The organism is Aquabacterium sp. (genome assembly GCF_044226965.1).
GTDB lineage: Bacteria > Pseudomonadota > Gammaproteobacteria > Burkholderiales > Burkholderiaceae_C > Pseudaquabacterium.
Window position 1 is genome coordinate 1 of sequence record NZ_JBGAGA010000017.1, and the last position, 98,413, is coordinate 98,413.

Genomic DNA, 98,413 nt, shown 5'->3' on the forward strand with positions numbered 1-98,413 from the left:
GGAAATGGTGATGCCTGGGGACAACGTCAGCATCACGGTCAAGCTGATCGCGCCGATCGCGATGGAAGAGGGCCTGCGCTTCGCGATCCGCGAAGGCGGCCGCACCGTCGGCTCGGGCGTCGTCGCCAAGATCATCGAGTAAGGCAGGCAGATCATGCAAAAGCAAAAGATCCGCATTCGCCTGAAGGCCTTTGACTACAAGTTGATCGACCAGTCGGCCCTCGAGATCGTCGACACCGCCAAGCGCACGGGCGCGATCGTCAAGGGCCCGGTGCCCCTGCCGACCCGCATGCAGCGCTTCGACATCCTGCGTTCTCCGCACGTCAACAAGACCAGCCGCGACCAGTTCGAGATCCGCACGCACCAGCGCCTGATGGACATCGTCGACCCCACCGACAAGACCGTTGACGCGCTGATGAAGCTGGACCTGCCGGCGGGCGTGGACGTCGAGATCAAGCTGCAGTAAAGATGGTGCCTTGCGGGTTCTCCCGCAAGGCGGCTATACTCGCCAGCTTTTGCGCGAACCCTCGAGGTTCGCGCAAGCGCCTTCAACAAGCGCACATCCTCCCCGGCCAATCGATGTCGGGTGTTTGAAACAAAGGCCTCGAAGCCTGCCGAAACGCGGTGGGCCACAGGCTGGAGAAAAGCCATGACGACAGCTGCCAACAGCTATCGCCTCGGTTTGCTGGGCCGCAAGGTCGGCATGATGCGCATCTTCACCGACGATGGCGACGCCATCCCCGTGACGGTGCTCGACGTGTCGAACAACCGCGTCACCCAGGTCAAGACCGAGCAGACCGACGGCTACAACGCCCTGCAAGTGGCGTTCGGTTCGCGCAAGGCCTCGCGCGTGACCAAGCCGGAAGCCGGCCACCTCGCGAAGGCGGGCGTGGAAGCCGGTGAGATCCTCCAGGAATTCCGCGTGCCGGCCGACGTGGTCGGCCAGTACGCCGCCGGTGCTGCCGTGCCGGTCACGCTGTTCGCGGTGGGCCAGAAGGTCGACGTGCAGGGCACCTCGATCGGCAAGGGCTTCACCGGCACGATCAAGCGCCACAACTTCAGTTCGCAGCGCGCCTCACACGGCAACAGCCGTTCGCACAACGTGCCCGGCTCGATCTCTATGGCGCAGGACCCGGGTCGTGTGTTCCCGGGCAAGCGCATGTCGGGCCACCTGGGTGACGAGACCGTCACGACGCAGAACCTCGACATCGTCCGCATCGACGAGGCGCGCCAGCTGTTGCTGGTTCGTGGTGCCGTTCCCGGCGCCGCCAGCGGCTTCGTGACCGTGCGGCCGGCTGTCAAGGTCAAGGCCAAGAAGGGAGCCTGAAGATGCAACTCGAGCTCCTGAACGAACAGGGCCAGGCTTCGGCCAAGGTCGATGCGCCGGACACCGTGTTCGGCCGCGACTACAACGAAGCGCTGATCCACCAGGTGGTGGTGGCCTATCAGGCCAATGCCCGCCAAGGTACGCGTGCGCAGAAGAACCGCGAGTCGGTGAAGCACTCGACGAAGAAGCCGTGGCGCCAGAAGGGCACCGGCCGTGCCCGCGCCGGCATGACCTCGTCGCCGATCTGGCGTGGAGGCGGTCGCGCCTTCCCGAACCTGCCGGACGAGAACTTCTCGCACAAGGTCAACAAGAAGATGTACCGCGCCGGCATGGCGTCGATCTTCTCGCAGCTGGTGCGTGATGGCCGCCTCGCGGTCGTTGATTCGATCGCCGTCGAAGCGCCGAAGACCAAGCTGCTGGCCGCCAAGTTCAAGGCCATGGGCCTCGATTCCGTCCTGGTGATCGCCGACACGGTCGACGAGAACCTGGCGCTGGCCTCGCGCAACCTCGCCAATGTGCTGGTGGTCGAGCCGCGCTACGCCGATCCGCTGTCGCTGGTCTTCTACAAGAAGGTGCTGGTGACCAAGGGCGCGATCGAGCAGCTCAAGGAGATGTTCGCATGAGCGCCCCGCAAAAGTTCGCTGAAGGGCGTCTGGCCCAGGTGCTGATCGCGCCCATCGTGTCCGAGAAGGCCACGAGCGTCGCCGAAAAGCACAACCAGGTGCTGTTCAAGGTGCTGCGCGATGCCACCAAGCCCGAGATCAAGGCCGCCGTCGAGCTGCTGTTCAAGGTCGAAGTGAAGGACGTGCAGGTTGCCAACCAGAAGGGCAAGGTCAAGCGCTTCGGCGGCCGCATCGGCCGTCGCGACCACGCGAAGAAGGCGTATGTGTCGTTGAAGCCGGGCCAGGAGCTCAACTTCTCCGGGGAGGCCGCGTAAATCATGGCCGTCGTCAAAGTCAAGCCGACCTCGCCGGGCCGCCGCGCCGTCGTCAAGGTCGTGCACAAGCACCTTCACAAGGGTGCGCCCGAGGCTTCGCTGCTCGAGCCGCAGAAGCAGAACTCCGGCCGCAACAACAACGGCCACATCACGATGCGCCACAAGGGCGGTGGTCACAAGCACCACTACCGTGTCGTCGATTTCGTGCGCAACAAGGACGGCATTCCGGCCAAGGTCGAACGCATCGAGTACGACCCCAACCGCACTGCCCACATCGCGCTGGTCTGCTATGCCGATGGCGAGCGCCGCTACATCATCGCCCCGCGCGGTCTGGAAGTCGGTGCCACGCTGCTGAGCGGCGCCGAGGCGCCGATCAAGGCCGGCAACACGCTGCCGATCCGCAACATCCCGGTGGGCTCGACGATCCATTGCGTCGAGATGCTGCCTGGCAAGGGTGCGCAGATCGCGCGCTCGGCCGGTGCCGGCGTCACGCTGATGGCGCGCGAAGGCATCTACGCCCAGGTCCGCCTGCGCTCGGGTGAGGTCCGCAAGATCCACATCGACTGCCGCGCCACCATTGGCGAGGTCTCGAACGAAGAGCACAACCTGCGTCAGTTCGGCAAGGCCGGTGTCAAGCGTTGGATGGGCATCCGTCCGACGGTGCGCGGCGTCGCGATGAACCCGGTGGATCACCCGCACGGTGGTGGCGAAGGCCGCACCGGCGAGGCGCGCGCCCCGGTGTCGCCGTGGAACACGCTGACCAAGGGCTACCGCACCCGCAACAACAAGCGCACGCAGAACATGATCGTGTCGCGTCGCAAGAAGTAAGGGTCCACCATGGCACGCTCACTCAAGAAAGGTCCGTTCGTGGACCACCACCTGATGGCCAAGGTCGACAAGGCCGTTGCCATCAAGGACAAGAAGCCGATCAAGACCTGGTCGCGTCGCTCGACGATCCTGCCCGATTTCATCGGCCTGACGATCGCCGTGCACAACGGCAAGCAACACGTCCCCGTGTACGTGACCGACCAGATGGTCGGCCACAAGCTCGGTGAGTTCGCCATGACCCGCACGTTCAAGGGTCACCCGGCGGACAAGAAGGCGAAGAAGTAAGGGGCCGACGATGGAAACCAAAGCAATCGTCCGTGGTGTGCGCCTGTCGGCCGACAAGGGTCGGCTGGTGGCCAACCTGGTTCGCGGCAAGAAGGTGGACCAGGCCCTGAACATCCTGACGTTCACGCAGAAGAAGGCCGCCGGTATCGTCAAGAAGGCGCTGGAGTCCGCGATCGCGAATGCCGAGCACAACGACGGCGCCGACATCGACGAACTGAAGGTCACCTCGATCTACGTCGAGCAAGGCGCGACGCTGAAGCGCTTCTCGGCGCGGGCCAAGGGCCGCGGCAATCGCATCAGCAAGCCCACCTGTCACATCTTTGTGACGGTCGGCAATTGAGGCTGAAGGAAGACCATGGGACAGAAAATCCATCCGACCGGCTTCCGTCTGGCCGTCACCCGTGCCTGGGCTTCGCGCTGGTACGCCTCGAACCGCAACTTCGCCGGCATGCTGGCCGAAGACCTGCAGGTGCGTGACTACCTGAAGAAGCGCCTGAAGAATGCCGCCGTCTCGCGCATCCTGATCGAGCGTCCCGCCAAGAACGCCCGCATCACCATCTTCTCGGCTCGTCCGGGCGTCGTGATCGGCAAGAAGGGCGAGGACATCGAGAACCTGAAGGCTGAACTGACGCGCCGTCTGGGCGTGCCGGTGGCAGTGAACATCGAGGAAGTGCGCAAGCCCGAAATCGATGCCCAACTGATCGCCGACTCGATCACCCAGCAGCTCGAAAAGCGCATCATGTTCCGCCGCGCGATGAAGCGAGCGATGCAGAACGCGATGCGCCTGGGTGCCCAGGGCATCAAGATCATGAGCGCCGGCCGCCTGAACGGCATCGAAATCGCGCGCACCGAGTGGTATCGCGAAGGCCGTGTGCCGCTGCACACGCTGCGTGCCGACATCGACTACGGCTTCTCGGAAGCCAAGACCACCTACGGCGTCATCGGCGTCAAGGTCTGGGTCTACCGTGGCGACAATCTCGGTCGCGGCGACGCGCCGGGGGCCACCAAGCCCGAGGGCCAGGAAGAAGAGCGCCGTCCGCGCCGCGGTCCGCGTCCGGGTGGCCCGGGCGCGCCGGACCGTCGTGGTCCTCGCCCTGGTGCCGACCGTGGTCCGCGCGGCGATGCCACCGCCGGCGACAGCAAGCCCGCTGATGCCGCTGCCCCGGCAGGCGTCAAGCGCGTGCGCAAGGCGCCTGCGCCTGGCACCGGCGCTGCCTAAGGAGAACTGAATCATGCTGCAACCAGCACGCCGCAAGTTCCGCAAGGAACAGAAGGGCCGCAACACCGGCATCGCCACCCGTGGTGCCAATGTGTCGTTCGGCGAATTCGGCCTCAAGGCCACCGAGCGCGGCCGCATCACCGCGCGCCAGATCGAAGCCGCTCGTCGGGCGATCTCGCGTCACATCAAGCGCGGCGGCCGCATCTTCATCCGCATCTTCCCGGACAAGCCGATCTCGCAGAAGCCTGCAGAAGTGCGGATGGGTAACGGCAAGGGCAACCCCGAGTATTACGTCGCCGAGATCCAGCCGGGCAAGGTGCTGTACGAACTGAACGGCGTGCCTGAGCAACTGGCGCGCGAGGCGTTCACGCTGGCCGCTGCGAAGCTGCCGCTGCGCTGCACGTTCGTCGCGCGCCAGGTCGGCGCCTGAGGTCGGAGAAAGCACCATGAGCAAAGCATCTGATCTGCGCGCCAAGGACGTCGCGGGCCTCGAGAAGGAGGTCACCGACCTGCTGAAGGCCCACTTCGGTCTGCGCATGCAAAAGGGCACGCAACAGCTGAGCAACACCGCGACGCTGGGCCAGACCCGTCGTGACATCGCTCGCGCCAAGACCATCCTGGCCGAGAAGAAGAAGGGAGCCGCGAAGTGAGCGAAGCCCAAACCCAAACGCCCGCCAAGAACACCCGCACCCTGGTCGGCCGCGTCGTCAGCGACAAGCGTTCGAAGACCGTGACCGTGCTGGTCGAGCGTCGGGTGACGCATGAGCTGTACGGCAAGATCGTCGGCCGCTCGCGCAAGTACCACGCACACGATGAGAAGGGTGAGTACCACCTGGGTGACCTGGTCGAGATTGCCGAAGGCCGTCCGATCAGCAAGACCAAGTCCTGGGTCGTGACCAAGCTGCTGCAGAAGGCGGCGATGGTCTGAGCACCCAAGCCCGGGGCGGCGACGGGGCTTCCCATTGCACGCAGGGCCATTCGGCCGGTTCGCTGGAATACTCGCGGCCGGCCGATTTTCATTTCACGAGGAGCGCATCCATGATCAAGGTTGGCGACAAGCTGCCCGCGGGCACCCTGTACGAGTTCATCGAAGTCGAAGGCAATGGCTGCTCGATCGGGCCGAACAGCTTTGACGTCGAGAAGGCCACGGCTGGCAAGAAGATCGCGATCTTCGCGTTGCCCGGGGCCTATACGCCGACCTGCTCGGCCAAGCATGTGCCGGGTTTCGTCGCGAAGGCCGATGAGCTGAAGGCTGCCGGCGTCGATGAGATCTGGTGTGTATCCGTCAATGACGCGTTCGTCATGGGGGCCTGGGGCCGCGATCAGAAGACCGCCGGCAAGGTGCGCATGATGGCTGACGGCAGCGCCGATTTCGCCAAGGCCACCGGCCTGACTCTGGATCTCACGGCCAAAGGCATGGGTCTGCGCTCGAATCGTTATTCGATGCTGGTCGACAACGGCATCGTCAAGACGCTGAATGTCGAGGCGCCCGGCAAGTTCGAGGTCAGCGACGCTGACACCATGCTGCGCCAGGCCAAGGAAAATGCCTGAACGTGCTTGACCGCGCTGCGGGTTAGCACGCATAATCCGCAGCTTCGCCGCCAAGCGGCTTGCGCATTCGTCGCGGGCTGTTTGTCGGATCCGCCCAAAGCGGTGCTCCTTCTCGAGGGGTGCTGACGGGCCCAAGACTGACTGGTGATTCGCATGCGACGCAAGCCGCATGCGATTCGGCGGTCAAGTTGGGGACAAACATGATCCAAATGCAATCGCGACTCGACGTCGCTGACAACACGGGCGCGAAGTCCGTCATGTGCATCAAGGTGCTGGGTGGTTCCAAGCGCCGCTATGCCGCCATTGGCGATGTCATCAAGGTGTCGATCAAGGAGGCCGCGCCGCGCGGTCGCGTGAAGAAGGGCGAGATCTACAGCGCTGTGGTCGTCCGCACTGCCAAGGGCGTGCGTCGCCAGGATGGTTCGCTGGTGAAGTTCGACGGCAATGCCGCCGTGCTGCTCAATGCCAAGCTCGAGCCGATCGGCACCCGCATCTTCGGGCCGGTGACGCGTGAACTGCGTACCGAGCGCTTCATGAAGATCGTGTCGCTGGCGCCGGAAGTGCTCTAAGCGCCGCACCGACTCAAAGGACTGGCCATGAACAAGATTCGCAAGGGCGACCAGGTCATCGTGTTGACCGGCCGCGACAAGGGCAAGCGCGGCACCGTGTCGCTGCGCGTCGATGACGATCACGTCATCGTCGAGGGCATCAACGTGGTGAAGAAGCACGTCAAGCCGAACCCGATGAAGGGTACGACCGGCGGCGTGGTCGACAAGACGATGCCGATCAACCAATCCAACGTCGCGATCTTCAATGCCGCGACCGGCAAGGCCGACCGCGTCGGCGTGAAGCTTCTGGCCGATGGCAAGAAGGTTCGCGTCTACAAGTCCAGCGGCGAAGAGATCAAGGCGTAAGAGGTCGACATGGCTCGTCTGCAAGAGTTTTATCGCGAAAAGGTCGTTCCGGACCTCGTCAAGAAGTTCGGCTACAAGTCCGTGATGGAAGTGCCGCGCCTGACCAAGATCACGCTCAACATGGGTGTGAGCGAGGCGGTCGCCGACAAGAAGGTGATGGAGCACGCGGTGGGAGATCTGACCAAGATCGCCGGCCAGAAGCCCGTGGTGACCAAGTCGCGCAAGGCGATCGCCGGCTTCAAGATCCGCGAGAACCTGCCCATCGGCTGCATGGTCACGCTGCGTGGCGTGCGCATGTACGAATTCCTCGACCGCTTCGTGACGATCGCGCTGCCGCGCGTGCGTGACTTCCGCGGCATCTCGGGCCGCGCGTTCGACGGCCGCGGCAACTACAACGTCGGCGTCAAGGAACAGATCATCTTCCCCGAGATCGAGTACGACAAGATCGACGCGCTGCGTGGCCTGAACATCAGCTTCACGACCACCGCGAAGACCGACGACGAGTGCAAGGCGCTGCTGCAGGCCTTCCGCTTCCCGTTCAAGAACTGAAGGCGAACCATGGCCAAACTGTCCCTCAAGCAACGTGAAGCCAAGCGCGAAGAGTTGGTCGCCAAGTACGCGAAGAAGTACGCCGAACTGAAGGCTGTCGCGAACGACGCGAAGAAGTCCGACGAAGAGCGCTACCTCGCCCGTCTGGAACTGCAGAAGCTGCCGCGCAACGCCAACCCGACCCGCCTGCGCAACCGTTGTGAACTGACCGGACGTCCCCGCGGCACCTTCCGTCAGTTCGGCCTCGGTCGCAGCAAGATCCGCGAACTCGCCTTCAAGGGCGACATTCCCGGCGTGGTCAAGGCCAGCTGGTAAGCGGCGAGAGCAGGAGATATCCCCATGAGCATGAGTGATCCCATCGCCGACATGCTGACGCGCATCCGTAACGCACAGATGGTCGAGAAGGCCGTCGTGACGATGCCGTCGTCAAAGCTGAAGGTCGCGATCGCCCAGGTCCTGAAGGACGAGGGCTACATCGACGGTTTCGCCGTCAAGACCGACGGTGCCAAGACCGAGCTCGAAGTCGCGTTGAAGTACTACGCCGGGCGTCCGGTGATCGAGCGCATCGAGCGCGTCAGCCGGCCCGGCCTGCGCGTGTACAAGGGCCGCGACGCGATTCCGCAGGTCATGAACGGCCTGGGTGTGGCCATCGTCACCACGCCCAAGGGTGTGATGACCGACCGCAAGGCGCGCCAGAACGGCGTCGGCGGCGAAGTCCTTTGCTACGTGGCCTGATCGAAGGAGAGACAACCATGTCCCGCGTAGGAAAGATGCCGATCAACGTCCCGCAAGGCGTGGACGTGCAGATCACGGCCGACCAGATCACCGTCAAGGGTGCCAATGGCACGCTGGCGCGCGCGATCAACCCGCTGGTGTCGGTGCAGAAGGATGGCGCCGTGCTGAAGATGGCCCCGGCCAACGACAGCGTCGAAGCCAATGCGATGAGCGGCACGATGCGTGCGCTCGTCAACAACATGGTCAACGGTGTCAGCAAGGGCTTCGAGAAGAAGCTGACCCTGGTCGGCGTGGGCTTCCGCGCGCAGGCCCAGGGCACCAAGCTGAACTTGCAGATCGGCTTCTCGCACCCGGTGGCCAAGGACATGCCCGCCGGCATCAAGGTCGAATGCCCGACCCAGACGGAAATCATCATCAAGGGCGCCGACCGTCAGGTCGTCGGCCAGGTGGCCGCCGAGGTGCGTGCGATCCGTCCGCCCGAGCCGTACAAGGGCAAGGGCATCCGCTACGCCGATGAGCGCGTGGTGCTGAAGGAAACGAAGAAGAAGTAAGGAGCTGATGATGCTGACGAAGAAAGAACAGCGCCTGCGTCGCTCCCGCCAGACCCGCGCGCGCATTGCCCAGCAAGGCGTGGTCCGCCTGACGGTCTTCCGTTCCAACACGCACATCTACGCGAGCGTCATCTCCGACGATGGTCAGCGCGTGCTGGCGTCGGCGTCGACGGCCGAGAAGGAAGTGCGCGAGCAACTGGCTGGCAAGGGCGGCAACACCGCCGCGGCCACCGCGGTTGGCAAGCGCATTGCCGAAAAGGCCAAGGCCGCTGGCGTCGAGAAGGTTGCGTTCGACCGCGCGGGCTTCGCATACCACGGCCGCGTCAAGGCGCTGGCCGAGGCGGCGCGTGAAGCCGGCCTGCAGTTCTGAGCACGGAATAGGACAAGCAAATGGCAAAGTTTCAACCCCGCGCTCAGACCGAAGGCAACGACGACGGTCTGAAGGAAAAGATGATCGCGGTCAATCGCGTGACCAAGGTCGTCAAGGGCGGCCGTACGCTCAGCTTCGCTGCGCTGACCGTGGTCGGTGATGGCGACGGCCGCATCGGCATGGGCAAGGGCAAGGCCAAGGAAGTGCCGGTGTCGGTGCAGAAGGCCATGGAAGGCGCTCGCCGCAACATGTTCAAGGTGCAGCTGCGCAATGGCACCGTGCACCACAACGTGCGCGGCGAGCACGGCGCCGCCAAGGTGCTGCTGGCGCCGGCCCCGAAGGGTACCGGCATCATCGCCGGCGGCCCGATGCGCGCGGTCTTCGAAGTGATGGGTGTGACCGACATCGTGGCCAAGAGCCTCGGGTCGAGCAACCCGTACAACATGGTGCGCGCCACGCTGGACGCGCTGAAGCGCTCGACCACCGCCTCCGAAGTGGCGGCCAAACGCGGCAAGACGGTTGAAGAGATCTTCAACTGATCGCGCGCGACGGAGTATTCCCATGTCGGACAAGAAAACCCTCAAGGTCAAGCTCGTCAAGAGCCCGATCGGTTGCAAGCAGTCGCACCGCGATACCGTGCGCGGCCTCGGCCTGCGTCGCGTCAACAGCGAGAGCGTGCTCGAAGACACCCCGGCCGTGCGCGGCATGATCAACAAGATCTCGTACCTGGTACTGGTGCTGTAAAGCGCGCACCCGATACGCCAAGGACAGCAACATGCAACTCAATACGCTGAAGCCCGCCTCGGGCGCCAAGCATGCCAAGCGCCGCGTCGGCCGCGGCATGGGCTCGGGCCTGGGCAAGACGTCCGGTCGCGGCCACAACGGCCAGCATTCGCGCGCCGGCGGCTACCACAAGGTCGGCTTCGAAGGCGGCCAGATGCCGCTGCAGCGCCGTCTGCCCAAGCGCGGCTTCAAGTCGCACGCCCTGCAATTCAACGGCGAAATCACGCTGGCTGACCTGCAGCGCCTCGACAAGGATGAGGTCGACCTGGTCACGCTGAAGGCTGCTGGCCTGGTCGGCGAGCTGATCAAGCACGTCAAGGTCATCAAGTCGGGCGAACTGTCGCGCAAGGTGGCCCTCAAGGGTCTTGCCGCGACCGCCGGAGCCAAGGCGGCTATCGAAGCCGCCGGCGGCAGCCTGGCCTAAGGCCTGATCGACGCGTCAAGCGAGCGACACTTTGGCAACTTCGGCAAACCAGCTGGCCAAGAGCGGCAAGTTCGGCGACCTGCGTCGCCGACTCGTTTTCTTGCTGCTCGCGCTGGTGGTTTATCGTCTCGGCGCCCACATCCCGGTGCCGGGCATCGACCCGCACCAGCTGCAGCAACTCTTCAAAGGTCAGCAGGGCGGCATCCTGAGCCTGTTCAACATGTTCTCGGGCGGCGCGCTGTCGCGCTTCACCGTGTTCGCGTTGGGCATCATGCCGTACATCTCCGCGTCGATCATCATGCAGTTGATGACCTACGTGATCCCGACGCTGGAGTCGCTGAAGAAAGAGGGCGAGGCTGGACGCCGCAAGATCACGCAGTACACGCGCTACGGTACCTTGGGCCTCGCGCTGTTCCAGTCGTTGGGCATTGCGCTGGCATTGGAAGGTTCGCAGGGCCTGGTGCTGAGCCCGGGCTTTGGCTTCCGGCTCACCACCGTGGTCAGCCTGACCGCCGGCACGATGTTCCTGATGTGGCTGGGCGAGCAGATCACCGAACGGGGTCTCGGGAACGGTATCTCGATCCTGATCTTCGGTGGTATCGCGGCCGGCCTGCCGAATGCCATTGGCGGCTTGTTCGAGCTGGTGCGCACCGGTGCGATGAGCATCATTGCTGCGCTGTTCATCATCGCGATCGTCGTGCTGGTCACTTTCGCGGTGGTGTTTGTCGAGCGTGGTCAGCGCAAGATCCTGGTGAATTACGCCAAGCGCCAGGTCGGGAACAAGGTCTATGGCGGCCAGTCCTCGCACCTGCCGCTGAAGCTGAACATGTCGGGCGTGATCCCGCCGATCTTTGCCTCGTCGATCATCCTGCTGCCGGCCACCGTGGTGGGTTGGTTCGCCACCGGCGAGGGGCTGCGCTGGTTGAAGGACATTTCGTCGGCCCTTTCGCCGGGCCAGCCGATCTACGTGCTGCTGTACGCGGCGATGATCGTGTTCTTCTGCTTCTTCTACACCGCGCTGGTGTTCAACAGCCGCGAGACGGCTGACAACCTGAAGAAGAGCGGCGCGTTCATCCCGGGCATCCGCCCGGGCGAGCAGACCGCCAAGCACATTGACAAGATCCTGTCTCGCCTGACGCTAGCTGGTGCTGTCTACATCACGCTCGTGTGCCTGCTGCCCGAGTTCCTGGTGCTGAAGTACAACGTACCGTTCTACTTCGGCGGGACCTCGCTGCTGATCATCGTCGTCGTCACGATGGACTTCTGGGCTCAGGTGCAAAGCTACGTGATGAGCCAGCAGTACGAGTCGCTGCTGAAGAAAGCCAATTTCAAGGCAAGCTGAGATGGCGAAGGACGATGTCATCCAGATGCAGGGCGAGATTCTCGAGAACCTGCCCAATGCCACCTTTCGCGTGAAGCTCGAGAACGGCCATGTCGTGCTCGGCCATATCTCGGGGAAGATGCGCATGCATTACATCCGCATCCTGCCGGGCGACAAGGTGACGGTTGAATTGACGCCCTACGATTTGAGTCGCGCTCGCATCGTGTTCCGCGCGAAGTGAGTGCTTAAGGAGAAGACGATGAAAGTCTCTGCATCGGTCAAGAAGATGTGCCGCAATTGCAAGATCATCCGCCGCAAGGGTGTGGTGCGCGTGATCTGCACCGACCCGCGCCACAAGCAACGTCAAGGCTGATAGAGGTTCCCCATGGCACGTATCGCTGGCATCAACATCCCGCCGCACAAGCACGCCGAAATCGGCCTGACTTCCATCTATGGCATCGGCCGCACCACCGCCCAGAAGATCTGTGAAGCGGTGGGCATCGCCTACTCCAAGAAGATCAAGGACCTGAGCGACGGCGACCTCGAGAAGATTCGCGAAGAGGTCGGCAAGCTGACGATCGAGGGTGACCTCCGTCGCGAACTGTCGATGAACATCAAGCGCCTGATGGACCTGGGCTGCTACCGCGGCATGCGCCATCGTCGCGGTCTGCCGCTGCGTGGCCAGCGCACCCGCACCAACGCCCGCACCCGCAAGGGGCCGCGCAAGGGTGCCGCCGCGCTGAAGAAGTAAGCAGCCCTCAAGCTAACCGAGATTCGACATGGCCAAAGCACCTGCCAATACCGCGGCGCGCCGCGTGAGCAAGAAGATCCGCAAGAACGTTGCGGACGGTATCGCTCACGTGCACGCCTCGTTCAACAACACCATCATCACGATCACCGACCGCCAGGGCAGTTCGCTTGCCTGGGCCTCGTCGGGCGGCCAGGGCTTCAAGGGTTCGCGCAAGTCGACGCCGTTCGCTGCCCAGGTGGCTGCCGAAGTCGCCGGCCGCGCTGCGCAGGAGCAGGGCATCAAGAACCTGGACGTCAAGATCAAGGGCCCGGGCCCGGGTCGCGAGTCGTCCGTGCGCGCATTGGCTGCGCTGGGCATCCGCATCAACTCGATCAGCGACGTGACGCCCGTGCCGCACAACGGCTGCCGTCCGCAGAAGCGCCGTCGCATCTGAGATAACGGTGCTTGCTCACCGGCGGTAGCGATACCGCTAGAATGAGCGGTTTTTCGCCAGCCGGCTGACGCTTCTGTGTCGGCCGGCGATTTCGTTGGGGGCGGCCTTCCGCCTCCGCCTGAAGCCCACCGTCTGAGCGACCTTCGAACAACACCCGCCAGACTCGCGCGACATCTGCCTCGCGTCAGACCATTTCCGCAAAGGACCTAACGTGGCACGTTATCTTGGACCCAAGGCCAAACTGGCCCGCCGTGAAGGCACCGATCTCTACCTGAAGAGCGCCCGCCGCGCCATCAGCGACAAGGCCAAGTTCGAAAGCAAGCCGGGCCAGCATGGCCGCACCTCGGGCTCGCGCACGTCCGACTTCGGCCTGCAACTGCGCGAAAAGCAGAAGGTCAAGCGCATGTACGGCGTGCTGGAGCGCCAGTTCCGCCGCTACTTCGCCGAAGCCGAGCGCCGCAAGGGCAATACCGGCGCCAACCTGCTGTTCATCCTCGAGTCGCGGCTGGACAACGTGGTCTACCGCATGGGCTTCGGCTCGACCCGCGCCGAGGCGCGCCAGCTGGTGTCGCACCAGGCCATCCTGGTCAACGGCAAGACGGTCAACATTCCGTCCTACCTGGTCAAGGCTGGCGACGTGATCGCGCTGCGCGAGAAGGCCAAGAAGCAGCTGCGCGTGACCGACGCGGTCAAGCTGGCCGAGTCCATCGGCATGCCCGGCTGGGTGCAGGTGGACGCCACCAAGCTCGAAGGCGTCTTCAAGAAGGTGCCCGACCGTGACGAGTTCGGCTCGGACATCAACGAGTCGCTGATCGTCGAGTTGTACTCGCGCTAAGACGAACTCGCGGAGGGTGGGCCAAGGGGCCGGCTCTCCGTCCAGGACGATCCGCTTGCCGGGCGCGGATCTCTCCTGCAGCAAGCCCGGCATGGTCCGCCAGCCTTATCGGTGTAACGAGCCGAGGGTATTGAGAGGAACAGGACTCGATGCAAACCAATCTGCTGAAACCCAAAGCCATCCACGTGGAGCCGCTGGGCGGCCACCGTGCCAAAGTGACGCTCGAGCCGTTCGAGCGCGGGTACGGCCACACGCTCGGCAACGCGCTGCGTCGCGTGCTGCTGTCGTCGATGGTGGGTTACGCGCCGACGGAGGTGACGATCGCCGGCGTGCTGCATGAGTATTCGACCGTCGACGGCGTGGCCGAAGACGTCGTGCACATCATGCTGAACCTCAAGGGCGTCGTCTTCCGCCTGCACAACCGCGACGAAGTGACGCTGGTCGTACGCAAGGAAGGCGAAGGCCCGGTCACCGCGCAGGACATCCAGGTTCCGCACGACGTGGAGATCATCAACCCCGAGCACGTCATCGCCCACCTCGCCCAGGGTGGCAAGCTGGACATGCAGATCAAGGTCGAGAAGGGCCGCGGCTACGTGCCCGGCAACCTGCGCCGCTATGGTGACGAGCCGACCAAGTCGATTGGCCGCATCGTGCTGGACGCGTCGTTCTCGCCGGTCAAGCGCGTCAGCTACGCGGTGGAGAACGCCCGCGTCGAGCAGCGCACCGACCTCGACAAGCTGGTGATGGAAATCGAGACCAACGGCGCTATTTCGCCCGAGGAAGCGATCCGTGCGTCGGCCAAGATCCTGGTCGACCAGCTGGTGGTCTTCACCGGCCTGGAAGGCACCGACATGCCGACCTACGGTGGCGAACGCGACCAGCCGCGCAAGGACAACTTCGACCCGATCCTGCTGCGTCCGGTGGACGAGCTGGAGCTCACGGTGCGCTCGGCCAACTGCCTGAAGGCCGAGAACATCTATTACATCGGCGACCTGATCCAGCGCACGGAAACCGAGCTGCTGAAGACGCCGAACCTGGGCCGCAAGTCGCTCAACGAAATCAAGGAAGTGCTCGCCTCGCGTGGTCTTACGCTGGGCGCGCGCCTCGAGAACTGGCCTCCGCAGGGCCTCGACAAGCGTTAATGTCGACACGAAAGACGGTCCTATCGGACCGTCGACGGTGGTGGGCCGCCAAGGGGCGGCCCGGTGCACACCTCGGTACCTGATACGGCCGAGGTCAACATAAGGAAAGGAAAGCACCATGCGTCACGGACACGGACTCCGCAAACTCAACCGCACCAGCGAGCATCGCCAGGCGATGCTGCGCAACATGTGCGTCTCGCTGCTGCAGCACGAAGCCATCAAGACCACGGTCCCGAAGGCCAAGGAACTGCGCCGCGTCGTCGAACCGCTGATCACGCTGGCCAAGGAGCCGACGGTGGCCAACCGCCGCCTGGCCTTCAACCGCCTGCGCGACCGCGACATCGTCACCAAGCTGTTCAACGAACTGGGCCCGCGCTACCAGACGCGCCCGGGCGGCTACACGCGCATCCTGAAGATGGGCTTCCGCGTGGGTGACAACGCGCCGATGGCGTTCGTCGAGCTCGTCGACCGTCCGGAGCCCGTCGCCCAGGCGGCCGCCGAAGGCAGCGCCGACTAAGTCACGCGTCGGCACCCCGATCCGCGTTCAAGGGCCAGCCCATGTGCTGGCCCTTGTTCCGTCTGGCGCCGACTGATCCAAAATCGCGCCATGGCGCTCCCACGCACGTTGCAAAGTCGCTGGCTGCGGTCGCTGCTGGCGCTGCTGGCCTGTTGCCTGCTGTTCTGTGCTGCGCGGGCGGCCGACGACTTCCTGGAGCCTGAGAAGGCCTTCCGCTTCTCGGCCCGCATGGCCAGCGCGCAGGAGCTGGAGATCCGTTACGAGGTGGCGCCGGGCTACTACCTGTACCGCGACCGCTTTGCCTTCGTGGTCGAAGGTGCGGCGGCCGGCGAGGCTCGCATTCCCGCCGGCAAGGTGAAGTTCGACGAGAACTTCCAGAAGAACGTCGAGACACTGCGGGGCGACCTGCGCATCACGCTGCCGCTCGGTGCCATCAGTGGCCCCTTCACGCTGAAGTCCACCGCCCAGGGTTGTGCCGATGCGGGGCTGTGCTATCCGCCCCAGACCAGCACCTTGCAGATCGATCCGGCGGCCGGCGCAAGCGCCGGCATGGCGGCTGGAGCCCCTGCGGTGGCTGCGCCAGCGCCCGGCGGCCTGGCCGCGTGGCGCGACGGCACGATCGTCGACCAGACCCTGCAAGGTGGGCGCTTCTGGCCGGTGGTCGGTGTGTTCCTCGTCATCGGCATGCTGTTGTCGCTGACACCCTGCGTGCTCCCGATGCTGCCGATCATGTCCTCGCTGATCGTGGGCACGCAGCAGCAGCCCTCGCGGGCACGGGGGCTGGCCCTGGCCGCCAGTTATTCGCTGGGCATGGCACTGGTCTACACGGCGCTCGGCGTGATGGCTGGCCTGGCCGGCGAAGGCTTTGCGGCCGCCTTGCAGACACCCTGGGCGATCGGCGCCTTCTCGCTGTTGCTGGCGGTGTTCTCGCTGTCGATGTTCGATGTCTACGAGCTGCGCCTGCCGGCGCGCTTCACGACCCATGTGTCGACGCAGTGCAATCGCATGCCGGCCGGGCAACTGGCCGGCGTGTTCATGATGGGTGGGCTGTCGGCGCTGATCGTCAGCCCCTGCGTCACCGCGCCGCTGGCCGGCGCGCTGCTGTTCATCAGCCAGAGTCGCGACCTGGTGCTCGGCGGCGGCGCGCTGTTCGCGATGGCCACGGGCATGAGCGTGCCGCTGCTGGTGCTGGGCGGTTCATCGGGCCGCTGGCTGCCACGATCGGGGCCCTGGATGTATGCGGTCAAGCGCCTGTTCGGCAGCCTGATGCTGGGGGTGGCGATCTGGCTGGCGCAGCCAATCCTGCCGGCTGGCGTGGTACTCGCTTTGTGGGGTGTGCTGCTGTTGCTGGTGGGGCTGCTGTTGCAGCCCTGGCGGGCGGGCAGCGGACATCGGCATGCCATGCGCTCGTTGCTGCGGCGCGTGTGCGGCGTGGTCGCCTTGCTGTTGGGGGGCGTGCAGATCGTTGGCGCCGCCACCGGCGGGCGTGACCCCTTGCAGCCCCTGGCGCAGCTTGGCGAGGCAGAAGCCGCCACGGCAAAGCCCCTGGCCTTCAAGCCAGTGCGCAGCGTCGCGGAGCTCGACGCGATCCTGGCTGCCGGCACGGGGCCGGTGATGCTGGATTTCTATGCCGACTGGTGCGTGTCCTGCAAGGAAATGGAGCGCTTCACCTTCCGCAACGCCCAGGTCGCGCAGCGTCTGGCCGGCGTCCAGCTGCTGAAGGCCGATGTCACGGGCAACACCGAAGCCGATCGTGCGCTGCTGCGCCGCTTCAGGCTGTTCGGCCCACCCGGCACCCTGTTCTTCGACGCCCAGGGACGCGAGATCCCCGGCACCCGCGTCATCGGCTTCCAGGGCCCGGCACGCTTCCGCGGCACGCTCGACACCGCAGGTCTTTAGGCGCGCCGCGCCGCATCTGCACGCCGCGAATTACCTAAGTCACGCCTGGCCCGGGCAGGGCCTGATTATTCTTGCCCAGGCTGACAGGAGTGCACGGTGAACTTCCATGGTGTCGCGGGGCGTGCCCGCATCGCAGGCGGGTGGGCCGATGGGCCGCGCGCCAAAGCCACAAGCCGGCGAGCGGCTATCTCGTTGCTGAGCGGCGCTGTGCTGGCGCTGTCGCTGGCGGCCTGCAGCAGCCCGCCGCCCAAGCCCGTGGTCACCACCGTCAACGGCACGATCCAGGGCTCGGCCCAGCTGAACCCCAGCGTCAACCAGCGGCCGGCGCCGTTGGAGGTGCGGGTGTACGAATTGAAGACCGCGGCGGCCTTCAACACCGCCGACTTCATGGCGCTCTACCGCAATGACCAGGCCACGCTGGGTGGCGACCTGGTCGGCCGCGAGGAAATGATGTTGCAGCCCGGCGAGAGCCGGCCGTACCGCAAGACGGTCAGCAACGACACCAAGTTCATCGGCGTGATCGGCGCCTTCCGCAACCTCGAGAAGGCCACCTGGCGCGTGGTGGTGCCGGTGCAGACGGGCAAGACGCAGAACCTCACGGTGACCGCCGGCGACATTGCCCTGCAGGCTGACATCAAGGTTGCCCCATGACCGCCAAGGTGAGCTGCGCATGAGCTGGCGCAACCGGGTCATCTGGTCGCAGGGCATGTTCCTGCAGCCGCACCATTTCCAGCAGGAAGCCCGCTTCGTCGAACACCTGGTGGACACCCGCGGGCGTGCCGCGAATCCGTACGCCTGGGGCTTCTCGGAGCTGGTGCTGGACGAGGCGCAGCTGGCGCTGGGCCACCTCGGCGTGGTGCGTGCGAGTGGCGTGCTGCCCGACGGCACGCCCTTCTCGTTTCCCGACATCGACGCCACGCCGGTCGCCTTCGAGGTGCCGGACGACCTGAAGGGCGAGGTCATCTACCTGGCCGCACCGGTTTCGCGAGCGGGCGTCACCGAGGTCGACTTCGGCGACGGCCATGGCGACGAGATGTGCCGGCTGCGCGCCGTCGACGCGGAGCTGCGCGACTACACCAACGCGACCGACGATCCCGAACCGATCCAGACCGGCGCGGTGACCCTGCGACTGCTGCGTGCGCGCGATGCCAATGAAGGCTATGCGCTGCTCGGCGTGGCGCGCGTGGTCGAGCGCCGAGCCGATGGTCAGCTGGTGGTCGACCGCGCCTACCTGGCGCCGCAGACGCGCATCGACGCCAGCGGCCAGCTCTCGGCCATCGCCTCGCTGCTGCACGGCCTGGTGCAACAGCGCGCGCACATGCTGGCAGCACGCCATGGCCAGCTGAGCCATGGCACCTCCGAGGTCACCGATTTCATGACCTTGCAGTGCGTCAACCGTGCCGAGCCGCAGTTCCGCCAGTTCGCCGGCGCGCCCAGCGTGCACCCCTGGGACTTCTTTCTCGCCTGCGTGCAACTCGGTGGCGAGCTGTCGACCTTCTATGACCCGCGGCGCCATCCACCCGAGTACCCGGTCTACAAGCACGATGACCTGCAGCATGTGTTCGGCCCGGTCATCGACCACCTGCGCCAGTTGCTGAGTACCGAGCTGCAGCGCCACGCGATCCAGATCGAGCTGGTCGATCGCAGCCATGGCGTGCGCACCGCGGTCATCGCGGACGGCGAGCTGCTGCGCAGCGCCGCCTTCGTGCTGGCCGTGCATGCCCAGGTGCCGGCCGAGCAACTGCGCCAGCGCTTTCCGGCGCAGTCCAAGCTCGGCCCGGTGGAGCGCCTGCGCGACCTGGTCAACCTGCAGCTGCCGGGCGTCGCGCTCAACAGCCTGCCGGTGGCCCCACGCCAGCTGCCGTTCCACGCTGGCTACCACTACTTCGAACTCGAGCGCCAGGGCGATCTCTGGAAGCAGCTCGAACGCACCGGCAACCTGGCCTTGCACGTGGCCGGGGATTTCCCAGGCCTCGAACTGGAGCTGTGGGCCATCCGCCAGGCCTGAAAGCCTGACGGGGTCCGGCCGCGCGCCACACAGGGATAGCGATGGACCCGTCCTCGAACAACGACCCGTTTGCGCAGCTCGACGGCCAGCGCACCTTCATCAAGCCCAACCCCGGTGGCGGCTGGGCCGGCGCGGCGCGCGGCGCCGATACCGGCGCCATGGTCAGCGAAGCCGCGGTGAGCGACAGCGTGAACGTCGAGCATGGCCTGAACCCGCTGCTGGCGGTTGCCAACAAGCTGCTGCTGCTGGTGCCCCAGCTGCGCCGCACGCGCCAGGTGGCCGATCCCGCGACACTGCGCGCCTCGCTGGCCCAGGGCATCCGTGACTTCGAAGCCACCGCACACCAGCGCGGCATCCCGCCCGAGCGTGTGATGGCCGCCCGCTACGTGCTGTGCACCATGCTCGACGAGGCGGCGTCCGACACGCCCTGGGGCGGCTCCGGGGTCTGGGGCCGCAACAGCCTGCTGGCCAGCTTCCACAACGAGGTCTTCGGCGGCGAAAAGGTGTTCCAGCTGATGGCCCGGCTGGCCGAAAAACCGGACGCGAACCGTGACCTGCTGGAGCTGATCTACGCGGCCATCGCCCTTGGGTTCGAAGGCCGCTACCGCGTGATCGACAACGGCCGCGCCCAGCTCGAAGCCGTGCGCGACAAGCTCGCGCAGATCCTGCGCCAGCAGCGCGGCAGCTACTCGCCTTCGCTGGCCGAGCACTGGCAGGGCCAGCCGATGCAGCGCCGGCGTGCGCTGAGCTGGCTGCCGCTGGCCGTGGCCGCCGCGCTGACCATGCTGATCCTGCTGGCCATCTACACCGCCTATGTGTATCGGTTGAACGGGTTCACCGATCCGGTCTATGGCCAGATCCAGAGCCTGCGGCTGACCCCGCCCGTCGCTGCCGTCGCCCAGCCGGCGCCGGTGCCGCGCCTCGCGCAGTTCCTGCAGAACGACATCAAGGCCAACCTGGTCGCGGTGCGTGACGAGGTCGACCGCAGCGTCGTCACCGTGCGGGGCGATGGTCTGTTCGCCTCCGGCAGCGCCACGCTGGTGCCCGAACGCGAGGCGCTGATGCAGCGCATCGCCGAGGCGCTGGCCAAGATCAGCGGCGCGATCCTCGTCACCGGCCACACCGACAACCAGCCGCTGCGCACCGTGCGATTTCCGTCCAACTGGCACCTGTCGGAAGAGCGTGCCAAGACCGTGCGCGAACTGCTGATCGCGCGCGGCGTGCAGGCCGACCGCATCAAGGCCGAAGGACGGGCCGATGGCGAGCCGGTGGCTCCGAACGACACGCCGGCCAACCGCGCGCTGAACCGCCGGGTCGAGATCACCTTGCTGACCACGCGCACCGACCAGTTGGCGCCGCGGCCCGCCAACCCGGGCGCCACCGCGGCGCCGGCCAGTGGAGCGACGCGATGAAGAAAGTCCTCGGCTGGATCTTCAACCGCTGGACCCTGGGCGCGGTCCTGCTGCTGGCGCTGAGCCTGATCATCTGGTTCGTCGGTCCGCTGGTGGCCATCGGCGAGCTGCGACCGCTCGACACCGAGCGCTCGCGCTGGATCACGATCGGCCTGCTGTTCCTGCTGTTCGTGCTGTGGGCCGTCCTCAGCATCTGGCGCGCGCGCCGCGGCAACGATGTGGTGGTCAACCAGCTGCTCTCCGCCCCGCAGGGCGAAGCCCGCACGCCGCAGGAAAGCGCCGACATGGCCGCGGTGCGCCAGCGCTTCGAGCAGGCGATGGGCACCTTGCGCAAGGCGCGCTTCGGTGCCGGCGGCAAACCGGGCAGCGGCGGCCTGGGGGCACGCCTGAGCGGCCGCTACCTCTACGAGCTGCCCTGGTACACCATCATCGGCGCCCCGGGCTCGGGCAAGACCACGGCGCTGCGCAACTCGGGGCTGCAGTTCCCGCTGGCCGACAAAGTGGGCGACCATGCGGTGCGCGGCGTCGGCGGCACGCGCAACTGCGACTGGTGGTTCACCGACCAGGCGGTGCTGATCGACACCGCCGGACGCTTCACCACGCAAGACAGCGACCAGGCGGCCGATGCCGCCACCTGGAACGGCTTCCTCGGCCTGCTGAAGAAGTCGCGTCCACGCCAGCCGCTCAACGGCGTGCTGGTGACGGTCTCGGTGGCCGACCTCATTGCCAAGAGCGCGACCGAGCGCGCCCAGCATGCGGCCACCGTGCGGCAACGGGTGCAGGAGCTGCACGAGAAGCTGAACATCCGCTTCCCGATCTACCTGCTCGTCACCAAGTGCGACCTGCTGGCCGGTTTCATGGACTACTTCGGCACGCTGGACAAGGCCCAGCGCGCCGACCCCTGGGGCTTCACTTTCCAGCTCGACAAGTCCGGCCTGCCCAAGCAGGCCCCCACCGCCGAGATGGGCCCCGAGTTCGACCTGCTGCTGCAGCGTGTGAGCGACGGCCTGATCGATCGCCTGCAGGCCGAGAACGACCCCGCCCGGCGGGCCCGCATCTACGGCTTCCCGGTGCAGTTCGCCAACCTCAAGCTGGCACTGCAGGAATTCGTCGAAGCCGTCTTCTCGCCCTCGCCATACGAGGCCAACCCGCTGCTGCGCGGCCTGTACTTCGTCAGCGGCACGCAGGAAGGCACGCCGATCGACCGCATGCTCGGGGCCATCTCGCGCCAGTACCAGCTCGAGAAGGCCGTGCTGCCGCCGCAGCAGGCCAGCGGGCGCAGCTACTTCCTCTCGCGCCTGCTCACCGATGTGGTGTTCGCCGAACAGGGACTGGCCGGCACCAACCTGAGCTGGGAGCGCAAGCGCAGTGCCATCGTCATTGCGGGTTATGCGCTGATTGGCCTGATGGCGGTGGGTGCCATCACGGCCTGGACCGTCAGCTACGGCAACAACAAGCGCTATGTCGAGGCGGTCGGCCAGCGCGTCGAGGCAGTGCGCCTGCAGGTGCAGCAGACGCCGAACAAGGCCGATCCGAACCTGATCCCGATCGTCGGTGCGCTCGAGGCCACGCGGGGCCTCGCCGCCACCGGGCCGGGCGGGGTCGATGCCGACGTGCCCTGGTCCTTCGGCTTCGGCCTGTACCAGGGCCGGCGACTCGACAACGCGGCCCGTACGGCCTACGAGCGCATGCTGGTCGATGCCATGTTGCCGCGCCTGGCGCTGCGCGTCGAAGGGCAGCTGCGCAACGGCAACCAGCAGGAGTCGCTGTACGAGGCGCTCAAGGCCTACCTGATGATGTACGAGCCGGAGCACTTCGACGCGGCGGCGCTGAAGGCCCACTTCGAGTCCGACTGGGACGCCCGCATCGGCCGCGAGATCACCGCCGAGCAGCGCGAGCAGCTCAGCAACCACCTGGATGCCTTGCTGGCCCAGGGCGCCGCGGTGTCGCCGCTGGCGCAGGACAAGGGCCTGATCGAGGCCACGCGTCTGCAGCTGGCCACCGTGTCGCTGCCGCAGCGCGTGTACAACCGGCTGCGCCAGCGCGGCCTCGGCTCGGACTTCCCCGAGTTCACCGTCGCCAAGGCCGGCGGGGGCAACGCGCCGCTGGTGTTCACCCGCGTCAGCGGTGCGCCGCTGACCAAGGGCGTGCCCGGCCTGTTCAGCTACAACGGCTACTACAAGGGCTTCCAGTCGGTGGTGGGGGATGTCACGCGCCAGCTCGACCAGGAGCAGGAGTGGGTGCTGAACATCAAGACACCGGTCAAGACGCCGGGCGCGGTGATCAGTGACAAGCTGGTAGACGATGTCCGGCGCATCTACCTCAACGAGTACGCGGCAGCCTGGGAGGCCTTCATCGCCGACGTGCGCCTGGTGCCGGTGACCAGCATTGCGCAGTCGCTGCAGGTCACGCGCATCCTGGCCGCACCCGACACGCCGCTGCTGCCGCTGATGAAGGCGATGTCGCGCGAGACCACCCTGCTGGCAGGCGATGGTTCGCTGCAGTCGGTCACCGAGGCGGCCAAGGGCACGATCCAGAAGCAGATCCTCGGCAAGATCGGCGTGCGGGCGCCGACCACCGGCGCGCCGGAGCAGCGCATCGAGAGCATCGTCGACGACCGCTTCGTCGGCCTGCGACGGATGGTCACCGCGCCCGAAGGCGGCAAGGCGCCGATCGAGGGGCTGATTTCCCGCCTGGGCGACCTGCAGGTGCACCTGACCTCGGTGGACCAGGCCCTGAAGGGCGGCCTCGCGCCGCAGCCTTCGCCGCTGCCGACCCAGCTCAAGGCCGAGGCGGCGAACTCGCCCGAGCCGGTGCGCTCGCTGCTCGAGAACCTGGGAACGGCCAGTGCGCGGGTCGCGCAGATGCAGCTTCGCGAATCGCTGGCGCGCGAGGTCAAGTCGACCATCGGCGAGTATTGCCAGCAGGCGGTGGCCGGCCGCTACCCGTTCGACGCCAGCTCCACGCGCGACGTGACGTTGGCCGATTTCGCCGCGCTGTTCGGCCCCGGCGGCAAGTTCGACCAGATGCAGCAGAAGCTGGCGCCGTACATCGACACCAGCACGCGGCCCTGGAGCTTCCGGCCGGTGGATGGCACGCCGCTGGGCACCGACGTCGGCACCCTGCCGCAGTTCCAGCGCGCTGCCGCGATCCGCGAAACCTTCTTCCCGCCCGGGGGCGCCGGCATGTCCCTGCGGCTGGAGTTCAAGCCGGTGGACATGGACCCCTCGCTGAGCCAGTTCGTGCTGGACGCCGACGGCCAGGTGGTCAGCTACAAGCACGGGCCGCAGATCCCGGCCACGGTGCAGTGGCCGGGCCCGCGCGGCACGGGCCAGGTGCGGGTGATGGTCACGCCGTCGGGGCCGACCGGGCTGGTCAGCGACGGGCCCTGGGCCATGCTGCGTCTGTTCGACCGCGTGAACATCCAGCCGACCAACGCGCCGGAGAAGTTCCGCGCGGTGTTCGACCTCGACGGCCGCAAGACCACCTTCGACATCACCACCAGCAGCGTGCGCAACCCCTTCCGGCTGCCCGACCTGCGGCAATTCAACTGCCCCAACGGCCTGTGAACACAGACGTCAAGGACCTGCCCGGCTGGTACGGCAAGCTGTCGTCGCTGGGTGACTTCGCCAACCGGCGCATGACGCCGGAATGGCTGCGGGTGTGCGACGACTGGCTGTCGCAGTGCATCGGCATCAGCGCGCAGCAGCTGGGCCCGCGCTGGCTCGAGACCTACCTGAACTCACCGGTCTGGCGCTTCGCCTGGTCGCCCGGCGTGGTCGATCGCGACTGGTGGTTCGGCGTGCTGATGCCCAGCTGCGACAACGTCGGCCGCTACTACCCGCTCGTCGTCGCGCAGCGCCGCGAGCGCCCGCCGGTCGACCGCATCGGCTTCGACCACCTCGAGCTGTGGTGGTCCCATGTGGCCCAGGCCGCAATGCACACCTTGGGCGAGCCCTCGACGGTCGACACCTTCGAAGCCGCGCTGGCCGAGGCGCCGCCCTGGCCCGCGGCCGGGCCGCTGATGGTGCCGCAGCAGCGCGCGGTGGTTGGCCACGAGCGTTTCGCGGTGGCGCGCGGTGCCTCGCTGGGGCAGATCATGCATGGCCTCGCGGTCAGCGAGCTGCACGGCCGCATCAACGGCAACAGCTTCTGGTGGCCGATGGGCGACGTGGCCCGAGAGGGCAGCTTCAGCTTCACGGTCGGCCTGCCCGACCCCGCCGGCTTCAGCGACATGCTGGCGGCGCAGTGGTAGCGGCCCGGCATTCGGCCTGATGGCCGCAGTGGGCGCAGCGGCCGCTGCAATCGAACGTTAGCTCCGCTGCACCCGCGGCACCGTGTCATCGGGGCCGCACTGTGTCACTTCCGAGGGGTCGCCGACCCACACCGCCACCGCACTGAAGTTGTCCTGCTTGGGATTGGCGCGCGCCTCGATGTGGCGCTGCATGCGGTCGAGCCATTCGGCGGGTGTCTGCGAGGCGGCCATCGTGGCGACCAGCGACACGCCGTCCAGCGTCTCCCACCAGCCGTCGGTGCACAGCAGGAACGCGTCGCCGTCGCGCAGCTCGACGGGTCGCACCACGGTATGCGGTGAGACATCGCCCTCGATGCCCAGCGCCGCGAGCAGCTGGTTCTTCTGCGGATGGTGGCTGGCCTGCTCGGCCGTGATCAGCCCGGCGCGCACCATGCGTTGCACCACGCTGTCGTCGATCGTCAGCAGCTCCGAGATGCCCTGCCGGATGCGGTACAGCCGTGAATCGCCGACATGCGTCCACAACGCATAGTTGGCCATCGGCTCGATCCACAACACCACCAGGGTGCAGTGCATGCGTGCATCGAGCTGGACCGAGGTCTGGTGGCGCTTGACCTCGGCGTGCGCGGTGTGCACGGCATAGGTCAGGTTGGCCGGCGTGAAGCTCAGCGCCTGCTCGATGAGCAGCGACTCGATGCAGGTGACGGCGCGCTGGGCCGCCTCGGCGCCCCGGCTGTGGCCACCGGCGCCATCGGCCACCACGGCATACCAGCCGACGCTGGCGTTGCCGTGGCGCAGGTCGTCCTCGTTGCCTTGCCGGGCACCCCGTTCGCTGCGGCTGGCGATATGGATGTTCAACACGCGTGGCCCCTCGATCCCCCGTTCGGCTCGCGGCAGCGGGTTTCAGCCCACGCCGCCGCCCTGCTTGAGGCGTTCGAGCTGCTGATCGTAGGCCGCCAGGAACGCCTTGCCGAACAGACTGTGGAAGTCTTCCTGTGCTTCTTCACGGATCGATTCGAAATGCTGAAGGTACAGCTCCCAGAGCTTGGCCTTGCGGTTCATCGGCAGCACGCTGTCCAGCAGCGAGCCGCCGACCAGCTTGGCCTCCAGTTGCCCGGGGGCGAAGCGCTCGAGCATGCCGTCCAGGGCCGCGCGCATGCCCGCGACGGTGCCGATCGCATGGCCGACGAGGTCGTGCATCGCATCCGTCATCGCGGCGGGCCCGGACAGGAAGCCGCGCATCGTGGGCCGCAGCAGCTGCTCCAGGCCCGTGGTCGCATCCGGCGAGAACTTCAGCGGGTTGTTGCCACGCTGCTGGATGATGGTGACGGCCGCGCGCAGCTCGTGCTTGGTCGTGGCGCGCACCGACATCAGCTGCAGCGTGCCCTGCACCGCGCTGCGCAGCAGTGCGCCGATGTCCTGCATCATCGCCTCGTCCAGCCCGGCGGCCAGGTGCGGGTCGATGCCGGCGCCCTGGCAGAACGCGGCCCACAACGCATCGGGTGCGGCGCCGGCGCGTGGGGCCGCCGCGGCGGCGTGCGGCATCGCGGCAGGGGCCGCCGCGGGCGGCGCCATCATCGGCGGCGGGGCCATCACCGGCATCACCGGGGGTGCGATGGGGGCGGGGATGGGCGCAGCGACCGGCGGTGCGATCGGCGGTGCGAATGGTGCCGACATCGGCGGCGCCGATGGTGGCAGCCCGAACATCGCACCGGGTGTCGGCTTGCGCAGGCCGGAGGTGGTGGTGAACTCCAGGTCCACGTCGGACACGCCGGCGCGCGGCGGGGGCGGGTTCACCTGCCAGTCGAAGCGGGTCGGCAGCACCGGACTGGCCACCGAGGGCGCCGGCGGCAGCGCTGCGGGGGGCGTGACCGGGGGCGCCATCGGGGGCGCGCCCGGCGGCATGACGGGCCGCGGCGGCACGAAGCCGGCCAGCAGGTCGGGTGTGTGGTCGTGCACCGCGGGGCCGACCGGGGCGGCCGGCTTGTCGGTGCCGCCGAAGAGGGCCAGCGGGTCGGTCGAAACACCGCCCGCCGCAGCCGGCGACGGCGCGCCGCCAGCCGCTGGCGTGCTGGGCAGGCCGGCCATGAAGGCAGCCAGCGGATCGGCACCCGCCGCAGGCTTCAGGCCAAAGGCATCGTCCAGCGACGATGGCGCTGCGCTCGGGATCAGCCCGCCGAAGGGGTCGTTGCCGAGAGGGGCGGGCGGGGGCGGCGCCGCGGCCGGCCGCGCAGGCGCTGCGAACACGTCCAGGTCATCGGGCAGGAACGGGCGCCCGCCGGCAGCGGGCCCGGCGCCCAGCGCCGACGAGCCGGCGCGTACGCCGGCCGGGGCCGGCATCAGGTCGGCAAAGGTGTTGCCCGACGAGGGCGGCGGCGTGCCGAAGGCCGGCGCCGGCGCAGGCGAGCCCATCAGGTCGGCGAACGGGTTGCTGCTGGACAGCGGCTGGCCGAAATCCGCCATGCCGCCGACCGATGGCGCCGGCGTGCCGCGGGCCTGCGGCGTGCTGCGCGGCGGCGGGGTCGTGCTGCCCGGGTTGCCGCCGAGCCCCCAGGGGTCGGCCGCTGGCGCCGGCAGGGCGCTGCCGGCGGCCACGGCAGCGCGGCCGCGGGTGATGTCGGCGCCCCGCAGGTCGTCCTCGGGATCCACCACCACCTGCAACAGGTAGCCCCCGATGCGCACCTGGTCGCGGTCGGACAGGGGCGCACTTTCGCCTTGCGCCAGCGAGCGCGCGCCCACGACGATCGGATTGGCGGCGCCGACGTTCTTGATCGTGTAGCGCGAGCCGGTCGAGACGATCTCGGCCTGCAGCCGGGAGATGTGGCGTTCCGGGTCGGGCAGCGCCATGGTGTTGTGGTCCGCGCGGCCGATGGTCCCGCCATTCGCGTCGAAGCAGGCGGTGATGGGCTGGGACAGCGGCTGCTCGTTGAGCGACACCGCGAGCAGGGTGATGGTCATGGCCGATATGGAGGAAGGCTGCCGGACGGCGGGTGGCGCCGGATGATGACGGCCCATCGTCGGATGCCCTCGACGCGGCTTCAATGACCGAAAGTCATCCCGCGGCGGCGCAATTCACGCGCACACTGGCTGCCGATACCCCGCAGACGGGTGTGGCGCCGTACCCCTGGTTACCAACCCATGCTGCGCAGTCGCGAAGGGCCGTGCTGCCTCTGGGAATCGAGGCCCTGGCACCCCTTCGGCGCGGTGCACGACCCCAGGCGCTGCCTTGTTGCGCTGCTTCACGCTGGTGAATAATCGACCGTTACATCGGATGCGGTGCCCGGTTGCAGGCGCCGTCCGACGACAAACCAAAGGTGAACCCCGCGATGAAAGCCCGCCGAGACCTCCGCCGACTATCGCTGCTGATGGCCGGCGTCGGGCTCGTGGCCGGCTGCGCGCAGCCTCCCGGCGGCAGCCCTTCGCCTGCCCCTGCCCGGCCGAGTCCGCAAGCGCCCGCGCCCAGCGTCGCGCCGGCGCCCCCCGTGGCGCCCGAGCCGCCACCCGCGCCGGTGGTGCCGATGACGCCGCAGGCCGTGCAGAAGGCCGTCACCACCGCGATCGAGATGCTCGAGGCCGGCAACGAAGACCAGGCCAGCGCCGAGCTGCAGCGCGTGCTGCAGGCCGAGCCGAACCATCGGCTGGCCCAGAGCCTGATGCGGCAGATCAAGGACGACCCGGTCGCGGTGCTGGGGCGCGAGTCTTTCAGCTACCGGGTGCAGCCCGGCGAATCCCTGTCGCGCATTGCCGGCCGCTTCCTCAACGACGTGCACCAGTTCTACATCCTGGCGCGCTACAACGACATCAAGGTGCCGCGCCAGCTGGCCGGCGGCCAGTTGATCCGCGTGCCGGGCAAGGCGCCGGCCGTGTCGGCGCCGCCGCCGGTGGTGCAGCCCAAGCCGCCGACGCCCGCCCCGGCCCCGGCCCCGGTGGCCGTCCCGGCCCCTGCGCCGGAGCCGGTTGCCGCGCCGGTGCCGGACGCCAAGGCCCGGGCCGAGGCGATCAATCGTCACACCCGCGCGGCACGCAGCGCGTTCGCGAAGCAGGATCTCAATGGCGCCATCCGCGCCTGGGACGCCGTGCTCGAAATCGACCCCGACAACCGTACCGCGCAGCTCGAGCGGCAGAAGGCCGTCGACCTGAAGGAAAAGCTCAAGAAGGTGAAGTGAGGGCCGCCCGGCGCGGCCTTGCCGGCCGTGCTGCGGGATCGCGCCCCCGCGATGCCGGCACTCAGGTCCGTCAGGGCGCCTTGCCGCGGCCCTGGCTTTCCTTGAGCATCTGCAGGTCGCCGAGCATGCGCCTGGCCTCGGCATCGTTGCGCTGCACGGCCAGGTGGGCCTGCAGCAAGGCAATCGCGTCATCCAGCTCGCCCTGCGAGGCCAGCATCGCGGCGTGCTCGAGCTCGTTGCGGTCGCCAGTGGGCTTGGGCGCGGACTTCGCGCCCGGGCGCTGGGCGGTGCTGCCATGGGTCCTGGCTGCTTCGCCGGCCGGCCGACGCGCCAGCGTGTTGCGTGCCAGCTTGCCCACGTATTGGCGCTTGTTGCGTTCGCGCTCCACCGCGCGCAGGCCGTCGGCCGCCGTGGGCTGATCAGGCTGCAGCGCCAGCACGCCAAGGTACAGCTGCGCGGCGCTGTCGAGCTCGCCGCGCTTGTGCGCGGCCGCGGCCTTGGGCAGGCGCTCAGCCACCAGGGCCTGCACCTGTCGCTGCAAGTCGGCCTGGACCGCACGGTACTCGGCATTCGCCGGCCGCAAGGCCACCAGCACGTCCCAGGCCTGCAGCGCATCGGCCAGCCGGCCCTGGCGGGTGGCCAGCTCGGCTCGTTCGCGCTGGCGGCGCTCGAATTGCTCGACCGCGCTGTCGCTGGCGGGGGCCGCGACCGGCGTCGGCGCGGCCGGCGCCGGGGCTGGCGGGGGTCGCGTGCCGGCGCAACCGGCCAGCAGCGCCATCGTGCCCAGCGTCATGAAGGAGCGGCCGTGCCGCGGATGGAGCCGGCTCATGGCGCGCTCACGCTGCGGCTGACCTGCAGCTTGCTCTTGAAGCCTTCGAGGTCGAGGTCGCCGAAGATCATCGTCCGCCGCAGCATCGTCGGCTGCGCAAAGAAGCCGTTGCCGCCGGGATAGACCGTGACGCCCAGCTGGTACTGCTGGCGCGCCATGGCATCGAGCACCACCTCGCTGGCATCACCGAAGGGATAGGCGAACTGCCTGACCTGCACACGGGCCGGGGCCAGACGCCGCTCGAGCAGCTCGCGCGGCACGCGCAGCTCGGCCTCGATGTTCTGGCGGTAGCGCTCCTCCGATTCGCCCGGCAGGCGCTCGACCAGGTTGCGATGGGTCTTCGAGTGCGCCTGGATGTCGACCAGGCCCGAGTTCGCCATCTCCAGCAGCTGCGCCCAGCTCAGGCCGTCGCCGGTGCCGATGAAGTCGGTGTAGACGAACAGCGTGGCCGGGAAGCCGTATTTCTTCAGCAGCGGGAAGGCATGGCGGTGCACCGACTCGTAGCCATCGTCGATGGTGATCACCACCGTCTTCTGCGGCAAGGGTTCGTGCCCCGCGAGAAAGCCCAGCAGCTGTGGCAGCCGGATCACGGTGTAGCCGTTGCGGGCCAGCCATTCGAGCTGCTGCGCGAAGTTGCCCGGCGACATCAGCATCTTGCTGTTCCCATTGCCGAAGCGGTGATAGCACAGGATCGGCACGGTCTGGAAATCGGTCGCGTGCACCCCGATCGGGTTGAGCGGCTTCAGCGGCACGATCAGCGGCTGGCCGGCGGCCAGCCACGTGGTGCCGGGCGGCAGCGCATTGGCTTCGGCAATCTGCCATTGCCGGTCGGTCTGGCCCAGGAAGCGGGCGGTCACCGCGGCCAGCAGGTCGCCGGCCCGGGGCCGGTAGATCAGCAGCCTGTCGCTGCGGCCCAGCACCTCGCCGGCGGCCTGCGGCCAGGGCGACGGGCCGTCGTCGGGTGCTGGCGCCGGCGCGGGTGCAGCCACGGGCGCGGTGGTGTCGGGTGGCAGCGGCGCGGGCGTGCCGCAGCCGCCCAGCCAGGCGCCGACGATCAGCAGCAGCGGCGCCAGCCGCGCAACCGGCCGCACGGGCTTCAACCTGCGCGGTGGCGTTGCGTTTCGGGGCCGCCGCGCCGCGGCACCTGCGTCGGCGGCGAGGGCATGTCCAGCCCGGTGGTGGCACGGTCCTGCAGCGCCTGGGCCATGCTGTCGAAGGCGGCGTAGAGCTGGCCGAACTCGTCCTTGCGCTGCTCGTGGATGCGGTGGTCGAAGCGGCCCTTGCCGATCTCGGCCATCGAGTCGGCCACCAGCTGGATCGGCTTGGCGAACCAGTTGGCGACGAAGTACATCGCGATCGCCACCGCCAGCACCGTGACCACCGCCAGCACCACCATCAGCGAGATCGACAGCCGCGCCACCTGGGTCAGCGGCCGTTCGGCAATGCCCAGCGCGACGCGGCCGACCTGCTTGTCCTGGAACAGGATCGGCGCCTCGAAGCCCAGCACCGACTCGTTCTGTGCCTGGTAGCGTGAAGTGGCAATGCCGGCCAGCTTGCCCAGCGATTCGCTGCCTTCGGGCCGGTAGGGCTGGCCTACCAGCGAGGCCTGGCTGGAGACGCGCACCTGGCCGCTGTTGTCGATGACGGTGACGCGCTCGAAGTTGCCGGTCTTCATCACCTCCTGCACGGCCACCTCGACCGCGGCCCAGTCGTCGCCCAGCACCGAGGCCGCGTTCTGCTGCGCGATGAAGCGCGCCAGCGAGGCGCCGTAGTCGCTGACCTGCGTCATCATCGCCGCGTACTGCCGCTGCGTGATGACCGCGGCGGTGAGGCCCATCACCACCGCGACGATCAGCGACATCATGGCCGCCCACTTCACGCGCAAGGGCACGATGCGCGGGCGGTTCTTGGCCAGTGCCGCCTCGTCGATCTCGTTGAGCACCTTGCTCAGCGCCTCGGACAGTTCCTTGCCGGTCTGGAAGCGGTTGGCCGGCTGCTTGGCCAGGCAGCGGTCGATCACGCGACGCAGCGAAGCCGGCACCTCGGTGCGCTGCTTGTTGATGGGCGTGGGGTCCTCGGTGGCGATGCGCGTGGCCACCGCCACCAGCGTGTCGCCACGGAACGGGCGCTTGCCGGTCAGCATCTGGTACATCACGATGCCGGCCGAGAACAGGTCCGAGCGGCCGTCGAGCTTCTCGCCGTTGGCCTGCTCGGGCGACATGTACTGCGGCGTGCCCAGCACGTCGCCGACGCGGGTGTGCTGTGCGTCGCCGAGGTCGTCGACGTGGGCGATGCCGAAGTCCATCACCTTGATCGTGTGGCTGCCCTTGAGCCGCATGATGTTGCCGGGCTTGATGTCGCGGTGGATGATCCCCTTGGTGTGCGCGTAGTCGAGTGCGCGGGCCAGTTGCATGCCCATCACCACCACGTCGCGGATCGGCATCATCTTTTGCTGTTCGACCTCGTCGGCCAGCGAGGTGCCGTCGATCAGCTCCATCGCCATGTAGGGGCGGCCGTCGATTTCGCCGACGTCGTGAACGATCACGATGTTCGGGTGCGACAGGCCGCCGGCGGCGCGCGCTTCGCGCAGGAAGCGGTCGCGGTACTCGGCGTCGGCGCACAGCGAGGCGTGCAGGAACTTGATCGCGACGTCGCGGTTCAGCGTCGGGTCGTGCGCCTTGAACACCGTGGCCATGCCGCCGCGGCCCAGGCGCTCGCGGATCAGGTAGCGCCCCACCTGCTGCACCGAGCCATCGACGGGTGCGCCCTCGCTGCCGGGCAGCGTGGCGGCCTTCTCGCGCCGGCCCATGTCCGGCAAGGTCAGCGTGCGCGGCTTGCTCTGGCCGGACGGCAGGATCATGGTCGGCTCGTAGCCGGCCGATGCCAGCGTCGGCGCGATCTGCGGGCCGAGGTCGGCTTCGATGACGGGGTCGACCCGACGCTCGATGCGGGTGTGCGGCTCGCCCGGCGATGGCGCCGCGGGCCGGGCGGCCGGCGCCATCGTCGGCGGGATCACCGGCGGCATAGCCGGCGGGACAGCCGGTGGGACAGCCGGTGCAATGGCCGGCGGAACGGCCGAGGCCCGTGGCACCGCCACCTCGGGCGCTGGCATCTCGCTGCCGGGCCGCGGCGGCAGCGACAGCGCGGGCCGGGCAGCCGCCGTGCCGGGCGGCAGGCCCGTGGCAGCCCCCGGTGCGAGGCCGGGGGCGCCGCCGGGCGGGATCGGCATCATCTGCGTGGCCTCGTTGTCCGGCAGGCCCGGCAGATGGGGCGGCAGCTGCAGCGAGATGCGTTCGATCGACGCTGTCGCCGCGGGGGCAGGCGCGGGCGAGGGGGCCAGGCCCGGTGGCAGCTTCGGCGGCGTCATCATCACCTGGGTGACCTCGTTGTCCGGCACCGCTGCCGGCGTGGGCAGGGGGGCGGGCGCCGGCGGCTTGCCGCTGAAGGGCGAGGCGCCTTCCGGCTTGGCGGCGTCGGGGTTCTGGCTGGTCATGGCGATGGGCGCGGCGGGGGCTGCTATTCCGTGGCCGGCATGATGCCTTAGAAGCCCGACTGCAGCGAGCGTTGCACCTGGCGCAGGAAGACCTCGCGCACGGCCTGCTGGTGGCGGCTGCCCAGGCGCCCGGCGACCGCCATCAAGCCCTCGCGCCGGAAGCTGCCGTCGGCCACCACCACCGTGCAGGGTGTCGCGCTGCCGCGGCTGCAGTCGCCCAGCGCGCGTTCCTGTGCCCAGTCGCTGCGACGCTCGCCACTGACGTGGCCCCACACCAGGTAGCCGTTGCGCTCGCCCAGCGCCAGCGCGCTGTTCCAGCGCATGCGCTTGACGGCGCTCTGCAGCCTGTCCAGCTGCGCCAGGTCATCGGCCGCGGTGACATGCAGCAGCGTCGCCAGGCCCGAGGCCAGGCTCATCGTGCTGTCGCTGTGCAGGCGCGCGACCGCCAGCGCCCATTCGGCCCGGGCGGCCTCCGCCGGCGAGGCCTCGAGCGGGCGCGAGGGCGCCGGCGCGGGGCTGGGGGCGGGCGGCGGCGGCGCGGGCGCCGCCGACGGTGCCCGCGCCTGCAGCGAAGCGGCATCGGCCTGGCGCCATTCGCCCAGCGTGCGTTCAAAGGCGCGCAGGACCCGCTGGCGCACCGCGGCCGGCGGCTGCGCGCCGAGTTCGCGTGCCGCGCTCAGCAGGCCCTCGCGCCGGGTGTCGCCATTGACGATCACCGCGCTGCAGCCGCTGGCCGGCATCTCGCCGCAGCGCTTGCGGGCGAGCTCGACGGCGCGCTCGGCCGACATCGCGCGGGTCTGCCACGTGTAGCGGAAGTACCCGTCGGGCCCGACGCCGAACAGCAGCGCGCTGGCCATGGGCCGCAGCTTGAACTGCGCTTCGAATTCCGCGGCCAGGCTGCGCTCGTCTGCCGACAGGGGCTCGAGCAGGACCGCCAGCTGGAGGGCCAGTGCGGGCGGCGCGCGCAAGGCCTCGAGCCTGGCCACGCGCGGCTGCCACTCGTTGCCGGGCGGGGCCGGCACCGGCGTTGCGGCCGGCGGGGGCGGTGACACGCCTACTGGCCTGGGCGCGGCCGCCTCGGCGCGCGCTGCCGCAGGCTTGGTGGCCGGTGCCGACGCGGCTGCGGGCCCCGGGGGCGGCGCCTTGACCGCCGCCGGCGGCGCCGGGCTGGTGGGCTGCGTCGCCGGTGGCGTCGGCGCAGGCACGACGGGCGCGGACACCGGGGGCGGGGCGGGCACCGGGGCCAGTCCCGGGCTGGACGCCAGGTCGACCGGTGCCGGCGCCGTCGCCACGACGGTCGGCTTGTCGCCGCGGCCCGACAGCCCGAGGTACGCCGCCAGCCCGGCGCCACCGATCACCGCCGCCGCGATGGCGACCGTGGCCGGCTTGACGCCGCCGCGCTGCGCGGCCACCGCCGGCGGGGCCGGCACGGGGGCGGGCGCCGGTGCGGAAGGCGGCAGGGAGGTTGGCGGGGAGGGCGGTCCCGAGGCCGGCCGGGCTGAGACCGGCGGCACGGATGCAGCGGCCGGCGTCGCCGCGGCCGGGGTCGCGGAGGGCGGTATCGGCAGCAGGATCGTCACCTCGTCGTCCGCCGCACGGTCGCCGCCGCCGGCGGGCGCCAGGGCCGCGACGCGGATCGCCTCGGCCATCTCGGCCGCGCTCTGGTAGCGGTCTTCCGGCCGCTTGGCCAGCGCCTTGCGCAGCACCGCGTCCCACACCGGATGCAGCGTGGTGTTGAGCTGCGTGGCCGGCACCGGGTCCTGGTGCAGCACCTTCTGCATCACCGTGGTGATCGAGCCGGTGAAGGGCTTCTCGCCGGTGAGGAACTGGTACAGCATCACGCCGCAGGCGAACAGGTCGGCGCGGCCGTCCACCGGCTGGCCGAGGATCTGTTCGGGCGCCATGTACATCGGCGTGCCGATCATCGTGCCGGCCTGCGTCATCTCCGACGAATCGAGCCGCGCCACGCCGAAGTCGGCCACCTTCACCGCGCCGTTGCGCAGCAGGATCACGTTGCTCGGCTTCACGTCGCGGTGCGTCACGCCGCGCTCGTGTGCATGCTGCAGGGCGGCCAGCACCTCCCCCATGATGCGCACGATGTCGGCCGGGCTGAAGCGGTGGTCGCCGTCGAAGTAGTCCTTCAGCTCGTGGCCGTCGATCAGTTCCATCGCGATGAAGGCCAGGCCCGTGCCGCCGAGCGTGGCGTCTTCGCCGTAGTCGTAGATGGCGACGATGCCCGGGTGGTTGAGCCGGCCCGCGGCCTGGGCCTCGCGCCGCAGCCGGGCCAGCAGGTCGCGCGTCTGCGACGGGCCGAACTGGTCCTGCCGGATGATCTTGATCGCGACGCGGCGCTCGATGTACGGATCGAAGGCCTCGTACACCACCCCCATCGAGCCCTTGCCCAGCTCGCGGCGGATCTCGTACTTGCCCAGGTGGGTGGGAACGGACATCGGGACGACCCTAGCGGATGGCGTCACGGCGGCACGGCGCGCCGGACCGTTGATTCAAGCATGCCTGGAGCCGCCCACGCACCGATTGGAACCCTCGAAGCTCATTCAATGGACGGGTGGCGGCCAGCACACGGGCTGGTCCGCCAGCGCGGCGCGGGCGCCGATGTCCCAGCGCAGTTCGAGGTCTGCGTCGGCCAGCAGCGCCGGCGAGGGCTCGAGGTCGAAGCGCCGCCCGCGGCACCAGCGCCCCCCTGCGGCCCAGGCCTCGCCGTGCCGGTCGATCAGGGCGCGGGCCTTGTCGGCATCGGGCAGCCACACCAGCGGCGCCATCTCGCGCTCGAACGCGTCGGCGTCCTCGGCCACCGGCAGCGGACGGCGCTCGCCGTGGACCTCGATGCCGGTGATGCGCTCGAAGGCCTCGCCGGCGGCGGCCGCGCGCGCGGCATCGTCTGACGCCATCCAGCGCACCAGCGCATTCAACCCGGACGGATGGCCGAAGCGGGCCAGCAGCCGGCAGCGCGCGGGCGCATCTTCCAGGGCCAGCGCTGCCTGCTGCACCCGGGGCACGTCGTCCGGTCCACCCAGCACCGCCAGCCAATGCAGCGCCACCGCATCGCCCCGCTCGGCCAGGTGGCGCAGCAGCGGCAATGCCTGGGCCTGGCCAGTCCAGGCCGCGGCGGCCCAGGCGGCATGGCGCACCCGCGGCGACGGATGGTTCAGCGCATGCTGGTAGGGCCGCGTGTGGGCGGGGGCCGGATCGCGCGCGTCGGTCACCGTTGCGGCCCGCCAGGCCCGTTCGCACACCTGCGGGTCGTCGTGCAGCAGCAGTTCGGGCAGGCGCGCGCTCTGGCTGGTCAGCAGCCGGTGGTTGGCCAGCACCGCGGCAGCGGCCACCGCGGAGCGCGGCTCCGCGCGATCGAACACGCTCTGCAGTTCACCGATGAACGAGCCGAAGGGCGCCGCGCTCAGCGCATCGCACAGGCCGTCGAGCGTCGGGCCGCGGGCACGCTCGAAGGCGTCGAGCACCAGCGCGGTGAGCATCGGCTGGTTCGCGCGCAGCAGTGCGAAGGCGGCGGCGAAGGCCTCGCCGCGGTCGTCTGCCGCCAGCTGCGGCCGCAGCAGACCCAGCAGCGCATCGGGCGGCGCGATCAGCAGGCCCTGCAGGTGCGCCTCGATGCGCTCGTTGAGTTCGCCGAACTCGCGCAGCGTGTGCCGGCGCGAAGCCATCGCGCTGCGGCGCTGGTCCCACAGGAAGGCCAGGTCCGCCGCATGCACCTCGAGCAGCTCGGGGATGTAGCGCTGGCGCGGTGTGGCCATGTCTTTTGGGCGTCAGCGACTCAATTGATCGCGACCGTGCCGGCGCGGATGCGCTGCGTGCCCTTGGCGCGCACCAGCACGTCTTCGCCGCGGATCATGACCTTGCCGTCGGCGCGGAGGTCGACCGAGCTGGCGCCACACTTGAGGCTCAACGAGCCCTGTGCCTCGATGGTCAGGTGCTCGGAGGGCGGTGCATACCGCCCAATGCGCCCCAGCGCCACCGCCAGCGAAGCGCCAGGCAGGCGTGCGATCAGGAGTTCGTCGCCGAGGGCCAGCTTGATGTTCCCGGGGGCGCCCGTCTCCAGCCAGGCAACGTTTTGCAGTCCCAGGACCGGCAATTCGACGATCAGGCTGCCGTCGGGTTCGATGCGTTCCAGGCGTCCCGTGAGCAGCGTCTCGGGGTGGCCGTCGACCGTGGCAACTGCCGGCAGGGAACTGACCAGCGCGGCGATTCGAGCGGACATGGTGGCCTCCTTCAGGTCTTGGTGGGCGAGCCCGGCCCATGCGGCGCAAGGGGCAGGAACTCGAGCGTCTGCACGCCCAGCTGTTCGCACAGGTGCACCACCTGCGATGACACGAGCAGGGTCGATGCCTGTTCGGCCATGCGGAAGATGGCCAGCCCCTGCGGCAGACCTTCCCGGGGCACGAAGGTGTCGTAGAGATCTGCCCCCATCACGCCGAAGGCGCGCACGCCGGTGGATTGGGCGGGATCGGCCACTTCGATGCGGCCGACCACGTTCATTGCGTAATAGCGCGGAATGTCCTCGTACTCGGCGGCGCCTTCGATGATGGTGTCGAAGAACTCCAGGTTGGCGGCGCCGGCGCGCAGCAGCACGTCGCGCAGCGCCTGGCTGACCAGCGGCATCGGCTGGCCCAGGTAGTCGATGAACACGCCGTCCTCGGGCGTGTCATCCTCGAAGCGCAGCCGGATCGGCTGCGGCGGCGCGTGCTCGAAGCGGATGCCCCGCAGCCAGGGCAGGTCGACGATGGCATCGTCGTCGCAGCTGAAGTGCATGACCTCATAGTCCACGCCGTCTTCATCGACGATGCGTCGTTGCTTGAAGGTGTAGTAGCTCATCGAGCGCCTCGGATCACTTCGAAGAACCGCGCTTGCGTTTGCGCGGGATGACCAGCGCCGGTGCCGGCGCGGCCGGTCCGCACCAGCTGGAGGTGTAGTAGACGCTGTCGCGCGTGGTCCCGACGAGCTTGCCGCGGAACCAGCGCGAAGAGCCATTCAGCATGCCCAGCAGCGCGATCGGCGGCACGGGCTTGCCCTTCGCGTCCTTGCACTTCTTGCAGCTGGGCTCGACGCCGCCCAGGCCCAGCAGGCCCTCGAGCACGGTGGCCACGTCTTCGAGGTGCTCGCAGACCTTGCCGCTGTAGTCCGGATGCCGGTCGTGAAACTGGCGCTTGCCGACCGGCGCAAAGTTCATCGCCGCCTGAACGTACATCCACTTCATGTTCGTCGACGCAAAGGCGGCCGGCCCGTCGGAGGGCTTGGGCCCGTCCAGCGGCGAGTAGGTCCACTTGGTCTTGCGGTCCTCCAGCTCGGCGCGCTTGACGGCCTTGCGGCCCACTTCCTCATCGTCCGGCAGGTCGGTGGAGGCCGCGCCCCAGAGGTTGAGGCCCTTGCTGTTGACGGCGTGCAGGCCCGGCAGCCAGACGCCGTTCTCGTTGCCGTCGACGTCGTAGCCCAGGTTGCAGCAGATCGCGCCCTTGCCCTTGTCGATGAACTTGTGGAGCTTGGTGGCCCGCTTGAGCGACTCCTTCGCCGGTATCAGGTGGTGAGCGGAGTAGGCCACCGGGTAGATGCAGTTGTCGTTGCCCGCGACGATCTGCACTTCGCGCGTCTCTTCGTCGTAGGCCTCGTCCGGGTCGACGAACTTCTCCGGGCTGCGGTAGGTGTTGTCGGGTGACGCAGCATCTCTCTGCACGGTGCTGGTTCCGGCCGAACCATCGTCCAGGTTCTCGCCCAAGGTCTTGGCGTCGCCGGCCTGGTAGTTGTTCTTGGTGCCGTCGCAGGTGTGCTTCTTCTCGTGGAACGGGCAATCGACGTCGAAGTCGTCGACGAAGCCGGCCTTGACCATTTCGCCCAGCTGCGTCATCGCCGCCTCACCCGCAAATGTTCTTCTTGTTGTGCCACAGCGGATCCCCCATGCGGCACACGTTCTTGCCTTCGATCATCACGTCGAACGAATACATCAGGTACTCGCACTCGCTCTTGAAGGTGTTGCTGATGATGCCGCCGATGCTGCCGGGTTCGTCGCCGATGCTCATCATGTACTTGGCGCTCTTCACCATGATCATGTTGCCGTCGGCTTCGACCTGGGTCGTGCCCTGGCTGGTGTCGGCGGACTTGCCGGTGTTGGGGTAGGGAATCGGGATCGGCGGGGCCGGGGGCGCCGGGGTCTTGCAGACGTCGGGGAAGACCATGCTCATGCCGCCGCTGCCCTTGTGGGCGAAGCCGCGGATGTTGTGGACGGTGCAGGGCATGTGACGCTCTCTTGATGGGTTAGCTCGGTTCGTCGACCAGCGCGGCGGCGCGCTCGCCGCGGTCGGACGAGGCATAGACCAGGCTGGGCGCGCGGCGGTAGCCGAGCGCCACGCCGTGCGCGGCCAGCGCGGCCAGCGCCGCGCCGTGCGCCGCGCCCAGGTCGCCGAAGCATTCGGCGGGATGCTCCATCTGGTGCTCGGGATCGAAGGCCTGCGCCTGCCGCAGGCGCGCGACGCCGAATTCGCGCGCCCAGTAGCGCTCGCCGTTGAAGCTGGCGTACACGCTGCCGATCGGCCGGGCCGGCGGCGCGGCCAGCAGCTGAGCGAAGGTGGCCGCCAGGCCCTCGCCGAGGTAGGGCGCCTCGGCATAGACGTGCCCCTCTTCGTGGCCGTGGGCGCTGGCGGTCAGCGCTGCCAGCGGCGCCAGGCCCAGCGAGCGGGCCGTGTCGGCGCGCGTCAGCAGCAGCAACGCGGCGCCTTCGGCCGGGCTGAAGCCGTCGCTGGCTGCTTCATTGCGGATGCGGCCTTCGAGGTCCAGCGTGCCCAGCACGTACAGGTCGACCAGGCAGTCGACGCCGCCCACCAGCACGAACGCATGCTCGCCCGCCGCCAGGCGCGCCATGGCCAGCTCGATCGCCAGCAGGCCCGCGGCGCGGCCCCGCGGCGCGGCCAGGCTGGTGGCCACGTCGATGCAGCCGGGCACCTGCTGGTCCAGGCGCTCGAGGAAGCGCCCCGGGTCCAGCGGCATCGTCGTGTGGTGCTCGGGCAGGCCCAGCAGCAGCGGCAGCGCCCGCGCGGCCGGGGGCAGCGGCGCCAGGGCTTCCTCCAGCGCGGCATGGGCCAGGCGCAGCATGCGGGCTTCGCGGTATTGCAGCGGCGCATTGGCCAGCGGTTCGGCCAGTGGCGGCAGGCCGGCCTCGGGCACGCTGCCGACGATGAAGGGCTCGAAGCGCCGGTCGCGCCATTCGATTTCGCGCAGGCGCGCCACGCGCGCACGGGCCGAGCTCGCGGTCTCGGCCAGGCTCAGGCCGATCGGCGTGATCAGCCCGGCGCTGACGATCACGACATCCGCTTCGCTCATGGCGGCACCGCGAGCGTCGCGTCCTCGTCGTCGGCGTAGCTGCGCGGCAGGCCCTGCAGCCGGGCCAGCGGCGGCGGCGGACGCCCGTCCTGCCCGTGTTCGGCACAGCGCACGCTCAGCGCGCTGAGCTTCAGCAGCTTCTTGTCGACTGGCTGCGCAGCGCGCCACAGCATCTGCAGGCGGCCGTGGTCGGGCTCGAACAGCACGGTTTCCAGCCGTGCCGGCTGCGGCATCGGCCGGCCGTCGAAGCGGAAGTCCAACTGCAGGTGGAGGGCCGGCAGCGTGAAGCGCAGCGGCCCGCCGAGCGTGAAGCCGATCAGCTCGACCGGCTCGCCGCCCTGCAGCAGGCCCGGCGCGACCAGGCCCGCGGGCGCCAGCTGGAAATAGCGCGCATCGAAGTCCAGCGGCAGGTAGGGCGCGCGCTGCTGTTGCCAGGCCGCGTCGTAGGTGCCGGCAAACAGGCGCCGCGGCAGCCAGGTGGGGGCGACAGGCGCGAAGCAGGCCGGCGGCGGCCGGTCGGTGGCCGTCTGGATCGGCGCGGCGGGGTCTTCGAGGTTGGGCACCGGCTGCTCCTTCAGCCAGGCCCAGTGGCCGCCGGCCATGCCGCGGCCGACCGGGTTGCGCGGCTCGTGTTCGCGCTGCGCCGGATCCTGGCCGCTCACTTCGGGTGCCAGGCCGCCGAAGGCCAGCTCCCAGACCAGCGGGATGCGCTCGAAGGGCTGCGGCGCCGATGGCTTCATCGTCGGGCCGGAACCTTCCCAGTGCCGCTCGCCGAACACCCGTACCGCCTTGTGCAGCGGGCCGATGCGCAGGCTCACGTCGGCCACCCGGGTGCCGGGGGCCTGGGCCACCGCGCGGCCGGTCAGCAGCACGTCGGTGGCGGGTTTCAGCAGCGCAAATTCGCCCGCCGCGCGCAGGCTGCTGCGCTGCGGGTCGCCCCAGTACACATCGGCGGCCAGCAGCGGCAATTGCGTCTCGGCGAGCACCGGCTCGCCGGCCCCGAGCGAGAAGGTGGCCTTGACCACCGCGTAGGCCGTCTCGATGCCCTGCGCGTCGGGGAACACCGAGAGCGCGGCGGCAAAGGGCGTCTGGTTGTCGACCTGCAACATGGGCATGCGCGCTTGTCAGTTCTCGGCGATCTTCGAGCCCTTGATCGTCACGTCGCTCGAGGCCTTGATGCCGATCTTGCCGTTGCCCGAGATGGTGATGTCCTTGCCCTTGATCTGGATCGTGCCGTCCTTCTTCAGCGTGATGCTGGCGTCGCCGGTCTTCAGCGTGATCTCGTCGCCGGCCTCCAGATAGAACTTCTTGCCCACCTGCACCAGGTCGTCCTTGCCGACCTTGGTTTCGCGCTTCTCGCCGATTTCCACGGTGGCGTTCTTCGCGACGCTGTGCTTCAGGTGCTGGCCGACGCTGATGGTTTCGTCCTTGCCGACCGTGTGCTCGCGGTTCTTGCCGACGCTGAGCGATTCGTTGTCGGCGACGTCCATCGTGCGGTTCTTGCCGATCGACACCGACTCGTTGGCGCCGACGCTTTCGGCGCGGTTGTTGCCGATGGTGATCGACTCGTTCCTGCCGACGCTCTCGGTGCGGTTCACGCCGATGGTGATGGACTCGTTGTTGTCCACCGTCTCGGTGCGGTCGTGGTGGATCGTGATGGTCTCGTCGTGGTCGACCGTCTCGGTGCGGTCGTGCTTGATGTGGTTGGTCTCGTCATGGTCGATGGTCTTGTCGCGGTCGTGCCCGACCCAGTGCGTCTCGTCGTTCTCGACCTCGATGTCCTGGTTCTTCTCGGCATGCAGCCACACCTGCTCGCTGCCCTTCTTGTCCTCGAAGCGCAGCGCGTTGGCATTGCCGTACGCACCGCCCTTGCTGGAGCGCGACAGCACGCCCGACTGCGTGGCATTGGCGGGCAGGTCCCAGGGCGGCATCTGCTCGGCGTTGTAGACGCGACCGGTGATCAGGGGCTGGTCCGGGTCGCCTTCGAGGAAGTCGACGATCACCTCCTGGCCGATGCGCGGCACCTGGATGAAGCCGAAGCTCTTGCCCGCCCACACCGAGGCCACGCGCATCCAGCACGAGCTGCTTTCGTTCTTCTTGCCGTAGCGGTCCCAGTGGAACTGCACCTTCACGCGGCTGTACTTGTCGGTGAAGATCTCCTCGCCGCCGGGGCCGACCACCACCGCCGTCTGCGGCCCTTGCACGAAGGGCTTGGGCGTGCGCCGCGGCGGGCGGTACTGCTGGCCCGACGGAATGGCCAGGAAGCTGCACTGGTACTCGCCCGCCTCGTTGCCCGATTCATGGCCGTGGATGCGCGCGCTGACGTGGGCCTGCACGCACAGGTACTCGGCGTTCTGGTCCGCGCGCGGATGTTCGGCCAGCTCGAACAGCGTGCCGGTGGCCAGGCCGTGCGCATTGGTGCGGCCCGACAGCTGCTCGAAGCGGGCATGCAGCTCGTCGATGCGGTTGTCGGCCAGTTGCTGGCCGTCGCTCTTCTGCAGGTAGTCGCCCTGGAAGTCGAACTGCTCGTACTTGGACAGCTCGTGGCCCTGCGGATTGGCGGTCTCGACCTTGAGCGACGTGGAAGGGCGCTCGAAGTCGTAGCTGGTGAGGGCGATCTTGCCGGGCTTGACCTCGCGCGAGAAGTTCCAGTCCGAGATGAAGTCGACATCGGGCGAGGTCTGGCCGATGTTGGCGTAGTACGGAATCTTCGCGTTGCCCGGGGCGGCCGCATGCGCACTGCTGGAGTCGACAATCATCAGCTTGTGCTCGCCCGGTGCGTGGGCGAAGTACCAGTAGATGCCTTCGTCCTCCATCAGCCGCGCGACGAAGTTGAAATCCGTCTCGCGGTACTGCACGCAATAGGTCCGCTTGCGGTAGCTGCGCACCAGCTTGAATTCGCAGTTCGCGATGGCGGCGTGGTTCTTGAACACTTCCTTGACGATGTCCGGCACCGTCATGTCCTGGAAGATGCGGCAATCGGCGCGCCGTGTCAGGAACCACAGCCAGGGCACGACCTTGGCCTGGTAGCCGAAGTAGCGGCCCTGGTGCCGGCCCAGTCCGAACTGCGCGACATAGCCGCACACATGGCGCTGCGCGCCATCGCGCAAGGTGATGGTCACCGCCATCGGCAGGCCCAGCAGATCCTCGGGCTTCAGGTCGGGCTTGTCGCTGGTCAGGTGCAGCTGCATCTCTTCCAGCAGGCTGAGGCCCGACGAGAAGCTCAGCGACTCGAAACGCAGGTCGGCCGCCGGCAGCGGCGACGACAGGGAGATCGGCGACGTCGGCATGGCGGGGTCGGACCTGTGGCAAGCACCTGCCAACGATGGTCGTGCATGGACCTGGCCGGGGCCATGGCCAAAAGTCACGACCCGTCCTGCCAATTAGGGATGGCCGCAGCGCGGCCGCGGCCGCGTCAGGGCGCGAGCATCAGGATCAGCGTCTGGCTCGGCACGATGCGCACGCCCGGGCAGTTGGTGCTGTTCTGCAGGCTCATGCTGGTCATGCGGGTGGCCGGCGCGCCGTTGATCAGCACCGTGAAGGCGCCGGTCAGGTGGCGCGACGGACCCATCACCGTGCCCGAGGCCACGCCCATGTTCACACCGGCGTTGTCGCCGTTGGTCATCGGGATCGTGGTGGCCAGGTTGTGCGCCGGGCCCATCATGAACAGCACGGTGGGGTTGTTCGGCACCGCCATCGGCCCCATCGCGATGTTCGGATAGGGAATCGGCGTGGGCACCGGCGTGGGCGTCAGGCACACGTCGGGGAAGCCCATGTCGGTGCCCATCAGCTGGCAGTTGGCGAACATGGTGCGTGGCTCCTGGCGTCAGCCCATGTGGATCTGCGCGGCGCGCGACTTGATCAGCCGCTCGCCCTGCACGATGACATGCTCGCCCTGCACGCTGGCCAGCTGGCCGGCGCGCAGGTCCAGCACCTCGGCCTGCACCAGGTCGATGCCGGAGGTGACGCGCTGGTGGTGCTGCGCGGTGTGGGTCACGCGCTCGAACACCGAGCGCAGGCTGTTGCCGGTGAGCTTGACCGCGCCCACCACCGCTTCCCAGGCCGCGCCGATCACGCTGGCCTGCTCGACCAGCAGGTCCAGGCGCTGGCTGCGCACCTGCAGCGCCTGGGCGTGCAGGCTCATGCGGCCATCGGCACTGGCCAGCGTGGCATCGGCCGGCAGCTGCACGCGCGCGCCGGCCGACTCGATGCGCTCGAGCACCTGCGTGACCCAGTAGCGCGCCACCTCGCCTTCGCCCACGATGCCGCAGCACCAGACGGTGTCGCCCACCTGCGGCTGCAGCAGGCAGGAGGCGGCGACCCGCGCGGTGAACGAGCCGGTGTCGGCATTGACGACCCAGGCCGCCTGGCCGTTTTGCTCCGCCACCGCGCAGACGACGCCCGGGCCCTGCCACGGCGTGGGGGTGGGCGCGGGCAGCAGCGCGGCGGGCCGGGCATCGGCGCCATGCAGGTTCGCGGGGTGTTGCGTCGTGCTCATCGGAGGCTCCTGGAGGTCGTGTCTTTCAGCCGTTAGGCCAGAGTTCGGCGCGGGCCTGGACCGGGTCGGTGCCCAGCCCGCCGTGGCCCGCGGGCAGTTCGGTGCCGTTGAGGTCGCTGCGGTGGAACTTCGCGCGTTCGAGCTTGCTGCCCTGCAGCCGGCATTGCGGCAGCTTCGCGCGCGAGAAGTCGGCATAGGTCAGCTCGCAGTCGCGCAGGCTGCACTGCTGCAGCGTGGCGTCGGCGAAGTAGGCCTGGTACAGGTCGGCACCGTCGAAGCTGCACTGTTCCAGCTGCGCTTCGCCGAAGAGGGCGTGGCGCAGCCGCGCACCGCCGAACTTCGCGCCCTGGGCGCGGGCCTTCATGAAGATCGCCATCGCGGCATCGGCGCGGGTGAAGTTCGCCGCGGCCAGCGAGGCCGACTGGAAGTTGCTCTGCGTCAGCGTGGCGCCTTCGAAGTTGACGTTGTCCAGCGCGCTGTCCGGGAACTGGCAGCCGGTCACGCGCTGGCCCGCAAAGCTGCGGCCCTTCAGGTCGACCTCGTGGAACACGGTGTTGACGAAGCTCGCGCCGGTCCAGTCCGCTTCGGCCAGGTCGATGCTGGAGAAGGTGACCTGGTGGAAGTGCACGTTGCGCAGCACCGCCTGCGGCAGGGCGCAGCTGACGAAGGTGCTGCGATCGATCAGTGCGCCCTCGAGCTGCGTGCGCGAAAGGCGGCAGCGGTGAAAGGCCGCGAGGTTCAGGTCGGCGCCGTTCAGCACCGAGTCCTGCAGGCCGGTGTCGAGGAACTTGGCCGCATGCAGGTTGGCGCGCGCGCCCTGCACCTGCTGGAAGCGGCAGCGGTTGAAGACCGTGCCGCGCAGCTGCGCTTCGGTGAAGTTGGCGCCGGTCAGGTCGCACTGGTCGAACACCGCTTCGCGCAGGTCGGCGTTGCTGAAGTCGGCTTCCTGCAGGTTCACTTTCGTGAAGGCGGCGCCCGGCAGCGGCGCGCGCGCCATCGTCATGCCCTGCAGCTGGTGGCCGACGATGGGCTCGCCGTGGTGGGCCAGCAGCGTGAGCTCGAGGATGGTGAGGCTGGGCGTGGCCATCAGGCGGCTCCGGTGGGCGCGCGGCGCCGCGGGTGCACCTTCAGCCGGTCGGCCAGCGTGCCCAGCAGCTGCGTGTGCTCGTCCAGCTGCACCTGCGCGAAGTCGGCGCCATAGAGGTTGGCGCCGCGCAGGTCGGCGGCGCGCAGGTCGGCCTTCTGCACGATGGCATTCATCCAGTTGCTCTGCGCGGCGTTCGCGCGTTCGAGCCGGGTGCGGATGAACAGGCCGCCGGCGAACGAGGCCTTGTCCAGCAGCGTGTCGCTCATGTCGGCCTCGGAGAAATCGGCGCCGGCGGCATCGGCCTGTACCAGCCGCGCCTTCGCGAGCTTGGCGCCGCGCAGGTTGGCCCCGGCCAGGCGGGCCTGGGCGAAATCGGCGCCCTGCAGGTCGCAGCCCTGCGCGAAGATGGCCTGCGGCAGCTGCGCGCCGGCGAACACCGCGCCGGCCAGCGCGCACTGCACGAAATTGGCCGAACCCAGGTTCGCCTGCACAAAGCGTGCGCCGGCCAGCGAGCACTCGAGGAAGTTCGTCTGCGAGAGGTTCGCTCCGTCGGCGATCAGCCCGTCGAGCGTGAGCTTCAGCAGCATCAGCCCGCCGGCCTGGGCACCGCGCCAGTCGCAGTGGCCGAATGCGCATTCGAGCCATTGCGTCTGCGTGAGTTTGGCGCGCACGAAGCTCACCTGGTCCACCGCGCAATGGCTGAACACCGCGGCGGTGCAGTCGGCTTCGTCGAAGCAGGCACCGGCCAGTGCCGCGCCGCCGAGGTTGGCGCGCAGCAGCTGCGCCCCGCGCAGGTCGGCCTTCTGCAGCTGGGCGTGGGCCAGCACGGCTTCGGTCAGGTTGGCGCCGGCCAGCCGCGAGCCTTGCAGGTTGGCGCTTTCGAGGTGGGCGCCGGTGAAGTCGGCGCCGCTCAGGTCCAGGCCGGAGAGGTCGACACCGGTCAGCTCGGCCAGCGCCAGGCTCTTGCCCTCGCGCAGCAGCGCCACCACCTGCTCGCGCCGCGGCGTCGACTGCGCCGGCGGCAGCGGGTCGGCCGGCTCCTGCAGATGCGCGCCCAGACGGTAGTTCATGCGCATCGCGCCTTCGGCCTCGGCCAGCTTGGGCGCCGCGTCCAGCAGCTTGCGCGCGCCTTCGCGCGGGTCGGGCATGTGCTTGAGCTGCAGGGCCAGCGCGGCCAGCTCGCGCGCGGCCTTGAACTTCGGCGGGCCCTTTTCCTTCAGCGCCTTCAGGTCCACGCCATGCTGCTCGGCCTTGGCCTTGGCCTCGACGATGTCGCGCGCCGCGGCGATGGCGGCACGGCCCGTCTCTTCCAGGCCTTCGCGCATCGACTTCTCCACCAGCGCCGGCAGTTCGGACAGGGTGGGCGGCTTCTCGCGCACCAGCTTCTGGATGCCCATCGCCGCCGGGTCCAGGCCCTTGGCGATCAGGTCCTGGCGCGTCATCTCGAGCTTGACCTCGGCACCACGGAACTGGGCTTCGCCGAGGAAGCCGTGCACCTTGTAGTCGGCCTCGACCGCGGCCATGTCGGGGTCGACCATGTCGAGGTCGGTGGGCGTCAGGTCGGACTCGATCAGCGCGAACAGCGCGCCGAGCTTCGGGTCGTCGCGCCGGGCCATCACGCTTTCGTAGTGTTCGTCGGAGCGCGGCTGTCCGGTGCGTTCGACCGCGGCCATCAGCGTCTGGACGTCGTAGGCGTCGTCCTCGGTGCAGTCAGCCAGGCCGTGGAAGACCATCACGCCGCGCTCGGCATGGGGGAAGAACCAGATCGTCGACAGCGCCAGCGGCACATGGCGCAGCTTGCCGGCATGCGGGCCCGAGCCGTAGCGCACGAAGGCCCGGCAGCCCAGGCCCGGCAGGCGGCCGCCCACTTTGGGTTTTAGCGGGTGCAGGTTCTCGAACAGGAAGGGCTCGTCGCCGCGCAGCGGCTGCGGCAGCCACTGGTCGGGCGGCGCGAGGTTGAAGTGGCGCCAGTCCAGGTCGGGCGGGAAGCCCGGCGCGTACTTCGGCAGCCACTGCTCGTCGTAGGTGCCGCGGTACTGGGCGCGCTGGGTCCAGGTCGGGTCGATGCGGCCGAAGCCGGCCGGCGGCAACGCGGCGTCGGGCCGGGTGGTCGGCGCCTGCGGGTACTCGATGTTCGGCAGCCATTGCACGCCGTCGGGACCCGGCGCGTGGCCGCGGCCCGCCGGGTTGGCCAGGAAGTCCGGGCCGCCATAGGCACGCGACCAGTCGATGGGCAGGCGCTCGAAGGGCTCGGCCGCACCCGGCTTGCGGCCGGACCAGCGCCGGTCGCCGTGCACCACCAGGGTCTTCTGCACCGTGCCCACCTGCGCGCGCACCGCGCAGGCCGTGGCGCTGCCGTCGGGCGGGCAGGCCATCGCATGGAGCAGGAACTCGGGCTGGGTCTTGATGACGCCTTCGTCGAGGATGGGCTCGACCATCTCCTTCGAGACGAAGCCCCACATCGACGCGTCGGTCCACAGGCCGAAGGGCTCGGCCTCGCGGAACGGAAAGTACAGCGTGGCGGAAATGCTCAGGCCCAGCTTGCCGCGGTGCTGCACCACGCGGCTGCCGAGGCCAAGACAGGCGGGCTTGTGGACCTGCATGGCCTCAGTGGCCAGCCGGCGGGTTGGCGCCGCCGCCGGGGTTGGCCGCCGCAGCCGCCTTGGCCGCATCGGCCTTCGCCGCCGCTTCGGCCGCGGCCGTGTCCTTGGCGGCCTGCTCCTCGGCGGCCTTGGCCATCTCGTCCTGCTTCTGCTTCATCGCGTCTTCCGACTGCTCGGGGTGCGCCTGGTCGTACACGTTGGTGCCGGCACCGAAGATCGTGGCCACCATCGCCTTCAGCGTCGGGCCGTCGGCCGCGCTGCGGGCCTGGCCGTAGTTCGGGGCGGCGGCCACGGCCTTGAGGAAGTCGGCGATGTCCTTGAAGGCGGCCGCCGCATTGACGATTGCCGCGCCGACGCTGACGCCGATGGCCGCGCCGACACCGATGGCCGCGCCCGCGCCGCCGCCGCCGCCGCCGCCGCCGGCACCGCCACCGCCGGTGATGACCTTCAGCGCGCTCTGCGCCACGTCCACCGTCTTCTGCTCCAGGCCCAGCGGGCCCATCACCAGCTCGGGGCCGGCCATCATCTCGATGGTGGCCGACAGGCCGGCGTTGATGGCTGCCGAGATCGAGGTGTTGATCGAGGCGCCGATCGTGCAGGTGGTGGCCAGCGAGATCTCGAGATCGTTCTTCACGCCGATGAAGGTGTTGCGGCAGCCGGCGATCAGCGTGTCCGACGCGGCACCCATGTAGGTGCCGGTGTTGGAGCCGAGGAACACGTCGTTGGCCTGGTTCACCGTGCGGTTGAACTGGTTGCCGAAGTACTCGAAGTTGCCCGGGCTGGTCCACTTGAAGCTGGGCGCCACGTACTCGACCCCGCCGCCGGAGGTCATCTTGCGGGCGCCGGAGGTGAACACCTGCATCTCGCCGGTGACACCGACCTTCAGGCCGCTCTTGTGGATCTCGGTGGTGCTGCCGCCGATGATGCGGCTGTAGTTGCCGGTGACCGACAGCGAATCGGGGCCCTTGACGTTGGTGACGCGGCCGACGTTGATGGTGTTCTCGCACAGCCCGGCATCGACCGTGTACTTGTGCCCGCCGGTGACGTGCACCTCCTCGCCGCCCGCGGCCACGGTGACGAAGCGCCCACCCTTGTTGACGATCAGCGTGTCCTTGCGGTCGATGATGACGCGCCGGTCGCGCATGATGTTCTCGGTGCGGTCGCGGCCCACGGTGGTGAACTGGTCGTTCTCCACCGAGGTGAACATGTCCTTCTCGGCATGCAGCTCGAGCTTCTCGTCGCCCTTCTTGTCCTCGAAGCGCAGCATGTTGGCGTTGCCGTAGGCCCCGCCCTTGGTCGAGCGGGTCAGCACGCCGCTCTGGCTGGCATTGGCCGGCAGCGCCCAGGGCACCATCTGGTCGCCGTTGTAGACGCGGCCGGTGACCAGCGGCTGGTCGGGGTCGCCCTCGAGGAAGTCGACGATCACCTCCTGGCCGATGCGCGGGATCTGGATGAAGCCGAAGCTCTTGCCGGCCCAGGCCGAGGACACCCGCATCCAGCACGAGCTGGTCTCGTTCTTCTTGCCGTAGCGGTCCCAGTGGAACTGCACCTTCACGCGGCCGTACTTGTCGGTGAAGATCTCCTCGCCCGCGGGTCCGACGACGATGGCCGTCTGCGGCCCCTGCACGAAGGGCCGCGGCGTGTTGCGCGCCGGCCGGAACTGCTGGGCCGACGGAATGGCCTGGAAGCTGCAGCGGAACTCGCCGCTGGCATTGCCCGATTCGCTGCCGTTGACCTGTGCGCTGATGTGCGTGCGCAGCACCAGGTATTCCTGGTTCTGGTCGTCGCGCGGGTGCTGCCGCAAGGTGAACAGGTGGCCGGTGGCCAGCCCGTAGGCATTGGTGCTGCCCGAGAGCTGCTGGAAACGGGTCTGCAGCTCGTCGATGCGGTTGTCCAGCAGCTGCTGGCCGTCGGCCGGCTTGACGTAGTCGCCCTGGAAGTCGAACTGCTCGTAGTCGGACAGGTCGATGTCGTCGCGCGGCGCGGTCAGGCCCACCTTCAGGCCCATGCCGGGGTTCTCGAAGTCGTAGCTGGTCAGCGCCACCTGGCCGGTGGCGATCTCGCGCGAGAAATGCCAGTTCGAGACGAAGTCGACATCGGGTGAGAGCTGGCCGGTGTTGGCGTAGTAGGGCAGCTCCTCGTAGCCGGGGGCCGCGGCATGGCCGCTGGTGGAGTCGACCAGGATCAGCTTGTGCTCGCCGGCGCTGTGCTCGAAGTACCAGTAGATGCCTTCGTCCTCCATCAGCCGGGCGATGAAGTTGAAGTCGGTCTCGCGGTACTGCACGCAGTAGGTGCGCGTGCGGTAGGTGCGCGTCAACTTGAATTCGTGCGTCGCGATCGCGGCGTGGTTCTTGAACACCTCCTTGATGATGTCGGGCGTCGACATCTCCTGGAAGATGCGGCAATCGGAGCGCCGCGTCAGGAACCACAGCCAGGGCACCACGGTGGCCTGGTAGCCGAAGTAGCGGCCCTGGTGGCGGCCGAGGCCGAAGCGCTGCACGTAGCCGCACACGTGGCGCTCGGCGCCGTCGCGCAGCGCGATCGTGATGTCCACCGGCTTGCCCAGGATGTCCTCGGGCTTCAGGTCCGGCTTGTCGCTCAGCATCTGCAGCTGCATCTCCTCCAGCTGGCTCAGGCCGCTGGAGAAGGTCATCGAATCGAAGCGCAGGTCGCCGTCGGGCAGTGACGACTTCAGGGAGATCGGCGTATTGGTGGGCATGGCGGGCTGGAACCTTGTCGGCCTATGGTGCTGATCGTCGGTTCCGCCGCGGCGGCTGAACAGCGCCTTTGGTCATGCGCGGGGCGCGTAGTTCACGAACTGCGCGCCCCGCCCGGCGCGGCGCGTCAGGAAGATTGGTCGAATTCGTAATGGAAGTCACCGTCCTGCACGCTGACCTTCGCGCCGGTGATCTCCTTGCCTTCCATCATCCGCTTCAGGAACTCGCGGCTCACCTCGGGCAGCATGGTGTTGGTGAGGATGGCGTCGATCATGCGGCCGCCGGATTCGCTTTCGGTGCAGCGCGAGACGACCAGCTGGACCACGTCCTCGCCGACCTCGAACGGGATCTTGTAGCGCGCTTCCACCCGCTTCTTGATACGGCCGAGCTGCAGCTTGACGATGCGGCCCAGCATCTCGTCGGACAGCGGGTAGTACGGAATCGTCACCAGCCGGCCCAGCAGCGCGGGCGGGAATACCTTGAGCAGCGGCTCGCGCAGCGCCTTGGCCATGCTCTCGGGGTCGGGCATCAGCTCGGGGTCCTTGCACAGCCCGGCGATCAGGTCGGTGCCGGCGTTGGTGGTCAGCAGGATCAGCGTGTTCTTGAAGTCGATCAGCCGGCCTTCGCCGTCTTCCATGAAGCCCTTGTCGAAGACCTGGAAGAACAGCTCGTGCACGTCGGAGTGGGCCTTCTCCACCTCGTCGAGCAGCACCACCGAATAGGGCTTGCGCCGCACGGCCTCGGTCAGCACGCCGCCTTCGCCGTAGCCGACGTAGCCCGGAGGCGCGCCCTTGAGCGACGAGACGGTGTGCGCCTCCTGGTATTCGCTCATGTTGATGGTGATGAGGTTCTGCTCGCCGCCGTACAGCGCCTCGGCCAGCGCCAGCGCGGTCTCGGTCTTGCCGACGCCCGAGGTGCCGGCCAGCATGAACACGCCGATCGGCTTGTTCGGGTTGTCCAGCCCGGCGCGCGAGGTCTGGATGCGCTTGGCGATCATCTCCATCGCGTGGTCCTGGCCGATCACGCGCTGGCCCAGCAGCGTGGGCAGCTTCAGCACCGTGTCGATCTCGTTGGCGGCCATGCGGCCGACCGGGATGCCGGTCCAGTCGCCCACCACCGAGGCCACGGCCTGGTAGTCCACCGTCGGCAGGATCAGCGGGCTCTCGCCCTGCAGCGCGCTCAGCTCGGCCTGCACTGCCTTGAGTTCAGCCAGCGCGGCCGCGCGCTCCTCGGGCGTGAGGGCCGGCGCCTGGGCCTCGGCCGACTCGGCGCTGCCCAGGTTGTGCGGCGACTCGGCCTTGCGCTCGAGCTTGCTGCCGGTGCCTTCCACCGGGTGGGTGCTGCCGCGCAGCTTGGCGCGCAGGCCCAGCAGCTTGTCGACCAAGGCCTTCTCGGCCTGCCAGCGGGTGTTCAGCGCCTCCAGGCGGGCACGCTCGGTGACCAGCTGGCTCTCGACGAGGTTGGAGCGCTCGGTGGTGTCGATGCCGATCGCCGCTTCGCGCGCGATGATGCCCTGCTCGACCTCGAGCGACTCGATGCGCTTCATGCAGTCGTCCACCTCGGGCGGCGTGGCATGCAGGCTGACCGCGACGCGGGCGCAGGCGGTGTCGATCAGGCTGACCGACTTGTCCGGCAGCTGGCGCGCCGGGATGTAGCGGTGGCTGAGCTTGACCGCGGCCTCCAGCGCTTCGTCGAGGATCTGTACCTGGTGGTGCTTCTCCATCGTCGAGGCCACGCCGCGCATCATCAGCACCGCACGGGGTTCGGTCGGCTCGTCCACCGTGATGGACTGGAAGCGTCGCGTCAGCGCCGGGTCCTTCTCGATGTGCTTCTTGTACTCGGCGAAGGTGGTGGCGCCGATGGTGCGCAGCTGGCCGCGGGCCAGCGCGGGCTTCAGCAGGTTGGCCGCGTCGCCGGTGCCGGCCGCGCCGCCGGCGCCCACCAGCGTGTGCGTCTCGTCGATGAACAGGATGATCGGCTTGGGCGAGGCCTGCACCTCGTCGATCACCGAGCGCAGGCGCTGCTCGAACTCGCCCTTCATGCTGGCACCGGCCTGCAGCAGGCCCACGTCGAGCGTCAGCAGCGAGACCTCCTTCAGCGCCGGCGGCACGTCGCCGCGCGCGATGCGCTGCGCGAAGCCTTCGACCACCGCGGTCTTGCCGACGCCGGCCTCGCCGACCAGGATGGGGTTGTTCTGGCGCCGCCGCATCAGGATGTCGACGACCTGGCGGATCTCGTCGTCGCGTCCGACGATCGGGTCCATCTTGCCCGATCGAGCCTGCTCGGTCAGGTCGGTGGTGAAGCGCTTGAGCGCCTCCTGCTTGCCCATCGCGGCGGGCGCGATCGCGTCGCTGGCCTCGCCGGGCGCGGCGCCGCTTTCGCTGGCGCTCATCACGTACTCGGGCGATTGCGCCAGCAGTGTCGGGAACTTCTCGGTCAGGTCGTCGAGCTTGATGCGCTCGAACTGCTTGGAGATCGAGAACAGCGCGCCGCGCAGCGAGGGCGTCTTCAGCATGCCGACGATCAGGTGGCCGGTGCGCACCGCCGTCTCGCCGAACAGCAGCGAGCCGTAGACCCAGCCGCGCTCGATGGCGCTGAGGATGAACTCGGAGAAGTCGCTGATCGACGAGGCGCCGCGCGGCAGCCGGTCGAGCGAGCGGGTGAGGTCGGCGGCCAGCGCGGCGGTGTCGAGCTCGTAGTGGCGGATGATGCGGTGCAGGTCGCTGTCGGGCGTGTTGAGGATCTGCGCGAACCAGTGCTGCAGCTCGACATACGGATTGCCGCGCATCTTGCAGAACACGGTGGCCCCTTCGATGGCCTTGTAGGCCAGGGGGTTCAGCTTGCCGAACAGGGTGTTGCGGGAGATTTCAGCCATGTGAAGCTCCGGGTCGACGGAGGAGGAAGGACGACCCCGGCCGCAGCCGCAGGTCGTGGCGATCGGTGCCGGGGCGGCGCAGTCCATTGCGGCGGCCGCCGCTGCCGAGCCAGCTGGTCAGCCCCAGGCGCATGCGGCGGTCCAGCCGTGGCTCGGGCACGTCCTTCTGGCGCAGCGTGAGCTGCGTGTCCCAGCCCAGGTCCAGCCCGCCCAGCAGCCTGACCCAGTCGTTCAGGGGTTGCCAGGCGCTGCCGCCGGGCAGGAAGTCCTGGTACTGCGCCATCGTCAGCGGGCCGATGTGCAGGCGGAAGCGGTACTGCCGGTCCCACACCTTGTGGCCGGCGTTGGCGCTGCGGCCCAGCTCGGCATGCGGCACCTGCGAGCGTTCGGGCCGGTTGCGCGCGAAGCCCAGGCGCGAGCGGTCGGCCTTGTCCAGCATCAGCCAATGGCCGACATGCGGCTCCAGCGCCACCGGCACGCGGAAGTACTGGCGCAGCGCCTTGGTCAGCGCCTCGGGGTGGCGGCTGCGGTTGCCGATCAGGCCCGCCTGGTACAGCTTGGCATGCTCGGGCACCGCGCTGGCGCCGGGCACCTGGCGGTTCAGGCCGAAGCAGGCGCCCAGCCAGGCGGCATAGCGGTCCTGCTGGCGGTCCTGCTGCACCACCGGCTGGGTCTCGGCCCAGGCGCGGTAGAACAGGCTCAGCAGCCGGTGGTGGAAGATGTCGAGGAAGCGCGAGATCGTCGGGTCGTTGCGCTGGTGCAGGCGCTCGCGCACGTACTCGGTCAGGTGCAGCGGCATCGGTCCGTGCGGCCCCAGCAGCCCGAAGAAGCGCACGCCCAGGCGCCGCGCGTAGTCGTTGCGCTGGAAACGCGCCAGCGCGGCCGGCGCGAAGTCGAGCTCGGGCACCTGGCCCAGGCGCAGGTACTCCTGCGAGGGCCGCAGGCCCTTGCCGAGCACAGGCGCCTCGGGGCGCAGCGCGTCGACGCGGCGCATCAGCGCGAAGAAGTCGAAGGCCCAGGGGCGGGCTTCGACCTCGTCCATCAGCCGCTGCAATTCGACGTTGGCGGCATCGGCCGCCGCCTGCCGCGCGTCGGCCACCGGGCGGTGCCGCGTGGTGCTCACAGCGTGGCCCTCTTGCCGACGTGCGGCGCCCAGGTCTTCACCAGCCCGCGCTGCTGGCTGCGCAGCGTGAGCTGGGTGAAGCTGTTGATCGCGGCATGGCGCGCGAAGAAGTGTTCCAGCACGCAGGCCATCAGGAAGGCGCTGGCGCCCTGGAAGGCCAGTTCGTTGACCTCCAACTGCAGGTCGATGCCGCTGCCGAAGCTCAACGGGCCCTTGAACGGCAGGCGCCGCACGATGGGCTGCGCCGACAGGCTCAGGATGCCGTCCACCTGGTGGCCCCAGGTCAGGTCGCCGGGCGGGCCGTACAGGCGCAGCGTGTCGCGCAGGGCGCCGGCCACCTGCGCCGGCGTGCCCTCGAAGGCCAGGTGGTTCTGCGTCAGCTGGCTCACCAGCTGCCAGCCGATGTCGCCGGTGGCACGGCGCGAGATCGGCCGCGTCGGGCCGCGCATGCACTCCACCGTCTGCACCGGACCGGGCGTGTCGAGCCGCCAGGCGGTGGCCCCGGCAGAGCCGGCCTGCGGCAGCAGCGCGGGCAGGTCGCGGTTGGTGACCAGCGCGTTGACCGAGAGCTGCCGCAGCGTGTCGCGATAGGCGCCATGGTGAGCGTCCACCAGCGACATGAAGACTTCCTCGCCGATGTAGGCCGAACGCGGGCCCTGCTGGCGCTGGCGGTCGGACATCAGCCGCGGGTCGCGCCGCAACGTGAAGTAGCCATGGCCCTCGGCCGGCGCCTGGTGGTGCGCGGTGTACAGCGCCTTGAACTCGCGCTGCGCATCGCGGCCGCTGCCGTGGCCGACGACGTTGCTCACGCTGTGGACTTCCAGGTCCATCGGCCGCGTGCGATCGGGCACCAGGTGGTATTCCCAACTGCCCGCGCCCAGCGGTACGCGATCCAGCCGCTTCGGGAAGAGGTTGATCGCGGGGGTGCAAAAAAGCGCGAGGCTCCCGCCGTCCACCAGCGTTTCTAGTGCGGGGTCCCCGCGCGCAAACAGGATCACCAGCTCGACCAGGTCGCCGGCCACCTGGGCCAGGCGCGGCGCGAGCTCGGTGATGTCGAAGAACAGCAGGCGCTGCGGCATCGCCGAGACTTCCTGCAGCAGCCGATGGCCCGAGAACGCGCGCAGCGATTCAGGCAGCAGCGACTGCTCGGCCTCGAAGCCCACCGGCTGCACGCTGGCGGTGTCGCGCCACTGGCGGCCGAGGTCGGTGGTGCCGGCCGTGCCGGGCACGACGACCAGGCTGCCCAGCGCGGTGCCCAGCACCAGTTCGTGCAGGCGGTAGGCCACGTCGTCCGGCGCGCTGATGTACAGGCACAGCCGTTCCATCTTCAGCTGCTTGAACTGCAGCCCGCCACCGGCGCGCAGCTTGATGCGCAGCCCGCCCTTCATCGGCTTGGCCTGCGGCAGCCGCGACAGCGCGAGGTCCGGCGCGTGCGTGAAGTACTGCACCGACGCCAGCTCGACCGGCCACAGCGTCACGTCCATCGCGGTGCGGAACTCGCACAGCGTGTCCTGGCCGCGCGGCGTCTGCGATTGCAGGCCGCTGTCGCGCGGCACGGTGTAGCCCTTGGCCAGGTTCGGGTCGGTGGGGTCGGCGCCGAGCCTGGCCACCATCATCGAGGGCACCGGCGACAGGAAGTTCGGGTAGATCGATTCGAGCAGGTGCGCAATCAGCTTCGGCTGCTCGGACTCGAGCTTGAGCTGCACCCGCGCGGCGAGGAAGGCAAAGCCCTCCATCAGCCGCTCGACATAGGGGTCGGAGACCTCCATGCCTTCCATCCCCAGGCGCGAGGCGATCTTCGGGAACTCGGCGGCGAACTCGGCGCCGACCTCGCGCAGGTGCGTGAGTTCGTCCTGGTACAGGCGGACGAGGCGCGGATCCATGGCGGTGGCTGCTGACTTCCTGAGTTAGAAGGCCCGCGAGGGCGCCACGCCGGAAGCGTCGCGCACCTCGACCTGGCCGGCTTCGAGGTCGAGCTTGGTGCGCAACAGCACTTCCAGCGGAATGGGCTGCGCCCACAGGTGGCCGCGGATCTCGAACTCGATCATGTTGTGGGTGTCCAGCACGTTCGAGGCCTCCAACGCCACGACCTTCAGCGAGTCGGGCAGCAGGCGCGGTTCGAAACGCAGGATGGACTGGCGGATGGTGCGTTCGAGCAGGCTGATGTCGACCCGCGACACCAGCTGGCCGGACAGCGGCGGCAGCCCGTAGTTCAGCACGCTCTCGGCCACCAGTTGCGGCACGTCCTGCGACGCGGTGAGCGGCTGCGTGGCATTGAACAGCCAGGCCAGGTCGCGCAGCACCGCATTGCGCAGCTGCGACTTCGACATCACGCGCCGCTCCAGCGGCTCTTCGCTGGCGCCGGGCGCGTCATCGGTCAGGCGGTCGAGCAGCGCGGGCTGCAGGCGGTCGCGCACCTCGCCGGTGGCCATGGGCGGCGGCCTCTTCAGCCGGCTGCGGCGCCATCGGCCGCATTGCCTTCATGGTCGCCTTCAGCGGTGTCTTCGCCGGGGTCGTCCTCGTGCATCAGCTCGCCGTCGAGCAGGATCTCGCGCACTTCGAGCAGGCCCTTCTCGGACGCCGAGCTCGACAGCACGCGCTGGCCGAGTCCGCGGAACTGCTCGTCGCCCAGCGGCAGCCACTCGGTCTTGCGCGACATCAGCAGCGCGCCCTCGCCGGTGTCCACCGTGCCGGCGTAGCGGGCCGGCAGCAGCGCCACCGTCTCGCCGCCATGGGCGAAGGTGATCAGGGCCGGCGCCCAGACCAGGTCGCGCAGGTCGGTCGGCGCGTCGATGCTGATCTTGGCCAGGTTGTTGTACGGCAGCCAGCCGTAGCGGCCGTTGATGATGACCTCGAGCACCGGGCCCAGGCGCGAATCGGCGTCGGCGATCCACTCGAAGGCCTCGCCATCGAGGCTGCCGCTGGTGGTGGGCGCGTCTTCGAAGGCCATCGCGCGGAGCTTGGCGGCTTGGCGCCCGTCGCCCTGGGCATCGGCCTGCAGCGCCTGCGCCAGCAGCGCCACCCAGTTCTGCGGGCGGCCGAAGGCATGCGGGACGGTGGTGCCCTTGAACACGGCTTCGCGCACCGCTTCGCACTGGATCGCGGTGCGGTAGGTGTTGACCATCGCCAGCGTGCCGGCATCGAGTTCGCCGCACACCTGCAGCTGGTCGAGCGCCCGCTGCCATTGGCCCAGCACGCTGAGGAGCTGGAACAGGAACACGCGCAGCTTGGGGTCGTTGGCCTTGTTGCGCACCTGCTGCTGCAGCTGCGCGAGGGCCGCCTTCGGGTCGCCTTGGGCGAGCAGTTCCTGAGGGGTGGGCATGGGCTGTGGGGAGGTGGAGGTCAGGCCGATTCGACCAGTTCGTCGGTGAAGCTGAAGCTGCCACCCTTGCCGCCGGAGGCCTTCTGCGGGCGGTACTCGACGTCGACCTTGGTGAACATGATCGAGACGTTCTCGGTGGTACCGCCGTCGGCCGCGGTGACGTGGGCGACGCCGGTGATGCGGGCGTCCTTCAGCGTCAGGATGAAGTAGTCCTCCTGCGTGCCGCCGGCCTTGCGCATCGTCAGCCTGGCTTCCTTCACCAGGTCGTTGGTGGCCAGCGCCGACATCAGGCCGGTGGTGGAGGTGTCGATGGATTTCTGCACCGTCAGCGCGGTGTACGAGCGCCGCCCGGTGGCCTGGGTGCTGCCAATGGCCGAGCTCGCGCTCAGGCCCCATTGCCAGCTGGTGATCACGATGTCGTCCTCGTGCCCGGTCATCGTGGCTTCGCCCTTGATCTTGCCGGCGCGCTTGGTCTGCACGTGCAGGTAGATGTCGCTCGACGACTGGCCGGTCGAGACTTTCATTTCAGGCAGGACGACAGCCATGGCAAACCTCGGTCACACGATGGAACAAGACGGACGGTAGACGCACGATCGGGAGAGGAGGGCCGGGCCTTGGGGCGCCGCGCCGCCACCGCGAACGGTGGCCGCGCAGCATGGCCCCCCGGACCCTGGCCGCTCAGCGGACTTCGGTGGTGGCGACGTTCCAGCCGAACTTCACTGCGCCGCCCAGGCCGCCCTTGTCGTCTTGCGGCTTGTACTCGAACTCGATGTCCTTGAAGCTCATCGTCACGTTCTCGACGATGTCGCCGCCGTGGCCGCCGGCCGGCGAGACGGAGGTGATGAACACTTCCTTCATCGTCACCTTCAGGAAGTCCTTCTGGCCTTCGCCGGACTTGCGCGCCGTCAGCGTGACGGTCGGGAAGTGCTTGCCGTTGGCCGACTGCTTGGCCAGCACCGGCGAGGCCTTGTCGTACAGGTGCGTGAACACGAAGTCGCCGGGGTTGGCCTTGCCCTTGCCCGAGCCGCCGCCGGCGCCGAGGTTGGAGTTGGTGACGTTCCAGCTCCAGGACATCACTTCGATCTCACCCTTGTGGTCCTTGTGGGTGGATTCGCCGTCAACGCCGTCGAACTTGATATGGGTGTCAGTGGTCATGATGAATAACTCCTAAATGGACAGGTTTGGGGGGTAGTGCTGGTAATGGACGGGTAACAACAGAGAGGTCGTTCGAACGAGGGACAAAAGAACGCGTTGTTCAGGCTTGCTTCTGGGACGGCAGCTTCGATACGAGACGCAGCGACACCGTCAGCCCTTCGAGCTGGTAGTGCGGCCGCAGGAAGAACTTCGAGGTGTAGTAGCCGGGGTTGCCGGGCACTTCCTCCACGGTCACCTCGGCCGCCGCGAGCGGCTTCTGGGCCTTGGTAGTCTGGGAGGAATTGGCGGGATCGCCATCCACGTAATTCATGATCCAGTTGTTCAGCCACTTCTCCATGTCGGAGCGTTCCTTGAACGAACCGACCTTGTCGCGCACGATGCACTTCAGGTAGTGCGCGAAGCGGCAGCAGGCGAACAGGTAGGGCAGGCGCGCGGCCAGGTTGGCGTTGGCCGTGGCGTCGGGGTCGTCGTACTCCTGGGGCTTCTGCAGCGATTGCGCGCCGATGAAGGCCGCGAAGTCGCTGTTCTTGCGGTGCACCAGGGGCATGAAGCCGTTCTTGGCGAGTTCGGCCTCGCGCCGATCGGAGATGGCGATCTCGGTCGGGCACTTCATGTCCACGCCGCCGTCGTCGCTCGGGAAGGTGTGGGTCGGCAGGCCTTCGACCGCGCCACCGGACTCGATGCCGCGGATGCAGGTGCCCCAGCCGTACAGCTTGTACGAGCGGTTGATGTTCACCGCCATCGCGTAGGCCGCATTGGTCCAGGTGTACTTGCTGTGGTCGCCGCCTGCGGTTTCTTCCTCGAAGTTGAACTCCTCGACCGGGCAGGTCTTCGCGCCATACGGCAGGCGCGACAGGAAGCGCGGCATCGCCAGGCCCAGGTAGCGCGCGTCGTCCGACTCGCGCAGCGAACGCCAGCCGGCGTATTCGGGCGTCGAGAAGATCTTGGTCAGGTCGCGCGGATTGGCCAGTTCCTGCCACGAGCCCATCTGCATCAGCGAGGGGTTGGCGGCGGCGATGAACGGGGCGTGCGCCGCGGCGCAGACCTTGGACATCTCGCTGAGGAACTCGACATCCTGCGGGCTCTGGTCGAAGTAGTAGTCGCCGACCAGGCAGCCGAAGGGCTCGCCGCCGAACTGGCCGTACTCCTCTTCGTAGACCTTCTTGAACAGCGGGCTCTGGTCCCAGGCCGTGCCCTTGTAGCGCTTGAGCGTCTTGTGGACATCGGTCTTGCTGATGTTCATCACGCGGATCTTCAGCATCTCGTCGGTTTCGGTGTTGTTGACGAGGTAGTGCAGGCCGCGCCAGGCGCTTTCGAGCTTCTGGAAGTCGGCGTGGTGCAGGATCGCGTTGACCTGCTCCGAGAGCTTCTTGTCGATCTCGGCGATCATGGCCTCGATCGACATCAGCACGTCGTTGCCGATCAGGTTGGTCTGCGACAGCGCCTGCTGTGCCAGCGTCAGCACGGCCTGCTCGACGGCAGACTTGGCTTCGTCGCTCTTGGGCTTGAATTCCTTGTTCAGCAGTGCGGCGAATTCGCCGCCTTCGAAGGTCAGGCCCTGCAGTGCGGTTGCCGAGGATTGGGTTGCGTCAGCCATGGTGGTGGGGCTCCAGGATGCGGGTGGTCAGCGGATCGATGGGCTGCGGGCTCATTCGGCTGGCTTGTCGCCTTCGGCCGGCTGGGCCTTGGCCATCGCCAGCGACTTCAGCAGCGCTTCGTCCTTGATCACCTTGGCGATCAGCTCTTCGGCACCGGTCTTGCCGTCCATGTAGGTCACCAGGTTGGCGAGCTGCTGGCGCGCTTCGAGCAGCTGCTTCAGGCCCTCGACCTTCGAGGCGACCGCGGCCGGCGAGAAGTCGTCCATGCTGTCGAAGGTGATGTCCACGGCGATGTTGCCCTGGCCGGTCATGGTGTTGGGCACCTGGAAGGCCACGCGCGGCTTCATCGACTTCATGCGGGCGTCGAAGTTGTCGACGTCGATTTCCATGAACTTGCGCTCGGCCACCGGGGGCAGCGCTTCCTCGGGCTTGCCCGACAGGTCGGACAGCACGCCCATCACGAAGGGCAGCTGCACCTTCTTCTCGGCACCGTAGAGCTCGACGTCGTATTCGATCTGCACGCGCGGCGCACGATTGCGGGCGATGAATTTCTGACTGCTGGTGGCCATGTTTGCTGCTCCTGTGTCGACTGGGGGGCGGGTGAGAGTTTCAGTTCTCGATGTTGACGTCCGGGCCGGCAAGCACCTGGATCTGGTTGATGCCGTCGGGCGCCATGTTGCGCATGATCTCGACGAAATTCATGCTCATCAAGCGGTGCGCCCGGCGGATGAGTAACGGCGCGGGGTGGCTGGGTTCGTGACGTTCGACCCATTCGCAGACTTTTTCGAGCATGCGCATCGCGTCGTCGCGGCTGTTGATGCTGCCGGGCACGGCCACTGCGCCGCGCGCCGGCGCACCGGCCGTGGCGGCGCCTTCACCCTCGGCGCCGGTTTCTTCGGTGCTGCCGCCCTGCAGGCGCTTGACGGCGTCGTCCGCATGCTTGAGCAGGCGCACCAGCGGGGTCAGCTCGGGCCCCTGGCTGCCGACCTTGTCGTCGAGCAGTCGGGCGGCGCCGCGCATGGCCTGCAGCGCGGCGGCCAGCTCGGTGCCGAGCTCGGGCTGCTGGGCCAGCGCGGCTTCCAGCGCCTGCAGGGCGCCGGCCTCGCTGGGCGCGGATTCGTTGTTGTTGGCCTCGGCCTTGCCCAGGCCGAGCTCGAGCTCGCGCAGCGTCAGGCTGCCGCGTTCGGTGCTCAGCGTGGCGGCGCGCAGGTCGGCCAGCACCGCGTCGGCGGCCACCAGCGGCGCCAGCGCGTTCATGCGCATGGTCGGGTCGTTGTTGTCGGTGGCGTCGAGCTGCGGGTGCACCGTGTCCCAGTGCCGGTCGAGCAGGCCCTGCACCAGCTGCAGCGCGCGGGCGGCGGCGGCCAGGCCGTGCAGGCGGGCCTCGCTGCGCACCAGCCACACCGCCACGCGCAGGTCGCGGGTGCGGCTGGCCAGCTGCAGGCCCAGCTCGTGCACGGTGCGCCAGTCGGGTTCCTCGGCCGGCACGATGGTGTCGCCGTACTGCTGCTCGGGCTTGCCGGCGCCGGCCTGTTCCAGCGCGGCGAACTCCGGGTCGTACTCGAGGTCGTCCCCGCTGGGGGCGCCTTCGCCGAGGGAGCTGAGCAACGACTCGAGGTCCAACATGGGCTTCTTTCGGGCAGGCCGTGCAAGGCCGTGGATGCGATGGAGCGGACTCTAGAAGCCGGCGCCCGGCCGCACAGTGGTCGAAAGTCATCTACCCCCGGGGGCCACCCCGCAGGGTGTGCACAGTTCCACTCAATTGGGGAGCCGAGGGCTACCCGAGCGTATTGCGCAGCGCCTCGTACAGGCGCTTGGGCTGCACCGGCTTGAACAGCACCGGCAGGCCGCTGGCGGTGATGCGGGCGATTTCGTCGTGCGAGGTGTCGCCGGTGATCAGCACGGCCGCCACGTCGTGGCCGCACAGCCGACGCACGTTGCCGATGGCTTCGAGCCCGTCCGGACCGTCGCCCAGGTGCAGGTCGGACAGGATCAGGTCGACATGGCCTTCCAGCGCGGTGGCGGTGTGCTCGGCCTGCGCGGCATCCGCCGCGGTGGCGACCTGGAAGCCCCATTCCTCGAGCAGCAGGCGCAGGCCTTCGCGGATCGGCTCCTCGTCGTCGATGATCAGCACCATCTGCGGCGTGGTCAGCACCATCGGCACCGTGTCGGCCGGCGCCATTTCCTCCTGGATGCCGGGCAGGGCCCCGATCGGCACGCCGACGCGGAACATCGTGCCGCGGCCCACCCGCGAGGACACCATCAGACGGTGGTTCAGCAGCCCGGCCAGGCGCTTGACAATGGCCAGGCCCATGCCCAGGCCGTGCGTGCGGTCGCGCTCGCCGCGGCCGACCTGGTAGAACTCCTCGAAGATGCGCGGCAGCAGCGTCGGCGCGATGCCGCTGCCGGTGTCCCAGATCTCGATGTTGACGTGCGTGGCGGTGGAGCGCGCCACCACGACGATGCCGCCATGTTCGGTGTACTTGATGGCGTTCTGGATCAGGTTGCCGACGATGCGCTCGAGCAGCTGCGGATCGCTGGTGACCGACTTGCCGCCCGGAGAAAAGCGCAGGCCCAGGCCGGAGAGCTCGGCCTGGCCGGCGTAGTGCATGTGCAGCCGGCGGAACATGTCGCGCAGCGGGAAGGTCTGCAGCTTGGGCGTCATCACGCCGGCATCGAGCCGCGAGATGTCCAGCATCGCGTTGAACGAGCGCTCCAGCCCGTCGATCGCGCGCATCATGTTGCGCGCCAAGGGTTCGTCGCTGGTGTTCTGCAGGCGTTTCTGCAGGGTGGCCGCGAACAGGCCCAGCGCATGCACCGGCTGGCGCAGGTCGTGGCTGGCGATGGCCAGGAAGCGGCTCTTGTCCTGGTCGGCCGCCCAGGCGGCGTCGCGCTCGCTTTCCAGCTTGCGCAGCTGCACGCCCTGCTCGATCAGTGCGCGCGTGTTCTGGCGCCACGCGCGGTGGCGCAGCCGCACCACGGCCACCAGCGTGGCGGCGGCGGCCAGCGCGCCGCTGCCGTACAGCGCGCGGTGCGGTGCGTCGGTGAAGAACATCGTGCCGGCCAGCCCGGCCGACAGCGGCAGCAGGGCCAGCCCCAGCGCGGCCGGCCGCAGCGGGCCCAGGCAGACGACGCCGGCAAACGCCAGCGCCGTGCTCAGCAGGCCCAGCAGCGCCTGCGCCGGCCCTGGCGCGCCGAGCCACGGCGCCAGCGCGATGCCCAATGCCGCCGCTGCGGCCAGGGCCTGGATGCGTCGCCGCGAGCCCGCGGCGTGGCCTGGCTGACCGTTGTGGTGCCGCGTGCGCCGCGGCAGCTGCCACAGCAGCAGCGCCAGCAGCAGCATCGCGCCGCCCCACAGCAGTGCGGCCAGCGGCCGCTGCAGGCCGACGGCGGCGGCCATCGGCAAGGTGCACAAGGCCTGCGTCGCGCCCCACACCGGCAGCGCGGCCAGCGTCGAGCGCAGCGCGGCGTCCTGCAGTCGTTCGTCGATCGCGCGGCGTTCGGCATGGTGGCGCTGGCGCGAGTCGACCTCGTCCTGCGTGCTGTCGCTGTCGACGGCGACGAACTCCGCACGCGGTGGGCGCGGCGCCGGATCAGCCCCGGGCGGGGGCCCGGCAGGCGGCTCGGGCGCCGTGGCGTCGTCGTCCGGCACGGGGGCGCCCGCTTCGGCCGGGCCCAGCGCTGCCGGCAGGGTGGGCTCGTCCTCGCGCGCCGCAGCGTCCACCGCGGGCGCTCAGCGGAACAGGCTGATGAGGTGCGAGCGCGACCGCACGTCCAGCGCCAGCAGCAGCGAGGAAACGTAGTTCTTCACGGTGCCCAGCGACAGGTTGGTCGAGTTGCTGATCTCCTGGTTCGTACAGCCGGACAGCACCAGCTCCAGGATTTCCAGGTGTCGCGGGCCGAGCTCGGCCACACGGTCGTACATCGCCGATGACGGAAAGCGCGGGAACAACGCGCTGCTGGGGGCGGGGCCGCGCACCTCGGCCACGCCGTTGGGGAACAGCAGCGCGGTCAGCGTCTCGCGCATCTGGTCCATCATCGTGCTCTTGCCGACATAGCCGACCGCACCGAGCGCCCGCGCCTGGCGGATCACGAACTCGTCCTGCGTGCCGCTGAACACCGCGACGCGCGCCTTCGGATGCGCCTGCAGGAACATGCGCAGGCCCTGCAGGCCCTTGCAGTCGGCCAGGTTCAGGTCCAGCAACACCGCGGCGATGTCGCCATGCGCGGCATACGCATCGATGGCCTCCTGCAGCGAGCCGGCCTCGATCCACTCGACCTTGTAGCCCATCAGCTCGCCGTACATGGTCTTGACGCCGAAGCGGACCAGCTCGTGATCGTCGACCAGCAGAATCTTGCGCGAATCGCTCATCGTGGGCACAACAGGTTGTGGGCGGCGAGGGCCGCAGGCAGCAGCGCCGGTGCGGCTGGAAGCTGGCGATCTTAGCCGCGCGCCGGCGCGGCGCACATCCGTCGTGCTGCGGGGGCGGTCGCCGCGGCGCGCGGGCTTCTGCAAGCTTTCAATTTCGTGCTATAGTCCGTCTTCCAGTCGCGGGGTGGAGCAGCCTGGTAGCTCGTTGGGCTCATAACCCAAAGGTCGCAAGTTCAAATCTTGCCCCCGCAACCAAACGCCGGCCGCAAGGTCGGCGTTTTGCTTTGTGCCCCTCCTGTGCCCAGTTCGTGCCCGACCCGTGCCCAGCGCATTGCGGTGGTGGCTCGAAGTGACCGTTGGGTGCCGTGCCCAGATGCGGTTTTGGAGGGCGCCGCGATGACCATTGGGCAATCGGTCCAACGGTCGGGGCATTTACTGACCATTGGGGCCAGTAGCGGTCTGAGCCCGCTGCCGAACGCTTGAGGCCACTCTGTGCCCAGCTTGTGCCCAAGTTGGGCGGTTACGAGTCCGTCGACCGGTGGGCTACGGCCAATGTGGCCGGTTCATGCCCTACGAGCCCAGCAAGAGGGACGGCTCAACTGCAGCGATTGGAGCCGGTCACGCTCGAGGTGCGAACTCACGGCCAGAGGCATCAAGCCGACGTTCGGTTCGCCCATCGACGCTCGCCTGAGCGGCAGCTATTTGAGGTGCTGCTGACATAGACGGCGCCGGCCTTGGGCCGCCGCACCGTCGGGACCAGCCGGTGACCGCTGTTCACTGCGCCGAACTCACCCAGTCGACCCAAAGGCGTCAATCGCCGCCCAAAAAAGCCGCCGTTCAACCTCGCCTGGCCGATGACTTGAAGAGCTTGACGAGCAGGTCGCGCCCCCAGCGCAACATCGGCACGTGCTCATGCCGCCGGCTCCAGTGCAGGGCCACGGTGAAGTCGCCGGCCGGCAGTCGCGCGTCGAAGACGCGAAAGGCACTCGACGGCTCGAAGCCCTTGGCGACGGCCTGTGGCATCAACACCGCGAGGTCCGTTGTCCGCACGATGGCGGGCAGCGCGAGGAAGGTCGACGTGACGAGGCGGATGCGGTCCTCCAGCTTCAGTGAATTCAGGATGCGCAGCGTCTGCGCATGGGACCGCACCGACACCAGTTCGAGCCCCCGCAGATGCTCGAGCCCGAGCGAGCGGCGCCCGAGGGTCTGCGCCAGGGGATGCCCCGAGCGCATGAGCAGCACGTAGCGATCGGTCAGCAGGTCGATCTTGGCGGTCTTGTCGATTTCCGGCAGGAAACCGATCGCGAAGTGAATGAGGCCGTTGTCGAGCGCCTGGGCGATCTCCTCCTTGGGCCAGGTCGTCGCCTTCACCTGGATGCCCGGGGCAGAGCGCCGCATCTGCGCCATCAGCGTCGGCAGAAAACGCGCCTCGCCGATGTCGGTCAGGTGCAGGCGCAGCTCTGCCGACGACGTACGGGCATCGAACGCATCTTCGTCCTCGACGCCCGCCTCGAGCAAGGCAAGTCCCGCCTGCACCGAGTGTGCCAGCCGCTCGGCGCGCTGCGTTGGGCGAACGCCTCCGGACGTGCGTTCGAACAGGTGGTCACCCAGCGCGAGCCTCAGCCGCGTCAGCGCCTGACTGGTCGCTGGCTGCGACATCCCGAGTTGCTCGGCCGCACGGCTGATGTTGCGCGTGCGATAGACCGTGTCGAACAGGCGCAGCAGGTTGAGGTCCAGGTCCTTCATATTGGTTTTCTGGATAGTGCTTAGTCGCGTCATCTTATTGCCGGATGACATGCAGCAGTCGAGACTGGCGCACAGACACCGAACCGCGCCATGCCTTACCCCGACATTCCCACTTCCCCCGCGCCCGGCCAACCCACCGTGCGGGAGGCCTTCGTCCGCCTGATGCGCGAACTCGGCATGGACACAGTGTTCGGCAATCCCGGCTCGACCGAGCTGCCGATGTTCCGCGACTTCCCTGCGGATTTCCGCTACGTGCTCGGCCTGCAGGAGTCGGTGGTGGTCGGCATGGCCGACGGCTATGCGCAGGCGACGCGCCGCGGCGCCATGGTGAACCTGCACTCTGCAGCCGGCGTCGGCCATGCGATGGGGAACATCTTCAGCGCGTATCGCAACCAGACACCGCTGATCGTGACGGCCGGCCAGCAGTCGCGGTCCATCCTGCCGTTCGACCCGTTCCTCTCCGCGACGCAGGCGACCGAGCTGCCGCGTCCCTACGTGAAGTGGGCCTGCGAGCCGGCGCGTGCCCAAGACGTGCCCCTGGCCCTGCTGCGCGCGTGGCACGTCGCGATGCAGCCGCCGCGCGGGCCGGTCTTCCTGTCGATCCCTGCGGACGACTGGGATCGACCGACCGACTGGGTGTCGATTCGAGAGGTGACGCACACGACCGCGCCGGATCCGCGCGGCATCGATCGCATCGCGCATGCGCTGGCGGAGAGCCGCACGCCTGCGTTCGTCGTCGGCGCGGGTGTCGACCGCGATGGCGCGGTCGAGCGCGTCGTGGAACTCGCTGAGCGCCATCGCGCCGCGGTGTTCGTCGCGCCGATGAGCGCGCGATGCGCCTTCCCCGAGCGGCATCGCTTGTTCCAGGGCTTCCTGCCGGCGATGCGCGAACGTATCGTCGAGGCTCTGGCCGGCCACGACACCATCCTCGTGCTCGGCGCGCCGGCCTTCAGCTACCACGTCGAAGGCAGCGGTCCGCACGTGCCGTCGCAGGCGCGCCTGTGGCAGATCGTCGACGACCCGCAGGTGGCGGCGTGGACACCCACCGGCGACACGGTCGTGGCGAGCATCGACCTCGCCGTCGATGCGCTGTTGCAGGGCCCGGGACCGCACGACGATCGCCTGGCACCCGCGACGCGGCCGGCCGTTGCCGAGGTGGAGAGCGGCTCGCCGATGTCGGTGGCCTTCGCGCTGCAGACGCTGGACTCCCTGCGCGGGCCGGGCGACGTCGTGGTCGAGGAAGCTCCGGGCTCGCGCGGCGTCATGCAGCGCCACCTGCCGATGGACGGTGCGGATTCGTTCTACACGATGGCCAGTGGCGGCCTCGGCCATGGCATGCCGGCGGCCGTCGGCATTGCGCTGGCCCGGCAGCGCCAGGGTCTGTCGGGGCGGGTGATCGCGTTGATCGGCGACGGGTCCAGCCTCTACTCGATCCAGGCGCTGTACTCGGCCGCGCAGCTGCGTGTGCCGCTGAGCTTCGTGATTCTGAACAACCGCCGCTATGCCGCGCTGCAGGACTTCGCGCCCGTGTTCGGCTACGCGCCGGATCAGAAGCCGGCCGGAACCGACCTGCCAGGCCTGGACTTCGTCGCACTCGCCCGCGGCCACGGCCTGCTGGGTCGGCGCGTCGACGCCCCCGGCGACCTGGCTGCGGCCCTTTCGCAGGCACTGGCCGAGCCGGGGCCGAACCTGCTCGAGATCGTCGTGGCCTGAGGCCGCGAGGCGCCCCACTTCACACAGGAGACAACACACATGGCTTCCATTTCGATGCTCATCGGCGGCGAGGCGACGCAGGCCCGCTCGGGCGCGACCTTCACGCGCGCCAACCCGCTCGACGGCCAGGTGGCCACCACCGCGCCGGCCGCGTCGCCCGAAGATGCGGTCGCCGCAGTCGAGGCCGCGGCGGCCGCCTTTCCGGCCTGGTCGCGCACCAGCCCCGGCGAGCGCCGCTCGCTGCTGCTCAAGGCAGCTCATGAGCTCGAAGCTCGCGCGGGCGACTTCACCCAGGCAATGGCCGCCGAGACCGGCTCCTCGGCGATCTGGGCCGGCTTCAACGTGCACCTCGCGGCCGACATGCTGGTCGAGGCCGCGGCGATCACGACGCAGATCGCCGGCGAGGTGATTCCGTCCAACATGCCCGGCAGCCTCGCGACGGGCATGCGGCAAGCCGCCGGCGTGGTGCTCGGCATCGCACCGTGGAACGCGCCGGTCATCCTCGGCGTGCGTGCCGTCGCAGTGCCGCTGGCCTGCGGCAACACCGTGGTGTTCAAGGGCAGCGAGCTGTGCCCCGCCACCCACGGCCTGATCATCCAGGCACTGCAGGACGCTGGGCTGCCCAAGGGCGTGGTCAACTTCGTCACCAACGCGCCGGCCGATGCCGGCCCGGTGGTCGAGGCGATGATCGCCCACCCGGCCGTGCGGCGCGTCAACTTCACCGGCTCCACCCACGTGGGCCGCATCATCGCGCAGCGCTGCGCGGCACACCTGAAGCCCTCGGTGCTCGAGCTCGGCGGCAAGGCGCCGCTGCTGGTGCTCGACGATGCCGACCTCGATGCCGCGGTGAACGGGGCCGCCTTCGGCGCGTTCGCGAACTCGGGCCAGATCTGCATGTCGACCGAGCGCATCGTCGTCGACGCGAAGGTCGCCGATGCCTTCGTGGCCAAGCTCGCGGCGAAGGCGAAGGCGCTGCCGCTCGGAGACCCGCGCAAGGGCCCGGTCGTGCTTGGCTCGGTCGTCGACATGAAGACCGTGCAGCGCGTCAACGAACTCATCGACGACGCGCTCGCGCAGGGCGCCACGCTGGTCTGCGGCGGCAAGGCCGACAGCACGCTGATGCCTGCGACGCTGCTCGACCAAGTGACCCCGGCCATGCGCATCTACCGCGAGGAGACGTTCGCGCCGGTCAAGGCGATCGTGCGCGTCGACGGCGAAGAGGCGGCGATCGCCTGCGCCAACGACAACGAGTTCGGTCTCTCGTCGGCCGTGTTCACGCGCGACGCCGCACGCGGCTGGCGTGTGGCCCAGCGCATCGAGGCGGGCATCTGCCACGTCAACGGCCCGACCGTGCACGACGAGGCGCAGATGCCCTTCGGCGGCGTGAAGGCCAGCGGCTGGGGCCGCTTCGGCGGCCGGGCCAGCATCGAGGCCTTCACCGACCTGCGCTGGATCACCGTGCAGACCGGTCCGCGCCCGTACCCGTTCTGACACCGGGACACGAGAAGGAGCACACATGCGAGTCACCGTCCTGGGTGCCGGCGCGATGGGCTCGCTGTTCGGCGGCCTGCTGGCCGAACGCGGCCATGCGGTCGAACTGCTCGACGTGAACGCGGCGCACATCGCCCGCGTGCAGGCCGAGGGCCTCACGCTCGACACCGAGCGCCAGGGCCGGCGTGTCGTGCGGGTGCCGATCACGCGGCCCGATGCGGCGAGCCAACGCCCCGAGTGCCTGATCCTCTTCACGAAGACGCTGCACACCGAGAAGGCGCTGGAGGCGGCCCGCGGCGCGCTGCAAGCCGACACGCTCGTGCTCACGCTGCAGAACGGCCTCGGCAATGCCGGCAAGCTGTCGCAATTCGTCGCACCGGACCGCATCGCCGTCGGCGTGACGACGGTGCCCGCCGACATGGTGGAGCCGGGCCACGTGCACTCGCACGGGGAAGGTCACATCCGGATGATGATGGCCGGCGGCATGCACAGCGAGCGGCTGGGTACCCTCGCACAGGCCCTGACGGACGTCGGCCTGACCGCTACCGTGGACCCGACGGTGCAGGCCGCGATCTGGCAGAAGGTGGCGTTTAATGCGGCGCTGAACACCGTGTGCGGCGTCGCCAACTGTACGGTGGGCGACGTGGGCCGCTCTGCCGCTGCGCGCCAACTGGCGCATCGCATCGCCGCCGAGGTGCTGGCGGTCGCCGAAGCGGACGGCCAGCGAATCGACCTCGTCGGTGTGCACGCCACGCTTGACCATGCGCTGGACCACCACCTTGCGCACAAGCCGTCGATGCTGCAGGACCTGCTGGCAGGGCGCCCGACGGAGATCGACGCGATCAACGGCGAAGTGCTGCGTGTCGCACGGCGACTCGCGATCCCTGCGCCTTGCACCGAGGCGCTCGACGCACTGGTTCGGTTGCGCGAAGGACTGGTGCGCGACGCCTGACACCGGGCCGCGTTCCATTCGAAGAACAAGGCCGTGCGCACACGGCTTCCCCCCCACACACACGGAGACACACCATGACATCCAGACTTCTTCCCCGCCGCAGGGTCGTCCAGGCCCTGTTCTCGGCGCTCGCTGCCACGCCGCTGCTGGCGCTTGCGCAGGACAAGCCGATCGAATGGGTCGTCGGCTATGCGGCTGGCGGCGGCTCCGACGTCGTCGCGCGCACGGTTGCCGAGGCGATGGGCAAGACGCTCGCGCGGACCATCATCGTCAACAACAAGCCGGGCGCCGCGACCAACATCGCTGCCGACTACGTCGCGAAGTCGCGCGACCCCGGCAACATGCTGTTCACCGGCGATTTCGCGACGCTCGCAGCGAATCACGCGCTGTTCGCGAAGCTCTCGTACGACGCCGAGAAGGACTTCCAGCCCGTCGGCATGCTGGCGCGCTTCCCGCTGCTGCTCGTCGCCGGCCCGGCCACGCCGGCGAAGGACTGGAAGGAGTTCGTCGCCTGGGCGAAGACGCAGCCGAACGGCGTGACCTACGCCTCCGCGGGCGCAGGCAGTCCGCACCACCTCGCCGGCGAACTGCTGCGCGAGCGCAGCGGCCTGAACCTCGTGCACGTGCCCTACCGTGGCGCGGCACCGGCGCTGCAGGACGTGATGGGCGGACAGGTCGCCGTCGGGGTCATCGACACGGCAGCCGCTCAGCAGCATCTCGCCTCGGGCCGGCTGCGTGCGCTCGGCGTCGCCACGCTGGTGCGCATCAAGGGACTGCCCGACGTGCCGACACTGTCCGAGCAGGGTCTGAAGGACTTCGAGGCCTTCGCGTGGCAGGGCGTCGTGGTGCCCACCGGCACGCCGGCCGACGCGATCGCGAAGTTCAGCCAGGCGCTGCAGGCTGCGTTGAACTCGCCGGCGATCAAGGCGCGCTTCGACACGCTCGGCATTGAGGCGATGCCCGGCTCCGCCGCCGAGATGGCGCGCTTCGTTCGCGGCGAACGCGAACGCTGGACCAAGGTGATCCGCACGAACAACATCCATCTGGACTGACAGCGGAGCGTCGGATGACCGACCCCTCCACAGGCCAGGCCGCCGACGCGGCGGCATGCGACGCGGTGCGCTGGACCCATGACCAGCTCGCCTGCGATCATTCGCTGCCACTCGCGCGCTTACTGGACCTCCTCGAAGCGGCCGACGAACGCCAGGCTGTACAGCGCATGCTGGGCCTGCTGCGCGCCACCATCGATGCGGGTCCGGCCATCGGCATCGAATACGTGCTGCATGGGGGGGTGCTCAAGCCCCGGCAGATCGTTCCCCTGGCTGCTGGACGTGTTGCCACCGGCGAACTGGGGCGTGCAACGGACAGCCCTGTCTGCGACCCGGCACATGGATGCCTCGTCGTGCTGGCGCGCGGCCTGCCCGACGACGCGATGTTCGGCCTGCGCAGCCGGGGAGATCGATGGCTCGCAGGACAGGCGCCCGAGGCAGTGGTGCGGCCCGAGCGCGTCAGCGTGCTGTACACGCTCGCGCCTCACACGGCCTGGGCCTTGCACTTCTGCCCCTGCGCGCCGGCGGCACGGTTTGCCGACGACGTACTGGTCCGCCTGCCTTCGTGTGCGCTGCTCGTGCGCGAGGTCCATCGCATCGTGGCCCCGGCTGCTGCGGTGGCCGACGAGCGGGTGGGCTCGGCGGAGATCCGGCTGGGCGTACGGGCGGCGTCGCTGTCCGGCCGCGAACGCCAGATCTGTGCGCGCATCGCCGGCGGTCGCAGCACCACGTCGATCGCGGCCGAACTCGGCATCGCGACCTCGACGGTGATGACCTTGCGCAAGCGCGCATATGCCAAGCTCGGCATCCACGACCGGCTGGACCTGTGCCACCTCGCCGCCTGAAGCACGACGATGGCGAAGACCTGGAAGCTCTGCGAGGTGCCGCTGGACATCGAGGTCCCAACCGGTCCGACATTGCGCCTGCTGGCCACGCTGAGGCGGCGCCAGCTGGCCGTCGGCCTGTTCGACTGGCTCGCAGGCCGCGCGGTGCTGCGGCGCCTGGCGATCGCCGAGCATCGCCCCGGCATGTCGCGCCTGGTGGACCGCGTCGGTGTCACGGACGACGCCACCGGCGCGCGCGGCTGGCCACTGGGGTGCGAGGGCTCGCACTGGTCTCTCATCGACCGGCACCTGGTGCAATGGCTGCATGGCGCCGGCCCCGCGGGCCGGCGCGTGGCCATCGGCACCGAAGGCGACGAAGCCTGCGTGCTGGTGGCCGGCGAAACGTCGGCGGTGTACGCCGTGCATGCCTCGCGCGATGCCGACCGGGGTGGCTTTCCCGAAGACGAACTTCTGCGCTGGGCAAAGGCCGCGGTGCTGCTGCGGCAGGTGCTGTGTCAGCGACCGGCCCCACGCTCGCCCGCGCCGATGGCCGAACGTGTGGAGCGGGCAGGCACGCTGGTGCGGGCGCGTGCCACGAAGCTCTCCGAACGGGAGCAGCAGGTGGTCGCTCGGATCGCCTGCGGCATCACCAACGATGGCATCGCCAACGACCTTGGGATCTCGCCCGCCACCGTGCTGACGCTCAGGCGCCGCGCGTACGCGAAGCTCGGTGTGCGCAGCTGCGTCGAGCTGTCGTGGCTCGTCGGCTGAGGCGGCCGGCGAGCGCAGCGCATCGCGCTGCGATGTGCTAACCCGGAGGGACATACAGCCAGCCCTCCGGATCCTAGAGTGGCTCGGCGCATATCGCAGCGGCAACGGCGCGGCGCCAACGACACACGACGCAGGAGAGGTCCGGAATGGATCGAAAGGCGCCCCCCGCCGACGCGACACGCACAACCACCGACGCCCGCGCGCTTGCGCTGCGCGACAAGGCGACGTTGACGACCGGCGCCAACTACTGGCTCACGCAGGCGGCGCCTGCGATCGGCCTGCCGCCGGTGCGCATGGCCGACGGTCCGCACGGCCTGCGTCTGCAGGACGACGCGAACCCCGATCACCTGGGCGTCGGCCGCAGCGTGCCGGCGACCTGCTTCCCGCCGGCCGTCACGCTGGCGTCATCATGGGATGCGGCCTTGATCGAACGCGTCGGCGCGGCGCTGGGACGCGAGGCTCGCGCCCGCGGCGTGCACGTGATCCTCGGGCCTGGCATGAACATCAAGCGCACGCCGCTGTGCGGGCGCAACTTCGAATACTTCTCGGAGGACCCGCTGCTCAGCGGCCTGTGCGCCGCGGCCCAGGTGCGCGGCATCCAGAGCCAGGGCGTGGGGGCCTGCGTCAAGCACTTCGCGGCCAACAACCAGGAGGCCGATCGCCACCGGATCAGCGCCGACGTCGACGAACGCCCCTTGTGGGAGATCTACCTGCGCGGCTTCCAGTGGGTCGTCGCACAGGCCTCGCCGTGGATGGTGATGACCTCGTACAACCGGCTCAACGGCACCTACACCGACGAGAGCCGCTGGCTGCTCGGCGACGTGCTGAAGGGCGAATGGGGCTACGACGGCGTCGTCGTCTCCGACTGGGGGGCGGTCTACAACCCGGTGGCCGCGGTGATCGCGGGGCTGGACCTGCGCATGCCCGGGCGCCCAGACGACGATGCGGTCCACCAGGCCGCACTGCGCGGCGAGATCCCTGTCGAGCGCCTCGACGACGTCGTCGAGCGACTGCGCCGTCTGGCCGGGCGCGTGTCCCTCGACCCCGGCGAGGCGGTCGACATGGCGCAGCAGCACGCCTTGGCCCGGGTGGCGGTGACGGAATGCGCCGTGCTGCTGAAGAACGAGCGCGAAGTTCTGCCGCTGCGGCCGTCGCAGCTTTCGCGCGTCGCGGTCATCGGCGAACTTGCGCGCTCGCCGCGCTACCAGGGCGCCGGCAGCTCGCGTGTCAACGCGTGCCGCGTCGTCCCTGCGCTGGACGCACTGCGCGAGCGGCTCGAGGGGACGACGGAGCTGTCGTTCTGCGCCGGCTACCGCCTCGATGCCGATGCGCCGCAGGCCGACCTCGTCGCCGAGGCGCTGCAGCTGGCGTCGCAGGCGGATGTGGTGCTGCTCTTCCTCGGCCTGCCCGACTCTGCAGAGGCCGAAGGCCGCGATCGCCGCGACATCGACCTGCCGGCCAACCAGATCCGGCTCATCGAGTCGCTCGCCGGCACGGCGCGTTCGATCGTCGTCGCATTGAACAACGGAGCCGTCGTGACCACGGCCGGCTGGCGCCGGCACGCGGACGCGATCGTCGAGTTCTGGCTCACTGGCCAGGCGCATGGCGACGCGATCGCCGACGTGCTGCTCGGCGACGCGAATCCGAGCGGCAAGCTCGCCGAAACCATCCCCTGCCGCTTGCAGGACACGCCGGCCTACCTCGACTACCCCGGCGAGAACGGCCGCGTGCGCTACGGCGAAGGTCTGTACGTGGGGTACCGGTACTACGACGCGCGGGCCATGGCCGTCGACTTTCCGTTTGGCCACGGGCTGTCGTACACGCACTTCGACTATGCCGACCTCGCCGTCACGACCCATCCCGCGGGCCACGCGATCGCGATGAGCGTGCGGGTGACGGTCACCAACGTCGGCAGGCGACGCGGCCGCGAGGTCGTCCAGGTCTACGTGCACGACCGCGCCGGCCTGGTGGTCGTGCCGCCGCAGGAACTGCGGGGCTTCGAGAAGGTCGAGCTCGCTCCCGGAGAGGCCCTGCGGGTCGAGATCGACATCCCGCGCGAGCGGCTGCAGCACCGCCTGCCGGGCCGGGGATGGGCCTATCACGGCGGCGCGGCCGAGGTCCGCGTCGGGTCGTCCTCGCGGGACATCCGGCTGACCCTGGAAGTCGAACTCGACCGCACGCCGGTCGACCGGCCCATCGATGGCTGGTCCACGATGGAGGAGTGGCTGGCGCACCCGACGCTCGGCTCCAAACTGCAGCGGCTGTTCGACGAGCGCGGTGGTGCGCGCGGGCGCGCCGGGCAGCTCCTGGCCGACCCGGTGGGGCGGCAGTCCATCCTCGCCGTCCCGCTGCTCGGACTGGCCCAGTTCCCTGGCTTTCCGCTCACCGACCACGACGTCGTTTCGCTGCTGCGCGACAAGCCGGACGCGCCTGCGGTCTAGGCAGTTCCCCGTGCTAATGGCGGGGGACACGCTTGCGCCAGGGGCGCTCCTACAGTGCCTTCGCCGATGAGGAATGGCGCCAGAGGGCGCACCCGAAGGCCTTTTCCAACCCTGAAAGTTCCGCATGAAACTGACGCATCTGGTGGCCGCAGGCCTGTTGGCTGCCGCCACCCAAGCTTCGCTCGCTACCGACGTCACCGTCCGACTGCTCCACATCGACCAGTCACCTGCGGTCCAGGCCTTCTTCAACGACGTGGCGCGTCGCTTCGAGGCCACCAAGCCCGGCGTGAAGGTGGAGATCCAGTCGCTGGAGAACGAGTCGTTCAAGAAGAAGGTGACGACGCTGCTGCAGTCCCCGGACCGGCCCAACATCCTGTACAGCTGGGGCGGCGGCGTGCTGCGCGAGCAGGTCAAGGCCGGCGTGCTGCAGGACCTGACGGCGCCGATGAACGCACAGTGGAAGGACCGCTTCCTGCCGGCCGCCGTGCAGGCCTACGACGTCGACGGCAAGATCTACGGTGTGCCGCTGCGCATGTCGCTGGTGGGCTTCTTCTACAACAAGGACCTGTTCGCCAAGGCGGGCGTGGACGCCAGCGCCATCAAGACCTGGGACGACCTGCTCGCCGCCGTGAAGAAGCTGCAGGCCGCAGGCATCACGCCGCTCACGGTGGGCGGCGGCGATAAGTGGCCGCTGTCGCTGTACTGGTCCCATCTGGCGATGCGCACCGGCGGCAAGGCAGGGCTGGATTCGGCCCTGCGCGGCGAAGGAAAGGGCTTCGCCTCCGACCCCTTCGTGCGCAGCGGCGAACTCTTTAAGCAACTCGTCGACCTCAAACCCTTCCAGCCCGGCTTCCTGGGCGCGAACAACGCGCAGGCCTCGGGCCAGTTCGGCGACGGCAAGGCCGCGATGATGCTCACGCTGAACGTGGTCCTGAACGTCATGAAGGACAACGCGGCCGACAAGCAGGGCCTGCCCGACGACAAGATCGGCTGGCTGGCGTTCCCCACGGTGGCCGGCGGAAAGGGTGACCCGGCCGACGTGATGGGCAACCTCAACGGCTGGATCGTCACGAAGGACTCGCCGAAGGAGACGATCGAATTCCTGCGCTTCTTCTCGGAAGCCAGCAACCAGCGCCTCGCGGCGGAGCGCGGGCTGTACATCCCGCCGGTCATCGAAAGCATGGCGGCCGTGAGCCGCCCGCTGCTGCAGCAGACGCTGCAGAGCGTGACCCACGCCAAGGTGGTGCAGGTCAACTTCGACCAGGCGCTGGGACCCTTGGCCGGCGCCGTGGTAAACGACATGGCCGCCAACATCGCCGCCGGAAAGACCAGCCCGGTGGAAGCGGCCAACGCCATCCAGCAGGCCTACCGCCGAGCCGCGTTGAACTGACGCGACCGGCATCCCGGAAGCTTCGCCCGTGACCTCGACAACACCGCAAGCCGCCACCGCGGTGGCCGCCGGCTCCGGGGCCGCGGCGCGGCCGCGTCGCCGCTCGGCGCGCGACGGCGGCAGTGCCGCCGTGCTGTGGCTGTTCCTGCCGCCCGCACTGCTGTTGTTTACGATCTTCGTCGTCGTGCCGATGGGCGAGGCGGTCTGGTACAGCGTCTTCAAGTGGAACGGCTTCGGCAGGCCCACGCAATTCGTGGGCGCACTGAACTTCCGGCTGCTGTTCGAAGACCCGGTGTTCCGCCACGCGCTGTTCAACAACGCGCTGGTCGTCCTCGCAACGCTCTTCGTGCAGCTGCCGCTGGCGCTCGGCCTGGCGATCCTGCTGGTGGACCGCGTGCCGCTGACCACCACGTTCCGTCTCATCTTTTTCCTGCCCTACATCCTGGCCGAGATCGCGGCCGGCCTCATCTGGCGCTTCGTCTACGACGGCGACTACGGCCTGTTCACCAAGCTCTGGGGCTTGTTCGGCGCCGCCAGCCCGTACGTGCTGGCCGACGCGGACGTCGCGATGTACGCGGTGCTCGCGGTCTCGGTGTGGAAGTACTTCGGCTTCTACATGATCCTGTACATCGCCGGCCTGCAGCAGATCGACCGCAGCCTGTACGAGGCTGCGCGCATCGACGGCGCCTCGCGCTGGCAGGTCTTCAGCCGGATAACGCTGCCGCTGCTGGGATCGACCGTGCGGCTGACGATCTTCTTCGCGATTCTGTCGTCGGTCCAGAAGTTCGATCTCGTGATGGCGCTCACCGGCGGTGGGCCCAACGACAGCACCCAGACCATGGTGAGCTTCCTCTACAGCTACGGTCTCACGCGCATGGACATCGGCTTCGGCAGTGCCGTGGGCGTGGTCCTGTTCGTGATCTGCGTGGCGTTTGCCTTCGGCTACAAGCGGACGGTGATGCGCCATGACTGACAGCCACGCTTCCGACGGCGCCGCATCGGCGCGCATGCCGCCGATCCTGCGCTACACGCCGCTGCTGGTGATGGCGTCCATCGTGCTGGTGCCGATGCTGGTCACCGTGCTCGGCGGGTTCAAGACGCTCGGCGAACTGCGCGTCAACCCTTTCGGCCTGCCCGCGCACTGGGAATGGCAGAACTACTGGAACATCCTCTCCGGCGCGCGCTACTGGCAGCTGCTGATGAACTCGCTGATCATCGCCACGCTCACCGTGGTGCTCACGCTCGCCGTGTCGGCCATGGCCGCCTTCGTGTTCGTGCAGGTGCGATTCATCGGCTCGGAGTTCCTGCTGAACTACATCCTGCTGGGGCTGATGTTCCCGGCGGCCACGGCCATCCTGCCGCTGTTCATCAAGATCCGGGACCTGGGCCTGCTCGACACCTACTGGGGCGTGGTGCTTCCGCAGGTGGCCTTCGGGCTGGCCACCAGCATCCTGCTGTTCCGCAACTACTTCAAGCAGTTGCCCGGCGAACTGTACGAGGCGGCGCTGATCGACGGGTGCGGCTACTTCCGCTTCTTCCGCCACGTGACGCTGCCGCTGTCCAGGCCAATCCTGGCCACGGTGGGCGTGATCGTCTTCGTCGGCAGCTGGAACGCCTACCTGCTGCCGCTCGTGGTGTTCAACCGCGACAAGCTCTACACCTGGCCGCTGGGCATCATGGCCTACCAGGGCGAGTACTCCACCGACTGGAACCTGGTGCTGGCGTTCATCGCGCTGACCATCCTGCCGGCGGTGGTCATCTTCTTCTCCGCTCAGAAGCACATCGTCGCCGGCCTGACCTCGGGCTCGGTCAAGGGCTGAGGTCGGCACGCGCGAACGGCAAGGCAGGGAAAACATGGCATCGGTCAGCATCCAGGGCGTGCGCAAGAGCTACGGCGACGTGCACATCATCCGAGGCGTCGACGTCGACATCCGCGACGGCGAATTCGTCACCCTCGTCGGTCCATCGGGGTGCGGCAAGTCGACCCTGCTGCGCATGGTGGCGGGCCTGGAGGACATCAGCGAGGGCCAGATCCACATCGGCCCGAAGGTGGTCAACGACATGCCGCCGAAGGATCGCGACATCGCGATGGTCTTCCAGAGCTATGCGCTGTACCCGCACATGACCGTCCAGGAGAACATGGCGTTCTCGCTGAAGATGAAGGGCGCGCCGCAGGCCGAGATCGCACCCAAGGTGGACCGCGCGGCGCGGATCCTCGACCTCGGGCACCTGCTCGACCGCTACCCGCGCCAGCTCTCCGGCGGCCAGCGTCAGCGCGTGGCGATGGGCCGGGCCATCGTGCGAGATCCTCAAGTGTTCCTGTTCGACGAGCCGCTGTCCAACCTGGACGCGAAGCTGCGTGTGCAGATGCGCACCGAGATCAAGGCCCTGCACCAGCGACTGAAAACCACGGTCATCTACGTCACGCACGATCAGGTCGAGGCGATGACCATGGCCGACAAGATCGTGGTGCTGAACGACGGGGTGGTCCAGCAGGTGGGCTCGCCGCTGGAGGTCTACGACCACCCGGCCAACCAGTTCGTCGCCGGCTTCATCGGCAGCCCGGCGATGAACTTCCTCAAGGGCCGGCTACGGGCCGACGGCCTGGCGCTCGACGAGCGTCACGTGCTGCCCTGTCCCGGCGCGCCGGCGGCCCGCATCGGCGCCGAGCTGGTCTATGGCGTGCGGCCGGAGCACTTCCGCTTCGACGACGCCGGTTTCGAGGCCAAGGTCGAGGTCGTCGAGCCCACCGGCTCCGAGACCCAGGTCATGGCCAGCGCCGCAGGCCAGGCGATCACGGCGGTGTTTCGCGAACGGGTGGGTGCACGGCCCGGCGAGATCATCCGGCTCGCCGTCGACGAAGGCCACGCCCATCTGTTCGATCCGGCCACCGGGCGACCGGTTTGACGGGTCGAGGCATGACCACCACGCGCGTCCAGGTTGCCATCATCGGCGCAGGCCCTACCGGCCTGCTGCTCGGCCAGCTCCTCCACCGGGCCGGCATCGAGGCCGTCATCGTCGAACGCCAGAGCGGCGACTACGTGCTCGGCCGCATCCGCGCCGGTGTCCTCGAGCAGGTCACGGCCGATCTGCTGGACGAGGTCGGCGTCGGCGTCGGCGAGAGCATGCATGCGGAAGGACTCGTCCACGACGGCTTCGAGATGCTGTACGGCGGCGGGCGGCATCGTGTCGACCTGGCGCGCCACACTGGCGGCAAGCACGTCATCGTCTACGGGCAGACCGAGGTCACGCGCGACCTGATGCATGCCAGCGCGGCGGCGGGCCTGCCGACGATCTAGGAGGCGCGCAACGTCGAGGTCCACGCCTTCGACACGAACGCCCCCTACGTGACTTTCGAGCGCGGCGGCCAGGTGCATCGCATCGATGCCGACTTCATTGTCGGCTGCGACGGCTTTCACGGGGTGTGCCGCGCCAGCGTCCCGCGCGGCGCCATCACCGAGTACGAGAAGGTCTATTCGTTCGGCTGGCTGGGCCAGCTGGCCGACACGCGGCCGGGGATGCGGGGCACATCGTGCCGCCCACCGGAGCAAAGGGCCTGAACCTCGCGGCGACGGACGTGAAGTACCTCGCGTCGGCGTTCGTGGAGTTCTATCGGGAGCGCAGCGAGGCCGGCATCGACCACTACTCCCGCCGCGCGCTCGCCGGCATCTGGCGCGCTGAGCGCTTCTCGTGGTGGTTCACCTCGCTCATGCACCGATTCACTGACGACGGCCCGATCGCCGGCAAACTTCAGTTCGCTGAACTGGAGTACCTGATGCACTCCGGAGCGGGATTGCGGACCGTGGCCGAAAACTACGTCGGACTGCCGCTGGACTTCGGCGAGTGACGCCGCTCTGCCGTGTGGTGGGAATCCCGACCGGTGCATTCCTGCATCGCCCGGTCGGGAAGGACTGCGATCAGAAGCCGGCCTTGATGCCCAGGTCGAAGGTCGTCGTGCGGGTGAAGGTCTGCTTCGCCGCGGTCCCGAGGTTGGCGTAGAGGAAGGTCCTCTTGCTCAGGTTGTATTCCGCGCCAGCACCGAACATCTTCGAGTTGTTGTTCGAACCGGTCGGGTCCAGGCTGCCGAACTGCGCATACGCCCGGCCGAAGGACGTCGGCACGATGACGCTCGTCGTCCAGGCCTTGGCGTCGCCGTTGAGGCCACCCTTGACGTTGGTGTACGAGCCCAACAGCTTCACACTGCCGAAATCGTAGGAGCCCGCGCCCATCAGCAGGCGGTTGTTGCTGTCCAGTCCGTCGTAGCCGAAGCCGGCCCAGATCGCCCCCTCGCGGTATTGGACGTTGGCCGACTTGGAGTTCTTGCGCTGGTTCTCACCGAGGCCCGTCGACACTTCTGCGTTCAGGCCACCGAAGGTCGGCGTCTTGTAGCCCACCATGTTGCTCCAGCGGATCGACGACGCGTCGCTGGGCGCCGCCCCGTTCCAGTTCCCCCAGGTGTAGGCGGCGCCCAGCATGCTGACGTAACTCCACAGCGTCGGATCGGCGTTCAGGGCGACCCAGAAGGCCGGCGAATACTCGCGCCCCAGGTAGATTTCGCCGTATCGCGTTCCGCCCAGCGCCACCACGCTGCGACCCGCCCAAAACGCCGACGATGCCGCGGCGCCGGTGTCGGGATTGAAACGGTGCTCGATCTGGAAGCGCGCATAGCTGCCGTCGCCCAGGTCCTCCTTGCCGGTGAAGCCGATGCGCGAGGCGTTGCCCTGCTGCACGCTCCAGACGTTCGCCGGGCCTCGGCCGGGGAGCGACGATCCAGGCGTCGTCCCGTTGTTCGACTTGCTGATGCCCATGTCGACGAAGCCGTAGATGATCACGGTGGACTGTGCCGAGGCTGCGCCGACGAGGCCTGCCTGGAGCGCCAGGGCCATGGCGATGTGGGTGCGGGTGAATCTCAAGCGTGTCTCCTCGATTGATCTGCTTTGAATGAGCGCCTTTGGTCGCATCGGTCGCTGTGCGCGGCGTAGCAGCCAAGTCGCCGGTCGCGGGAGGAGACGTTAGCGAGCGGACCTTCGAGGGTGTGTCCCCTTCGATTAGCACATCGCCCACTCGACGACGCGCGGGGCCGCGCGGTCCCGGCGGGTGTCGATCTCAGGGCGACGGCGGGTCCGCCGGGTCGACGGTATCGACCGGCAATGCGAAGCTCTCGACGCGCGAGGTCTTTCTGCGGTTCAGGAGCAGCCGGTGCACGTCCGGGCGCGAGTAGTGGCCCACCGGATCCATCGCGTTCTTCGCCACGCCGATCATGCCGAGGTCGATCTCTGCCATCAGCAGGCCTTCCTGGTCCTCCGGGATCTTCGCCACGAGAGGGCTGCCGTCCGGCCCGTAGATCACGGCGTGGCCGCCGCCGACGTGCGTCAGCTGGTGCTTGTCGGGCGTGTCGCAGAGCTCGTCGACCATCGCCTGCGAGATCACCGCGCAGGGTGCGATCACGAAGCAGGCCCCCTCGACGGCGTAGACCTTGCTGACCGCGTTGTTGACCTCCCAGCCGAGCGCGTGCGCGAAGGGCTCGTAGGTCGAGAAGCTGGGCCAGCAGGCCACGTGCACCTGCTCGTGCTGCGAGTACATCGCGTACTTGTTCAGCGAGAGCACGTTCTCCCAGCAGCACAGCGCGCCGAGGCGGCCGAGCGGCGTGTCGTGCACCGCGAGGTCGCTGCCGTCGCCTTCGCCGAAGACGGTTCGCTCCGAGTGCGTGGGCCGCAGCTTGCGGCGTGCGGCGATCGTTTCTCCGTCCGGGCCGATGATCCACTGGGCGATGTAGAGCGATCCGCCGCTGCGCTCGGACAGGCCGAGCACCGCGGTGATGCCCGCCTTCCTGACGGCCTGCCGGAGTTTCTCGGCCTGCGGGCTGTCGTAGGCCAGCGAGTTGTCGAAGTAGCGCTGCACGAAGCCGCGCATCACGGCCCAGGCCGGCGCGCCCAGCCAGATGTGCCACGGGTAGCCGGGGATGAAGGTCTCGGGGAAGGCGATCAGCTGGCAGCCCTTGTCGGCCGCTTCCTGGATCAGCGCGATGCACTTGTCGACGGTGCCGTCGAGGTCCAGCCAGACGGGCGCGGCCTGCACCGCAGCGACCTTGTACTTCGGATGGGTGATGCCCATGTCCATGCTCCTCGCGAAGGTTGGAAGGGAAAGCCGTCAGGGCATGCGGCGCCGGACGGCGAACGGATCGCAATCGGGAAAGCGGCGCTGCACCAGGCTCCAGGCACCGCCGGGTGCGGCAACCATCGTCACGATCGCCAGCAGGCCGAGCGCGACGAAGTACCAGGCACCGAAACCGGAGGCGGACTCGCGCAACGCGAAGAACACCAGCGTTCCGAGAACCGGACCTTCGATGCGGCCGATTCCGCCGAGGACCGCGATGAAGATCGCCATCGCGGTCCAGCCCAGGCCGAAGCTCGCATCGGGCGAAACCTGCAGCGTGTTCATGTACGCGACGGCGCCGGCCAGTCCGGTGAGGGCGGCAGCGATCACCCACAGCGCGAGCTTCGCGCGCTGCACCGGCACGCCGCTCGCACGGGCGGCGTCCTCGCCGTCTCGCACGCTGGCCAGCGCGAGGCCGAGCCGGCTGCGCAGCAGCGTGCGTGCCGCGACGAGCGCGATCACGCCCGTCGCGAGCGCGGCCCAGTAGACGCCGCTGTTGCGCTGCGCCCGTGTGAACTCGCGCAGCGTCTCCAGCGGCAGGCCGCCACCGGCGCCGAGCGATTCGGTGTTGAGCGCCGCGATGCGCACCAGTTCTGCCAGCACCCAGGTGCCCACCGCGAAGTGCGCCCCGGAGAGCCGGAACATCGGCCACGCCGTCAGCAGCGCGAACAGCGCGGCGGCGGCGGCGGACAGCGGCAGCGTCCACCACGGGTTCAGGCCGAGCGCGTTCGAGACGACGAACAGCGCATACGCGCCGACGCCGACGAACACGTGCTGGCCGACGACCACGAGGCCCCCGAAGCCCGCCAGAAGGTTCCACGCGGTCGCGATCGCGAAGACCGTGAACACCTCGACCATGAGCCGCTGCGTGGCGAATCCGGTCCAGGCGGGCAGGGCGGCCAGGGCAGCCACGATGACGGCGGCCAGCAGCCAGCCGGCGTGGCGCGGCAGTCGCTGCACGCCGGAGAGCGAGGGAGCGGAAGCGGAGGTGGATGTCATGGATCGCTCAGTGCCGTGCCGCGCCGAACAGCCCCTGGGGCCGCACGAGCAGCGCGACGAGAAAGACGAGGTGCCCGAAGAACGGCCCCAGCCCGGTGTTGATCTGGGTGCCGAGCACCTGCGCCAGGCCGATCACCAGTCCGCCGGCGAAGCTGCCCCACAGGCTGCCGAGCCCGCCGAGCACCACCGCCTCGAAGGCGAACAGCAGTCGGTCCGGGCCCGCCGAGGGCGCAAAGGGCGTGCGGATGCCGTACAGCACCGCGGCGAGCCCCGTCACCGCCATCACGAAGCCGGCCATCAGTGCGAAGAGGCGCTTGTCGTCCACGCCGGCCAGCCGCGCGGTGGCGGGGTCGTCGGCCACGGCCCGCGCCTGGCGGCCGAGGTGGGTGCGCGCCACGATCAGGTGCGTGATCGCGTAGAGCGACACGCTCACCGCGGCGATCAGCAGCGGCAGCGCACCGACGGAGATATCGCCAAGGTGCAGACCCTGCAGCGCGAGATCGCCGGTGGGCAGGCTGCGCGTGTTCGCGGTGAAGACCTCCAGCAGCACGTTCTGGATCACCACCGACAGTCCGAAGGTGACCAGCAGCGGCGACAGCTCGTGCGCGCCGACCACGCGATTCAGCAGACCGGCCTGCAGCGCCCAGCCGATCGCGAACATCGCGGGCAGCACGACGACGATCGTCGCGAGCGCCGGCCAGCCGGTGGCCGACATCGTCGCGCCGGCCAGGTAGGCACCGAGCACGATGAAGTCGCCGTGCGCGAGATTGATCATCTTCATCACGCCCAGGCTCAGGCTGAGCCCGAGCGCGAACAGTGCGTACAGCGAGCCGATCATCAGGCCGGCGATCAGCAGTTCGACGAATGCGGCCACGGTCAGACTCCGAAATACGCCTGCGCGACCGCATGCCGGTCGGCGCTGGCGGAAATGCCTTCGAGCACGACACGACCCTTCTGGATGCAGACGTATCGGTCCGACTCCGCGAGCGCGCGGCGCACGTTCTGCTCGACGAGCACGATGGCCATGCCGTCGCGCCGTGCCAGGGCGAGCAGCTGGTACACCTCCTCGACGACGAGCGGCGACAGGCCAAGCGACACCTCGTCGCACAGCAGGTACTGCGGGTTGCAGACCAGTGCGCGGGCGATCGCGACGAGTTGCTGCTGCCCGCCGGACAGCGCCGTTGCCGGGCGTGCCAGCAGCGGTCGCAGCGCGGGAAAAGACTCGAGCACGCGCTCGACGGTCCACGCGCCCGGACGGCCGTTGCGCGCGGCCAGCTGCAGGTTCTCGTGCACCGTGAGGCTCGGGAACAGGCGCCGGCCCTCGGGCACGAGCGCGACGCCGCGCGCCAGCTGCTCGCGCTCGCTGGCGCCGCCGACGGGATCGCCGTCGAGCCGGATGCTGTCCCGCCGCACCTTCAGCGCACCGGCCATCGCCCGCAGCAGCGTCGTCTTGCCGGCGCCGTTGGAGCCGATCAGCGAGACCGTCTCGCCCGGCGCGACCGACAGCGTCACGCCGAACAGCGCCTGGAACAGGCCGTAGTGCGCGTCGAGCGATTCAATGCGCAGCATCGGCGGCCTCCGCTTCCAGGTCGAGCTCCGAGCCAAGGTAGCTTTCGCGCACCTCGCGGCTGTCGATGACGTCGGCGGGCGAACCGTCGGCCAGCATGCGGCCTTCGGTCAGCACGACGAGCCGCTGCACCACCGAGACGAGCGCATGCACGAGGTGCTCGATCCACAGCACCGTCACGCCGCGCGCGTGCACGTCGCGCACCAGGTCGAGCAGCTCGTGCACCTCGGCGTCGGTGAGGCCGCCGCCGACTTCGTCGAGCAGCAGCAGCTCGGGGCCGGTCGCCAGCGCACGCGCCACCTCGAGGCGCTTGCGTTGCAGCAGCCGCAGGCCGGCGGCCGGCGCATCGCCGAGTGCGAGCAGGCCGCAGCGCTGCAGCGCCTCGCGTGCCGCTGCCTGCGCCTGCGTGCCGCGCAGCCCGGCGCCGTAGGTCGCGGCGACGAGCGCGTTCTCGTACACCGTGAGCCCTGCGAAGGGCTGCGGGATTTGGAAGGTGCGCCCGATGCCCGCGCGGCAGCGCTGGTCCGCGCTGAGCGCGGTGACGTCGCGGCCGGCGAGCGTGACGCTGCCGCTGTCGCAGCGCAGGTGCCCGGCGACGAGGCCGAAGGCCGTCGTCTTGCCGGCGCCGTTCGGGCCGATGACACCGACGAATTCACCGCGCGCCACGCGCAGGTCCAGCCCGCGGATCACGGGCGTGGAGCCGTAGGCCTTGTGCACGCCCCGCACCTCGAGCAGCATCATCGGCGTGGCCTCAGGCCAGCAGCTCGAACTTGCGCTGCACCGGGATCTCCGGCGCGGTGCCGTTGTGCGTGACGACGATGTCCAGCCTGCCCTTGTCGTCGATGATCCACTGGCCGCCGACACAGCGGATCTTCGAGACGTTCTTGATGCCGCTGCCCGCGAAGTCCAGCCGACCGATCACCGTCTCCTGCTTCATCGTGCGGATCGCGTCGGCCACCTTCTGCGGATCCTTCGGATTCCCGCTGACCTTCAGCGCGGCGATGCCGGCCTCGACGAGCGCGTGCATCACGCCGATCGGCTGCGTCCACTCCTTCTTCGTCGCGGCGGTGTAGGCCTCGGCCAGCTGGCGCGCCGTCTGGCCGGTCAGGCTGCTCTTGAACGGATAGGCGGGCGACCACCAGATCTCGGTGGACATGCCGTGCGCGCTCTTGCCGAGCGCCTGCACGCCGCCGGGGAACAGCAGCGCCTTGGCGATCGTCATCACCTTCGGGCGGTAGCCCATCTGCGCGGACTGCTTGACGAAGCTGGCCCACTGCGGCGGCGCGAACAGGCCGGTGACGATCTCGGACTTCTCCTTCTTGAAGGCCTGGATTTGCGCGGAGAAGTCGTCGGCATCGGCGGAGAACTTGCCGATGTCGACGATCTTGTAGCCGGCCTTGGCGAAGATGGCCGGCAGGCCCAACTTGGGGTCACCGAAGGCGTTGCCGGGCAGCGTGTTCTCGAAGGCGGCGCCGATGACCTTCGGCACCTTCAGGTCCTTCCACATGTCGAGGTAGACCGCGGCGATGTCCTCGATGCCCCAGAAGAAGTGGAAGACGTTCTTGAAGCCCTTGGCCGGGTCGCCCTTCATCGGGAACAGCCACGCCTGCCACGGCGTCATCGTGGTGATGCACGGGATGCCGTTGGTCTCGCATTGCTGCGCGATGTTCGGACTGATGGTGGCCTGGCCCAGCATGAGGTCGATGCCGTCCTTGTTGATCAGTTCGGCGGCCAGGTTGGACTGGCGGTCCGGGTTGCTCTGGTCGTCGCGCGCGATGAACTCGACCTTGTACTTCTTGCCGCTGATCGTCAGCCCGCCGGCCAGCGCCTTGGCGGCGTTGTCCAGGATGAAGGCGTCGGCTTCGGCGAACGGCGCGAAGGGGCCAGTGCGGTGCGTGAGGTAGCCGATCTTGATCGTGCCTTCCGCCGCGAAGGCGCGCGGTACGCCCAGCGAGGTCGCCGCCAGCGCCGCGGTGCCCTTGAGGAAGCGCCGACGCGATGGGTCGTTGGCGGAACCGGATTCGTCTTGGTGCATGTGCCCTCCATTGGTCGATGACCGATGAGGCAGAGCGTAGAAACAGCCGCCGCCCGGCGCTCGGCTGCAGGCGCCGCCGCCCTTGACCGGATCCGGCGCCTCGGCCGGATCCGACATGGACCTCGGCTGGATCCGGCTCGGGCGCAAAGGGATTGACCCAGGGCAGCGACAGCGGCCGTTCCGCTACCCTGTCCATCTCTGCACGGCGCGGGCCTTGCTTGACCCGCTGCCTCTCAGGGAGTACGCCGATGCAACTCGATCCCCATGCGCTGAATCCGTCGCTCCGGCCCGCGGCGTTGTCGCCGCAACGGCAGCTGCTGAGCACCGACAAGATCGCCAACCCCGACCGATTCGCGTACTGGCTCGACATGATCTGTGCGATATACGTGCGGCTCGAGTGCGATCCCCCCGAGGCCGAGGTGTACGGGCACATCGAGTTCAGCCAGCTGGGCGCGCTGCAGCTCACCGAGGTGCACTCGAACGTGCAGTGTGTGCGCCGCACGCCGTCGATGATTCGAGGCGACACGCGGGACGCCTGTCTCGTGATGATCCAGCGCGGCGGCCGCGCCCGCGTGTGCCAGGACGGGCGCGAGGCGATGCTGTCGCCCGGCGACTTCGTGATGTATGAAACAACGCGGCCGTACGAGCTGCATTTCGAGGACCGGCGCCACCAGGTCATCACCGTGTGCCTGCCGCGCAGCGAGTTGCAGCCGCATGTCGTCAACCTCCAGGACCTGACCGCCACCACCGTGCCAGGCACCTGCGCGGCCGGCAACCTGTTGCTGACGATGATCGACACGCTGCGGCGCGATCTCGACCGGCTGCATCCTTCGTCCGCGATCGGTGTCTCCGAAGGCATCACCAGCATCATCGCGGCCGGCCTGCGCAGCCTGCCGGGTGCGAACGTGCAGCGCCCGACTCAGCTGAGCGCCTACCACGTGGCCCGGGTGAAGGCCCACGTGATGGACCACCTGCGCGACCCCGAACTCACGATCGGCAGCATCGCCGCGGCGATGCGGATGTCGGCCGACCACCTCTCGCGGCTGTTTCGCAGCGAGCCTGTGCCGCTCTCCCGCTGGATTTGGCAGCAGCGCCTTGACGCCTGCCGACGCGACCTATGCGATCCGCGGCTGATGCAGCGCGGCATCGGGGACATCGCCTTCTCGTGGGGCTTCAACGACGCGACGCACTTCAGCCGCTCCTTCCGCGAGCAGTTCGGCGTATCGCCGCGTGAGTGGCGCCAGCAGGCCGGCGTCGGACTTCTTACCTCGTAGCAAGTCGCATCAGCCTGAATCGTTCGACATCGCGCGACTCGGCGTCGGGACTCGGCTAGTCGCATTCACCGCCGTCGGACGACGGCGATGTGGTCGAATTCCAAGTTGCCTGGGAAGGCGGAGGCGCCCGCAACTGCCTTGGTGCATGCCGCTGGAGATCGATGCCAGCGCTGGCTCTTTGCTTCCATGCCCATGCCGGCCGGTTTGGACCATTGAACGTCCGATTAGCGGTCTTCTTCGGGACGACCGGTTGTGGCCGTCACTGTGAGTTCGAGGCCGCGCCAGGAAGCTGACTTCCGATGCACCAGCCAGGGCTGGCCAAGGTCAGGTTTCGGCGAGGTCTGCGAACTGGCGCAGCCGGCCACAAGCGGTCCCTCGTGTCGGGGCCTCAATTTGTCCCGCGCATCTTCGACGGATGACAGCTTTCCGGCGAGCTACTCAGACCTCGGGTCGGCTCGACCCGGCCATCAACAGTCACTCGACGCCGCAGCGGTAAGCGGTCCTTCAGAGTGGCTGCCCAGGGGGCACCCTCAGGGTCGCAGCTGGACAAAGCGGTCCTTGCCTTGCGATCGGAGCATCTAAGGTCTGAATCGATACCCGATCCCTGCCTCGGTCAGCAGGTGCTTCGGCATTGATGCGTCGTCCTCGACCTTCTTGCGCAGATTGGCCATGTGCACCCGCACGTAGTGCGTGTCTTCGACATGCCCTGGCCCCCACACGGCCTTCAGCAACTGCTGGTGGGTCACCACACGGTCGGGCTGTGTGGCCAGGTGCGTGAGCAGCCGGTATTCGATCGGCGTCAAATGCAATGGCTCGCCATCGCGCTCCACCACGCGCCGCGCCAGGTCCACCGACGTGCGGCCGAATCGAAGCACGGCCTGCGTCGATGAAGGTGCCAGCGCCTGCCGACGCAGCTGCGCCCGCACGCGCGCCAGCAGCTCGGCGGCACCAAAGGGCTTGACCAGGTAGTCGTCGGCGCCGGCGTCCAGCGCGCCGACCTTGTCGGTCTCGCCACTTCGAGCCGACAGCACGATGACCGGTGCCTGCGACCAGCCCCGCAGGTCGCGAATCAGCTCGACGCCGTCGCCGTCGGGCAGACCGAGGTCCACCACCGCCAAGTCCGGTCGCCGGCTTCCCGCCTCGATCAATCCGCGCTGCAGGGTCGGGGCCTCGAAGACCTCGTGGCCTTCCGACTCCAGCGTCATGCGCACAAAGCGGCGGATGTCTGGTTCGTCTTCGACCACAAGAATGCGGGCACGCAACTCCATGCCGGCATCCTAGACGCCGTCGGCGGCGGCCGTGCTGCCGTCGTCGGCCGGCGGCGAACCGCGTGGCAGCTCGATCGTGAAACGCGCCCCCTCGATGCCCGAAGGGCCCGAGCGGTTTTCTCCGCGGATCGTGCCGCCGTGGGCCTGCACGATGGCTCGCGAGATCGCCAGGCCTAGCCCGACGCCCGGCGTCGCACTTTCCTTGCTGCCGCGCTCGAACTTATCGAACAGGGCCTCCTCGCGCCCCGGCGGCAGGCCGGGTCCATGGTCGTCGACAACGATTGCCACCGACGAGGACGAGGCCGTCGCCCTGACTTCGACCGCGCTGCCGCGCGGGGTGTACTTGGCGGCGTTCTCCAGCAGGTTCACCAGGACCCGCTCGAACAGCACCGCGTCCAGGTGCAGCAGGGGCAGCCCATCGGCCAGCAACACCCTCACAGGTCGCCCCTGAAGGGCGGGGCTGCAGGCAGCCAGTGCGGTACCAACCACCTCCTCCAGCGGCTGCCATTCGCGGCGCATCGGCACCGCGCCGGCTTCGAGGCGGGCCATGTCGAGCAGGTTGCCGACCATCGCATTCATCCGCAGCGCGGACTCGCGGATGGCGCTCGCTACCTCGGCCTGCGCGGACGGCAACGGTGGCGTGGTCATCGTCAGCGTGTCTGCCAGCCCGACCAGCGCCGCCAGCGGCGTGCGCAGATCATGCGAGATCGCCGACAGCAGCGAATTGCGCAATCGCTCCGACTCGATCTGCACGGTGCTTTTCTGCGCCACGTCGATGTAGTGGATGCGCTCCAGCGAGATTGCGAGCAGCGAGGCACAGGTATCCAGAAGTCGCAGCTGGTCGGGCCCGAGCGTGGCGCGTTCGGCGGGTTGAACGGCCAGCACGCCGCGCAGCCGCATCGGCGCCTTCAGAGGCAGCACCAGGCAGTCGCTGGCCGCCAGCGTGTCGGTGCCGAAGCCCGCGGGCTCGCCGCGGTCGAAAGCCCACTGGGCCACCGCATCGTCCACAGCAGCGTTGCCGCCGGGCAGCGGTGCCAGCCGGTCATACTCGTCCGCCGCCAGCAGCGTGGAGCGGGCGTTGAACTCGGCCGCAAGGAACCGTGCGCCGATCTCGGCGACCTGTTCGGGCATCAGTGCCGCAGAGAGGTCGCGCGACATCTCGTACAGGCCGCGCATGCGGTGCTCGCGCTGCGTGGCGGCTTCGGCCTGGACCTTCAGTACGGCGGTGAGCTGGCCGATCGCCAGGGCCACCACGCCCATCACGACGAAGGTGACGAGGTACTGCACATCGCTGACCGCGAAGGAGAAGCGCGGCGGCACGAAGAAGAAGTCGAACAGGCCCACGCCCAGGAAGGCCGCCACCACCGCCGGGCCGCGACCGTAGAACCACCCGACGCCGACCACGGCGAGCAGGAAGATCATCACGATGTTGGTCAGCTCCAGCAGCCCGAGCAGCGGCGTGGCGAGGAGTGCGGTGGCCGCGCAGGCAACGACCGCAGCGGCATAGCCGCGCCACGGAAACTCGCCCGCGATCGGGCGGTCCGTGTTCCCTGCCGCGGCCTGTGCCGGACGATCCCTCGTGGCCGCAGGGAGCGCGACCTGCACGACGTCGAGGTCGTCGGCCAAAGCAGCGATACGGTCGGCGGCGGAATGCTGCCACGGCCATCGGCGCTCCGTGCGCCCGATGACCAGCCGGGCCAGGTTGTGTTCGCGTGCGTAGCGCACGAGCGCCGTCGCGGCCTCGGGCGCCGAAGGGGTCGCGACCGTGGCGCCCAGCTCCTGGGCCAGTTTCAGCACCCGCAGCGCCTGCTCGCGCCGCGCGGGTGGCAGCCGGTGCATCGCCGGCGTCTCGACATGCACCGCGTGCCACGGCACGTCGAGCTGGGCGGCCAGCCTTGCACAGGCCCGGACCACCTTCTCACTGCTGTCGCCCGCGCCGATGCAGGCCAACAACGCTTCGCGGTTGGGCCACACCGTCTGCACCGAACTGCGGCGCCGCCACGCCTGCATCTCGTCGTCGACACGGTCGGCCGTGCGGCGCAGCGCCAGTTCGCGCAGCGCCAGCAGATTGCCCTTGCGAAAGTAGTTGGCCGCGGCCTTCTCGGCCTGCTGCGGCAGGTACACCTTGCCAGCCTTGAGCCGCGCCAGCAGCTCGTCGGGCGGCAGGTCGACCACCACCACCTCGTCGGCCTCGTCGAACAGCCGGTCGGGCACCGTTTCCCAGACCCGGATGCCGGTGATGCCACTGACGATGTCGTTCAGGCTCTCCAGGTGCTGCACGTTCATCGTCGACCAGACGTCGACGCCCGCGGCCAGCAGTTCCTCCAGGTCCTGCCAGCGCTTGGGGTGACGAGAGCCCGGGGCGTTGCTGTGCGCCAGTTCGTCGAGCAACACCAGCGGGTCGGGCTGCGTCTTCGCCCAGGCGAGCGCAGCGTCGAGGTCGAACTCCTGCAGCGTGCGGTCGCGGTAGGGCACGGCCTTCAGCGGCAGACGCGGCAGGTCGCGTGCCATCGCCTCGGTCTCGCTGCGACCGTGGGTCTCGACGAGGCCGACCACCAGCGCCGCGCTCTGAGCCTTCGCGGCCTTTGCGGCGGCGAGCATGGCGTAGGTCTTGCCGACGCCGGCCGACGCGCCGAAGAAGATCTTGAGCCGCCCTCGCCGCGCCCGCGCCTCGTCCTGTTGCACTTGCTGCAGCAGGCGGTCGGGGTCGGGGCGTTCAGGCTCGTTCATCGCCGCATGCGACATGCATCAGCCGTGATCGGGGCCATGCATGTTCCCATGACGGTGATCGTGTGAGGTCCGTGGCTTCGACGGCCGCCCCAACAGCCACCCGGCGAAGACCATCGGCAGCACGACGGTGGCGAGTGCGCCGAGCACGGCCCATAAGTCGTTCACGGGTCAGCGTGCGGCATCAAGTGCCAGGTTCAGGCGCAGCACGTTGACGCGCGGGTCGCCGATGAAGCCCTGCAGCGGCTGCTCGGTGTGCTGCTCCACCAGCGCGCGCACGCGTTCGACGGTCACGCCGCGCACGCGGGCGACCCGGTTGACCTGGTAGTCGGCCGCGGCGCGGCTGATGTGCGGGTCCAGGCCGCTGGCGGAAGCCGTGACCAGATCCACGGGCACGGGCGCGGTGTTGCCCGGATCGGCGGTGCGCAAGGCTTCGAGGCGGCCCTTCACGGCATCGGCCAGCGCCGGGTTGCTTGGCCCCTGGTTGGAGCCCGCGGAATTCGCGGCGTTATACGGCATCGGCGACGTGGCCGACGGCCGACTCCAGAAGTGCTTCGGGTCGGTGAACGACTGGCCGATCAGTTCGGAGCCGATGGTCTTGCCGTCGCGCACGATCAGGCTGCCGTTGGCAGCGCCGGGGACGGCCACCTGGGCGATGCCGGTGACGGCCAGCGGGTAGGCCAGCCCGGTGACGATCGACAGCGCCACGAAGAGCGTGAGCGCCGGGCGAAGTTGAAGGTTCATGGTGTCCTCGTGGAAGGGTTCAGGCTAGGCGCAGCGCCACCAGCCCGAGGTCGATGAGCTTGATGCCGATGAAGGGCACGATCACGCCGCCCAGGCCGTAGATGAGCAGGTTGCGACGCAGCAGTGCGGCGGCGCCGACGGCGCGGTAGGCCACCCCCTTCAGCGCCAGCGGGATCAGCACGACGATGATCAGCGCGTTGAAGATCACCGCGGACAGGATGGCTGAGCTCGGGCTGGCGAGCCCCATCACGTTCAGCGCACCGAGCTGCGGGTAGGTCGCGACGAAGGCCGCCGGGATGATGGCGAAGTACTTCGCCACGTCGTTGGCGATGCTGAAGGTGGTGAGCGAGCCACGCGTCATCAGCATCTGCTTGCCAGTCTCGACGATCTCGATCAGCTTGGTCGGGTTGCTGTCGAGGTCGACCATGTTGCCGGCTTCCTTGGCGGCCTGGGTGCCGGTGTTCATCGCCACCGCCACGTCGGCCTGGGCAAGCGCCGGCGCGTCGTTGGTGCCGTCGCCAGTCATCGCCACCAGCCGGCCGGCGGCCTGGTGCTCGCGGATCAGCTTTAGCTTGGCCTCCGGCGTGGCCTCGGCCAGGAAGTCGTCGACACCGGCCTCGGCGGCGATGGCAGCGGCGGTGAGCCGGTTGTCGCCCGTGACCATCACCGTCTTGATGCCCATGCGGCGCAGTTCGGCGAAGCGCTCCTTGATGCCGCCCTTCACGATGTCCTTCAGCTCGACGACGCCGAGGACGCGGGTGCCGTCGGCCACCACCAGCGGTGTGCTGCCGCGACGGGCCACGTCGTCCACCGCCGTTTGGAGCGCCGCGGGAAAGCTGCCGCCGAGCGATTCAACGTGCTTGCGGATCCCGTCGGCTGCGCCCTTACGGAGTTGCCGCGGCCGGCCGTCGGCGCCTGGGAGATCAGCGCCGCTCATGCGGGTCTGGGCCGTGAAGTGCACGAACGTGGCGCCCAAGGCGGCCACGTCGCGCTCGCGCAGCTGGAACTTCTGCTTGGCCAGCACGACGATGCTGCGCCCCTCGGGCGTCTCGTCGGCGAGCGACGCGAGCTGCGCCGCATCGGCCAGTTCGGACTCCTTCACACCGGCGGCGGGGATGAATGCGCTGGCCTGGCGGTTGCCGAGCGTGATGGTGCCGGTCTTGTCGAGCAGCAGCACGTCGACGTCGCCGGCGGCCTCCACCGCGCGGCCCGAGGTCGCGATCACGTTGGCCTGCATCATGCGGCTCATGCCGGCGACGCCGATCGCGCTGAGCAGCCCGGCGATCGTCGTCGGGATCAGGCAGACCAGCAGCGCCACCAGGATCACCAGGCTCACCGGCCGGCCCGCGCCGGCTGCCTGTACGCCGAAGGCCGAGAACGGCAGCAGCGTGACCACGACACCGAGGAAAACGATCGTCAGCGCCACCAGCAGGATGGTCAGCGCGATCTCGTTGGGCGTCTTCTGGCGCTTGGCGTTCTCGACCATCGCGATCATGCGGTCGACGAAGGTCTCGCCCGGGTTGACGGCTACGCGCACGACGATCCAGTCCGACAGCACACGCGTGCCGCCGGTGACAGCCGAGAAGTCGCCGCCGGACTCTCGGATGACCGGTGCTGACTCGCCGGTGATCGCGCTCTCGTCGACCGAGGCCACGCCGTCGATCACCTCGCCGTCGGCAGGGATGGTGTCGCCAGCTTCGATCAGCACGATGTCGCCCTTGCGCAGGCTGTCGGCCTCCAGCGGGTGCCACTTCATAGACGTTCGCGGCTCGCCGCGGGCATAGGCACCCTCGAGCTTCTTGGCCCAGGTCTGCTTCTTCAGCCCACGCAGCGACGCGGCCTGCGCCTTGCTGCGGCCTTCGGCCAGCGCTTCGGCGAAGTTGGCGAACAGCACGGTGAACCACAGCCACACGGCCACACCGATGGTGAACACGTCGGGCTTCGCGGCGGCCAGTGCGGTGGTGAAGGCGCTGCCGACGTAGACGACGAACATCACCGGGTTGCGCCACTGCACGCGGGGGTCGAGCTTGCGGAAGGCGTCGGCGACTGCCGGCTTCATCAGCGCCGGGTCGAACAGGGTCAGGGTCTGGCGGGTCATGTCGATCCCCTCACTTCGCAGACAGCATCAGGTGCTCGACCACCGGCCCCAGGGCCAGCGCCGGCACGTAGTTCAGGAGCCCCACCAGCCCCACCGTACCGATCAGCAGCACGATGAAGAGCGGGCCGTGAGTCGGCAGCGTACCGCCGGTCACCTCCAGCCGCTTCTTCGCAGCCAGCGAGCCGGCGATGGCCAGCACCGGAACGATCACGCCGAAGCGGCCGAACCACATCGCCACCGCGAGCAGCGTGTTGTAGAAGGGCGTGTTGGCCGACAGCCCCGCGAAGGCACTGCCGTTGTTGTTGGCCGCCGAGGACAGCGCGTAGAGGATCTCGCTGAAGCCGTGCGGCCCGGGGTTCGCGATGCCTGCGCGGCCGGCCTCAGTGAGCACGGCCACTGCCGTACCGAGCAGGACGAGCAGCGGCGTGACGAGGATGGCGATCGAGACCATCTTCATCTCGTGCGCCTCGATCTTCTTGCCCAGATACTCGGGTGTGCGGCCGATCATCAGCCCGGCGATGAAGACGGCCAGGATGGCGAACACGAGCATGCCGTAGAGGCCGGAGCCAACCCCGCCGAAGATCACCTCGCCGAGCTGGATCATCACCAGCGGCACGGCACCACCCAGCGGCATGAAGCTGTCGTGCATCGAGTTCACCGCGCCGCAGCTGGCGGCGGTGGTGATCGTGGCGAAGAGCGCAGAGGCGTTGATGCCGAAGCGCACCTCCTTGCCTTCCATGTTGCCGCCGGACGGGTCGACGCCCAGTGCCGTCAGGGCCGGGTTGGGCTGCTGCTCGGAGACGGTCGCCGCAGCCACGGCGACCACGAACACCAGCGTCATCGCCGCCAGGATTGCCCAGCCTTGGCGCAGGTCGCCCACCATGCGGCCGAACACGAAGCACAGCGCCGCCGGAATCAGGAAGATCGACAGCATCTGCAGGAAGTT

Annotated in this window: 93 protein-coding genes, 1 tRNA gene and 2 pseudogenes; 52 read left to right on the forward strand and 44 right to left on the reverse strand. The window is 68.8% G+C overall.

The annotated features are described in order from the left end of the window. From ACILR4_RS09985 to tagF, 37 genes and pseudogenes are all read left to right on the forward strand, one after another. Positions 1-142 (forward strand): annotated as a pseudogene (locus ACILR4_RS09985) (elongation factor Tu); the annotation flags it as partial. Positions 143-154: 12 nt separating this feature from the next. Beyond that, entirely contained in the window at positions 155-466 is a 312-nt protein-coding gene (rpsJ, locus tag ACILR4_RS09990) for a 30S ribosomal protein S10 (RefSeq protein ID WP_019561663.1), read from the forward strand. 183 nt (positions 467-649) lie between these two features. Beyond that, positions 650-1,327, forward strand: coding sequence for a 50S ribosomal protein L3 (gene rplC / locus ACILR4_RS09995; RefSeq protein ID WP_395700702.1), 678 nt, complete (start codon positions 650-652; stop codon positions 1,325-1,327). A gap of 2 nt (positions 1,328-1,329) precedes the next feature. Beyond that, a complete protein-coding gene (gene rplD / locus ACILR4_RS10000) occupies positions 1,330-1,950 on the forward strand; it encodes a 50S ribosomal protein L4 (RefSeq protein ID WP_395700703.1) in 621 nt (206 codons plus the stop codon). Further along, positions 1,947-2,264, forward strand: coding sequence for a 50S ribosomal protein L23 (rplW, locus tag ACILR4_RS10005; RefSeq protein WP_395700704.1), 318 nt, complete (start codon positions 1,947-1,949; stop codon positions 2,262-2,264). The genes rplD and rplW overlap by 4 nt, the downstream gene beginning before the upstream one ends. A gap of 3 nt (positions 2,265-2,267) precedes the next feature. Then, positions 2,268-3,092, forward strand: a complete 825-nt coding sequence (gene rplB, locus ACILR4_RS10010) for a 50S ribosomal protein L2 (RefSeq protein ID WP_395700705.1) — start codon at positions 2,268-2,270, stop codon at positions 3,090-3,092. Between the two features lie 9 nt (positions 3,093-3,101). Continuing rightward, positions 3,102-3,377: a 30S ribosomal protein S19 gene (rpsS, locus tag ACILR4_RS10015; RefSeq protein WP_395700706.1), complete on the forward strand. Its 276-nt coding sequence runs from the start codon at positions 3,102-3,104 to the stop codon at positions 3,375-3,377. Between the two features lie 10 nt (positions 3,378-3,387). Further along, on the forward strand, positions 3,388-3,717 hold the full coding sequence (gene rplV / locus ACILR4_RS10020) for a 50S ribosomal protein L22 (RefSeq protein WP_395700707.1): 330 nt from the start codon (positions 3,388-3,390) through the stop codon (positions 3,715-3,717). A 15-nt stretch (positions 3,718-3,732) separates the two neighbouring features. After that, positions 3,733-4,596 carry a 30S ribosomal protein S3 gene (gene rpsC / locus ACILR4_RS10025; RefSeq protein WP_395700708.1) on the forward strand — a complete coding sequence of 288 codons (864 nt, stop codon included), beginning with the start codon at positions 3,733-3,735 and terminating at the stop codon, positions 4,594-4,596. A 13-nt stretch (positions 4,597-4,609) separates the two neighbouring features. Further along, a complete protein-coding gene (gene rplP / locus ACILR4_RS10030; protein ID WP_395700709.1) occupies positions 4,610-5,026 on the forward strand; it encodes a 50S ribosomal protein L16 in 417 nt (138 codons plus the stop codon). 16 nt (positions 5,027-5,042) lie between these two features. After that, positions 5,043-5,246, forward strand: coding sequence for a 50S ribosomal protein L29 (gene rpmC, locus ACILR4_RS10035; protein ID WP_395700710.1), 204 nt, complete (start codon positions 5,043-5,045; stop codon positions 5,244-5,246). Further along, positions 5,243-5,524, forward strand: a complete 282-nt coding sequence (rpsQ, locus tag ACILR4_RS10040; protein ID WP_395700711.1) for a 30S ribosomal protein S17 — start codon at positions 5,243-5,245, stop codon at positions 5,522-5,524. Before rpmC ends, rpsQ begins: the two co-directional genes overlap by 4 nt. Positions 5,525-5,634: 110 nt before the next feature. After that, entirely contained in the window at positions 5,635-6,147 is a 513-nt protein-coding gene (locus tag ACILR4_RS10045) for a peroxiredoxin (protein WP_395700712.1), read from the forward strand. A gap of 200 nt (positions 6,148-6,347) precedes the next feature. Beyond that, complete coding sequence (gene rplN / locus ACILR4_RS10050) at positions 6,348-6,716, forward strand: 50S ribosomal protein L14 (RefSeq protein ID WP_395700789.1); 369 nt, start codon at positions 6,348-6,350, stop codon at positions 6,714-6,716. 27 nt (positions 6,717-6,743) lie between these two features. Then, positions 6,744-7,061, forward strand: coding sequence for a 50S ribosomal protein L24 (gene rplX, locus ACILR4_RS10055; protein WP_395700713.1), 318 nt, complete (start codon positions 6,744-6,746; stop codon positions 7,059-7,061). A 9-nt stretch (positions 7,062-7,070) separates the two neighbouring features. Next, on the forward strand, positions 7,071-7,610 hold the full coding sequence (rplE, locus tag ACILR4_RS10060; protein WP_395700714.1) for a 50S ribosomal protein L5: 540 nt from the start codon (positions 7,071-7,073) through the stop codon (positions 7,608-7,610). A 9-nt stretch (positions 7,611-7,619) separates the two neighbouring features. Further along, positions 7,620-7,925 carry a 30S ribosomal protein S14 gene (rpsN, locus tag ACILR4_RS10065; RefSeq protein WP_395700715.1) on the forward strand — a complete coding sequence of 102 codons (306 nt, stop codon included), beginning with the start codon at positions 7,620-7,622 and terminating at the stop codon, positions 7,923-7,925. A gap of 24 nt (positions 7,926-7,949) precedes the next feature. Next, positions 7,950-8,345, forward strand: coding sequence for a 30S ribosomal protein S8 (gene rpsH / locus ACILR4_RS10070; protein WP_395700716.1), 396 nt, complete (start codon positions 7,950-7,952; stop codon positions 8,343-8,345). A gap of 17 nt (positions 8,346-8,362) precedes the next feature. Beyond that, positions 8,363-8,896 carry a 50S ribosomal protein L6 gene (gene rplF / locus ACILR4_RS10075; RefSeq protein ID WP_395700717.1) on the forward strand — a complete coding sequence of 178 codons (534 nt, stop codon included), beginning with the start codon at positions 8,363-8,365 and terminating at the stop codon, positions 8,894-8,896. 10 nt (positions 8,897-8,906) lie between these two features. Beyond that, positions 8,907-9,266, forward strand: a complete 360-nt coding sequence (gene rplR, locus ACILR4_RS10080; protein WP_395700718.1) for a 50S ribosomal protein L18 — start codon at positions 8,907-8,909, stop codon at positions 9,264-9,266. Between the two features lie 20 nt (positions 9,267-9,286). Then, complete coding sequence (gene rpsE, locus ACILR4_RS10085; RefSeq protein WP_395700719.1) at positions 9,287-9,805, forward strand: 30S ribosomal protein S5; 519 nt, start codon at positions 9,287-9,289, stop codon at positions 9,803-9,805. Positions 9,806-9,827: 22 nt separating this feature from the next. Beyond that, on the forward strand, positions 9,828-10,010 hold the full coding sequence (gene rpmD / locus ACILR4_RS10090) for a 50S ribosomal protein L30 (protein ID WP_395700720.1): 183 nt from the start codon (positions 9,828-9,830) through the stop codon (positions 10,008-10,010). A gap of 31 nt (positions 10,011-10,041) precedes the next feature. After that, positions 10,042-10,473: a 50S ribosomal protein L15 gene (gene rplO / locus ACILR4_RS10095; protein WP_395700721.1), complete on the forward strand. Its 432-nt coding sequence runs from the start codon at positions 10,042-10,044 to the stop codon at positions 10,471-10,473. 31 nt (positions 10,474-10,504) lie between these two features. Next, positions 10,505-11,815 (forward strand): preprotein translocase subunit SecY, encoded by a 1,311-nt coding sequence (gene secY / locus ACILR4_RS10100; protein WP_395700722.1) that lies wholly within the window; start codon positions 10,505-10,507, stop codon positions 11,813-11,815. Between the two features lies 1 nt (position 11,816). Then, the gene (gene infA, locus ACILR4_RS10105) at positions 11,817-12,035 is read left to right on the forward strand and encodes a translation initiation factor IF-1 (protein ID WP_009855680.1); all 219 of its coding nucleotides are present in this window, start codon (positions 11,817-11,819) and stop codon (positions 12,033-12,035) included. A gap of 18 nt (positions 12,036-12,053) precedes the next feature. Next, the gene (gene rpmJ, locus ACILR4_RS10110; RefSeq protein WP_035036301.1) at positions 12,054-12,167 is read left to right on the forward strand and encodes a 50S ribosomal protein L36; all 114 of its coding nucleotides are present in this window, start codon (positions 12,054-12,056) and stop codon (positions 12,165-12,167) included. Between the two features lie 12 nt (positions 12,168-12,179). Then, entirely contained in the window at positions 12,180-12,545 is a 366-nt protein-coding gene (gene rpsM, locus ACILR4_RS10115) for a 30S ribosomal protein S13 (RefSeq protein ID WP_395700723.1), read from the forward strand. Between the two features lie 28 nt (positions 12,546-12,573). Then, the gene (rpsK, locus tag ACILR4_RS10120) at positions 12,574-12,978 is read left to right on the forward strand and encodes a 30S ribosomal protein S11 (RefSeq protein WP_173121489.1); all 405 of its coding nucleotides are present in this window, start codon (positions 12,574-12,576) and stop codon (positions 12,976-12,978) included. Positions 12,979-13,189: 211 nt separating this feature from the next. Beyond that, positions 13,190-13,813 carry a 30S ribosomal protein S4 gene (gene rpsD, locus ACILR4_RS10125; RefSeq protein ID WP_395700724.1) on the forward strand — a complete coding sequence of 208 codons (624 nt, stop codon included), beginning with the start codon at positions 13,190-13,192 and terminating at the stop codon, positions 13,811-13,813. Positions 13,814-13,962: 149 nt separating this feature from the next. Further along, positions 13,963-14,955, forward strand: coding sequence for a DNA-directed RNA polymerase subunit alpha (locus ACILR4_RS10130; protein WP_395700725.1), 993 nt, complete (start codon positions 13,963-13,965; stop codon positions 14,953-14,955). A 118-nt stretch (positions 14,956-15,073) separates the two neighbouring features. Then, the gene (rplQ, locus tag ACILR4_RS10135; protein WP_395700726.1) at positions 15,074-15,472 is read left to right on the forward strand and encodes a 50S ribosomal protein L17; all 399 of its coding nucleotides are present in this window, start codon (positions 15,074-15,076) and stop codon (positions 15,470-15,472) included. 90 nt (positions 15,473-15,562) lie between these two features. Next, positions 15,563-17,371 (forward strand): protein-disulfide reductase DsbD, encoded by a 1,809-nt coding sequence (gene dsbD, locus ACILR4_RS10140; protein WP_395700727.1) that lies wholly within the window; start codon positions 15,563-15,565, stop codon positions 17,369-17,371. Positions 17,372-17,563: 192 nt separating this feature from the next. Further along, complete coding sequence (gene tssJ / locus ACILR4_RS10145) at positions 17,564-18,022, forward strand: type VI secretion system lipoprotein TssJ (protein ID WP_395700728.1); 459 nt, start codon at positions 17,564-17,566, stop codon at positions 18,020-18,022. 19 nt (positions 18,023-18,041) lie between these two features. Beyond that, positions 18,042-19,379, forward strand: a complete 1,338-nt coding sequence (tssK, locus tag ACILR4_RS10150) for a type VI secretion system baseplate subunit TssK (protein ID WP_395700729.1) — start codon at positions 18,042-18,044, stop codon at positions 19,377-19,379. Between the two features lie 41 nt (positions 19,380-19,420). Next, positions 19,421-20,791: a DotU family type VI secretion system protein gene (locus ACILR4_RS10155; RefSeq protein ID WP_395700730.1), complete on the forward strand. Its 1,371-nt coding sequence runs from the start codon at positions 19,421-19,423 to the stop codon at positions 20,789-20,791. Beyond that, positions 20,788-24,360 (forward strand): type VI secretion system membrane subunit TssM, encoded by a 3,573-nt coding sequence (gene tssM, locus ACILR4_RS10160; RefSeq protein WP_395700731.1) that lies wholly within the window; start codon positions 20,788-20,790, stop codon positions 24,358-24,360. The genes ACILR4_RS10155 and tssM overlap by 4 nt, the downstream gene beginning before the upstream one ends. Continuing rightward, positions 24,357-25,046 carry a type VI secretion system-associated protein TagF gene (tagF, locus tag ACILR4_RS10165; protein ID WP_395700732.1) on the forward strand — a complete coding sequence of 230 codons (690 nt, stop codon included), beginning with the start codon at positions 24,357-24,359 and terminating at the stop codon, positions 25,044-25,046. Before tssM ends, tagF begins: the two co-directional genes overlap by 4 nt. A 57-nt stretch (positions 25,047-25,103) precedes the next feature. Here the strand turns inward: tagF and ACILR4_RS10170 are convergent, their stop codons facing one another. Then, entirely contained in the window at positions 25,104-25,904 is an 801-nt protein-coding gene (locus ACILR4_RS10170; RefSeq protein ID WP_395700733.1) for a PP2C family protein-serine/threonine phosphatase, read from the reverse strand. A gap of 42 nt (positions 25,905-25,946) precedes the next feature. Further along, positions 25,947-28,001, reverse strand: a complete 2,055-nt coding sequence (gene tagH / locus ACILR4_RS10175; protein ID WP_395700734.1) for a type VI secretion system-associated FHA domain protein TagH — start codon at positions 27,999-28,001, stop codon at positions 25,947-25,949. 524 nt (positions 28,002-28,525) lie between these two features. Between tagH and ACILR4_RS10180 the strand changes: the two genes are divergently transcribed. Then, a complete protein-coding gene (locus ACILR4_RS10180; RefSeq protein ID WP_395700735.1) occupies positions 28,526-29,209 on the forward strand; it encodes a LysM peptidoglycan-binding domain-containing protein in 684 nt (227 codons plus the stop codon). 70 nt (positions 29,210-29,279) lie between these two features. On the opposite strand, the gene ACILR4_RS10185 is transcribed toward ACILR4_RS10180, so the two are convergent. The 29 genes from ACILR4_RS10185 to ACILR4_RS10325 all read right to left on the reverse strand — a co-directional run bounded on the left by ACILR4_RS10185 (position 29,280) and on the right by ACILR4_RS10325 (position 66,222). After that, positions 29,280-30,038: a hypothetical protein gene (locus ACILR4_RS10185; RefSeq protein ID WP_395700736.1), complete on the reverse strand. Its 759-nt coding sequence runs from the start codon at positions 30,036-30,038 to the stop codon at positions 29,280-29,282. Beyond that, positions 30,035-31,129, reverse strand: a complete 1,095-nt coding sequence (locus ACILR4_RS10190; protein ID WP_395700737.1) for a polysaccharide deacetylase family protein — start codon at positions 31,127-31,129, stop codon at positions 30,035-30,037. The genes ACILR4_RS10185 and ACILR4_RS10190 overlap by 4 nt, the downstream gene beginning before the upstream one ends. Before the next feature lie 5 nt (positions 31,130-31,134). Further along, the gene (locus ACILR4_RS10195) at positions 31,135-33,531 is read right to left on the reverse strand and encodes a protein kinase domain-containing protein (RefSeq protein WP_395700738.1); all 2,397 of its coding nucleotides are present in this window, start codon (positions 33,529-33,531) and stop codon (positions 31,135-31,137) included. Between the two features lie 47 nt (positions 33,532-33,578). Continuing rightward, the gene (locus ACILR4_RS10200; protein ID WP_395700739.1) at positions 33,579-35,981 is read right to left on the reverse strand and encodes a serine/threonine-protein kinase; all 2,403 of its coding nucleotides are present in this window, start codon (positions 35,979-35,981) and stop codon (positions 33,579-33,581) included. A 105-nt stretch (positions 35,982-36,086) separates the two neighbouring features. Continuing rightward, the gene (locus tag ACILR4_RS10205) at positions 36,087-37,298 is read right to left on the reverse strand and encodes a HEAT repeat domain-containing protein (protein ID WP_395700740.1); all 1,212 of its coding nucleotides are present in this window, start codon (positions 37,296-37,298) and stop codon (positions 36,087-36,089) included. Positions 37,299-37,318: 20 nt separating this feature from the next. Beyond that, positions 37,319-37,762 carry a hypothetical protein gene (locus ACILR4_RS10210; RefSeq protein WP_395700741.1) on the reverse strand — a complete coding sequence of 148 codons (444 nt, stop codon included), beginning with the start codon at positions 37,760-37,762 and terminating at the stop codon, positions 37,319-37,321. A gap of 11 nt (positions 37,763-37,773) precedes the next feature. Then, the gene (locus ACILR4_RS10215) at positions 37,774-38,376 is read right to left on the reverse strand and encodes an imm11 family protein (RefSeq protein WP_395700742.1); all 603 of its coding nucleotides are present in this window, start codon (positions 38,374-38,376) and stop codon (positions 37,774-37,776) included. A gap of 13 nt (positions 38,377-38,389) precedes the next feature. Further along, positions 38,390-39,403 carry an AHH domain-containing protein gene (locus tag ACILR4_RS10220; protein WP_395700743.1) on the reverse strand — a complete coding sequence of 338 codons (1,014 nt, stop codon included), beginning with the start codon at positions 39,401-39,403 and terminating at the stop codon, positions 38,390-38,392. A 7-nt stretch (positions 39,404-39,410) separates the two neighbouring features. Further along, positions 39,411-39,791 carry a DUF4150 domain-containing protein gene (locus tag ACILR4_RS10225; RefSeq protein ID WP_395700744.1) on the reverse strand — a complete coding sequence of 127 codons (381 nt, stop codon included), beginning with the start codon at positions 39,789-39,791 and terminating at the stop codon, positions 39,411-39,413. Positions 39,792-39,810: 19 nt separating this feature from the next. Next, a complete protein-coding gene (locus ACILR4_RS10230; RefSeq protein ID WP_395700745.1) occupies positions 39,811-40,872 on the reverse strand; it encodes a beta-ketoacyl synthase N-terminal-like domain-containing protein in 1,062 nt (353 codons plus the stop codon). After that, positions 40,869-41,987 (reverse strand): DUF2169 domain-containing protein, encoded by a 1,119-nt coding sequence (locus ACILR4_RS10235; RefSeq protein WP_395700746.1) that lies wholly within the window; start codon positions 41,985-41,987, stop codon positions 40,869-40,871. The genes ACILR4_RS10230 and ACILR4_RS10235 overlap by 4 nt, the downstream gene beginning before the upstream one ends. 9 nt (positions 41,988-41,996) lie before the next feature. Next, positions 41,997-44,162: a type VI secretion system Vgr family protein gene (locus ACILR4_RS10240; protein WP_395700747.1), complete on the reverse strand. Its 2,166-nt coding sequence runs from the start codon at positions 44,160-44,162 to the stop codon at positions 41,997-41,999. A 125-nt stretch (positions 44,163-44,287) separates the two neighbouring features. After that, the gene (locus tag ACILR4_RS10245; protein WP_395700748.1) at positions 44,288-44,680 is read right to left on the reverse strand and encodes a DUF4150 domain-containing protein; all 393 of its coding nucleotides are present in this window, start codon (positions 44,678-44,680) and stop codon (positions 44,288-44,290) included. Positions 44,681-44,698: 18 nt separating this feature from the next. Beyond that, on the reverse strand, positions 44,699-45,370 hold the full coding sequence (locus ACILR4_RS10250; protein WP_395700749.1) for a DUF3540 domain-containing protein: 672 nt from the start codon (positions 45,368-45,370) through the stop codon (positions 44,699-44,701). Positions 45,371-45,395: 25 nt separating this feature from the next. Next, positions 45,396-46,457 (reverse strand): pentapeptide repeat-containing protein, encoded by a 1,062-nt coding sequence (locus ACILR4_RS10255; RefSeq protein ID WP_395700750.1) that lies wholly within the window; start codon positions 46,455-46,457, stop codon positions 45,396-45,398. After that, entirely contained in the window at positions 46,457-49,060 is a 2,604-nt protein-coding gene (locus tag ACILR4_RS10260) for a DUF2169 domain-containing protein (protein WP_395700751.1), read from the reverse strand. Before ACILR4_RS10260 ends, ACILR4_RS10255 begins: the two co-directional genes overlap by 1 nt. 4 nt (positions 49,061-49,064) lie before the next feature. Then, positions 49,065-51,779 carry a type VI secretion system Vgr family protein gene (locus tag ACILR4_RS10265; protein ID WP_395700752.1) on the reverse strand — a complete coding sequence of 905 codons (2,715 nt, stop codon included), beginning with the start codon at positions 51,777-51,779 and terminating at the stop codon, positions 49,065-49,067. Between the two features lie 125 nt (positions 51,780-51,904). Next, positions 51,905-54,652, reverse strand: coding sequence for a type VI secretion system ATPase TssH (tssH, locus tag ACILR4_RS10270; protein WP_395700753.1), 2,748 nt, complete (start codon positions 54,650-54,652; stop codon positions 51,905-51,907). After that, positions 54,645-55,775, reverse strand: a complete 1,131-nt coding sequence (tssG, locus tag ACILR4_RS10275) for a type VI secretion system baseplate subunit TssG (RefSeq protein WP_395700754.1) — start codon at positions 55,773-55,775, stop codon at positions 54,645-54,647. Before tssG ends, tssH begins: the two co-directional genes overlap by 8 nt. Continuing rightward, entirely contained in the window at positions 55,772-57,658 is a 1,887-nt protein-coding gene (gene tssF, locus ACILR4_RS10280; protein ID WP_395700755.1) for a type VI secretion system baseplate subunit TssF, read from the reverse strand. Before tssF ends, tssG begins: the two co-directional genes overlap by 4 nt. 24 nt (positions 57,659-57,682) lie before the next feature. Further along, a complete protein-coding gene (tssE, locus tag ACILR4_RS10285; protein WP_395700756.1) occupies positions 57,683-58,207 on the reverse strand; it encodes a type VI secretion system baseplate subunit TssE in 525 nt (174 codons plus the stop codon). A gap of 14 nt (positions 58,208-58,221) precedes the next feature. After that, positions 58,222-59,097 carry a type VI secretion system accessory protein TagJ gene (locus tag ACILR4_RS10290; RefSeq protein ID WP_395700757.1) on the reverse strand — a complete coding sequence of 292 codons (876 nt, stop codon included), beginning with the start codon at positions 59,095-59,097 and terminating at the stop codon, positions 58,222-58,224. A gap of 20 nt (positions 59,098-59,117) precedes the next feature. Beyond that, the gene (locus ACILR4_RS10295; RefSeq protein WP_395700758.1) at positions 59,118-59,621 is read right to left on the reverse strand and encodes an Hcp family type VI secretion system effector; all 504 of its coding nucleotides are present in this window, start codon (positions 59,619-59,621) and stop codon (positions 59,118-59,120) included. A 154-nt stretch (positions 59,622-59,775) separates the two neighbouring features. Beyond that, a complete protein-coding gene (locus tag ACILR4_RS10300) occupies positions 59,776-60,252 on the reverse strand; it encodes an Hcp family type VI secretion system effector (RefSeq protein WP_395700759.1) in 477 nt (158 codons plus the stop codon). 100 nt (positions 60,253-60,352) lie between these two features. Beyond that, positions 60,353-61,849 (reverse strand): type VI secretion system contractile sheath large subunit, encoded by a 1,497-nt coding sequence (tssC, locus tag ACILR4_RS10305; RefSeq protein WP_395700760.1) that lies wholly within the window; start codon positions 61,847-61,849, stop codon positions 60,353-60,355. Positions 61,850-61,900: 51 nt separating this feature from the next. Continuing rightward, positions 61,901-62,419 carry a type VI secretion system contractile sheath small subunit gene (gene tssB, locus ACILR4_RS10310; RefSeq protein WP_395700761.1) on the reverse strand — a complete coding sequence of 173 codons (519 nt, stop codon included), beginning with the start codon at positions 62,417-62,419 and terminating at the stop codon, positions 61,901-61,903. Positions 62,420-62,459: 40 nt separating this feature from the next. Then, entirely contained in the window at positions 62,460-63,476 is a 1,017-nt protein-coding gene (gene tssA / locus ACILR4_RS10315) for a type VI secretion system protein TssA (protein ID WP_395700762.1), read from the reverse strand. A 151-nt stretch (positions 63,477-63,627) separates the two neighbouring features. Then, positions 63,628-65,574 carry a hybrid sensor histidine kinase/response regulator gene (locus ACILR4_RS10320; protein WP_395700763.1) on the reverse strand — a complete coding sequence of 649 codons (1,947 nt, stop codon included), beginning with the start codon at positions 65,572-65,574 and terminating at the stop codon, positions 63,628-63,630. A 9-nt stretch (positions 65,575-65,583) separates the two neighbouring features. Next, positions 65,584-66,222, reverse strand: coding sequence for a response regulator (locus ACILR4_RS10325; protein ID WP_395700764.1), 639 nt, complete (start codon positions 66,220-66,222; stop codon positions 65,584-65,586). 178 nt (positions 66,223-66,400) lie between these two features. Here ACILR4_RS10325 and ACILR4_RS10330 point away from each other — a divergent pair. Further along, positions 66,401-66,477: transfer RNA gene (locus ACILR4_RS10330), tRNA-Met, on the forward strand. 582 nt (positions 66,478-67,059) lie between these two features. Here ACILR4_RS10330 and ACILR4_RS10335 read toward each other — a convergent pair. Then, positions 67,060-67,968 carry a LysR family transcriptional regulator gene (locus tag ACILR4_RS10335; protein WP_395700765.1) on the reverse strand — a complete coding sequence of 303 codons (909 nt, stop codon included), beginning with the start codon at positions 67,966-67,968 and terminating at the stop codon, positions 67,060-67,062. A gap of 90 nt (positions 67,969-68,058) precedes the next feature. Here ACILR4_RS10335 and mdlC point away from each other — a divergent pair, with 90 nt between their 5' ends. From mdlC to ACILR4_RS10395, 12 genes and pseudogenes are all read left to right on the forward strand, one after another. After that, the gene (gene mdlC / locus ACILR4_RS10340; protein WP_395700766.1) at positions 68,059-69,681 is read left to right on the forward strand and encodes a benzoylformate decarboxylase; all 1,623 of its coding nucleotides are present in this window, start codon (positions 68,059-68,061) and stop codon (positions 69,679-69,681) included. A gap of 39 nt (positions 69,682-69,720) precedes the next feature. Continuing rightward, a complete protein-coding gene (locus ACILR4_RS10345) occupies positions 69,721-71,172 on the forward strand; it encodes an aldehyde dehydrogenase (RefSeq protein WP_395700767.1) in 1,452 nt (483 codons plus the stop codon). Between the two features lie 25 nt (positions 71,173-71,197). Beyond that, complete coding sequence (locus ACILR4_RS10350; protein ID WP_395700768.1) at positions 71,198-72,124, forward strand: ketopantoate reductase family protein; 927 nt, start codon at positions 71,198-71,200, stop codon at positions 72,122-72,124. Positions 72,125-72,198: 74 nt separating this feature from the next. Beyond that, positions 72,199-73,176, forward strand: coding sequence for a Bug family tripartite tricarboxylate transporter substrate binding protein (locus ACILR4_RS10355; RefSeq protein WP_395700769.1), 978 nt, complete (start codon positions 72,199-72,201; stop codon positions 73,174-73,176). Between the two features lie 14 nt (positions 73,177-73,190). Further along, positions 73,191-74,018, forward strand: a complete 828-nt coding sequence (locus ACILR4_RS10360) for a LuxR C-terminal-related transcriptional regulator (protein ID WP_395700770.1) — start codon at positions 73,191-73,193, stop codon at positions 74,016-74,018. Positions 74,019-74,027: 9 nt separating this feature from the next. Then, entirely contained in the window at positions 74,028-74,768 is a 741-nt protein-coding gene (locus ACILR4_RS10365; protein WP_395700771.1) for a LuxR C-terminal-related transcriptional regulator, read from the forward strand. 293 nt (positions 74,769-75,061) lie between these two features. After that, positions 75,062-77,209: a beta-glucosidase gene (locus ACILR4_RS10370; RefSeq protein WP_395700790.1), complete on the forward strand. Its 2,148-nt coding sequence runs from the start codon at positions 75,062-75,064 to the stop codon at positions 77,207-77,209. Between the two features lie 124 nt (positions 77,210-77,333). Beyond that, the gene (locus ACILR4_RS10375) at positions 77,334-78,599 is read left to right on the forward strand and encodes an ABC transporter substrate-binding protein (RefSeq protein ID WP_395700772.1); all 1,266 of its coding nucleotides are present in this window, start codon (positions 77,334-77,336) and stop codon (positions 78,597-78,599) included. A 28-nt stretch (positions 78,600-78,627) separates the two neighbouring features. Next, the gene (locus ACILR4_RS10380) at positions 78,628-79,572 is read left to right on the forward strand and encodes a carbohydrate ABC transporter permease (protein WP_395700773.1); all 945 of its coding nucleotides are present in this window, start codon (positions 78,628-78,630) and stop codon (positions 79,570-79,572) included. Next, a complete protein-coding gene (locus tag ACILR4_RS10385) occupies positions 79,565-80,419 on the forward strand; it encodes a carbohydrate ABC transporter permease (protein ID WP_395700774.1) in 855 nt (284 codons plus the stop codon). Before ACILR4_RS10380 ends, ACILR4_RS10385 begins: the two co-directional genes overlap by 8 nt. Positions 80,420-80,453: 34 nt before the next feature. Next, a complete protein-coding gene (locus ACILR4_RS10390; RefSeq protein WP_395700775.1) occupies positions 80,454-81,506 on the forward strand; it encodes an ABC transporter ATP-binding protein in 1,053 nt (350 codons plus the stop codon). Positions 81,507-81,517: 11 nt separating this feature from the next. After that, positions 81,518-82,446, forward strand: a pseudogene (locus ACILR4_RS10395) (FAD-dependent monooxygenase). 70 nt (positions 82,447-82,516) lie between these two features. On the opposite strand, the gene ACILR4_RS10400 reads toward ACILR4_RS10395, so the two are convergent. The 7 genes from ACILR4_RS10400 to ACILR4_RS10430 form a co-directional block, all read right to left on the reverse strand. Beyond that, the gene (locus ACILR4_RS10400) at positions 82,517-83,512 is read right to left on the reverse strand and encodes a porin (protein ID WP_395700776.1); all 996 of its coding nucleotides are present in this window, start codon (positions 83,510-83,512) and stop codon (positions 82,517-82,519) included. 193 nt (positions 83,513-83,705) lie between these two features. After that, positions 83,706-84,713, reverse strand: a complete 1,008-nt coding sequence (locus ACILR4_RS10405) for a carbon-nitrogen hydrolase family protein (RefSeq protein ID WP_395700777.1) — start codon at positions 84,711-84,713, stop codon at positions 83,706-83,708. 36 nt (positions 84,714-84,749) lie between these two features. Further along, a complete protein-coding gene (locus ACILR4_RS10410) occupies positions 84,750-85,754 on the reverse strand; it encodes a branched-chain amino acid ABC transporter permease (RefSeq protein ID WP_395700778.1) in 1,005 nt (334 codons plus the stop codon). 7 nt (positions 85,755-85,761) lie between these two features. Further along, positions 85,762-86,628, reverse strand: a complete 867-nt coding sequence (locus ACILR4_RS10415; RefSeq protein WP_395700779.1) for a branched-chain amino acid ABC transporter permease — start codon at positions 86,626-86,628, stop codon at positions 85,762-85,764. Positions 86,629-86,630: 2 nt separating this feature from the next. Then, positions 86,631-87,323, reverse strand: a complete 693-nt coding sequence (locus tag ACILR4_RS10420; RefSeq protein ID WP_395700780.1) for an ABC transporter ATP-binding protein — start codon at positions 87,321-87,323, stop codon at positions 86,631-86,633. Then, positions 87,310-88,062 (reverse strand): ABC transporter ATP-binding protein, encoded by a 753-nt coding sequence (locus ACILR4_RS10425; RefSeq protein ID WP_395700781.1) that lies wholly within the window; start codon positions 88,060-88,062, stop codon positions 87,310-87,312. Before ACILR4_RS10425 ends, ACILR4_RS10420 begins: the two co-directional genes overlap by 14 nt. A gap of 10 nt (positions 88,063-88,072) precedes the next feature. After that, positions 88,073-89,356 (reverse strand): ABC transporter substrate-binding protein, encoded by a 1,284-nt coding sequence (locus ACILR4_RS10430; RefSeq protein WP_395700782.1) that lies wholly within the window; start codon positions 89,354-89,356, stop codon positions 88,073-88,075. Positions 89,357-89,574: 218 nt separating this feature from the next. Here ACILR4_RS10430 and ACILR4_RS10435 point away from each other — a divergent pair, with 218 nt between their 5' ends. Beyond that, positions 89,575-90,630: a helix-turn-helix domain-containing protein gene (locus ACILR4_RS10435; RefSeq protein WP_395700783.1), complete on the forward strand. Its 1,056-nt coding sequence runs from the start codon at positions 89,575-89,577 to the stop codon at positions 90,628-90,630. A 578-nt stretch (positions 90,631-91,208) separates the two neighbouring features. Here the strand turns inward: ACILR4_RS10435 and ACILR4_RS10440 are convergent. From ACILR4_RS10440 to kdpA, 5 genes are all read right to left on the reverse strand, one after another. After that, positions 91,209-91,898 carry a response regulator gene (locus ACILR4_RS10440; RefSeq protein ID WP_395700784.1) on the reverse strand — a complete coding sequence of 230 codons (690 nt, stop codon included), beginning with the start codon at positions 91,896-91,898 and terminating at the stop codon, positions 91,209-91,211. A gap of 9 nt (positions 91,899-91,907) precedes the next feature. Beyond that, positions 91,908-94,628, reverse strand: coding sequence for a DUF4118 domain-containing protein (locus ACILR4_RS10445; protein ID WP_395700785.1), 2,721 nt, complete (start codon positions 94,626-94,628; stop codon positions 91,908-91,910). 168 nt (positions 94,629-94,796) lie between these two features. Next, positions 94,797-95,369 (reverse strand): potassium-transporting ATPase subunit KdpC, encoded by a 573-nt coding sequence (gene kdpC / locus ACILR4_RS10450; RefSeq protein ID WP_395700786.1) that lies wholly within the window; start codon positions 95,367-95,369, stop codon positions 94,797-94,799. A gap of 19 nt (positions 95,370-95,388) precedes the next feature. Then, a complete protein-coding gene (gene kdpB / locus ACILR4_RS10455; RefSeq protein WP_395700787.1) occupies positions 95,389-97,467 on the reverse strand; it encodes a potassium-transporting ATPase subunit KdpB in 2,079 nt (692 codons plus the stop codon). Between the two features lie 10 nt (positions 97,468-97,477). After that, positions 97,478-98,413 (reverse strand): potassium-transporting ATPase subunit KdpA (gene kdpA / locus ACILR4_RS10460; RefSeq protein ID WP_395700788.1); only part of this gene is annotated, 936 nt, incomplete at its 5' end.

Excerpts from the sequence above, each read along its gene's own strand:
- rpsJ (WP_019561663.1), top strand. The coding sequence starts at position 155 with ATGCAAAAGCAAAAGATCCGCATTCGCCTGAAGGCCTTTGACTACAAG.
- rplC (WP_395700702.1), top strand. The coding sequence starts at position 650 with ATGACGACAGCTGCCAACAGCTATCGCCTCGGTTTGCTGGGCCGCAAG.
- rplD (WP_395700703.1), top strand. The coding sequence starts at position 1,330 with ATGCAACTCGAGCTCCTGAACGAACAGGGCCAGGCTTCGGCCAAGGTC.
- rplW (WP_395700704.1), top strand. The coding sequence starts at position 1,947 with ATGAGCGCCCCGCAAAAGTTCGCTGAAGGGCGTCTGGCCCAGGTGCTG.
- rplB (WP_395700705.1), top strand. The coding sequence starts at position 2,268 with ATGGCCGTCGTCAAAGTCAAGCCGACCTCGCCGGGCCGCCGCGCCGTC.
- rpsS (WP_395700706.1), top strand. The coding sequence starts at position 3,102 with ATGGCACGCTCACTCAAGAAAGGTCCGTTCGTGGACCACCACCTGATG.
- rplV (WP_395700707.1), top strand. The coding sequence starts at position 3,388 with ATGGAAACCAAAGCAATCGTCCGTGGTGTGCGCCTGTCGGCCGACAAG.
- rpsC (WP_395700708.1), top strand. The coding sequence starts at position 3,733 with ATGGGACAGAAAATCCATCCGACCGGCTTCCGTCTGGCCGTCACCCGT.
- rplP (WP_395700709.1), top strand. The coding sequence starts at position 4,610 with ATGCTGCAACCAGCACGCCGCAAGTTCCGCAAGGAACAGAAGGGCCGC.
- rpmC (WP_395700710.1), top strand. The coding sequence starts at position 5,043 with ATGAGCAAAGCATCTGATCTGCGCGCCAAGGACGTCGCGGGCCTCGAG.
- ACILR4_RS10045 (WP_395700712.1), top strand. The coding sequence starts at position 5,635 with ATGATCAAGGTTGGCGACAAGCTGCCCGCGGGCACCCTGTACGAGTTC.
- rplN (WP_395700789.1), top strand. The coding sequence starts at position 6,348 with ATGATCCAAATGCAATCGCGACTCGACGTCGCTGACAACACGGGCGCG.
- rplX (WP_395700713.1), top strand. The coding sequence starts at position 6,744 with ATGAACAAGATTCGCAAGGGCGACCAGGTCATCGTGTTGACCGGCCGC.
- rplE (WP_395700714.1), top strand. The coding sequence starts at position 7,071 with ATGGCTCGTCTGCAAGAGTTTTATCGCGAAAAGGTCGTTCCGGACCTC.
- rpsN (WP_395700715.1), top strand. The coding sequence starts at position 7,620 with ATGGCCAAACTGTCCCTCAAGCAACGTGAAGCCAAGCGCGAAGAGTTG.
- rpsH (WP_395700716.1), top strand. The coding sequence starts at position 7,950 with ATGAGCATGAGTGATCCCATCGCCGACATGCTGACGCGCATCCGTAAC.
- rplF (WP_395700717.1), top strand. The coding sequence starts at position 8,363 with ATGTCCCGCGTAGGAAAGATGCCGATCAACGTCCCGCAAGGCGTGGAC.
- rplR (WP_395700718.1), top strand. The coding sequence starts at position 8,907 with ATGCTGACGAAGAAAGAACAGCGCCTGCGTCGCTCCCGCCAGACCCGC.
- rpsE (WP_395700719.1), top strand. The coding sequence starts at position 9,287 with ATGGCAAAGTTTCAACCCCGCGCTCAGACCGAAGGCAACGACGACGGT.
- rpmD (WP_395700720.1), top strand. The coding sequence starts at position 9,828 with ATGTCGGACAAGAAAACCCTCAAGGTCAAGCTCGTCAAGAGCCCGATC.
- rplO (WP_395700721.1), top strand. The coding sequence starts at position 10,042 with ATGCAACTCAATACGCTGAAGCCCGCCTCGGGCGCCAAGCATGCCAAG.
- infA (WP_009855680.1), top strand. The coding sequence starts at position 11,817 with ATGGCGAAGGACGATGTCATCCAGATGCAGGGCGAGATTCTCGAGAAC.
- rpmJ (WP_035036301.1), top strand. The coding sequence starts at position 12,054 with ATGAAAGTCTCTGCATCGGTCAAGAAGATGTGCCGCAATTGCAAGATC.
- rpsM (WP_395700723.1), top strand. The coding sequence starts at position 12,180 with ATGGCACGTATCGCTGGCATCAACATCCCGCCGCACAAGCACGCCGAA.
- rpsK (WP_173121489.1), top strand. The coding sequence starts at position 12,574 with ATGGCCAAAGCACCTGCCAATACCGCGGCGCGCCGCGTGAGCAAGAAG.
- ACILR4_RS10130 (WP_395700725.1), top strand. The coding sequence starts at position 13,963 with ATGCAAACCAATCTGCTGAAACCCAAAGCCATCCACGTGGAGCCGCTG.
- rplQ (WP_395700726.1), top strand. The coding sequence starts at position 15,074 with ATGCGTCACGGACACGGACTCCGCAAACTCAACCGCACCAGCGAGCAT.
- dsbD (WP_395700727.1), top strand. The coding sequence starts at position 15,563 with ATGGCGCTCCCACGCACGTTGCAAAGTCGCTGGCTGCGGTCGCTGCTG.
- tssK (WP_395700729.1), top strand. The coding sequence starts at position 18,042 with ATGAGCTGGCGCAACCGGGTCATCTGGTCGCAGGGCATGTTCCTGCAG.
- ACILR4_RS10155 (WP_395700730.1), top strand. The coding sequence starts at position 19,421 with ATGGACCCGTCCTCGAACAACGACCCGTTTGCGCAGCTCGACGGCCAG.
- tssM (WP_395700731.1), top strand. The coding sequence starts at position 20,788 with ATGAAGAAAGTCCTCGGCTGGATCTTCAACCGCTGGACCCTGGGCGCG.
- tagH (WP_395700734.1), bottom strand. The coding sequence starts at position 28,001 with ATGACCATCACCCTGCTCGCGGTGTCGCTCAACGAGCAGCCGCTGTCC.
- ACILR4_RS10185 (WP_395700736.1), bottom strand. The coding sequence starts at position 30,038 with ATGAGCCGGCTCCATCCGCGGCACGGCCGCTCCTTCATGACGCTGGGC.
- ACILR4_RS10195 (WP_395700738.1), bottom strand. The coding sequence starts at position 33,531 with ATGACCAGCCAGAACCCCGACGCCGCCAAGCCGGAAGGCGCCTCGCCC.
- ACILR4_RS10200 (WP_395700739.1), bottom strand. The coding sequence starts at position 35,981 with ATGTCCGTTCCCACCCACCTGGGCAAGTACGAGATCCGCCGCGAGCTG.
- ACILR4_RS10205 (WP_395700740.1), bottom strand. The coding sequence starts at position 37,298 with ATGGCCACACCGCGCCAGCGCTACATCCCCGAGCTGCTCGAGGTGCAT.
- ACILR4_RS10210 (WP_395700741.1), bottom strand. The coding sequence starts at position 37,762 with ATGTCCGCTCGAATCGCCGCGCTGGTCAGTTCCCTGCCGGCAGTTGCC.
- ACILR4_RS10215 (WP_395700742.1), bottom strand. The coding sequence starts at position 38,376 with ATGAGCTACTACACCTTCAAGCAACGACGCATCGTCGATGAAGACGGC.
- ACILR4_RS10220 (WP_395700743.1), bottom strand. The coding sequence starts at position 39,403 with ATGACGCAGCTGGGCGAAATGGTCAAGGCCGGCTTCGTCGACGACTTC.
- ACILR4_RS10225 (WP_395700744.1), bottom strand. The coding sequence starts at position 39,791 with ATGCCCTGCACCGTCCACAACATCCGCGGCTTCGCCCACAAGGGCAGC.
- ACILR4_RS10230 (WP_395700745.1), bottom strand. The coding sequence starts at position 40,872 with ATGAGCGAAGCGGATGTCGTGATCGTCAGCGCCGGGCTGATCACGCCG.
- ACILR4_RS10235 (WP_395700746.1), bottom strand. The coding sequence starts at position 41,987 with ATGCCCATGTTGCAGGTCGACAACCAGACGCCCTTTGCCGCCGCGCTC.
- ACILR4_RS10240 (WP_395700747.1), bottom strand. The coding sequence starts at position 44,162 with ATGCCGACGTCGCCGATCTCCCTGTCGTCGCCGCTGCCGGCGGCCGAC.
- ACILR4_RS10245 (WP_395700748.1), bottom strand. The coding sequence starts at position 44,680 with ATGTTCGCCAACTGCCAGCTGATGGGCACCGACATGGGCTTCCCCGAC.
- ACILR4_RS10250 (WP_395700749.1), bottom strand. The coding sequence starts at position 45,370 with ATGAGCACGACGCAACACCCCGCGAACCTGCATGGCGCCGATGCCCGG.
- ACILR4_RS10255 (WP_395700750.1), bottom strand. The coding sequence starts at position 46,457 with ATGGCCACGCCCAGCCTCACCATCCTCGAGCTCACGCTGCTGGCCCAC.
- ACILR4_RS10260 (WP_395700751.1), bottom strand. The coding sequence starts at position 49,060 with ATGCAGGTCCACAAGCCCGCCTGTCTTGGCCTCGGCAGCCGCGTGGTG.
- ACILR4_RS10265 (WP_395700752.1), bottom strand. The coding sequence starts at position 51,779 with ATGCCCACCAATACGCCGATCTCCCTGAAGTCGTCACTGCCCGACGGC.
- tssH (WP_395700753.1), bottom strand. The coding sequence starts at position 54,652 with ATGGCTGAAATCTCCCGCAACACCCTGTTCGGCAAGCTGAACCCCCTG.
- tssF (WP_395700755.1), bottom strand. The coding sequence starts at position 57,658 with ATGGATCCGCGCCTCGTCCGCCTGTACCAGGACGAACTCACGCACCTG.
- tssE (WP_395700756.1), bottom strand. The coding sequence starts at position 58,207 with ATGGCCACCGGCGAGGTGCGCGACCGCCTGCAGCCCGCGCTGCTCGAC.
- ACILR4_RS10290 (WP_395700757.1), bottom strand. The coding sequence starts at position 59,097 with ATGCCCACCCCTCAGGAACTGCTCGCCCAAGGCGACCCGAAGGCGGCC.
- ACILR4_RS10295 (WP_395700758.1), bottom strand. The coding sequence starts at position 59,621 with ATGAAAGTCTCGACCGGCCAGTCGTCGAGCGACATCTACCTGCACGTG.
- ACILR4_RS10300 (WP_395700759.1), bottom strand. The coding sequence starts at position 60,252 with ATGACCACTGACACCCATATCAAGTTCGACGGCGTTGACGGCGAATCC.
- tssC (WP_395700760.1), bottom strand. The coding sequence starts at position 61,849 with ATGGCTGACGCAACCCAATCCTCGGCAACCGCACTGCAGGGCCTGACC.
- tssB (WP_395700761.1), bottom strand. The coding sequence starts at position 62,419 with ATGGCCACCAGCAGTCAGAAATTCATCGCCCGCAATCGTGCGCCGCGC.
- tssA (WP_395700762.1), bottom strand. The coding sequence starts at position 63,476 with ATGTTGGACCTCGAGTCGTTGCTCAGCTCCCTCGGCGAAGGCGCCCCC.
- ACILR4_RS10325 (WP_395700764.1), bottom strand. The coding sequence starts at position 66,222 with ATGAGCGATTCGCGCAAGATTCTGCTGGTCGACGATCACGAGCTGGTC.
- ACILR4_RS10335 (WP_395700765.1), bottom strand. The coding sequence starts at position 67,968 with ATGAAGGACCTGGACCTCAACCTGCTGCGCCTGTTCGACACGGTCTAT.
- mdlC (WP_395700766.1), top strand. The coding sequence starts at position 68,059 with ATGCCTTACCCCGACATTCCCACTTCCCCCGCGCCCGGCCAACCCACC.
- ACILR4_RS10345 (WP_395700767.1), top strand. The coding sequence starts at position 69,721 with ATGGCTTCCATTTCGATGCTCATCGGCGGCGAGGCGACGCAGGCCCGC.
- ACILR4_RS10350 (WP_395700768.1), top strand. The coding sequence starts at position 71,198 with ATGCGAGTCACCGTCCTGGGTGCCGGCGCGATGGGCTCGCTGTTCGGC.
- ACILR4_RS10355 (WP_395700769.1), top strand. The coding sequence starts at position 72,199 with ATGACATCCAGACTTCTTCCCCGCCGCAGGGTCGTCCAGGCCCTGTTC.
- ACILR4_RS10360 (WP_395700770.1), top strand. The coding sequence starts at position 73,191 with ATGACCGACCCCTCCACAGGCCAGGCCGCCGACGCGGCGGCATGCGAC.
- ACILR4_RS10365 (WP_395700771.1), top strand. The coding sequence starts at position 74,028 with ATGGCGAAGACCTGGAAGCTCTGCGAGGTGCCGCTGGACATCGAGGTC.
- ACILR4_RS10370 (WP_395700790.1), top strand. The coding sequence starts at position 75,062 with ATGGCCGACGGTCCGCACGGCCTGCGTCTGCAGGACGACGCGAACCCC.
- ACILR4_RS10375 (WP_395700772.1), top strand. The coding sequence starts at position 77,334 with ATGAAACTGACGCATCTGGTGGCCGCAGGCCTGTTGGCTGCCGCCACC.
- ACILR4_RS10385 (WP_395700774.1), top strand. The coding sequence starts at position 79,565 with ATGACTGACAGCCACGCTTCCGACGGCGCCGCATCGGCGCGCATGCCG.
- ACILR4_RS10390 (WP_395700775.1), top strand. The coding sequence starts at position 80,454 with ATGGCATCGGTCAGCATCCAGGGCGTGCGCAAGAGCTACGGCGACGTG.
- ACILR4_RS10405 (WP_395700777.1), bottom strand. The coding sequence starts at position 84,713 with ATGGGCATCACCCATCCGAAGTACAAGGTCGCTGCGGTGCAGGCCGCG.
- ACILR4_RS10410 (WP_395700778.1), bottom strand. The coding sequence starts at position 85,754 with ATGACATCCACCTCCGCTTCCGCTCCCTCGCTCTCCGGCGTGCAGCGA.
- ACILR4_RS10420 (WP_395700780.1), bottom strand. The coding sequence starts at position 87,323 with ATGCTGCGCATTGAATCGCTCGACGCGCACTACGGCCTGTTCCAGGCG.
- ACILR4_RS10425 (WP_395700781.1), bottom strand. The coding sequence starts at position 88,062 with ATGATGCTGCTCGAGGTGCGGGGCGTGCACAAGGCCTACGGCTCCACG.
- ACILR4_RS10430 (WP_395700782.1), bottom strand. The coding sequence starts at position 89,356 with ATGCACCAAGACGAATCCGGTTCCGCCAACGACCCATCGCGTCGGCGC.
- ACILR4_RS10440 (WP_395700784.1), bottom strand. The coding sequence starts at position 91,898 with ATGGAGTTGCGTGCCCGCATTCTTGTGGTCGAAGACGAACCAGACATC.
- ACILR4_RS10445 (WP_395700785.1), bottom strand. The coding sequence starts at position 94,628 with ATGAACGAGCCTGAACGCCCCGACCCCGACCGCCTGCTGCAGCAAGTG.
- kdpC (WP_395700786.1), bottom strand. The coding sequence starts at position 95,369 with ATGAACCTTCAACTTCGCCCGGCGCTCACGCTCTTCGTGGCGCTGTCG.
- kdpB (WP_395700787.1), bottom strand. The coding sequence starts at position 97,467 with ATGACCCGCCAGACCCTGACCCTGTTCGACCCGGCGCTGATGAAGCCG.